A 111,869-nucleotide genomic window follows, 5' to 3' on the forward strand; every position below is an offset into this window, starting at 1 on the left:
GGCGAGAAGGTGGCCGAGGAAGCCGCCATGAGCGCGATCCACTCGCCACTGCTCGAGCGCGGCATCGACGGCGCGCGGCGCATCCTGATCAACGTCACGGGCAGCTATGACCTGTCCATGACCGACGCCAACGAGATCGTGGAGAAAATCCGCGACGCCACCGGTTTCGAGGACCCCGACATTCTCTTCGGCATCACGCCGGACGAGGCCGCGGGCGACGAGGTGCGCGTGACCGTGATTGCCACCGGTTTTGGTGACCCGGCCTTCCCCACCGGCTTGGGCGTGGGCAAGGCGGGCAGCCGGGGCAGCAGCCTGGACACCATCGTTCGCCCGGTGCGCGGCCAGGGTGGCAGCAGCTACGATCCCAAGGACTACGACATTCCGGCGTTTCTGCGCAGTGGTGGGCGCGACTGAGGTCGAGGGCATAGAGGAGAGAAGCCGGGGCTGGGTGCCTGCGGCTTCTTTTTTTGGCGCTTTCAGCCGCCACCGGTCGTGGAAAAGGCCGGCATAACCGGAGCGGCAGCGCCCGGTGGTCACTCAGCACGTCGGGGAGGGGCATGACGCGTTCGGTCCAGGTCCCTCGCGTTCAGGCGGAGTCGATGCGGGAGTGAGCGAAGCGGGCCGCATGGGTAAAGCCGCACCCTGCTCCAGCCGTCCCAAAGGTGCCGGTTACGCCGAGGTGCACGAGGCGAGCGTGGCGTTTCCCCCTCGGCGGCAGGCGCCGGCCACTCGCGCTCGGCAAACTGCCCCGGGTTGGGCAGGTGGGTGTTCACGGTGGTAACGCTCTGCTCCCGGCAACTCCACCTCGGTCACGGGGACGACGTGAGGGGAGCGGGGGAAGCTGACGGTGCGGAAGGCAGAGACCGGCAGGCGCGTGAGGGGCAGCATCGTGCCGGATCACACTCCAGCCTGACAGGGCGGCGCGAAAACGGACTCCATATCCCGCCCCTGCCGCTGCCCGCCCAGCTCCTCCTGCAGGGCCACCACCCCTTCCCGCTGAACAATGGCGGCGATGCGGCCAGGTTCAGCGCCCGCGAAGTCGGCGTTCAGGCTCAAGACGGCAAAAGGCCGTTCGCCGCCGTTCCCGAGGGTACTCAGGGCAGCGCGAAGCCCACCTGAAGCGCGGTGCAGGCCAGCCGCGGCCCCAACCGCACAAGCGGCGCCGCAACGTTACCCAGAGCAGCCCCAGGGGGACCGGCAACAGCACCTGCGGCGACATTGGAGCATTTGTCCGAGTGACGCCGTGAGTGGAAGGGCAGCCCTCACGGCGCCATTCTCCCCATGCCCATTCCAGTTCGCTCGCGGGGCTCGGTCAAAAAGAAGTCCGCACTTGGACACATGCGCCAGATCAAGGGCGGTCACCCCGGTGACCCGGAGCGGGGGTGGGATCGGGCAGGGCCCAGGGTGAGGAGGGCGAAGGCGAGGGTGACCCGGGGCAGGCGCGGCCTCACCTCAGCGCCCGCCCAACCTCACACGCTGAGCATCTTCGCGCAGCGGTAGAGATCGCGGCTTACGTCCTTGCTCTTTTCCCAGGTTTCGTGCAGGGGTGTGTGGACGATCTGCCCGTTCTCACGGCCGACCATCACGCCCTTTTTGCCGTCCATCAGGGCGTAGACGGCCGCCTCGCCGAGACGGCTGGCGAGCACGCGGTCACTGCTGACGGGCGAACCACCGCGCTGGATGTGACCCAGGATCGAAACGCGGGTTTCTAAGCCTGTGCCCTTCTCGATGGCGTCGCTGACGCCTGTGGCCCCACCGGGATACCCCTCCGCCACGATGATGATGGAGCTGGCCTTGCCCTTGGCAACGCTGTCTTTCACGATCTGCACCACACCGTCTACGGGCTTCGGGTCTTCAGGGATAAAGACCTCCTCGGCGCCGCCCGCCACGGCCACTTCCAGCGCGATGTGCCCGGCGTGGCGGCCCATCACCTCGATCACGAAGATGCGCTCGTGTGAGGCTCCGGTGTCGCGCAGCTTGTCCACGGCGTCGAGGGCCGTTTCCACCGCCGTAAAGTAACCGATGGTGTGGTCCGTGCCGTAGAGGTCATTGTCGATGGTGCCGGGAATGCCGATCACGGGCACACCGTGCTCTTCTTGCAGGAAGTAGCCGCCGTGGAAGGAGCCGTCGCCACCGATCACGATCAGGCCGTCCACGCCCCACTCGCGCAGGTTGGCGGCTCCCTTCGCGCGGCCCTCGGGGGTACGCCAGGTGTGCGAGCGGGCGGTGAGCAAGATGGTGCCGCCGCGCTGAATGGTGTTCGCCACGTCCCTCGGGCCGATGATGCGCATGTCGCCCCGGTGCAGCCCAGAAAAGCCCCGGCGCACGCCCACGATTTCGATGTCGTGGTGGGTGGCGGTGCGGACGACGGCGCGAATGGCGGCGTTCATGCCCGGTGCGTCGCCTCCGCTCGTCAGGACGGCGAGGCGCTTGATGGCGGCGGGGTTGGCGTGGTCAGCGGGATGGAGAAGATCGGTCACGTGGGCATATCCTCGGGCGTGGCGGGCACCTGCAGGCACGGGGCCTATAGACAGGACCGGGGAAGAAAGGGAGGTCAGCGGGTCTGCGTGACCTGAAGGGCCAGCGCATAAGCGTCATTCTTACGCAAACCCTGCGCGATCAGCAATTCCCGGATCTCGCGGGCACTGCGGCCCTCCCCGGCCCATGTGCGGGCCAGCGCAGGATGGTCGGGCACTTCCTCGCCCGCCAGCGTCTGCCCCGCCTCGCGGCCGGCCACCACCACCACGATCTCGCCGCGCACCCCTCGCGCGAAGTGGATGGCAAGTTCGGAGAGGGGACCGCGCCGCGTTTCCTCGAAGCGCTTGGACAGTTCGCGCGTCACGCTGGCCGCTCGCCCTTCCCCGCAGGCGGCGGCGAGGTCCGAGAGGGTATCTCCCAGACGGTGCGGGCTCTCGTACAGCACCGTGGTCTCGGAGCGGGCGGCGATGGCCGCGAGGCGCTCCTTGCGCGCTCTCCCCGAACGGGGCAAAAAACCCTCAAAGGTAAAGCGGGCATTGGGAAGTCCAGACAAGACCAGCGCTGGCACGAAGGCCGTTGCGCCGGGCAAGACCTCCACGGGAACGTCGGCTGCTACCGCGGCCTGCACCAGTTCCGCCCCCGGATCGCTGATGCCCGGCGTGCCAGCGTCGCTGACGTAGGCGAGGCGGGGGTGCTGCTCCAGCACCTGCGCGGCGCGGTGCATGGTGTGTGCGTCCAGGCGCACAAGCGGTTTGCTGATCCCCAGGTGGGTCAGCAGCGCCCCGGTGCGCCGGGTGTCCTCGCACGCCACCGCGCCGCAACCGCGCAGCACTTCCACGGCCCGCACAGTGATGTCGCCCAGATTGCCCACGGGCGTGGGCACCAGCCAGACGTGAGGGGCGGCGGGCTCTGAGGTCATGGGGAAGCACCTGAAGCTGAAGCCGCCTGCGGCCCGTTGCCCGCACATTTGCTTGAAAGCTGGCCGCCCCTCATTCCCCCACTTCGCCCACCGCTGTCAGCAGCGCCGCCTCGGCCAGCAGGCCCGGGGTGGGCTTGAGGCGCACGCGCACCTTGCGGGGGCGGTTGAGGGCGTTCGTGATCCGGGCCCGCAGCAGCTCCGCCTCGCCCACCGTGACCGTCACCGAGGTGCCTTCCGGCAGCCGCGCACCGATCAACACCACCACGCCGTTTTCCACAATGCCCTTGTAGGCCCTCATAACCACCCCACTCTATGCTGCCCGCTCCAAAGGCGGCCTTTGCCGGACGCACATGACCGCCTGCGGCTTCTCACGCTTCGCGGCCCTGGGCCCGGCGCTGCCGACGCTCTGCGCCCGACAGGGCTTCGCGCAGCGCCACAATCTCGCTTTCCCGCGCGCCTCCCAGCCGGGCGTAGCGGTCGATCACGTCCGACGCCTCACGCCGCCGGTCCAGCCGCAGCAAGATCATGCCGAGGTGCTCACCGTCCACGAAATACGCCCGGGGATTTTCAGGATCGGCAGCCACCTGCGCCCGCACCGCCTCCAGCATCGAGAGCGTCGCTCGGTGGCGCGTGACCTGCCAGCGCACGAGGTAGGTCGCCAGCGCGAAGGTCAGCAGTGCCCCCAGCGTGGAGGCGGTATATACCTCCGGCACGCCGATCTGCGCGCCGAGACGCACGGTCAGCGGAAAGCAAAACGCCAGCACCACCAGCACCGTAAGGGTGGCCGCGTAATTCAAGACAGGCCCCAGGGGAAGGTGGGCATGGAGGACAGTTTAACCGGTCGGTGGGAAGCGGTGAGCGGTTCGTGGGCAGAATTTGACCCCACTTCACCCTCCCCCGCTCTATCCTCTTCCCCGATGCGCCTGCACCTGATCACCGTCGGCGAACCCCGCCTCGCCTACGCGCGGGCAGGCTGGGACGAGTACGAGAAACGCCTGCGCCGTTACCACAAGTTGCAGGTCACCCGTGTGGGCGGCAAAAACCAGGCCCAGGAATCCGAGACGGTGGCGAGGGTGGCGGGGCGCGCGCCGCTGATTCTGCTGGACCCGCGCGGAAGGCAATTCACCAGCGAAGGTCTCAGCGCTTATCTGGACGCGCAGGCGGTGGGCGGTACGGGCGAACTGGCCTTTGCCATCGGCGGGCCAGAGGGCCACACGGCGACGCTGCGCGCCGGAGCCCACAAACTCTGGAGCCTGGGCGAGCTGACCCTGCCCCATGACCTCGCCATGATCGTGCTGCTCGAAGCGCTGTACCGCGCGGCGACGATCAGCGCGGGCGAACCGTACCACCGGGGATAGAGGGCGTGCGGTGGGCAACACCGTTCTCATCTCCCACCCCCTCTTTTTCTCCGCAAACCACCCGCTACGGACCGCGGGTCCTCAGAACCTCAGCAGCACGCCCGCCCGGTACACGTTCTGCCGCCCGAAGCCCCCTTCCGCAAAGCCCGACAGCGGGCCGGGCAGGGAAAACCGTGCGCCCAGGGTGGCGCGGAAGCCCGCGCCGTTGCCGCCACTGAGGGGCACAGCCACGCCCAGACCGCCGTAAAGGCGGGCGAGCAGCAGGTTCACGCTGACGAGGGCGTCTGCGCCCACTTCCGTCTGCCCGGCGCGACCGAAGGTCTTGTCCACCGTACCGCGCCCTTCGACCTGCACCGGGCCGAAGCCAGCCAGGCGGGCATAGGCTCCAGCGTGCAGGCCGAAGCCGCCACCCGCCGCCAGGCCCGCCTCCACCCCGAAGTTTTCCGCGCCCGCCACGCCCGCCGTCAGGACTGCCACCGCTGCCATCCCCGTAAACCGCTTCACGCCCGCAGTGTCGGGGCGTCTCATGCGAGGGGGATGTGAAGGCGCGGGAGACGCCACCCACGCCCCTCCCGCCCGAACATCGACAACTTCAGATTGTCTGGACGTCGAATTTCAGGCCCAGCGCCTCCGTCTCGGCATTGGGATCGCGGCCCGCAACGAGGGCATATCCGGCCCGCTCGGACGTGAGCCATGTGTCAGTCACGCGCTTCAGGTCGTCCAGGGACACCTTCAGCAGCCGGGCCTTGTACGCCTCCTGCACCTCAGGCGTGTACCCGGCCTGATCACCGTAGAAGCGCAGCCGGCCCGCTGTATCGGGGCTGGTGAGGGGATCGAGCGCCTTGCTCGCGCTCAGAATCGCCTCGGTCACTTCACGCTCGCCCAGCTGCCCGTCGAGGAACTGGCGGGCATTCCGGAACACCTCGTAGGTGCGGGCGATGTTGGGGTCTCGGTAGGAGGAAAGCGAAAAGACGCCTCCCCGCGCGTCGAAGGCCGCTCCACCGCCATACGCACCGCCCTTCTCGCGGATTTCCTTGAGGAGGTACTCGCTTCGCAGCAGGCGCGACAGCACGAGCAGCGCCGGGCTGTCGGGGTGGGTGTACGGCACGGTGCGGAAAGCGACGGCGTTGAAAGCCACGGGCGAGTCGGTGGTACGCGCCTGCGGCTGGGCGGGCAGGGTACGCGGCGCGGGATGACCGACGGCGGCGCCACCTGTGAACCCGTGAGTGATGGGCGTGAGACGGAGGCCCAGGTCCTCCGGCGTGGCCGTCAGGCACAGCAGGGGCTGACCGCGCAGCAGCAACTCGCGCACGCGGGTAAAGCGCTCCAAGAGGGCGTCGAGCCCAGCCTCCTCCACTATTCCCTTGAGGGTGTTCAGAGCGGTGAGGCCACTGAAGTGTTCCTCCACGTATCCGGCAGGGCTGACCTGCGCGGCGGCGAGGCGCTCGGCATAGGCATTGCCAGAACTGACCACACTCGCCTTCACACCCGCCAGGCGCTGCTTGAGCAGCTGCTCCAACCGCTCGCGGGTAAATTCGGGAGCAGCGATCAGGTCGCGCAGCACTTCCACCAGCGCCACGCCGTTGCGGGCCAGCGCCTTACCGCTGAAGGTCATGGACAGGCGCAGGGTATCCAGATCGTCGGGCCGTCCGCCAACGCCCACACTGGCGCTGACGCCGCCCGTCACCGCCTCGATCCGGCGGGCCAACTCCACGTAGTCCTGCCCGGCGGCCCCGCTGCGGGTCACGGCGTAGGCGTACAGAGGCAGGGTGTCCAGCAGGTCTTCGGGCACCTCTGGCAGACGCACCTGCACGTCGAGGTAGGTCAGGCCGCCAGTCGGCAGGGCCACGCGGCCCACCAGCGTGCGGCCTTCTTCCTCGGTGGTGTACGGCACCCGGGACACAGCGGGCGGCACGTCTGCCAGCGTCAGGGTGGGCAGCAGGTCGGGGTTGCCCTCCTGGGCCTGGAGTTCCTTGAGGCGTAGGCTTTCGGCCACGATGCGGGCGCGGTCTTCTTCCGTAAAGTCGGCGCTCAGCCGCTGCACCAACTCCTGCTCGGCCTGCTCGGTCTGCGCCACGAGTTCGGGATCGGGCGTCAGGACGAGGGTGACGCGGTGGGGGTTGCTCAGCAGCCTCTCCTCAATCATGCGCTCGAACACACGTCCTGCCGCCAGGTCTGCGCGCAGCCTCTCCAGCTCGGCCTCCAGGCGCAGACCCGTGACTGGATCGCCGCCGTACAGCCACGGCCCCAGCAGGCGGAACATGGTTTTGAGGCCGTAGGGGTAGCCGCTGTTGGACACCTCGCGCTGCGCGATCTCGAACTGGTGCAGGGTGCTCTCGATCAGGGCGGGCCCGATGCCCTCAGACGCGATTTGACGCAGCGTGTTCAGGACCAGCGCCTCCACTTCGTCGGCCCTCCCGGCGCCCAGTCCCTTGAGGCCCACGGCAAAGGCTCCCTCGCGGAAGCTGTCGTGGTAGCCCGTCAGGTCCGCCAGCGCACTGCCCAGCCCCGACTCGATGAGTGGACGGGTCAGCGGTGCGGCGGGGTTGCCCAGCAGAACGTCCGAGAGCACGTTCCAGCGCAGATTCTGGTCGGGATCGGTGGTGTGCCCCAGCTTCCAGCCCACGCTGACCTGCGCGCCCCGCTCCACGTCGGTACCGGGGTACGGGACCTCCACCCGGCGTGCCTCCGTGAAGTTGGGCTGATCGGGAATGGTCACGTCCAGCGCCTGCGGACCGAACTTACTCATGACCTGCGTCTCGATTTCGTCCAGCACGCGCGTCAGATCCTGATCGCCGTAGGTGTAGAAAAACGCGTTGCTGGGGTGGTAGTGCGCGGCGTGGAAAGCGCGCAGGTCCTCGTAGCTCAGGTTGGGAATGTTTTCGGGCGAGCCGCCGGAATTGTTGGCATAGGTGAGGTCCGGATACAGCGCCGCTCCAAACGCACGCCACATCACCGAGCCGGGCGAGGCCATCGCGCCCTTCATCTCGTTGTAGACCACACCCTGGAGTTTCAGCGTGGTGGTGGGATCGTCCGGCGTCTCGAACTCGAAGCGGTGGCCGTCTTGCCGGAAGCTCTCATAACGCAGCAGGGGGAAAAAGGTGGCATCGAGGTACACCCCGAGCAGGTTGAAGTAATCCTGCTCGTTGCGGGTGGAAAAGGGGTAGGTGGTCCAGTCGCTCGCCGTCATCGCGTTCATGAAGGTGTTCAGCGAACGCGGAATCATGGCGAAGAAGGGGTCTGGCACCGGGTAGCGCGTGCTGCCCATCAGGGCGACATGCTCCAGGATGTGCGCTACGCCCGTGGAATCCTTCGGAACCGTGGGAAAGGTCACGCCGAAAGCGAGGTTGTCGTCGTCGCGCTGAACGTGTGCGTGCCGTGCGCCGAGTTCGTGGCGCAGCAGCACGAGGGTACCCTGCATCTCGGGCAGGGGCTCCAAACGCTCGACGGTATAGCGGCCCAGCCGCGTGCCGACGGTGGGCAGGGCGGTAGAAGGTGATGTGGCGGTCATGGAGGGAAGTCTAGCGCCGACGGGCGGGAAGGCTTTGGGAGCAATGGGCCATTGCCCGCCGTATCCCTGCTGACCGAGGGCGAATGCCTTCCCCTCCCCTTTCCTCCTCATCTGCTGCCGCTACACTGCACCCCATGCGACCCAGGCTTTCCAGCCAGGCCCTGCTGGCATGCACGGCGCTGCTCGTCTCGTGTGGCAGCGCCACGACTTCCTCGTCCTCGGCGGGGACGGGCACCACGTCTTCCCGCGATCCCCTGACCTTTACGCCGTCCTCGCTGCCCGTCGGGTATGTGGGCGAAGCCTACAAGGTGGACATCGGCGTGACGGGCGGTGCGGGCCCCTACGGCATCCGCCTGGTTTCCGGCACCCTGCCCCCGGGCGTCGGCCTTCAAAGCAGGCAGGTGAGCGGCACGCCCACCAAGACGGGCACCTACACCTTCACGCTGGAGGCGTCAGACGCCAACCTCAGCAGCAAGGCGCAGGCGTACACCGTCAACGTCAACGAGCTGCCGCCGCTGAGCCTCAAACCGCAACTGCCGCCCGGCGGCGACCTGCGAGGCGAGACGCGCGTGCCCCTGAACATCACCGCGCCCCGGGCCGTGCGGGCCGCGCGGGTGGTGTGGGAACTGCCCGAGGGGGTGGCCGTCACCCGCATCCAGCTCGCCGACGCGGGCGGCGTGCTGTTCTGGAAGCAGGTGGGCAAGACGCTCACCCTGGACCTGGGCTTCAAGGCTGTGCCGCGCTCGGGCGCACGGGTGGCCCTGATCGCCCTCAAACCCCAGAAGGCCGTGACTCTGGATACGACCAAGCTGGCGGTCGAGGCCCGCAACGGCGAGGGCCAGCTGCTGACCGACGCGATCAAGCCGGCGCCCCAGAAAACCGAGACTCCCAAGGCTGAGGCCCCGAAAGCAGCTGCCCCCGCCGTCTCAGCGGCGCAAGCGGCCGGAGCGGGAAGCGCAGCGCCGGCTTCCATGACCCAGACCCCCGCCAGCACGCAGGCGCCACCCGCCTCCAGTACTCCAGCCACATCGGGCACACCGCCCACCAACACCACGGCGCCCGCCGCGCCGGGAGGAAAACCGTGAAGTCCTGGGCTGGCCTGCTGGCCGCGTTCGCGCTGAGCGCCTTCCCACCCGCCGCGCAGACCGCCGCCGCACCGCCCCTGACCCTGACCCAGCAGGCGAAGAAAGCGGAGGTGATCGTGCGCGGCACCCTGGGTCCCTCCCGGCAGGTGAAGGAGGGCGAGGTCAGCTGGCTGGTCTATCCCCTGACCATCACCGAGACCATCGCCGGAGACGTCGCCACGCTGCCGCAGCTGGAAGGCAAGCCGGCCCTGTACCTGCTGGACAGTGTGGAGGGGCTGCCCACCTTGCGTGCGGACCAGGAGGCATTTTTCCTGCTGTACGCCCGCCGTCAGGACAGCCCCTTCGTGGGCTTCGGCCAGGGCGTCTATCCCGTTGAGAACGGCCGCGTGACGCGGCTGGATCAGGAAGGTCTGGCCGTGACGTCCACCCCCGTTCCTCCTTCCTCCACTCCTTCGCCCACGCCCATACCGGCGGCACCCGGAACGGCGGGCACTCCACCTGCAGGGCCGGCTCTGTCCGGCACCCCGGGCGCCCAGACTGCTCCCGGCACGGCCGGGACGGGGACGGATGCGGGGAGCAGCACACCAAATGGCACAGCCACAGCGGGCGGGGCGGCGACGCCCACACCCACCCCGCCCGAAAATCCTCTGGCGGACCCGGGGAAGTTCCGCGACGCCCTGCGCGCCGCACGGGAGGCGAAATGAAGCCGGTGCGCTGCCAGACCCTGCGAAGCGGCCTGCTGGCCCTGGCCCTGCTCGTGGGCAGCGCTGGGGCCGTCACGGTCAAGGTTCGGCCTCAGGGGCCCGAAGTTACCCGTGCGGTGCAGGAGGCCCTGAACGCGATCAGCACGAAAGACTCGTCCGTGCGGCTGGACACGGACGGTGGAGCGGTGCTGACGTTGGGGGGCAGCGGGGCCACCGCCGTCCCTTTCAACCCGGACGCGGCCTGGCGCACAGTGAAGGTGGGCAATGACCGACGCATCGAGTTTAATCCGCAGGGCCCCGTGCCGCTCGCGCAGGCGGTGCGCGAGGCCCTGGCGACCGAACTGGGCCTGAAGGAGTGGACCGCTGCCGCCGCCCGCGTGCGCCTGAGCGGCGCGGACCTCAATGGCGACGGCAGCATCGACCTGACGGACCTCGCCCTGCTGATGAAAAACTACGGCCAGAGCGCCACGGTGGGCGACCTGAACGGCGACCGCAAGGTGGACGACGCCGACGTGGGTCTGTTCGGCGCGCAGTACAGGCCGTGAGGGCAGGTTGACAGACAGGGGTTGACGCAGAGAACAGCAACCCACGTGCGCGGCCTGAACGGAAGTTCCATGGGCCGCGCACCTCGCTTTGCCCCCGTCCCTGCTACGCTGCCCCCATGACTGGTCCCATCCGCCCCGCTCCCCAGAAGGCCACCCCCGAGGAACGCGACACCATCGACTTGCAGGACTTCCTGAAATTGCGCGGCATGGTGGACACCGGCGGCGAGGCCAAGTTCCGCGTGCAGGGCGGCGAGGTGCGGGTCAACGGGGAGATCGAGACGCGGCGGCGCAAGAAACTGCGCCGGGGGGACGTGGTGGAATACGCGGGGCAGCGCGTGCGGGTGGAATGGTGACCCCGGAGGAAGAAGCCGCCCTGCTTGACTTCCGGCGGCGCAAGGACGCCCATTTCGCGGCCGGGCGCGGACCCCTGGAGGGAGAAGCCCTCCGTCATTTCCGGGGCCTGAGCTACTACCCCCCGGCCGCCGACTGGGCGTTCGTGGTGCCCGTGGCGCCCGGCGACGGAACCGAGGTAACGCTGGGGACGAACACCGGCGAGACGCGCGTGATGGCCCTCTTCGGCCGCGCGACGCTGGACCTGCCCGGCGGAGCGCAGACGCTGAGCCTGTATGCCCCCCTGGGAGAAGAGCGCCCGGAGCGCGTCTTCGTGCCCTTCCGGGACGCGACGAGCAGCAACGAGACGTATGGCGCTGGGAGGTATCTGGACGCGCCTCTCCTCGGCCCGCCCCAGGACCCGGCCGTCCGACTGGACTTCAACCTCGCCTACCATCCCTATTGCGCCTACGGGGAGCGCTGGACCTGTCCACTGCCCCCGCGCGAGAACACCCTGGCGGTGGCGGTGCGGGCCGGCGAGCGGCTGGCGGCTGGCGCGTAGACCAGACGGAAAACGTGGACCGGAGGGGGTCTTCCCCCACGGCCCACGCGCCACGCCCCCCGGCCTTGCCTACTTCTTCGGGGCCTCGATGGTCTTGACGGCCTTGGTGCTGGGCCGGGCAGGTGCTTTTTGCACGGTCTGGGCCAGGCTGGCCGTCTCGCGCTCCACCTGACGGTTGATCAGCAGTTGCTGCACGATGCCGATCAGGGTGGACAGGATGGTGTAGATGGTCACGCCCGCCGGGAAGGTCAGCGCGAAGTACAGGAAGATGATGTAAATCATTGCCTGTTGGCGGAACATGTCGGGGTTCTTGCGCGTCATCACGTACAGCTGCCCGACGTTCACGATCAGGTACAGCAGCGCTAGGATGTAGAAGGGGTCCGGCACCGCGAGGTCCGGAAGCCACAGGAACCCGCTGTCGAACTCAAAGTTGCGAACGGTGGACCAGAGGGCAATCAGCACTGGAAAGGGCAGGAAGTTCGACAGGCAGCCCGCCGGGTTAAAATTGTGGTCCCGGTAGAGCTGCTGCATCTCGGCCTGCATCGCGCGCTGAGATTCCATGTCCTTGCGGTCCTTGTAGCGGTCTTGCAGCTCCTTGATCTTGGGCTGCATGATCTGCATTCGGGCGGTGGTGCGGCCCTGCGCCTGCATCAGCGGCCACATCACACCTCGCAGCAGCAGGGTCAGCAGCACGATCACCAGGCCCCAGTTGTGGACCAGGCCGTACAGCGTTTCCATCAGCCGCACGATGAGGAGGCTGATCTTGCCGAAGAAATTCGGCTGAAACAGTCCCGGTAGGCTGGTATAGCCGCTCTGGTACAGGTGCACCAGCTCGTTCTTGCCGCCGTAGACTTCCAGGTTGCTCTCACCGCGCAGCGTGAGGCGAATCAGGCCCTGAGCGCCGCCCGTGAGGCTGGCGTCCGCCGTGGTTCCCGCCTGGGGACGCACGATCAGCGCGTGGGCGACCTGGCTGGGGTTTTCCTGCAGCGCGGCGTACTGGACGTTTTTCACTTCCAGCGTGCCGCTGCCCTGCACGGCGGCGGGCGCGCTGCCCACCGAAGCGGCCTGTACGCGCGGATTGTCGGCCTTGCCCAGACCGGGAAACAGCATGGCGTAGCTTTCGGGCCCGCCCTGCACGTCCGTTTTAACGTCCATCTTAAAGTTGCGGGGGTGCAGAATCACGGTCTTGGTGACCGTCGCGCCCCCCTGGGTGTAGCGGAAGACGGCCTCCTGCCGGTTGGCCGGCAGGTCCAGGGTGGTGCGCGGAGCCTGGGCCTGGGCGGGCGCGGCCGCTTTCAGGTCTCCGCCCTCCACGGCAAAGGCCGTGCGGCCAGCCACCATGTTGACCAGCACCTTGCTGTTTTGCAGGGCGGTCAAGTCGTAGCTGCCGTCCGCCCGCTTCTTGATGTAGGGCGTGCCCGCGTTTTGCTTGATGTACCAGCCGATGACCTCGCCGCGTTGGTTGAATACCACGTCCTGCAAGTTGCTGGTGGCGATCAGCTCTTCGCCGAGCTTGCCGTCGAAGTCGGCGCGAATCCACTCGGGCTTGATGGGGTTGCCGAAGGTGGGCAGGGGTCCGGTATTGCTGCAGCCCGTGAGCAGCAGCGCGCCGAGGGCGGTGAGGGGAAGCAGGGTTCTCAGTTTCATCGGGGGTTCTTTCTGGAAGGGGCCGGGCGCGGAAACGCTTGCGGCACGGGATCTTCCCCGCCCGGCACGAAGGGATTGCAGCGCAGCACGCGCCACGCGGCCAGCCAGCTGCCTTTCAAGGCCCCGTGCCGCGCGATGGCCTCCGCGGCGTACTGAGAGCAGGTGGGCGTGAAGCGGCAGGTTGGGGCGGGCTTGAGAGGCGAGAGGCGGCGCTGATAGCCGCGCACGATGCGGATCAGGCCGCGTGAGGCGAGGCTCACGGGCGCTCCTCAGTCGGGGCACGGGGGTCGGAGAGAGGCACGGAAGGAGATACGGGGGCCGGGCGCTCCGCGTTCCCACCCCCTCCTTTCGCGTTGCTCCCCTTCGCGCCTCCCTTGCCCCGCTTCACGCGGCCCGGCACCTGCGCCATCAGCCGCGCCAGGGTGGCCTGCAACTCGGCGAACGGCACGGCCAGCACGCCCGGATTGGGCAGCAAGATAGCGCGGCAGGGCGGCAGCCCACCAGGCAAGGTCCGCAGGGCTTCGCGCACGCGGCGGCGGGCACGGTTGCGGTCCACCGCGCGCCGGAGTGTCTTTTTCGAGACCACGATGCCGATGATCGCGCGGGGCCGCCACGCCTCACCGTACCGGGGGCGATATTCGGTCACGCGCAGGGTTAGCAGGGGATCGCGCAGGGCCACGCCATGCTGGCGCACCCGGCGAAACTCGCGCTCGCCCGACAACGAGGTCAGCGCCACCGGACGGCGGGGCCGTGCCTGCGTGGCGCTGCTGGGTTCGGAAGTGACGATGGCCCCGCTCCTGATGGCGAGGATTACTCGTCGCTGACGGTGAGCTGGTGGCGGCCCTTGGCGCGGCGGCGCGCGAGGATGTTCCGCCCCGCTTTGGTCTTCATACGGGCGCGGAAGCCGTGGGTCTTGGCCCGCTTGCGGACGTTCGGCTGGTAGGTACGCTTCATGTTCTGCTGCTCTCCTTCTCGCGGGCGGGCGGCCTGTACCGGGTGGGCACCTGCGCCCTGCCCCTGCGCGGCCTGCCCTGGCCCTTCTCGCGAAAACTCGCCTCCCTGGGGAGACAAACTCCGGAAGTGTATCACGCCTGCAAGAGGGCGGGAAGAGGTGTCCTGACGGCCCGACGCCTCAGCGTAAAGCGCTTCCCCATCATTGCAGGGGCCTTGCTCCCAGGTAAACTAAACCGTACAGTTTAGTTAGGAGGTGACGATGCCCCGACCCGCGCCCCACCGTGACGACACCAGGAGCCAGACCATCCGTCAGGCGGCCCGAACCCTGTTTCTGCGTCAGGGCTTCGCCGCCACCACCCTGGACCAGGTGGCGGCTGAGGCGAGCGTTTCCAAAGCGACGATCTACACGCGCTACCGGCAGAAGGAGGAGCTGTTGCAGGGCGTGCTGGACGATTTTCTACGCGACTGGGCCGCGCCGCCCAGCGGATCACCTGCCGCCGCGACCATCGGGGACCTGCGGACTGGATTGCAGGTCCTGGCCGAGCAGGCCGCTGCCCAGCTGATGCGGCCCGAGGGACTGGCTCTCGTCCGCATGTTGATCGCCGAGATGAACACGCAGCCCGAGCTGGGCGAACTGTTCGTGCGGACGGTGCCCGGCCCGCTCCTGGAGCGGGTGGGCGCGCTGCTCGCCTCGGCGCAGGCGGCGGGGTTGGTGCGCCCGGCCGAGCCCGAACTCGCCGCCCGCGCCTTTGTGGGACCGCTGATGAGCTTCGTGATGCTGGGCGGCCTGCTGGCCCGTGAGCCTCACCCGCCCACGCCGCAGCAGCTCGCCGCCATGGTGGACCTCTGCCTGCACGGTCTGCTGCACTTCCCCGCTTTTCATCCTGCCCAGGAGGAACCGTCATGACCACGAACGCCGAGCTCGGCACCACCGACGTCCTGATTGCCGGCGCCGGGCCCACCGGCCTGCTGCTCGCCTGCGAACTTCAGCGGCTGGGACTGCGCGTGCGGGTGGTGGACCCCAAGGCGGGCCCCACCCGCGAGTCGCGCGCCATGGTCGTGCAGGCCCGCACCCTGGAAATTTACGATCAGCTTGGCCTGGCGGAGGAGGCAGTGCGGCAGGGCCACCCGGTCTCGGGCCTGAACGCGTGGAGCGGGGACGACTTCCTGGGGGGCCTTCCCTTCGGTGTGGTGGGCCGGGGTCAGACGCCTTACCCCTACATTCTCTCGTTGGAACAGAGCAAGAACGAGGCGCTGCTCTACACGCACCTGCGGGCCCTGGGCGGCGAGGTGGACTGGGGCTGGGCGTTAGAGGATTTCTCCCAGGACGCGGGCGGCGTGAGGATCACGCTGGGTGGTCCGAACGGCGGCGTACGGAGCGTTCGGGCGGCCTACCTCTGCGGGACCGATGGGGCCCACAGCCCGGTGCGGCACCTCCTGGGCCTGCCCTTCGACGGTGAGCGCAGCCCCAGGACGCTCTTTGTCGCCGACGTGACCACCACGGGGGCGCTGGACAACGCGGACCTGAGCCTCAAGCTGAGCGCGTCTTCCCTGCTGCTGACCTTTCCCCTGGCGAGCTCGGGTAGGGGCGACAACCGCTTGCGCCTCATCGGGATGCCGCCCGCAGGGGAGCTGGAGGGAAGTACCCCCACCTTCGAGGACGTCCGCGCCCTCGTACGGGACGTGTTTGGCATCGAGGTCAGTCAAGTGCGCTGGTTCTCGCATTACCGGGTCAGCCACCGGGTGGCGCGGCACTTCCGAACCGGGCGCGTTTTCCTGCTGGGCGACGCGGCCCACGTCCACAGCCCAGTGGGTGGACAGGGAATGAACACCGGCCTGGGCGACGCACACAATCTCGGCTGGAAGCTGGCGGCCGTGCTGAAGGGCCAGGCCAGCCCCGGGCTGCTGGACACCTACGGGGCCGAGCGCCGCCCCTTCGCGCAGTCGCTCGTGCGGACGACAGACCGGGCCTTCAGGCTCATCTCGTCCGACACGCCCCTGTCGCGCCGCCTGCGGACGCGGCTTTTGCCCGCCGTACTGAGGCGGTTGGGGGCGGGTCGCGGGCGCAAGCAGGACAGCGACGGGCCGAACACCCTGGGCCGCCTGGCCTTCCGCATGGTCTCGCAGCTTCGCCTGAGTTACCCGCACAGCCCGCTCAGCCGGGGTCAGGCCGGGAAGATCAGGGGCGGCGAGCGGCTGCCCTACGCCCAGGGCAGCCGCAATTTCAAAGCGCTGCGGCGACCAGGGCCGCAACTTCACCTCTACGGCACGCCCTCACCGGAAGTTCTCAGCTGGTGCCTGCGCCGCGACATCTCCCTGCACGTCTTTCCCTTCGAGGAAACTGCCCGCCGCGCTGGACTGCGGGAGGACGCCGCCTACCTGGTGCGGCCCGACGGGTACGTGAGCGTGGCGCAGGCAACCTTTGGCGGCGCGGAGCTGGACAGGGTGCTGCGCGCGGCGTGGTACTGGCGGGCGGAGAAGCGGCCCACGCGGCCCCAGCCCTCCGCCGTCAGACCTTCAGCCGGTTAGACCGCTTCCCAGACGCTTCACTGTAACGCTCTCTCTTGCTGCCCCCTGAGGAAACGCGCTACTAATGGCGGGAGATGCGCGACGCCGTCATGCAAGCCCTGAAAACTGTCAACGACCCCGAGTTGCACCGCGACCTGGTGTCCCTGGGCATGATCGAACGCGCCGAAGTCGAGGGGAGGGTGGCGCACGTGAAGGTCAACCTCACCACGCCCGCCTGTCCCCTCAAGGGCAAGATCGAGGGTGATGTCCGGGCGGCGGTGCTGGCGGTGCCCGGCATCGAGGCCGTGAACGTCACCTTCGGCGCGATGGTCCGTCCCGCCGCGCAGCCCGCCCTGCCGGGCGTCAAGCACGTGCTCCTCGTGGGCAGCGGCAAGGGCGGCGTGGGCAAGAGCAGCGTGGCCGTGAACCTGGCCGCCTCTTTGGCGCGTGACGGCGCGCAGGTGGGCCTGATGGACGCCGACGTGTATGGCCCCAGCGTGGCGCACATGCTGGGCCAGGGGACAGCCAAAGTTACGGCCAACGCCGAGCGCAAGATGCAGCCCATCGAGGCGCACGGCCTTCGCTTCCTGAGTATGGCCAACCTCTCCCCTGCCGGGCAGGCGCTGGTGTGGCGCGGACCAATGCTCCACTCGGCAGTGCAGCAGTTTCTGAAGGACGCAGCGTGGGGCGAACTCGACTACCTGATCGTGGACCTGCCGCCGGGCACCGGAGACGTGCAGCTGTCGCTGACGCAGACCGTGCAGGTGACGGGCGCGGTGCTGGTGACCACGCCGCAGGACGTGGCCCTGATCGACGCGGCGCGCGCGCTCGACATGTTCCGCAAAGCCAGTGTGCCCGTGCTGGGCGTGGTGGAGAACATGAGCTACTTCGTGGCTCCCGACACCGGGCTGACCTACGACATCTTCGGACGGGGCGGCTCGCGCAAACTCGGCAACCTGCCCCACCTGGGCGAGATTCCGCTCGACACGGAGGTGCGGCAGGACGCCGACGCGGGGCTGCCCACCGTGCTGGCGCATCCCGAGTCACCTGCCGCTCAGGCCATGCGGCAGATCGCGCGTAACCTTGCCGGGCGGATCAGCGTACAGGCGATGGCCCACCTGCCCGAACAACTTCCGGTGGTGTGAGGTGACGCTCGCCTCTCCCCTGCCCGCCACAGCGGTCACGTCCCCCGCACCCGAGCGGACCAAACACCGGCTGCTGGAGCTGCTCAAGCGGCACGGCCCGCAGACGGTGCAGGACCTGGCGGCCCACCTGGGCGTCTCTGTGCCGGGCGCGCGGCGGCACCTGACGGACCTTCAAGACCAGGGCTTGATCGAGGCGCGGACCGAGCGGCCCGGTGGCCGGGGGCGGCCGCAGCACGTGTTTCTGCTTACCGAACGGGGCGAGGCGGTGTTTCCCCGGACCTACTCGGCGCTGTGCATGGACGTGCTGCGCCACGTCCAGGCCCTGTACGGCGAGGAAGCGGTGCTCAAAGTGCTTGACGCCCGCAGCGAAGAGCTCGCCGCCCGTCTCCTGGAGGAGATGCCCCACGAACTGCCCCTCGCCGAGCGGGTACAGGGGCTGACCGTCTGGCTGACCACGGCAGGTTTCGACGCCGTGGCCGAGGAGAACGTGGACGGGTCCTGGACCATCTTGGAACGCAACTGCCCCAACCTCACGGTGGCCCGGCAGTACCCGCAGATGTGCGTCAGCGAGCTGGGCATGCTCGCGCAGGTGCTGGGCGTGCCAGTGACCCGCAGTTCGCGCATCGCGTGCGGGCAGGGCAGCTGCCGCTACCGGATCGGGCCCTGAGATGAGCGCCGCACCTCCTCCACCGCGGGGTTCATCCGGGGCGCTGTACAGCCTGGTCGCCTGGCCGCCCGCCCCCCTGGACAGCTGGCTGCGGCGTACACAGGAGCGGCTGAACGTGCGGGCGTTCGGAGCCCCACATCTCAACCTGCGCGCACCCTTTCAGACGTCGCTGTCTGCGCCGGAACTGGTTGCGGCCTTCCGCGAGGTGCTGCGCCGCGAGCCTGCCTTCGACGTGCGCGTGAAGGGCTGGAAAGCCCTGCCCCACATGATTTTCCTGGAGTTCGAACCTGACGCCTCCCTGACCGCCTTGCACCAACGCGTCTTGACCGTGGAGCCCTCCAGCCGGGCTTCCCACGACGGCGACGGTTACCTGCCCCACCTCACGCTCGCACTGGGCATCCTGCCCTGGGCCGAGGACGCAGTGTGGGAAGCGGTGCAGCCCCTGGTGCCGCCCCTGCAGAGCTTTCACGTGAATGTGCTGAGCCTGACGCGCGAGGAACGTGGCGAGGTGCAGGAGGTCCACACCTTTCCCCTGCAGGAGCGCTCGCTGGCCGGGCCCATCCCCCTCCATCTGCCGGGCGCAAGACTGCCGGAAGACCCGGCGGCTCCCTTCCTGGTGGGCGAGGGGTTAAAAAAGTGACCCCCTCCCCTGGTGGAACCCGGAGAGCTCCGTAGGAGAGAGGGGCGCTGCGAAGTCGCGGGTAACCGGGAAGGAAAGGGAGGAGGTCAACCCTCAGCTCACACCGTTGCGGGCACCTTCAGCACCGAGTCGAGCGCGCCGATAAAGCGCTCGTATCCGGCGAAGTCGAGCTGCTGCTCGTTGTCCGACAGGGCGGTGGCTGGGCTGGGGTGGACTTCGACGTGAATGCCGTCTGCACCCACGGCGAGGGCAGCCTTGGCCAGCGGGATGAGCAGGTCACGGCGTCCGGCAGCGTGCGTCACGTCCACGATCACGGGCAAGTGGGTCTCCTGCTTGGCGAGGGCCACGGCGGAGAGGTCGAGCGTGTTGCGGGTCCACTTCTCGAAGGTGCGGATGCCGCGCTCGCACAGGATGACTTCGGGGTTGCCCTCAGACAGGATGTACTCAGCGGCGTAGAGCCATTCCTCTATGGTGGCGGACAGCCCACGCTTGAGCAGCACCGGGCGGCGAGAGCGGCCCACCTCACGCAGCAGGGCGAAGTTGTGCATGTTGCGCGCGCCCACCTGCAGGATGTCGGCATGTTCGGCCACGACTTCCACGTCCCTCGTGTCCATGACCTCGGTCACGAACAGCATGCCGTTTTCACGCGCGGCTCGGCCCCCGATAATCAGGCCGTCCACGCCCATACCCTGAAAGCCGTAGGGGCTGGTGCGGGGCTTGTACGCCCCGCCGCGCAGAATCTTGACGCCCTTGCTGGCCAGGAAGCGGGCCGTGACTTCCATCTGCTCCTCGGACTCGATGGAGCAGGGCCCCGCCACAATGATGGGAGGTGCGCCCGCGCCGATGCGGACGCCATCGATGTCGAGGGTGGTGTCGTCGGGCTTGACCTTGCGAGACACGAGAAGCTGCTTCTTGTCGTTCGTCTCTTCGAGGTCCAGGCTGGCCTTGAAGATTTCCTTGAAGATGGCCTTGACGGCCCCCGCACTGAAGGGGCCGGGATTCAGGCCTTCCATCTCGCGCAACTGCTGCTCCTCGCGGGCCGGATCGTAGTGCTGGGGACGGCCCTCCAAGCTCTTGGCCCGGCCGATCTGCGCGACCACCTCGCCCCGCCGCGAGAGCAGGGTGAGCAGGTCACGGTTGATCGCGTCCACTTCGGCGCGGAGTTCATCGATGCTGCGTTGCGGCTGGGTCATTCTTTCAGTCTAGGAAAGCCGCCTCACTCTCCCGCCGCACCCCACTAGTCAAATGTAAAGAGTTGTCCAAGTTGCGGGTCTGGAGATACGTTGGAAACGCTCCTGACGCAAGAACAGCCTCAGGCTTGCTCTTCTGCGGCCTGTTCGGGCAATCCCGGTTCGCCGCCCGCGCCCTCACCCGGCGTATTGACCATATGGACGGCCACCCGCGCGAGGGCCGCGTACAGCTCGCGCGCCTCGGTCTCCGCAATCTCGGGCGTCTCCCGCAGGGCAGCGTCCATACACCCCAACCAGGCCCGCGCCCGCGCCGGCGTAATGGAAAAGGGCAGGTGGCGAGCACGCAGCCGGGGGTGCCCGTAGCGCTCGTGGTACAGCGGTGGTCCTCCGAGAAAGCCACTCAGAAAGGCGAACTGCTTCTCGGCGGTGTGCGTCAGGTCCGCCGGGAAGATCGGCGCAAGGTCCGGGTGCACCGCCACGTGCCTGTAAAAGCGGGTGATGAGCGCGACCAGGGCGTTCGGGCCGATGCGCTCGTACAGGCTGCCGCCCACATGGAGGCCGATGGGAGCCGTCATGGGGGCAGGCTAGCGCAGGGGGACCGGCAGCAATAAGTCCCACTGGCTCTTCCCGCTCTGGCCGCCCTTCAGCTCCAGTTCCACACCGCCGGTTCGTATTCGTAGGCCCCGCCCACGGCCCGGCGGACATGCCCGGTGGCGTGGAAGGGGAAGTGATAGCCCGTGACCCACAGCCCCTCGCTGACCACCCGCTCAAACAGGCGCTGGCGGGTGCGGGCGGCGAGCGGACCGTCCGCATCAAAGCCGATGTACGCGCCCCGGTGCCGCAACGACAGCAGGAAGTGCCCGGCCGCGTCCCCAAACACCATCAGCCCCTCGTTTCCACGCTGGGCCAGCACACTGAGGTGGTTCAGGGTGTGGCCCGGAGAGGCCACAGCGGTCAGGCCCGGCACGATCTCTGCGCCCGGCTGGAGAAAGGTAAAGCGGTCCCGGAGCGCGATCAGGTTGGCCTTGACGGCAGCGTTGGGCTCGGCCTGGGTGGTCCAGAACTGAAACTCGGCGCCACCGATTACGTGTCGCGCCCCCGGGAAGTTCGGTTGCCCGCCTGTCGTCAGGCCGCCGATGTGGTCGCCGTGCGCGTGGGTGATAAACACCGTGTCGATGCTCGCCGGATCGATCCCGGCGCGGCGCAGGTTGGCGAGCAGCTGCCCGGCCTCGCCGCCGCGCCCCGTGTCGATCAGGACCCGGTTGGCACCCGTCTCGATCACCACGGGGTTGAAGTGGTTGACCGTGTTTGTGGCCGGAACGTGATACTCGGCCAGCGTGGCGGCGAACTCGGCCTGTCGGTCCGGATTGGCCCCCCAGGTCGGCAGCACGGCGGCGAGCGGCGCGGTGCCGTCGCTCACGATGATCGCGCTCAGGTCGCCCACCTTCTGCCGGTAAAAGCCGTTGCCGTTCAGCGGGGCGGCGGGGGAAGCGGGAGCGGCGCTCTGCGCGCCCACCAGCGGCGCTGCGGCAGCGAGGAGTCCCGCACTTCCCAACAGGCGCAGGCTGTCGCGGCGGCTGAGGGCAGTGGGCGCAGGAACGGGGGCGGAACGGTCTTCACTCATGGGAAACCTCCTGGAAGTCACGCCTTGTCGGGCAGGCCTTTCAACGTTAAAGGGAATGGTGGACGCAGAACGCACGAAACCCTTCAGTGTTCGTTGGGCTTGCGTCCGCCACTGGCCCCTCCATAGAGACAAGAAAGGGTGAACCCAGGCTTTCCCATATGCGATTCACTCCACCAACCGGCAAAAGGGGGCCCGCTAGCCTTTTCGTATGCCGTCCTCGCCCGCCGGAACCTGCCAGGCCTGTCAGGCTCCGCCCACGCCGCTGCCCGATATCGCCATGGCCTTTCAGCCTCTTGTCAACGTGAGGACGCGCGAGATCTTCGCCTATGAGGCGCTGGTGCGGGGCGCGCAGGGCCAGGGCGCCGGGTGGGTGTTTGGCCAGATTGGGGAAGGAGGCCATTACCACTTCGATCAGCTGTGCCGGGTAACGGCTATCCGCGCGGCGGCGCGGCTGGGGCTGCACCTCACCGGGGACGCCCTGCTGTCCATCAACTTCCTGCCCAATGCCGTGTATGAGGCCGTCACCTGCCTGCGCGCCACGCTGCGAACCGCCCAGGAGGTGGACTTTCCCCCGAGCCGCCTGCTGTTCGAAGTCACCGAGCATGAGCACGTGACCGACGAGGCGCACGTGCAGCGGATCATCGAGACGTACCGCCGCTCCGGCTTCCAGACCGCCCTCGACGACTACGGGGCCGGGCACGCCACCGCCGGACTGCTGCTCGCCCTGCGCCCGGACGTGGTGAAGGTGGACATGAAGCTTGTGCGCGGCGTCCACACGGACCTCTGGCGTGAGGAGCTGATCCGGCACCTCGCGCTGTTCGCACAGCGGGTGGGCCTGCTCGTGGTGGCCGAGGGCGTGGAGACCGCCGAGGAGGCCCGCTGCCTGCTGACGCTGGGCGTGACCCACATGCAGGGCTACTTCTTCGCACGCCCCGGCCTGGAGTGTCTGCCCACCGTGCCGGACGAGGTGTACGCACAACTGGGGGTGTGAGGGCAGGACCTGCCCAGCCGGGCAAGCACACCCACGCTCAGGGTCAGCGGTGAGGGCTGGGGGTGACGGGCGCGGCTGCAGAACATGGTCTACCCGCGCCCGCACGGTTTCTGCGCACCATCGCGAAATTGACCTCTACCCCGTAACGCCGCCCGAATGTTCGCCGCTTGCGGGCGCTGGAAGGCGCCAGGCTCCAGCGCTCACGGGTGCGGAAGTCGTCAAACGCGGACGGGGAGGCGCTCCGGCTGGCAAAGGTCAGGGCCACCGCCAGCGGCAACGCGGCCTCGTCGGAGGCCAGCCTATCCAGCAGCGCGAGGTCATACAGGTTGCCCGCCAGCACCCCGGCCCAAACCCGGTCAGGCCGTGCAGCTTCCAGGCCCACAACGTCTCGGGCGGGCAAGCGAGCACGGGGCCGGCGCCGGGTACGTCCAGCCCTATGGCCGGCTGCGCCAGCGGATCCCCGTAGGCGAGGTCCACCTGAAACCGCGCCTCTTCCCCTCCCTCAGCCCGCCCTGAGAGGCGACGCGCAGCCCGGGAAAGGGCCCCCCGGCCCAGATCACCTCGGTGCCCAGCAGGGTAAGTTCGGTCTCGGCGTCGGGCTGCGTGGCCACCCCGAGGCGAGGCGGCCTGCACCGCAGGGAAGGCTCCAGGCACGAGGTCGTCCACATCGGCTGCGCTCCGTCCCTCCCCACCCAACTCCCGGCACAGCGTCCGGGTCACCACACTGCCGCGCAGCATCAGGGGCGCGCCGAACACGCGCGGGCCCGGCGCAGCCAACCCAGCAGGGCCAGACCTCGGGCGCAGGCCAGACGCTCACGTTTCCTCCCAGCCGGCGTCAAGCTCGCGGCGGTCACCGCAGACGCAGTATTCGAGGATACTGGCGAGGCGCGGCCAGACCGCCCGGGTCAGGCGCCGCCCCCGCCTCGGCGGTCTCGCGTCCCACGCCACCTGCCCGCAGAGTGACGGACCACTCCTGCGCCCCGTCCTCCCGCCGCCCGAAAGGATTGCCACGGCACAGGGCTTGCAGCGCCGTGAGGTCCCCCTCTGGCGTCACGCGGGGGTGGTGCTCGAAGAGGCGGCCCGGCGGCTCCTGGGCAGCGTCCTCACCGGAGCGGAGCACGCCCGCATTCCACGGCGCGGCCCCGGTCTTGATGCGCGTGGTGGAAAAGCCGCGTTCCCCGGGTTCCTTCCAGCGCCGCCTCAAGGGACCCCAGCACGCGCAGACAGGTCATGGGCGGGGTGGTGACGTGGATCTCGTGGGTATCACCTGCCCACAGGGGCACGGCTGGCCTGTGAGGGTAAAGCAGGTGAGGTCCATGCTCCCGAGCCTCTCTCAGCGTTCGCCGCGTTCCAGCACGCATCTGGCCTACGCCGCCTCGCCGGGCCGCCGCGGAATGCCCGCCCGATTGGGGCCAGCGTGGACACCTCGCGGCCCATGCGCAGGAAAACCTACGGGCGCACCCCGTACCTGCCGGGAACAGCCGGCCGGGTGTGGATTCAGGAAAAGCTGGCCGGCACGAACGTCGCCGTGGCCCGGCTGGACGGAGAACGCGCGCCGCAGGTGCGCCAGGGCTTTCGGGCCCGCGTTCGGCGCGCGCTTGTGGGCCCGGCACCATGCGGCGTGCGTTCTGGACGTGCTGCGTTCTGGCGAGCGGCTGGTGGGCGAGTGGCTCGCTGTACACCCTACGCGCTACGCCCTGCCCCACGAAGCCTTTGTGGCCCTGGACCTGGTGGCAGGCCCCAGCGCCGCCCCTTCCTCCCGTTGCGGGCGCGGGTGGAGGGCGTGTTCGCGATGCCGGAGCTGTACAGCCAGGAAGCGCGGGACCCAGCTGAACTTCGGCGCAACCTCGTGGCGGCCAAGCACCCGGGCCATCACGGCGCGTTTCTCCGGCCCGAGGGTTTTGTTTACCGCGCCGAGCTGCCCGGTGAAGCTGGATTTCTCGCCAGTGGGTCCGTCCCGAATCGCGTGCCCGTCAGCGATTCGGGGCGGACGGGGCCGTGCAGCTCCACCGCTCCGGAAGGCGCGGGGCTCTTTCCCCAAACGGGCCACACGTCCCGGTCATCCGGATCTGGACTTCTCACCACAGACGCCCCCGGGGACGACGTGCCTTTACCTTCCTTACATCCTTGACGCGCAGCCGACAACGGGACAATTACACTCAGCTCACGCTGAAGCGGACCTGCTGGGTGCCGGGGTGCGGAAGCGACGGCCAGAGGCCCCCTGCGACGAGGGGGCGTTTTCCTGCGTCCCCCACGCCGAACCGGCCCAGCTCGGCCGGGTTCTCCGCAGCTCCCGCTTCTGCACGTACATCGGCGCGTCGACCCGCTGCAGCGAGGTGCGGGCGGCGTCGCTGGGCCACGGTCACGCCCACATTGGGCGCCTGCGGCAGCAGAGCCGCAGGCCGCCGGTTCGGACGAACAAGCTCAACAGGTCCTGCCCCTCTTGCCGCAGGGCGAGGGATTGGGCGCGGGCAACCAGCACAAGTTCGCTGCGCATGAAAATTCCGGATCATCCGGTACGGCCCCTCTGCTGCCCTGCTTGGCAAGTCCACATCGCAAAGGTACGCCTACCTCCTCTCCGTCACCGTTTTTGCCTACGCCCCCGGGTAGACCAGAGGCTTTTGAACGGGTGAACCGGAGTTCTCAACATTCTGCGGAAGCCGCCAGCGCTCTGCCACCGACCCGGAAAGCTGTGCTTCACCCAGCTCCTGAAGTGGGCCCCGCAGGAACCGGGAGCCGCCTGGCCCGGAAGAAGGCATCGCCGACCGGACGTTCTGGAACCAGCGGCGGACATCGAGCGGGAAATGAGGATACGGCGCGCCGCGCCTCCAGGCCTTCAGTTGGGCAGCCGGGCGAGCTCGGCCGCGAGGAGTTCACGCCGCGCCGCCACCACCCCTTCAAGGCGCAACGTCGACTCGATCAGGTACCCGGCCAACGCCTCGTCGCATGAACCGGGCTCCTATTGCCGAGTGTGGTGAACGTCTCACCTCCGGTTCGCCACCCGGCGATGTTCAGCGGCAACTTGCCGCTTCAGTTCCCGGTGACGGCGATTGCCCCGCCGCTTCTTGCGCTCAGCCTTCTTCAAGTGCTGGGGCAGCCTCTCCAAACTCCCCCGCTGAGGTGATGGGGAAATTGCGGTTGGCGCCGAGGTCAGTCCCAATCACGTTCCCCGTTGTCGGTAGAGGCTGCGCCTCTACCGCGTGGGTGAACACCACTTGATCCGCCCGGGCGAACGTGGAACGAAACGGGCCGGGGCGCCCCTTCGCAGTCAACCTGTAAACTGGCGGGGTTGCCTGCCGCCCCTTTGAAGTGCGGCGTGCGGGAGTAAAGGAGAAATACACCATGGGACTTTCTATCGGCATCGTGGGCCTGCCCAACGTCGGAAAAAGCACGCTGTTCAACGCCATCACCCGCGCCGGGGCGCTCGCCGCCAACTACCCCTTCGCCACCATCGAGCCCAACGTGGGCCGCGTGACCGTGCCCGACGAGCGCTTATCCGCCCTGAGCAAGGTCTTTACCAAGGGCGAGCGCGTGCCGCCCATCATCCCCACCTTCGTGGAATTCGTGGACATCGCCGGGCTGGTCAAGGGGGCCAGCCAGGGCGAGGGCCTGGGCAACCAGTTTCTGGCGAACATCCGTGAGGTGGACGCCATCGCCCACGTGGTCCGATGCTTTGAGGACGGCAACGTGATCCACGTCGCGGGCCGGGTGGACCCCCTCGACGACATCGAGACGATCAACACCGAGCTGATTCTCGCGGATCTCTCGGGCCTCGAAAAGCGGCTTGCCAACCTCCAGAAAAAGGCCAAGGGCAACGACAAGGACGCCAAGGAGCAGGCCGCGCTCGCGGAACAGATTCTGGCCGTGCTGGGTGAGGGCAAGCCTGCCCGCGCCGGAAGCTACGACGCGCCCATTCCCAAGGAGTTCGGCCTGATTACCACCAAGCCCGTGATCTACGTGGCAAATGTGGGCGAGGGGGACCTGCAGGAAGACAACGGGTACGTGACCCGGGTGCGCGAGTACGCGGCGGCCGAGGGCGCGCAGGTGGTCAAGATCAGCGCCCAGATCGAGGGCGAACTCGCCGAGATGCCCGAGGACGAGGCGCGCGAATTCCTGGCAGACCTGGGGGTGGCCGAAAGCGGCCTGGACCAGCTCGTGAAGGTGGGCTACGAGACGCTGGGACTGATCACCTTCATCACCTCGGGCGAGAAGGAAGTGCGCGCCTGGACCATTCGCCGCGGCGAGAAGGCCCCCGAGGCCGCCGGGGAAATCCACTCGGACCTGGAACGCGGCTTTATCCGCGCCGAGGTGATCGAGTGGGACAAGATGGTGGAGGCGGGCGGCTGGGCCGGAGCCAAGGCCAAGGGCTGGGTGCGCACCGAGGGCAAGGAGTACGTCATGAAAGACGGCGACATCATGAACGTGCTGCACAACATGTGAGCAAAGAGCGGAGGACGCAGAGTCCGTGGAGGCTTTTGCCCTCTACGCCCAGCCGCGTCTTTTATACTCGGGGCATGATTAAATTCTGGCTTCTCTCGGCGGCCCTGCTCGGCTCGGCTGCGGGCGCGGCTCCGCTTACCGTGACCATCTTGCACACCGATGACCTGCACGGGCACCTCGATCCGGTGAAGGTGGGGCAGGGCACCTACGGAGGCTACGCCCGGCAGACGGCGCTGGTGCGCAAGTACACGGCGCAGGACACCAACCCGCTGGTGCTCTCGGGCGGTGACACCTTTCAGGGCACGCTGTTCTACAACGTCTATCAGGGCCTGGCCGACGTGCTGTTTATGAACTACCAGGGCTACCAGGCGATGGCCGTGGGCAACCACGAGTTCGACAATGGTCCCGAGGCCCTGGCCCGCTTCGCCCAAAAGGCGCAGTTTCCGCTGCTGGCCGCCAACCTCGACCTCACCCAGGAGCCGCTGTTGCGGGACCTGATCAAACCCTACGCGGTGCTAAACGTGGGCGGACAGAAGGTGGGGCTGGTGGGCGCGGTGACGCCGGACCTGCCGCTGATCAGCAGCCCCGGCGACAAGGTCAAGATGCTGGAACTGATGCAGAGCCTCAACAACAGCGTGAAGGCGCTGCAGGAGCAGGGCATCGACAAGATCATCCTGCTGTCGCACCTGGGCTATACGCTGGAGCAGGAGGTCGCCAAGACGGTGCCCGGCATCGACGTGATCGTGGGGGGCCACTCACACACCCTGCTGGGGGCCTTCGACAACAAGGACTTTCCGCCCAGCGAGGGGCCCTACCCCACGGTCGTCCAGAACCCGGACGGCAACCGCAGCCTGCTGGTGGCCGCGTGGGAATGGGGCAAGGTACTGGGGCGCATTCAGGTCAAGTTCAACGACGCGGGGGCCGTCGAGAGCTATGAGGGTAACCCCATTCCGGTGTCGGCGGACCTGCCCGAGGACCCCACCGCCAAGCGCATGATCGAGACGCTGAGCGTGCCGATCGCCAACCTGCGCGCCCAGGTGATCGGCAACACCACCGCTGGCCTGAACGGCAGCCGCGAGATCGTGCGCAAGCGCGAGAGCGCCATGGCGAACGTGCTCGCCGACGCGGCGCTGGAATCGGCCCGCAGCGCCGGGGCGACCATCGCCTTTGTGAACGGCGGCGGCGTACGCTCCTCCATCGACGCGGGGCCGATCACCTTCGAGGAAGCCATCACCGTACAGCCCTTCGGCAACACCCTGACGGTACTGGACCTGACGGGGGCCGAGATCAAGCGGGCGCTGGAACACGGCGTTGCCACCTGGAGCGAGAGCAAGGGACAGTTCCTGCACGTCTCCAGGGGCGTGAGCTACACCTTCGATCTCTCGAAGCCCGCTGGAAGCCGCGTGACCGCCGTAACCCTGGACGGCCAGCCCCTGGACGACGCAAAGACTTACACCGTCGCCATGAACACCTTTACGGCTGGAGGTGGGGACGGCTTCGATGTGTTCAAGAGCGCCGGGGGCCGCCGCATCGACACGGGGACGCTGGACGTGGACATTCTGGTGAACTACTTCAAGGCCCACCCCACGGTGGACGCGCAGCCCGAAGGCCGCATCGTAATAGTGAACGAGCCCAAATAACGGCTGCGTCCCGCCTTCCAGACCCTCTCCGCGTGCAGGAGGGGGTCTTTTCACGCCAGATGCTCTACAGTGCCCTCCCCATGTCCGACGCCGCTCCCCTTCCGCAGACCGCGCCCAGTCCCGCCACGCCGCCCCACCGGGACGGCGTCACGCTGGTCATCACCGAGTACGTGCGCCCGTCGCGGGTGGCCAAGTACGAGGACTGGGCGCGGGAGCTGCACAGCACGCTGGCGCGGCACCCAGGGTTTGTGGGCGTTCACGTGCTGCGTGGGCAGAGCGGCAACGTAACGGAATACGTGACGCTGGTGCGCTTCGCCTCCCGCGCAGCGCTCGCCGCCTGGCGGGTGTCGCCCGAGTACGCAGCAGCGCTCCAGCAGCTGCCCGAGTTCACGGCTGCCGAGGTGGATTACCGCGAATCGGAGGGACTGGAGGCGTGGTTTGACCGTCCCACCCGCTCGGTGGCCCCGCCGCTGTGGAAGAACGTGGTGGTGGGCGTGGTGGGCGTCTATCCGCTGATCCTGATCTTCAACCTGCTGTTTGCGCCCTTCACGAAGGGCTGGCCGTGGTGGCTCGCCATCCTGAGCACCACCATCCCCGCCACCCTTTTCCTGAACTGGCCGGTGCTGCCGCTGCTCTCACGCCTGCTGCGGCGCTGGCTCTATCCGGCACGGGGCTGAGCGGCGGCAGCACTCCGGCGCTCGGCCCGCTCCACCGCGCGGAGCATGGCCTCCACCGGAGCCTCGGTGACCCGGCCGTGTCCCGCCGCGAGGCGGGTGGGGCGCAGATCACTCAGACGGCGGGCACTCGCCAGCGCCGTGGGCGCGTGCCAGGTGGCCAGGGCGGGAAAGGGAAAGGTCCAGCGCCGCTCGCTGCTGACGGCTGTGCCCATTACTGTCTGAAAAGCGTCGCCCGCGATCAGGGTGCCGTCCCGCGTATCCAGAAAGGCGAGGTGACCTGGGGTGTGGCCCGGGGTGGCAACGGCACGCAGGCTGCCGATCTGTTCACCGTCTGCGAGGGGGATGACGGGGACCGCACTCTGGCGCAGATCACCGCGTAGGGGCGTCTGCGGCTCGCCGGGGTCCAGCGTGTGGTCGCCGCGCAACAGGCGGGCGTCGCGCGGGGAGATGAAGACGGGCACCTCCGGCAGCGCCGCGTGCAGCGCGTCAAGTCCACCGATATGGTCCCCATGCGCGTGGGTGAGCACGATCCGGCGAATGGACTGCCCCAGCGTCCGGGCCGCCCCAAGGAGGGCTGGGCCACCGCCGGGCATCCCGGTGTCGATGAGCGTCAGGCCGTTCGCCTCAGAGACCAGGTAAGCATTGATCAGGCCGAGATGGGTCAGCTGGACGAGATGGGAGCCGTGCCGGGTAAGACGCATAGGAAATCCTCCTCCAAGACGAACACCATTCGTCTTCGTTGCGAACACTGTAGGCCTTGGTCTTGTCCGCGTCAAGACGTACAGTGTTAGGCATGGTCTATCCTTCCAAGCTGAGTCCGGAAGCGATCCTCCAGGCCGCCGAGCGTCTGCTGCGTGGGGGTGGCGAGGAAGGGCTGAGTATGCGGGCCCTGGCGGAGGCCCTGGGGGTGCGGGCCAGCAGCCTGTACCGGCACTATCCGGACCGCGCAGCGCTGCTGCTGGCCCTGGAGGACGGGGCAGTCCTGGCCCTGCACCGGGAAATGGCGGCGGCGGCCGAGGGACTCTTCCCCGGGGAAGCCGTTCTGGCGGCGGGGCACGCCTACCTGAACTACGCCCGCGCGCAGCCCCACCTGTACGGCCTGCTCCTCGCCCACCGGCCTCCCGCCGTCGCCGGGCCCGGCGCAGGTAAAGCCTTGTGGAACCACGTGCTGCACCTCGTCGGCGCGGTTACCGGCCATCCCGACGACACGGCGGCGGCCGTTGCCTTCTGGGCCTACCTTCACGGCTTCGCCCTGCTGGAGCGTAGCGGGCAGTTCGGCCTGAGTGGACCCCGGGGCGGCTTCGAGCGGGGCCTGGAGGCGCTGGTGCGGGGGCTGGCAACCGAACAGAAGGGGGGCGGCTGACCCGCGGGTCAGCCGCCCCCCTCTCCTGCCCTGCCGGCTCTAGTCGGCGGGCAGAGGCACCAGATCGGAGGTCTGGTGGGCGGCAGGCAGGTGGCGGCGCACCTCGCGCATGGCGCTGTGGATAACGCCCAAGGCGAGGCTCATGGTGAGCATGGAGGAAAAGCCGTAGCTGACGAGCGGCAGCGGCACACCCGTGACCGGGAAGATGCCCGCCGCCACCGCGAGGTTCACGAAGGCCTGCCCCACCACCATGAACATCGCGCCCGTCGCCAGGATGGTCGCGCCGTGAATTTCGGGCGTCATGGGCCGCACCCGGGTGGCGTACTGCGAGACCTGCAGGGCCGTGGAAACGATCAGCCAGTAGGCGAACAGCAGCATCGCCACGCCCAGCAGCCCCGTGGAATAGCCCACCGACGCCACCACCATGTCGGTGTGGGCGGCGAAGTAGTTCCAGCGTGGGCCGTCGGGGCCCATCCCCCACCAGCCGCCGAACTTCAGGTCGCGGTGCGCCATGCCGATCTGGTCCAGGCCGACTTCCAGGGTGCTGTCGCGGTTCTGGTGCCCGAAGATGCGTTCGGAGATGTAAGTGTGCTTCTTGAGATAATTGTCGACGAAGGGAATGGCGACCAGCACCAGCCCCAGCAGAAAGCCAGTGATGTTGGCGATACGCACCCCGGCGGCGTACATCAGGATGATGCCCAGGCCGAAGGTCAGCACGGTGGTCCCCAGGTCCGGCTCGAACAGCACGAGCACCGTCGTGGCGAGGATCATGCCGGTGGCGCTGATGAGCTTGTTCTGCACCCCCCGGCGTGAGAAGAACGAGGCCAGCATCAGCACCAGCCCGAGTTTGGCCAACTCGGACGGCTGAAACTGGAAGGGGCCTGAGCCCAGCCACCGCTTGGTGCCCGGACTTGTAACCGTGCCGTGACCGACAAACAGGGTCAGCAGCAGCAGCAGCAGGGTAAGGATCCAGTAGGCAGGCGCGATTCGCAAGAAGGCGCGGGGCCGCAACCGGGCCGCCAGAAAGGTGACGAGCAGCGCGAGCAGGCCTTTGAGGCTGTGGTCCACGATGTGCCCAGGTGAGGCCGTCGCCACGCCGATCAACCCCAGCGTCAGCAGCATCACCTGCGCGAGCACGAGTTGAACGCTCATTCGCCCACCTCCCCGGTCCCCGGGGCCGCGAGTGCCCGCGCGGCGCGGGCAAAGCTCTCGCCCCTCGCCTTGTAGTCGCGGAACAGATCAAAGCTCGTGCCGATGGGGGCCAGCAGCACCGTTCCCACGCCGCCGGGTCCGTCCAGCGCTGCCAGTCCGGCCTGCGCTGCCGCGAGCATCACGGCGTCTCCGTCCTCGCCGGTGGCGGTCTCGAAAGGCAGACCCAGTTCCCGGGCCAGTGCCTCACCGTCTTCCCCGAAGGCGATCACGCGCGTGACCCGGCCCTGCGCCGCGTTGCGCAGCGGAGCGAGGTCCGCTCCCTTGTCGCGCCCGCCCACCAGCCAGGCAATCGGCGGCGCGGCGCGGGTGAGGGCCGCCTCCACCGCGAGGGTCCGGGTGGCGATAGAGTCCTCGATAAAGCGCACCTGTCCCACCCGTGCCACCGTCTCGAACCGTCCGGCGACGGGCCGGGCCGAGCGCAGCGCCGCGGCCAGCGTCCCCACGTCCACGCCCCGGCCCATCCGGATCAGCAGCGCCTCGGTGGCGAGGACGGCGGCGGCGGCGTTGGCGGGGTGCAACCCCTCGGGGAGCTCGCTCGCGGGCAGCACCTCCGTTCCGTTTGCCAGGGCGACGCGGTCCGGCACGAAAGGACGAACCTCGGCCCGCGTTTCCGGCGTCAGTCCCGCGGGCACCACGAGCGTGTCCCCCGCCTCCTGCCCCGCCGTGATGTTCAGCTTGGCCTGGTGGTACGCCTCCACGGTGCCGTGGCGGTCCAGATGGTCCACACCCAGGTTGGTGATGACGGCCACGGGCAGCCGCAGCCCCGGCACCCGCTCCAGTTGAAAGCTGGAGAGCTCCACGACCGCCACCTCGGCTTCGTCCACCACGTCCAGCAGGGGCGGATCAATGTTGCCTCCCTCCAGTGCGTTCAGGGCGAAGGCCCGCAGCAGGTGGGCGATCAGCACCGTGGTGCCGCCCTTGCCCGCCGTGCCCGTCACCCCGACGAGGGGCAATTCCCGGCGGGTCCGCGCCGCCAGCGCCACCTCGCCGATGATCTCCGCGCCCGCTGCCCCAAGCGTCCGCAGATCGGGATGATCGATGGGCACCCCCGGGGCAGCCACCACAGTGTCATAGCCGCTCCTGGCGTCACCGCGCGCAAAGCCCAGGTCCTCCATCAGCGCCGTATCTTCCGCGCTCGGCCGCGCGTCGTGCCACTCGGCGCGCACACCCTCGCGCGCCAGAAAACGGGCCACCCCGCGCCCACTTCGCCCCAAACCGTAGATCAGCACCCTCTTCCCCACTCCCGCACCCCTGGTCACAGGGCATACGATAGGGCAGAAGGTGTGCGGCGCGTGAATGGGGGGGCAGAGGGCTGACCACTTGACGGCTCAGCGGAGGGCCGCAACCTCATCGGCCTCGTGTTCAGGCACCGGGGGCGGGGTGACGCTCAGCCCCGCCTCCCCTCCGGCCCAATCCATAAAGGCGTTCAGTCCACGGCGGAACATCACGGGCCGCTTCTCGCGTTTGCCCCACTTGCGCTTGCCCTCGGGGAGGGGTAACTCGGGCACGAGCGCCCAGTTGACGTTCATGGGCTGGAAGCCCTTTGGATTGGCCGAGGCGAGGTAGCGCACCAGGCCGCCCAGCATGGACTCAGCGGGAGGCGCCAGCGGGGCGAGGCCCAGCGCGAGCCGCGCCGCGTTCGTGCCCGCCAGCCAGCCCGTCGCCGCCGATTCGAGGTAGCCCTCAGTGCCCGCCAGCACCCCGGCGACGAGCTTGGTGGGGTCGGCGCGCAGTTGCAGCGTGGCGGACAACACCTCGGGCGCGTTGAGGTAGGTGTTGCGGTGCATCACGCCGTAGCGCACGATCTCGGCGTTTTCCAGGCCGGGGATCAGGGCCACCACCGCCTTCTGATCGCCCCACTTCAGCCCGGTCTGGAAGCCGACGAGGGACCACATCCGGCCCTCCCGGTCCTCCTGGCGCAGCTGCGCGACGGCGTAGGGCCAGCGCCCGGTACGCGGATCGTCCAGCCCCTTGGGCGACATCGGGCCGAAACGCGGCGTATCCACCCCCCGGCGGGCGATCTCCTCGATGGGCATGCAGCCCTCGAAAAATTCGAGCTTTTCCCAGTCGTGCGGCGTGTGGGTGCGGGCGTGTTCCAGGGCGGCAAAGAAGCGCAGGTACTCCTCTTTGGAGAAGGGACAGTTGATGTAATCCGCGCTCTGGTCATACCGCCCGGCGCGCCACGCCACGTTCAGGTCGATACTCTCGAAGGCGATCACGGGCGCGGCGGCGTCATAGAAGCTGAGCCTCTCGCTGCCGGTGACGCGGGCGAGGTCGGCGGCGAGCGCGTCCGAGGTGAGCGGGCCGGTGGCGACCACGGTGATGCCCTCCGGAATGGCCTCCACCTCGCCGGAAACCACTTCGATCAGCGGGTGTTCGCGTACCCGTTGGGTGACGCGGGCGCTGAACTCGTCGCGGTCCACCGCCAGCGCGTTGCCCGCCGGAACGCGGCTCTCGTCGGCGGCTCCCACGATGGCCCCACCCACCGAGCGCAACTCGGCCTGCAACAGGCCCTTGCTCTGCATCTCGCCCTCGCCGCCCAGGGACGTGGAGCAGACCAGTTCGGCAAATTGTCCGGTGTGGTGGGCAGGCGTCATCTTAACGGGACGCATTTCAAAGAGGCGCACCCGCACGCCCAGCCGCGCCGCTGCGAGGGCGGCCTCTGACCCCGCCAGGCCTGCACCGATCACCGAAATGGCTGCTTCAGGAATGCTCATCGCAGGGCAGTGTAGGCGAAGGGCGAGAGGGGGTTTGTGGCGGGTGGTGAGTGGGCCAGTCTTGTCCTGCTGCCCACTGCCCACCTACCGCTCCGGCGTGCCGCCCAACGCCGCCTTTACCCGTGATAGGCCCTCGTAGGCCAGCACCCGCAGGGCGAAGAGGCGGTCATTCGGATATGCCAATGCCCCGTCGAAGCGGGTCTCGAAGGTGGGCACGCTGACCACAGCTACACCCTGAGATGCGAACAGGCGCGCGGCCCGGCGCGAGTGGCTGGGAGACGTGACGAGCAAGACCCGCTTCCAGCCGTTGTGCCGGACCAGGTCCCGCACCCGGGCTGCCTCGTCACGGGTGGTGGTGACGCGGCGCAGGGTAAGGACTTCCGGGCCACCCGTAGGGTAGAGCGCTGCGATCTGCGCCCGCTCCAGCGCGCTCATCTTCACGCAGCCCGCTGGACCGATCAGTCCGGACTGCTCAGACACCGTGAGGCGCGGAGCATACCCGGCGCGCCACAGGCCAAGGCCCCCCAGCAGACGCGCCAGACTGCTCGATTCCAGCGCGCGCGAGCCGCACTGCACCCCGCCACCAAGCACCACGATCAGGTCCGCCTTCACCGGCGGCTGAGACAGGGTCAGCGAGGCCAGCGGCGCGCGCAGTACGGGCGTGAGCAGGCACAGCGACAGCAGCAGCGCCAGCACCCCCGAGCCGATTTGCAGCAGCAGACGGCTGACCCGGAACAGCCCGGCCACCCCGCCCGCCAGCAGCAGGAACAGCAGCAGCGGCGTGGGCGCGCGCACCTCACCCAGAAAGGCCGCCAGGACGCCCAGGGCCGCGCCGATGGCCGCGCCGCTCCAGGCGCCGCGCCACCGGGAGGTCCGGCTACCCGGCCGCATCGTTCCCCTGGGCTTCCGGCGGCAGGGGCCGCAGCTGCACCTGCATCCGGGCGTAGGGAACGCGCAGGCCAGCGGCCCGCAGCGCCTCTGTCCCCGCCTCCAGCACCTTCATCCGCAACACCGGGTAACCCGCGACGTGCTCGGCGTCCACCCAGAACCGCAGCAACAACCGCACCCGGCTTTCTTCCAGTTCCTCCACCAGAACCTGGGGGGCCGGATCGGTCAGGACCTCGGGAAAGGCCGGAAGGACGCCGAGCAACGCTTCGCGCGCCCGGTCGGTGGACTCGCCGTAGGTCAGGTACAGGTTGACGTGAACGCGCAGCTGGCCTCCCAGCGACAGATTTTCCACGACGGCCCCCGCCACGTCCTTGTTGGGGATGCTGACGTACTCGCCGTCACGGGTGCGGACGCGGGTGGTCCGCAGGGTCAGGCTGGCGACCTGGCCCTCGTATGACTCGGTGCGGATCCAGTCGCCGATGCGGAAGGGGCGGTCGAGCAGCAGCGTGACCCCGCTGATCAGGTTGGCGAGGATGTCCTGCGCTGCGAAGCCCACCGCCAGCCCCACCACGCCCAGCCCGCCCAGAATGGGCACCAGGTTGATGCCGAACTGCGCCGAGACGAGGTACACGCCCAGCAGCCCCCACAGGGTGCGCGTGAGGTTACCCAGCAGCAGTTGCAGGCTGGCGTCCAGCTTCCAGCTCCGCGCCTGCACCTGCAAGACGTGGCCCAGCGCGCCCCAGCCCACATACAGCACCAGCAGCAGCAGATAGGCCCGAAACACCGGCCCCCCCCAGTCGGACACCGGCGGAAACAGGGCCGTGACCGATACCAGAATGACCATCAGCAGGGTCAGGCGCAGGACGATCCGCAACACCTGTCCGGCCGTGGACTGCGCCTCGGTACGCAGCGCACCGCGCCGGACCAGCCGCCTCAGCAGGGCCTGAGCGAAGCGCGACAGCACCCAGAACAGCGCCGCGTACACGACCACCAGCGCGGCGGCGAGCAGCGCGTTGGGGCCATATTCGGTCAGCACCCGGCTCACGTCCACGCGGGTGCCGTGCAGTGCCCGCCGCAGGGCGTCCAGGCCCAGCAGGTTGGAGGTGTCGGTGCGGCCACCCATGGAGGCCAGTCTAACGGCCCCCGGTCCGCTGCCTATACTCCGGCCATGCCCCGCCGCCCGGCCCTGCTCGCCACCCTCTCGCTCGTTGCCGTCTTGCTGATTGCCGCCGCGCTGGCGCTGACCCTGCGCTCGCCCCGCCCCGGCGAGAACAGCCCCGAGGTCCGCTTCGTGCGCGAGATGACCCAGCACCACGCGCAGGCCGTGGACATGGCGACGCGCATCCGCGACCGCGCCAAGGACCGCACCCTGCGCTCGGTGGCGCTGGACATCACGCTGTCCCAGCAGGAGCAGATCGGGCAGATGCGCGGCTGGCTGACCTTGTGGGGCCTGCCGTGGGGTGGACAGGGCATGACCGCAGAGCACGCCCGCGTGATGGGCATGGCGACGCCGCAGGAGGTAAACAGGCTGGATACCCTGCCCGGGGTGGACGCCGAACGCCTCTTTCTGCAGCTGATGATTCGTCACCACCAGGGTGCGCTGAGCATGGTGCAGCCCATCCTGAGGGAAAAGGTCCGTCCCGAGGTGCTGACCCTGGCCCGGCAAATCAACACCACGCAGTCGGGCGAGATTCGCCTGATGACGCAGATGTTGCGCCAGCGCGGCGCGAAGCCCCTTCCCTTTCCGCAGGCGGGGCAGGGAGAAAACACGAACGGGATGGACATGCCGGGGATGGAGGCGGAGCCGGGGCAACATCAGCACTGAGGCTGCTCCGCGGCTCCCTCCCTCTCTGCTCCGCAGCCTTGCACGTCCGGCCAGGAAAGAGGGTACACACCCTTTGCTGCCGCCTGGAAGCTGGCCGCCCTACACCTCGTCGTCCCAGTCCCGCACTTTCCCTTCGCGCCGAGCGCGGCGGCGCTCATTCTTGCCACTTTTTTTCTTGGGACGGGGAGCGAGGCTCAGCTCGTAGGTGCGGGACGGATCGCAGGGAGCGGGCTGCTCGCCCAGCCGCTCTCCGGGATCAGCGGTGCGCAGATTCCCCGCAGGGTGAAGGTGCTGGCCCGCACAGTAGGGGCACTCGGACACCACCCAGAACATCAACCGCGTGCCCGGCAGGTCCCGGAGCGTCACGAACGCGGTGCGGGAGGCGGTCCTGTCACGTTTGGCCATGAAGGCAGGCTAAGGCCCGACCGGGCCAGGGATTGTGCGGCCCCTCCCCTACGCCTCGCCCTCCGTATCGTCACGCAGGTACGTGACCACCGAGCGGCAGTGGGTCAGGCCCGCGTGGGCGTACAGCGCACGGGCGGCGCGGGCGTGGTCATGCGCGCGGGTACGCATCTGCCGCAGTTCGGGGTGCGCGGCGGCTTCGGCGGCAGCGAGGGCCAGCAGCACCCGGCCCAGGCCCTGGCCGCGCTCGGCGGGATGCACGGCGAGGTAGGTCAGGTCCGCGCGGCCCGTCTCCGCGTTCAGCTCGAGTTCGGCAAAGCCCACCGGGCGGCCCCCGTGCAGCAGGGCCACGAGGCGCACGTCCTCGCGGGCGAAATGGGCCTCGATCTCGGAGTCGGTCCACTCCAGGCGGCCTGCCCAGCCGTCTTCAGAGGCGCGGTACAGCGCGCGGTACGCCTCGGGACGCAGGTGATCGGCGGTGGTGTAGCCCCCGGGCACCCGCGCGCGCCTGGCCAAGCCGGAGAGGGACGAGCTGTAGAAGTCGGTGGTGTGCATCGGCGTAAAGCCCGAGGCTTCCAGCGCCTCCCGCGCAGCGAGGTTGTCGCGCGCACTGAAAGCGTAGATGGGCAGGCCGTCGGCGCGCTTAACAACGTGGGCCAGCAGGCCGTGAAGCTCACCCAACCCGAGGGGCCCTTCCAGCGCCAAGCCATCACGGAAGGGGGCCAGACCGCAATAGGCACGCACCTCGCCGTCCTCGCCCTCGGCCACCAGACACACGCGGTCCTCGCATTCGGCGTGCAGCTCGTCGGCGTCTCGGGCGTCGGGGGCAAACACCTCACGCTCGGGAGCGTCGTCCATCCAGGTCAGGAGGGCGAGCACATCGGGGGTATCGGTCTGGCGCATGGAACGAATCATGGCGAGCACCTCCTGCAGGAGCGAGAAAGGCGGGCGAAGTGCGGTCGTCCGGACGCGGGGAAAAACTGGTGCTCTCAGCGTAGAAAGGTCGCGGCCCCGTTGTCTGCCCCGCCCGTCACGCCGCCGCCCTGCGCAGACGTGCTACACTACGCCCATGCCCTGAAGCAGGGTACGTCGCCTCCTTCCCCCACGAACACGAAGCCGTGTTTCAGGGGCCTTTTTCTTTTTGAAAGGGGGCAAGACGGATCCCCCACTTCAGAGAGAAAACAGATGGAGGAACGGTTTTTCGATGGGAGGCCCGCCGTGACGAAAGCAGCCGCGTCCAGCACCAATCGCCGTGAACCCCGTGCCCACCAGTCTGCCCAGGCGCAGCCGTCCCGGGCCCCGCAGGCCGGAACGGACCTGCTCGTGCTGCGCGCCCAGCTCGCCCGTGCCGAGAAGGAAGCGCGGCGCGCGCCCACGCCCCCTCCGTCCCGGCCTGCCAACCTGCAACTGAAGCCCGTGGCCCCGCAGCGCGAGGCGGATCTGGCAGGCATCGACACCACCGAGTACTCCCTGTCGCGCGCCCATGCCCGACTCCGCGACGCCGTGTACGACGGCAAGTACCACATTTGCTCCCACGCGGTACAGCACGCCCGCGCTGAGGGCTTTCTGGAGCACGACATCATGCACGTGCTGCTCGCTGGGCGCGTCCGGGCGGTCTACCCCGAAGACCGCCGGTGGCTGGTGTGCGGCACCTTTGAGTCGTGCGGTGTGGCCTTGCCGCTGCACGTGGTGGCGGAACACGCCCGTAGCGGCTTTATAGACGTGGTGACGGCCTTCGTGCCCAAGCACCCCCACCACGTGATCTCCCGCGCCCGCCTGGCGGTGATGCTGCGTTACGACGACGAGCAGATCCGGGCGCGAACGGCCATACCGGGCAACAAGCCGGGGAACCGCTCCAAGGGGAAGTGGCGCAAGGGGGCGTAGTCAGCCGAGGAGCGGTGGGCAGCGCTCCTCGCCGCAGTCTGCGCTCCCACCACGTCGTGCCCGGTCGAGCCCCGGAAATACGCGGAAATCCAGCCTCAACGGCGGACATCCACCCCAAAATACGGCTGGCTGAGTTTGGCGTAGCGGCCGTCCTGCAAAACCTGCTTGAGGGCCGCGTTGCCCGCCTGGTGCAGGGCGGGGTCTTCCTTGGCGAAGGCCATGCCGACCTGTTCGGTCCACAGGGGCTCGCCAAGCACCAGCCTGGCCTTCCAGTTGGTGTTGAGCGCCCTGAGGGCTGCGAAACGGTCGGCGACAATGGCGTCCACCTGCCCCGTCGCCACCGCCTGAATGGGGCCACCTGCCGGGAGGGATAGACCTGCAGGCTTTTTTAAAGGGTGACTTGCGCAGGAAATTGAAAGAGGAGCCGCCCGCCTCTGTGCCCAGATTCCTGCCCGCGAGGTCCTTGCTTGTCAGCGGACCTCCGGTGCGCGTTAGGATCACGCTGGTGGTGCAGTAGATGGGGGCGGAGAAGTCCACCCGTTGCCTGCGAGCATCGGTGATGGCGTGAGAGGCGGCGACCCGGTCGATTTTTCCCGGCCGGTCGCCGAGGTCCCGCAAGAGCCCGCCGAAGGGCCGCACCGCCCACTGCACCTTCAGGCCCACGCGCCGGGCGACCCAGGGGCTTTGAGATTGACCTCGCCGCCCTGGTCGCCCAGCGTCCATGAAGCTGAAGGGCTCGGCGTCCGCGCTGGTGGCGAGCTTAGGGACACCGCTGGCCCTGATGCCGGCCAGGGTGCGGGCCTGGGCCACAGCCAGGAACGGGCAAGACTGCCGACAACAGCGCAGCGGCGACACGCATCCACAACCTCTGGAAACAAGTTTGGCCGGATGTTGGCACTCCACCTGTCACCTTAGCGCTGCAAAAGTGGAGCGGTACAACGTTCGGCGTTCCAGGCACGGCGGGGTACGCCTTCCATTGCCTGTGTTCCCCCCCTGCTACCCTGCCCCGCGTGACACGTACCGGCCTATCCGACACCATCGCCGCCATCGCCACCGCTCCGGGCAGCGCGGGGGTGGGCATCGTGCGCGTGAGTGGGCCGGAGGCGCTGTGGGTGGCGGACAGGGTATTCCGGGGCAGGCGCAGGCCGAGCGCCACGCGCGGCGGACGCTTCCTGTTCGGGCAACTGACCGGTGAGGGCGGCGAGGTGCTCGACGAGGGACTCTGCCTGGTCTTTCGGGGACCACGCAGCTACACCGGCGAGGACGTGGCCGAGCTTCAGACCCACGGCAGCCCCGCCGTGCTGGGCAGCGTGCTGGCCCGCGTGCTGGAACTCGGCGCGCGGCTGGCCCGGCCCGGCGAATTCACCCTGCGCGCCTACCTGGCCGGGCGGCTCGATCTGACGCAGGCAGAGGCCGTGCTGGAACTGGTCAGCGCCGGAACGGACACCGCCCGGCGGCAGGCCACCCTGGGCCTCTCAGGGGCGCTGGGCGAGCGGGTGGAGGGCATCGGGGCGCAGGTGACGCGCACGCTGGCGGCCCTCCAGGCCATGCTGGACTACCCCGAGGAGGGCGTGCCGGAGGAAGATCGGGCGCTGCCCCTCGCTGCCGCTGAGGCCGAACTCTCGGCGCTGGTGCACACCGCGCGGGCCGGACAGGTGGCGACGCGGGGCGCGCGGCTGGCCCTGATTGGACGGCCCAACGCCGGCAAAAGCAGTTTGCTCAATGCCCTGCTGGGCTATGAGCGCTCCATCGTCACGCCTATTCCCGGCACCACCCGCGACTATCTGGAGGCGCAGCTCTCGCTGGCAGGCGTACCCGTCACGCTGGTGGACACGGCGGGCATCCGCGAAACGGCCGACGAGGTGGAGGCGGCGGGCGTGCGGCAGGCCGTCACGCTGGCGGGCTCGGCCGATCTCGTGCTTGCGCTGGAGGACGGCACCCTGCCCCGCGAGCCCCTGCCCGCCGAACTGCCCCTGGGGGCGCGGGCGATCCACGTGCGGACCAAGGCGGACCTCTCCCCCGTCTGGGACGATCCGGCCACCCTGCCCGTGAGCGCCGTGACCGCTCAGGGCCTCCCCGAACTGCGGGAAGCGGTCCACGCTGCCCTTGTCGGCGACGCGGCGCGGGGCGAGGCGTGGCTGACCACCGAGCGGCAGGCCGACGCAGCGAGGCGGGCGCTTGCCCACGTGCGGGCAGCCCGGGACCTCCCCGATGATCTGGCCAGTTACGAGCTGGAAGAAGCCCTGCGCGCCCTGGCCGAACTGACTGGGCGGGACGCGTCGGAGGATGTGGTGGACGCGGTGTTTCGAAATTTTTGTGTGGGGAAGTAGGGAATGGCCAGCGGCGGGCAGCCGGTCGTCAGCGACGGCAAAGGGCTCCCCCGGAAGCTCCCGGAGAGGCCCTTTGTTGAAGGGGCAGAGGATGGGGGAGCGTCAGGCACTCGGCCCTCTGCCCCTCTTCAGGCCTCTTCGCCCGTGTCCAGCGAGGTCTCGTGCCCTGGGTTGGTGCTCGCCGGATCGCTCGTGATCATGCTGCCGTTGGAGGCCACGTCCTGCTTGTCGAGGCCACGTTCCTCGAATTCGTCAGCGATGCGGGCCTCGGCTTTGGCGTCTTTCACGGCGTCGCGGTGCTCGTCGGTGCGGCCCATGAACTGCAGGTCCACATTGCTGATCTCGTCTTCCGTTTTGGAGACGTCATTGCGGGTGTCGTCGGGATTCGTCATGCCTCTCACGCTAAGGGGGCTTTCCAGGAAGGGCGTGAGGCTGCCTTTAGGCTCCTTCGGGACTTGAAGCCCGCGCCGAGCAGGGGAGCGGCCAGCGAGAGAGGCGAACAGGCCCGGCGCGAGGCCGGCGGGACCGGGGCCCAGGAGGGCCGTCACGCCCTCCTGTCCGAGCAGCACGGGCAGCGCCGAGGAGACGTTCACAGCGGCGAGCACGCGCCCGAGGTGCCCCGGCGCTGCAAGGTGCTCGCCGCTGTGATCACCCCAAACCGGGCAGTGCGGATCACCGGGGCAAAGGGGCCACAGGGCCATTGCCACGGGGCAGGTCTGACCACCCGAAGGCGAGGAGCAGCTTTTGCGCGCACCGTTCCAGCTGCAGGCGCGGCACGGTCAATGCGCCCACCACCCTGCGTGAGGGCTGTGAACAGCAGCCCGTAGCCCGCTTCGCCCAGGACAGGCAGGGCCGCCACCGCGAGCGAGATCACCGCCAAGCTCAGCGCGTTCAACCCAAAGCGCGGCCCCGGACCGGCCATGCCCGCCAGCGCCGGAGCGCGCAGGCCCGCCACGTTCAGCGGCGCGTTGGCCGGTACCAGCGCCTCTCCCCGCACCAGGGCGGAGGTGAGCGCGCAGGCCACCGCCAGATGCTTACGGTCCACGAGGAAAAAGGTGGCGGCCGTGAGGACGTTGAGCAGGTGGACGGCGGCGAGAAGCCCTCGTCCGTACGCGCCATCACGCCGGGAAAGGGCGAGAGCTGCCGCCGGGACAGCATCCGGGCTGTCCACATTCCCACGGCCGGTCAGCGTGTAGAGCTGCTCCAGCGCGACGTTCATGCTGTTGCCAAGCACAGAACGCAGCTGCGCCAGCAGAACACGGGCAAAGGCCAGGTCAGCATGGGTGCTCCCTTCGGGTGGGCGTTATTCGTTCACCTGGTGGCGCAGATACTCGGCCACCAGTTCGCTGACCTCCACGCCTGCGCGGGGAACCTTTTCCAGCTGCCGGGCCTTGTCCTCCCGGGTTATGGGCAACCACAGGGCGACTCCTGCCCGCACTCCACCTTGTACTTGCCGCCCCCGGCACCCAGTTGCACCGTTCCCTCTCGGCTCGGCCAGCCACGCCAGCAGCCTTGAACGCCAAAATCGCCATGCCCACCCCACCCTGAGCAGCGCAGCGGCTTCGTCCAAAGATGCCCACAGGATCTGCCTCCGGTCCAGCCGACGCTCAACGCTGACCGGTGACGGTTGACGGCGCTCCTACGCCCCCAGCCGCAGCACACTCTGGTTGCCCCGGACCACGTACACCAGCACGCCCGCCTCGGCCAGGATTCCGGCGCGGCGCTCCAGGTCACGCACCGTATCGGGAGCCCCCACCCATTGACGGCGGGGCTTCTCCCCAGGTTCGAGGTAAAAGCCCTCGGGAATGGCGACGATCACCACGCGGCTGGCCGTGGCGCGGGCGAGGAGGGCCTGCTGCACCAGGGCTCCCGGTGCGCGCTGGGTCAGCACGATCAGGTTTCCCCCCGCACGGGGGGGCGGGATAAGGGGCGGCGCGGTGTCGGACTGCACCCCCGCGAGTCGGCGCAGGGCGGCGCGCAGGGCCTCAGGGGTACGGCCCGTGGGGGTGGCCCCGGAGGTCGTGGCAACGCTGGCGGGAAGGTCGAGCGCGAGGGCCTCCTGAATCAGGCTGCTGGCGAGGCGCACGGCACTTTCCAGAAACACGTCGTTGCCGTTCGTGTCGAGGTAGACCGTCAGGCTGCTCGCGGCGGTACGCTCCAGTTCGCGCACGGTGAGTTCTCCGGTCCGTGCCGAGAGCCGCCAGTGGACCCGGCCCGGAGGGTCACCCGGCACGTAGGGCCTCGCGCCGCGCAGGCTGATGGGATCTTCCAGGCCCAGCGTGCGCGAGAGGGTGCCCTCGCTCAGGAGGGGCCGCAGCAGGTCCGGCAGCACCAGGCCGTGCGTCCCGGGGTAGACCTCCATCCGGTCCTCTGTGGGCAGCGGCGCGGAATACCAGAACAGTCCCAGCGGATCGGACCAGCGCAGCCCAGCGGGCGGCCAGACATACTCGCCGCGGCGGTTGAGGCGCAGCGTGGTGGTCCGCTCGGTCACGCTGCGGCCCACCGTCAGGCCGCCCACGGTGACCTGCTCGCCAGGGACGACGCTGCGGGGCGCCTCATCCAGCACCAGGACACGGCGTGGCCAGCGCGACGCGACCTCGATGCGGACGGTGTACGCCACCGCCGTGCCCTCGAAGCCCTGCGCCGGAAAGGTGCGGGTGAGGCGCACGAGGGGAGGACGGCGCGCCACCGCAAAGGCCGCTCCCACCACCGCGAGCAGCGCGAGGACCACGAGCAGCAGCGCGGAGACGTTCAGGGTCTGGCCCCTGTGGGAAGCGGCGAGGCGCCGGACACCTCGGCGGGCACCGGTTCCTGCCGCAGCACGTCTGCCACGACTTCCTCCGGGCGCAGTCCGGCAAGGCGGGCCTCGATGCGCAGGGTCAGGCGATGGGCCAGCACCCCCGGAGCGGCGGCCTTCACATCGTCGGGGATCACGAAGGAGCGCCCTGACAGTGCGGCGAGGGCCTGCGCCACCCCCTGGAGTGCGAGGCTGGCGCGCGGTCCACCTCCAAGTGCCACCTGCGGGTGCGAGCGGGTCCGCGCGGTGAGGGCGGCCATGTAGCGTCTCAAGTCGTCGGAAACGCGGACCTCGCGCACCACCTGCCGGGCCGCGAGCAGGTCGCCCGCCGTCGCCACCGTGCCCAGCGTCTCGATGGGGTGCACGCCCTGGAGGCGGCCGAGCATCTGCACCTCTTCCTCCAGCGTGGGGTAGCCCACCGAGAGCTTGAGCACAAAGCGGTCGAGCTGGGCTTCAGGCAGGCGGTAGGTACCCTCATGCTCCACCGGGTTCTGGGTGGCGATCACCACGAAGGGGGGCGGCAGCACGTGGGTCACGCCGCCTTCCGTAACCTGCCCCTCGCCCATCGCCTCCAGCAGCGCGGACTGGGTTTTGGGGGTGGCGCGGTTGATCTCGTCGGCGAGCAGCAACCCCGTAAAGATGGGGCCGGGCACGAACTCGAACTCGCCGGTGGCCGGGCGGTACACGCTCACGCCGGTCACGTCGCTGGGGAGCAGATCCGGGGTGAACTGCACCCGCCGGAAGCCCAGGCCCAGAGTCGCGGCCAGCGCCCGCGCCAGCATGGTCTTGCCCGTTCCGGGCGCGTCTTCGAGCAGCAGGTGTCCACCTGCCAGCAGGCCCGCCAGCGCGAGGCGCGTGACCTGCTCCTTGCCCACCAGAACCCGCGCCACGTTGTGCAGCACGCGGGCAGCGTAGCGCTGCACATCCGCCTCTTGCCCCGTTCGTCTCTCGCTCGTCATGGTGTATCGCCCTCCGGTGGTCTGGTGTGTGCGGCGGCGGCCCCCCGGGCCACCTGCCGGGCGGCTTCCTCGGCCGCGTCGGCGTCCTCCTCGGTCACGCGGCCCCCGTAGCGCACCGGAGTGTAGGCGGTCACGAGGACGCCCAGCGGTGCCACGAGGGCCGGGAGTAGGTGGGTCACCCGCGCCGCGTGTTCGGCGGGTGTCTCGGCCTCGGCCCGGCCCAGACCTACCCGTCCCAGAGCTGCCAGGGCCTCGCGGTAGGCCACCCGGACGCGGTGAAGGGCAGCGTCGGGGCCGGAGGGCAGGGCTTCCTCAGGCGTGGCTTCCCCAGTTCTCACCTTCTCGCGGGACTGCAGGGTCAGCCACAGCACTGCGCCTGCCAGCGCGGCCAGCACGAGAAAGGCCGCGAGATGGATCGCCCACAGCAGCCGCGCCTGTGTGGCGGGCGAGAGGGGAATGGGGGCGCGCTCCTGCGGAGCCGCCGACCGACTTTTCTTTCCCAGCTCCTTTTGAATTTCTCCGCCCGGCCCCAGCGAGGCCCCGGAAGAAGGTGGGGTGGCCCCGATAAAGGCAGCGGTCAGGAGGGCGCCGACAAGCAGGCCGGCGAGGGCAGCCACCTCCCACCAGTTGCGCTTCTGTTCGGGCTTGGTCCGGCGCGCGCGCCCGAGCATGAACCATAGCGCGGCGATCAGGAGCAGCCCGCCCAGCAGTGGCAGGTCACCGCCGGGCAGGGGGGGGCGCCCGGCGGGCGTGGGGGCAACCTGCGTTCTGGGTTCCGCCAACGGGCGGGGGAGGCGAACGGGCGAAACGGACGCCTGGGGAGGCCGTAGGGGAGCCGCTGTGGTGGCCGAAACGGCTGCTGACGGCGAGGACTTGACACCCGCAGCGGGCCACGCCAGGGCCAGCAGCCCCAGCAGCGTGGCCCCAAGCAGCCCCAGAGCCGCGACTTCCCCCACAGCGCGGCGGCTGCCCGGCAGGCGGTGGGAGGGCCGCTCCTCCCACCCCACCGTTCCCAGCAGCGTCAGCACCAGCGCGAGGAAGCCCAGCGCCAGCCCCCACGGGGCAGCCGTGCCGGTCACCACCACTCCGAGGAGCAGCGCCGCCGCCAGGCCGGCCACGCCCCACACCATCTTCCGCCCCTCCAGCGCGCCCGTCGTCAGGGCGACGAGAACCGCTCCCCCGAACACCTGCAGGAACAACTGGGTGAACAGCAGCGCGCCCGCCGCGCCCTTCATGTTGGGCACCTGCACCAGGAGCCCCTGCCCCCCGCCCAGCAGCAGCAGGGGCAGGCGCAGCAGGGGGTTCTCCCCTTCCTGCCGGGAGGCGAGCAGGGCCAGGACCATGCCCAGCACCGCCCACCACGGCAGCCACGCTGCGCCCACCACCGGCACGAGCGCGACCAACAGCGAGCGGTCCAGCCCACGGAAGCGGGCTGGGGGTGGGGAGGGCGGGGCGGTGTCTATGCAGGTCAGCCTAGCGCAGGGGGCGGGAAGGCGGAGGCAAGGTTGCCCCGGCCCTTCGTGCTGTCCCAGTCCCCCTCTCCTGCGGAGCTGTACCGGCCCAGCTCCGCAGCCCCACGAATCCCGCACCGAAAGAGGAGTCAAAAACAGGCCCTCTCCCCACGTGGGGAGAGGGCCTGGCGACGCCAGGAGTGAGGGAGCGGCCCCCTCAACCTCCTCAATCCAGAAAGTCTCGCAGCTTGCGCGTCCGACTCTCGTGGTACTTGAGCTTGCGCAGCGCCTTGTTCTCGATCTGGCGAATACGCTCGCGGGTCACGTTGAAGCGTTGACCGACTTCCTCCAGCGTGTGCTCGCGCCCATCCACCAGGCCCTTGCGGAATTTCAGGACCAGGGCCTCACGCTCGGTGAGCTTGCTGAGCGCCTTTTCCAGCTCCTCGCTGAGCAGCGTCTTGGCAGCGTTGTCCACAGGCGAGTCGAGGTTCTCGTCGGGGATGAAGTCGCCGTAGAACGAGTCCTTCTCGTCGCCGATGGGCGTCTCGAGCGAGACGGGCTCCTGGGAGACCTTCTGCACCTCCTCCACCTTGGCGGCGTCCCAACCCGGCCCCATCGCTTCCGCGATTTCCTCATAAGTGGGTTCGCGGCTCAGCTCCTGCTGCAGCTGGCGGGCGGTGCGCGTCAGCTTGTTGATGGTTTCCACCATGTGCACCGGGATGCGGATGGTGCGGGCCTGGTCCGCGATGGCGCGGTTGATCGCCTGACGAATCCACCAGGTGGCGTACGTGGAGAACTTGTAGCGGCGGCGGTACTCGAACTTCTCCACCGCGCGGATCAGGCCCTGGTTGCCTTCCTGAATCAGGTCGAGGAAGCCCAGGCCACGTCCGGTGTACTTCTTGGCGATGGAAACCACGAGGCGCAAGTTGGCCTCGATAAGTCCCTGGCGGGCCGCCGCGCCGTCTTCGGTCTGGCGCATCAGCCGGCGGCGGGCGCGGTCTTCGAGGTCGTCGGACGTTTCTTCGAGGTTCTTCCGTGCTTCCTCGCCCTCCTCAATGCGCCGGGCGAGCGCGATCTCTTCCTCGAGCGTCAGCAGGGGGACGCGGCCAATCTCGTGCAGGTATTGGCGCACGGGATCGTTGGACACGGCGCGCGGCATGTCGTCGAAGTACTTCTCCTCCTCGTCGTCATTCGCCGCTGCGCCGGGGGCCGCGCCCTCGGTCTCCTCGTCGAGGTCCGCGTCGTCCTCGTCCTCGCCCTCGTCCTGCACCTCGATGTTCTGCCCGGCGAGGTACAGCTGCATGTCCTCGAACGCCTCAGCGCTCTCGGGGTCGAGGCCTGCAGATTCCAGCGCCACCGACAGGGCCGCCGCGATCTCCTCGCTGGAGACCACCCCCGCCGCGCGCCCCGCCTTCAGCATTTCCTGAATGCTGGGGTGCGCGTAGTAGGGCTTGTCGGTGGGCGCGGGGCCCGTGGCCTTGGCCGGGCCCTTGGCTGGAACCGCCGCCTTGCCTGCCGCCTTCTTGGGCGCGGTTTTGGGGGCGGCCCCGTCCCCGTCGTCGGGCGCAGCCTTCGCCTTCTTGGGCGCGGCCTTCTTGGGCGCCGGCTCACCGTCCGCGGCGGGGGCTTTGGCCGCCCTGGCCGGACTCTTGGGGACTTTGGCCGCGTCCTCGGTGGCGGGCGCGACGGGCACTTCGGGCGTGGTCACCCCGGCGTCTGCCCCAGTGGCCGCGAGGGGCTTGGGCGGGCGGGCGGCAGCACGGGTGCGCGGCTGAGCGGGGGTTTTGATGCCGCCCAGCTCGGGGGCGTCGGTGGGAGCCTGCTGGGGCGTCGCAGGCACCTTGCTGCGGGCGCGTGCTCGGGTGGGTTCTGCCATGCGTCCTCCTGGAGCGGGAAAACAATCGAAAACGGATCGGAAGCGGCGGGAGGCCGGGGCCGTAACGCGTCAGTCTAGCAAACCGCCTTCCCGTGTCTCGCACCGCGTCACTTTTTAGGCGGGGTGGGGGGATGGGGAAAGCCAGGTACGCGGTTCAGTTCAGAAAGGTTCCCGGGCCTCATCTCTCCGTTCCGCCGCCTGCGACCCGAACCCGCACCACCCAGTCGCTCACCACCCGGCTCACGCCCTCCGGCACAGCGTTCGGGAGGTGGCTGGCTTCGCGCGCTTCCTCCAACTCGCGCACCAGCCGCAGGTGTTCGGCGCGGTAGACGGCGGGCGACTCGGGCAGCGGCTCGCCCTCGCGGCCCTCCCGCTTGAGGGCGATCAAATCGGTCAGGAAGGGCAGGCGGGCTTCCGCGTTCAGCACCTCCAGGTTGGGCTCCACCTCGCCCGTCCGCAGTAGGTGCAGGCCAGTGAGAACGGTGCGGAAGGCGTAGAGCAACGGCTTGACCCTGGGCTTGTCCTCCTTTTCCAGCAGGGCCCACTGGTTGCGGGTAAAGCCGAGGTAATGGTGGGCGTGGTGCCGGGTCAGGGTGCCGGGCACGAGGGTCACGAGTTCGGCGTGGGCGGGCGTGGTCTGGACGACGAGGGGCGAGAGGAGCTGCTCCAGCACGTAGCCGTTGCGTTTCAGGAGGAGGGCGGTGAACTTGCGCACGTCGTGCGTCACGAGGTCCAGCTCTACCTGCCCGTCGTCGCGCGTCAGGCTGTGCGTCTCCTCGCCCGCGTCCAAGCCGAGAACCCGCGCGAGCGGCAGCACGTGGACGCCCCGCAGGTCCCAGTCGCTGTCCGGGCTGGGAAAGCCGTACAGGTGCGCGCCGCTCACGGTGGCGAAGACGAGGGGGAAGGGGTGTGCGGACGCGGCCTCAGGGAGTTGCGCCGGAAAGGTCACGGGCAGAACTCCAGGGGCGGATGCAGGGCGCCGTCCGGCGTGATGAACAGCAGCTCGTGGGCCTCCCCCACCTCCGGCCATTCCAGCGTTTCCAGCTGGGTGCCGAGCACGCCGGGCGGCACCGGATCCAGCCGGGCGGCGTTGCGCCCCGGCAACTCGCCCGAGGGGGTCCAGCCGGTTACGACGCGGGTGAGGGCCCCATAGTCGAAGCCCAGGCCCAGCACCCCCGCCCGGCCACTGACGCGCAGGTTGGTGGCGTCCCACACCACGCGCCGCCCCGCGCGCAGGCCCACGCGCGCTTCCTCGCGGGCGGCCTGAAGCACCTGCCCGTTCACGCTCTGGTCCGAGACACCCTTGCCAATCTGGGCACGCAGAGCGTCCAGCGACACCACCACATCCCCGAAGTCGGTGGCGGAGGTGCTCTTGCCGCTGGCACCCGGACCGCACATCACCGTGAACTGCGGAAAACCGGAGGCGGCGCGGTAGGCCCGCGCGGCGGCCTCGTGCGGGGTGTGGATCAGGCCAGCCTCAAAGTCCCGCTTTCCCGCCACGAGGGCAAAGTGCAGCAGTTCGGGGGGCGCGCTGGGCAGCAGCCTGGGCACTTCGTCTGCCCAGGCCGCGTAGGGATCGGGAAACACCAGCGCGGCGCCGGCGGTAAACCACAGGCCCTGTTCCTCGGCCAGCACCTGCAAAAGGGTGGCGGCCTCTTCCCTATCTCCAGCCTCCCCACCCGCCACCACACGCCCCCGTGCGTCCGCCCGCGCGAGGAGCACGAGCAGCGGCAGCGGTGCGGTCCGCGCCAGTCCCCACACGGCCCGTCCGGAAGGATCGTCCACCGTACGGCCCAGCCGGTGATGGGTGGCGACGAGGGCCAGCACCACCAGCGTAAGGCGGGTGGGCAGCCCCGCGTCCGGCAGGGTCAGGGCCAGCCGGTCCCGGCCCCGACGTGCGTGCCGGGGCGAACGCAGGCGCACCCGGCCCGTCTCGTCCACCTCCCTACGCGTGGTCACGGCCTTGCCCACGTCGTGCAGGGCGGCGGCGAGGATCAGGGCGGCGCGGGTTTCGCCGGTCAGTCCGGCCTCGTCGGCCAGCTCATGCGCCCGCTCCACCACGAGGGCGGAGTGAACGGCCACGTTCCCCTCGGCGTGCCACTCGGCGTCCTGGGGCGTGGCCTCCAGGCGGTCGAGCAGATGCACGGCCGGGGCCAGCACGTCCCGGATCTCGGTGAAGGAGACGCGGCTTCCGGCTTCCAGGGCCCGCACGAGGGCCAGCGTCCGCCCCGTCATGCCCGAGGGGCTGAAGGTGCCGAAACCTGTCACCTTCTCTCCTCTCCTTTCAGGCCATGGGGCACCACCGGGCGCGTCAGCCAGCGCCGCTCCGTCTGCACGTGGTCCGGGCGCACCCACTTGGCGACGCGGGTAGAAAAGTCGGCGTATGGAACCTCACCCGCGCCGCGGACCACGTAACCTTCCATCCGGCCGGTGTCCACGCGAATGGCGCGCAGGACCGCCTCGTTCCAGGAGCCCCAGTACAGTTCATAAGGCGTGGGCCATCCCAGATACTCGGCCCAGGTCCGCACCTCGTCCCAACTCAGGCCCACGTTGCGCTCGTTCCAAACGCTGAAGAGCTCGAAGTGGCCTTCGAGATCGTCGTAATGCAGGCTGTGCTCGGCGTACACGTTCTCACCGCATAGCCGCCAGCCTTCGGGGAGTTCGCGCCTGAGCCGCCCGCGCAGGGCCTTGACCCAGGTGCGCGAGGGGTGGGGCCGGGTATCGGGGCTGCGGGCGTGCAGGTCGCCCCGGTAGAGGGTGGTGTTCTCACCGTCCAGCTTCTCGGTGACGACGATCTCACGGCCCACCAGGTCGTGCAGGGAGGCGATTTGGCGGTCATCCTTTTGCAGACCCGGGGACCAGGGCAGGTGGGGGGTGGAGGGGTATTCGGTTCGCATGGGGGATCACTGCCCCGAGGGTAGGGCCCAGCGGAGGGCAGGGGCGTCTGCCGGGTGGCCTATACGGGCTCTTCCAGGCTCGCCAGCCCGTGCCGCAGCGCGTAGAGCGCTGCCTGGGTGCGGCTTTCCAGCCCCAGCTTACCCAGCAGGCGGCTGACGTGCGTTTTCACCGTCGCCTCGCTGACCTGTTGGTCCCGAGCGATATCGCGGTTCGAGCAGCCCCGGGCAATCAGTTGCAGCACGATCACCTCCTTGGGCGTCAGGCTCTCGCGCATATCCACAGAGCGGAAGTCGCGCACCAGGCGGCGGGCGGCTTCCGGGTGCAGCCGCACCTCGCCACGCGCGGCGGCGTGGATGGCGTCGGCCAGGCTGTCCGAGGACGCGTCCTTGAGCATGTAGGAGATGGCCCCGGCCTCAATGGCCCCGTTGACCTTGTGCTCCTCCAGCGTGCTTGTCAGCGCGATCACCTCGGTGTCGGGGAGGGTGCGGCGCAGCTGACGGGTGGCCTGGATGCCGTCCATCACGGGCATCATCAGGTCCATGATCACCACGTCCGGGCCCAGGCGGACGGCCTCGGTCAGGGCTTCCTCGCCGTTGGCGGCCTCGCCCACCACCTCGATGTCGGGGTCCAGGCCCAGAAAGAGTTTGAGGCCCTGACGGACGACGGCGTGATCGTCAACGAGCAGCACGCGCACCGGAGCAAAGGGCAAGGAAACAGAGGGGTCAGTCATAGGAGGCTCCTTCGGGGGAGGGTGTTTCGGAGGAGGTGGACGCCGCCAGGGCCACGCTGTCGGCGTCGAGAAAGAGGTCCAGGTCCGGATTTTCGCCGGCCTCGCGGCTCAGCGTGACGACGTTGCCCTGACGCACGGCGGTGCGCGGCAAACCACGCAGGTGGGTCCGCTCGGTAAAGCGCAGGCGGGCCGCCAGGCCGGGGGGCAACCTGAGCGTCACCTTGCCGCCCTCCGAACGCAGGTCCAGCGTGCCGGACGCGCCCTCGGGCACGGTGACGCTCAGGTTGCCCGAGCCGGTGGTCACGCTGGCGTGGTCTGCGCGGGGCAGGGTGCCCGTCACGTCGCCGCTGCGGGTGCCGATGTTCACGGCTTCCGAGCGGGCCGCGCCGAGGTCCAGCGTCACGTCGCCGCTCTCGGTGTTCACGCGCAGGGCGGGCGCGCGCCACGCGGGAGAGGCGTGCAGGGTCACGTCGCCGCTCACGGTCACCAGCGTGAGCGGACCGCTCTGGCGCTCGGGCAGGGTGGCGCGCACGTTGCCCAGGGTGGTGCGGGTGCTCAGGCCCCAGATCCGCAGGGCGTGCAGATCGAGCGCGGCGTCGCCGCTGTACGTCTCGGTGTTCAGGGTGAGGGGCACCGAGCGCGCGAGGAGGGCGTCCAGCTTGTGCTGCAGGCTGGCGCGGTTGAGGGGAATGGCCCCCCGGTCCGGCGCCTGCACAGGCAGGTTGAGGTCCAGTGTCAGTCGCCCGCCCTGCCGCGCCGATTGCACTTTCAACCGGTTGCGCTCGCGGTGCCACGCCCGGGCGGTCAGCGCAGATCTGCCTGGCCAGGGCAGGCCGCCCACCGACAGGTCCGCGCGGTCACTCTCCAGATACACCGTCATGGCCGATGCCCCCCCCAACGGCAGGTCCACGGGGGTCTGCACGGCGTTCAGGCCTGGGGTGGGCTGCACGTGTACGCCCGTCCAGGCCACCCCGGCCCCCGCCACCACCCCCCCCAGCCCCAGCGCGATGCGCGAGAGCACCGGCAGAAGCGGACGCGGCGGCGTGCGCTGGGCGACGGTCACGCGCCGACCTCGTCGCGCTCGGGGGCCGTCGCCTGCGGCGTGGCCGTCTGCTCGGCGGCGGGCAGCGTCAGGGTGACCACCGTGCCCTTGCCCGGCGTACTCTGCACCGTGAGGGTACCGCCCACCCCCTGCGCCCGCTCACGCATGGAGCGCTGGCCCAGGGTGCCCCCCCGCAACGCCGCCGGGTCAAAGCCCCGCCCGTCGTCGCGGACCTCCACGAGTACCCGGGTCCCCTCCTGCCGCACGCCCAGCCAGACCGCCGTTGCCCGGGCGTGCTTGACTGTGTTGTGCAGCGCCTCCTGCGCCACCCGGTACGCGGCGGCCTGGGCGGCAGGCGTGAGGGGGGGCTCGACCTTCAGGCTCGCGTGAACGGTCAGGCCGTGCCGGGCTTCGAGGGCGTGCGCGTTCTGCGTGAGGGCCGCCACGAGTCCGCCCTCCTCCAGCGCGTCGGGGCGCAGCGAGAACAGCAGCGCCTTCATCTCAGACACGCCGCCCTCGGCCAGCCGGATGGTGTAGTCCAGGCTGGCGCGGGTGCGCTCCGCGTCGCGCTCCAGGGTGGCCCGCGCCGTCTTGGCCCCCAGCGTGATGCCGTACAGCGCCTGGGCCACCGAGTCGTGAAGCTCGCGGGCCAGCCGGGCGCGTTCCTGCTCGCCCGCCTTCTCGCTGGCACGGCGGATGAGTTCGGCGGCGTGCAGGGCGGTGCCCGCATGGTCTGCGATGGACAGCAAAAAGGCGAGTTCCTCCTGACCAGGTGCGGTGCCGGGCAGGTACAGGGCGCGCAGGGTGCCGCCACCCGTGCCGCCCGCCACCACGGGCAGCGTCGCCAGCAGGCATCCGCCCTCCACGTATCCCACGTCCGCCCCGCCCGGCGGCGGCGAGGCGACGACGCCGCGCAAGGCCGGGTGTTCCAGAAAAGCTCCCGAGGTCACGCTCGCGGCGTGCCGAGTGCCGTCCGGGGCCACGAGCGCCACCGCCCGCGCGGTGCTCGCCGCCCGCGCCTGCCCAGCCAGGTCTGCCAGCGTGGCCTCCAGATCGTCGCCCAGCGCCACCCGTCCCGCCGCGCGGCGCAGGGCCACCACCTCGCGCTGCGCGCTGGCCTCGGCGCGGCCCACGGCCAGCAGCGCGAAGGCCAGCCACGCCCACACCCGCCCCAGCAGGTTGAGTACGCCCGCCGTGACGAGCAGGCCGCCCGCCCCCGCGAGCATCACGCCCAGCAAAGCGGTTCCCGCGAACACCACGCGCCCTCCATTCCAGGTGACCGGAACCGTGACGTTCCACCACGGCACCGTCAGGGCGGCCAGCGACGCGGCCAGCAGCGTACCCAGCACCAGCCACGACAGAACGGCCAGCGGAAACTGCAACAGGTGAAACATCAGCGCCCGGTACGTCATCCCGTCGGCCAGGGTGGCGCGCAGCCAGGGCAGCACGCCCGCGAACACCGCGGGCGGCGTGCGGCGCGAGAAGCGCACCCCCAGCAGCCCGGCCAGCCAGCGCTGCACGTCGGCCAGGGCGGGCACCAGCCACAGCGTGGCCAGCAGCAGCGGCACCCCAATGAGGAGGAACAGCGTCACCACGCCGGTCAGCAGCCCGCTGGTCAGCAGCGCGAACACCAGCCCGCCCACGGGCAGTGACAGCCCGACGTACAGCGCGGTGCGGTACGTGCGGGGGTCCAGCAGATCAGCGAGTGGCCCCTCGCGGCGCGTGGGTTCCCACGGGGGCGTCGCCGGGGGGAAGGAAGGAAGGGGCATGGGCTCCATGATGCGCCCAGCGTAGGGGTTCGGGCGGGCGGCGGCGTCCGCCGAAAGGGGGAACGGGAGGGAGGAAATCAACCGCGCAGCACGTTCCGCAGCACCTCGCCCAGGCCGGGCGCGTGCGGCAGCCAGCCGGGACAGGCGGGCGAGCAAGTCCGGCACCTTGATGAAGCGCCGCCCGTCGGCCAGCGACGCACGCTTTACGCCATCATTGACCTCCACCCCGAAGCTGGGCGCGCTCCCCTTGCCTGCCTCGTAGGCCGCCTTCCAGCCGCGTGACCTGGTGGGGATACGTCAGCGCGTAGGCCCCAGTCCCAGGAATGACCCACCACGGCCCACCGCTCCAGCCCGGGCGCTGCGCTGAGGGCCTCCAGATCGGCCAGGACTGTTTTCAGGCCGTGGGTGGGCGCCGCCCGTACTTTTTCCCGTGCCCCTGGGACCGCGCAGGAGACAGCGCCATTCCGGCAATAGGGCGGCAAGGGGTTCCATAATAATTTGCACACCCCTGCCCACCGCCGAGCAGCAGCAGGGGCGGGCCGTCTCCGCGGTCGCTGAGGTGGAGGCTGACGCGCCCCACATTGAGCTTCACCCGGTCAGCCTAGCGGACCTCTTCCAAGCCCTCGGGTGGTCTCAGCAGGCGCGGGTTCCAGCGCGAGGGACCCCTGTAGGTCACGCGCCGCTCGGGCGCAGGCTGCCCGTCGCAGGGAGGGGTGGCCCGCTCGGGCACCGCCAGCGGCCATACGCTTGCCACGGCCCGCCCCGCGATGTCGGTGGTGGCGACGGAACCGAACACCCGGCTGTCGAGGCTGCCGCCGGGACTGCGGTTGTCGCCCATCACGAAGTAGTGGCCGGGGGGCACCGTCACTTCGCGGCGGTTCATCTCGTCCGGCGCAGCAGCCACGCTGCTCGCCAGCACGCTGCCGCGGTCCAGGCAGAGCTTCGCCCAGAAGGGAAGGGTCCACGCCTGCTTCACCGCCCGGCCATTCACATACAGGCCGCCCCGGTTCATCCGCACCCGGTCCCCCGGCAGCGCCACCACCCGCTTGACGAGGTACGGGCGGTACGCCCAGGGCAGCGTCACCCCCCGGTACACGTGCGTCCTCTCGCCCGCGGCCTCGCGCGGCGGCTTGAACACCACCACGTCGCCCCGATGGTAACCGCCTGCTCCGAGGTGATGCGCCCAGCCTTCTACCTTCGGCACGGCCAGCCACTCGCCGTGGCGCAGGCCCGGCATCATGCTCGCGCCGTCCACCCGCACCGCCGTGGCTCCAAACTGCGTGAACAGCAGCGCGAAGGCGACCGGCGAGCCCCACTCGCGCCAGAAGCTCCGCAGCGTGGAACGTTTCAAAGGAGAGCGCTTCACGGCCTGGCCTCCTGCGCAGCGGCAACGGGCGTTTCCCCATCCGTCCACAGCGCCGAGGCCGCCCCGCCCAGCGCACCCGTCACGAGGACCGCGCGCAGCAGGGCAGGGAGGGTATATATCCGGGCGAGGCCCACGCCCGTCTGCCACGCAGGACCAGCCTGCTGCAGCGCTACCGCCCACGCCTCCGCCTCGCCGTGCCCGGTGAGTCGCGCGTCCAGCATCGCCTGGTGCAGGTTGGCGTGCAGTTCCGCCGCTACCATGCGCCGGGCCGTCGCGGGAAGGAGTCGGGTGGCCGCGCGGAGGTACGCCGTCACCTCTGCCGGAGGCCCGGCGCTCACCACAGGCTCCGCAACGCCTGATCGAAGGCCGAGTATGCCTCACGCCGCCGCTCGAGTTCCACTCGGCCCGCGTCGGTGAGGCGGTAGGTCTTGACGGGCGGCCCGCCACGCGCCGGGGTGACCAACGTCGCTGTCAGGTGCCCAGCCCGTTCCAGGCGGTGTAGCGCCGGATACAGGCTCCCGGCGTTCAGGGTGATGTGCCCCCCGGTCAGCGCGTCCACACGCTTGGTCAGGTCCAGGCCATACCCCTCACCGCCCTCCAGTACGCTCAGCAGGATCAGGTTCAGATTGCCCTTGAACAGATTCACGTCCACATTGCGCTCCTTCTGAATATCAGACTCTGATATCAGCAAATGAGGATGGTGTGGGGGAGGTGGTAAGGCTCTTCCCCAGGACCTGGCGCAGCGGCGGGTACAGCACGAGGATTGCCACTCTCGCAGCGTTGGATCTACCTCTTACTTCTCCCCTACCGGAAGGGGCGGCAACCCCACGTCAAACACCCAGGGCCGCACCGCCGCCTCGCCCGCTGCGCCCACCCGTTCGCGCACGAGGGCGAGGAAGTCTGCCGTGTCCACCGCGTTGTTTGAGGAACTGCCGCCCGAGAAGCGGGCCGTATAGGTGTGCAGAAAGTCGCGGAAGGCCGCGTCACCCACGGCCAGCCTCAGCGCGTGCAGGGTCAGGGCCCCGCGCTGGTAGGCGGTGGAGTCGAACAGCTCCTCCTGGGTGGCGGCGACGAGGGGCCGGGTGCCCCGGCTTTGCAGTCGGGCGTACCAGCGGCGGACCATCGCCGGACCGTCTCCACCCTGTGCCTCGGTCCACAGGAGCTCGGCGTAGGTGGCAAACCCCTCGTTGAGCCACACGTCTGCCCAGCGGCGCAGCGGCACGGCGTTCCCGAACCACTGGTGGGCCAGTTCGTGCAGGGCCACCTGCTCGTTGCTCGATTCCACCGGCATGGTGGAGAGGGTGGCGGTCTCGAGCGCGGGCACGTCCACCTGCGGAGGCAGGACAGCCACGCCGTAAGCCGCGAAGGGATAAGGACCGAACCACCCCGACAGCGCGCGCAGCATCTCGTCCGTGCGGCGGTAGGCGGCGCGCACGCGGTCTGGCGTGCCCATGGGAAAGTAATCCCGGCGCACGACGGGCGCTCCCCCGGGGCCGACGGGCACAGCGGGCGACTCCACCCGCTCCAGATGCCCGATATGGAGGCCCAGCGCATAGGTGGGAATGGGCCTGGCCTGGTGGAACACGAAGGTGTGCCGCCCTGCCCGCGCCTCTGCGCCTTCGGCGATGAGGTCTTCCACACCGCTCGCCGCCGCCGTGAATCCCGCTGGAACAGTCAAGCGGGTGGTGAAGGTGGCCGTGTCGGCGGGGTGATCGTTTGACGGCAAAAACGAGTGTGCGCCGTGAGGTTCGCTGAGGGTGTAGTTGGTGCCTGCCTCCAGCACACCCTCCCAACCCAGGTCCAGGCCCAGATCGGGGTCCGTGACCGTACCGGCGCGGCCCCCATACTCCACGGTCAGGCGGGCCGTTTCACCGGGCCGCAGCGAGGCGGGCGGCGTCACGGTGAGCTTCTGGGCCCCCGCCTCCACCACGAAGGGCACAGGCTGGCCGTTCCAGCGCACGGCGCCAACCTCCGGCCCGGTGAAGTCCAACCGAATGGTGGGCAGGAGCCGGGTGCTGCCCAGCGTCAGCGTGACCACGCCGCGCAATTCCGCGGTGCCAGGCCGGTCCACACTGAGCGCCACGTCGTAATGCTGCACGTCCAGCCCGAGTTGACCGAGCCCTGGAAACAGGGCGTCGCCCAGGGTGGGCGCAGGGGAAGACGCCGCACCACCCGCAGCGACGCTCCAGCCGGAAGCGGTCAGGGCCAGCAGCCCCAGCACGGCGAGGCGGGGCAAGAGGGGGAGCTTCACGGTGAGCCGGGACCCGTTCAAATGGGGTAGTAGGTCCGGGCCTCACCGCGCAGGAAGTCGCGGGTGGGCACCCAGATCAGGGGGTTGCGTTCCTCGACCTCGGGGGGTGGGCCGTAGCGGACCAGGCCCTCCACCTGCGTGAAGGGCGTCCACTTCACGCCCACCACCTCGGGATCGGTGGGGTCGATGTCGCCGTGAAAGGCGGCGGTAAAGCGGGCGAAATTGGCGTAGCACTCGTTGCGGGTGCCGGTCAGCATCTCACCTTCGAGCAGCGAGACGAACTGCAGGTCCGTAACGGTCAGGCCCGTCTCGAAGGCGACCTGACGCACAGCGGCGTCGGCAAGGCTCTCGCCGGGCATCGCCTTGCCGCCGGGGAGGCCGTAAAAGATGCTGCCGTCATCCATGCGTTCCTCGACGAGCAGCAGGTGTCCGTCCTGGACGAGGTAAACGTGCGCGGCGCGCTTGATCGGCAGGGTGCGCGACAGGTGGCTCATGTGCCCGGCAGTCTAGCGGGAAGGGGGGGCAGGCAGGTGTGGAAAAGTCGCCCTGGAAACGGATGTGCCGGGGTGAAGCCGGACCGGGACGGGGAGCGCAGCACTCAACCCGTCTCCCCCCCCGACAGCAGAGACCGCACGTCCACCGGCAACCGCGCGGGGCGGTAGTTTCTGTCCGTGGCGATGTGGCGCGTCTCTCCCGTCGCCAGGAGCTCCTCACCGCGCCGCACCTCGTACGCGAAGCTCAGGGTCCGCGAGCGCACCGCGCCCACCCGCGTCAGGATGGTGAGGTGATCGTCGTAACGGGCGGCGCGGCGGTACTCCACATTCAGGCTGGAAAGCATCAGGAAGTAGCCGCGCGCTTCCACCTCGGCGTAGGGCAGGCCCAGGGCGTGCATCAGGTCCGTGCGGCCCACCTCGAACCACACCGGGTAGTTGGCGTGGTGGGCCACCCCCATCGCGTCGGTCTCGGCGTACCGCACCCGCAGGGCGCTTCGGCTCTCGGGGACGGCGTTCACGCCCAGGGTCACAAAAAGGCCGCCTCGTTCGCGGAACGGAATTCCAGCAGGGGCACGCGGCGCAGGCGCACCTGGGCCGCCACTTCGCGTTGCAGGTGGCCGCGGGCGTGGGTCAGCGCGTCGATCAGGGCAGGCATATCTGCGCCCATCGCGCTGACGTAGACCCGTGCCAGGCTGTAATCCGAGGTGACCGAGACGCGCTCGACCGTCACGATCAGGGGCACGCGGGGATCGCGCAGCCCTGAAATGGCGTCGCTCAGCACCCGCAAAAGCTGGGCTTCCACCTGGGCGGGCTTCACGCCGCACCCCGGGAAAGTGGACTGGACAGGAGAATCATCCCGCCATGGTACGGGAAGAGGCCGGACACAGGCTTCAGGCCCTGCGCGGCGTAAGGTCCGGTCAAGGCTGCCAGTTCCCCAAGTCCCTGTCTCCCAGGTGTCACAAGGATTCGGGGGAATCAGCGATGCGCCGACTGGTTCCCCCGAGCGGCGGGAACAGGAAAAACGGTGACGGAGAGGCGTGGAATCACCGGAGCACAGCGGAGCCGAGGAGACGGAGCGGATGATCCGGAAACCGTACCAGTCCCCCGGGTGACGCCGCTGCTCCTTCAAACTGGGTTGTGCCGCTGTGGGCCGGCGGGGGCCGTCCCCTACCGCGCGTACCGCCGGCCCCCGTACCCCACATACACGCCGATCCCGTAGGCCACGCTGCGCACGCTTTCGAGCACCGGGCGGCCATCCCAGGCCAGGCCCGCGCTGCTGCCACCGTCGAGCAGCAGCGCTTCGCGCACCCCGAGCCTCACCATGATGCGGCCCATCTCAGTGGTGGACAGGCGTGCGTGGGTGGTCACAAACACCAGGTCGCGGTTGCTTTTCAGGCCCACGGCGCTGCGGGCCGCCCGGCCGAACACCGCCGCGTCGCGGAAGATGCCGCGCGAGGACCCGGCCACCCCCTGGTGAACGATGCGCGGACCAGAGGCGATCACCGTTTCCATGCCGCGCCACGTGGTTTCCAGCGGGCGGCCCAGGAGCGGCGCGGTGCTGGTGGTCATCGTGGCGCGGTTGTCGGGCGTGATGGCCAGCGCGCCCGGAATGCGGCCCCACGAGAGCATCCGCCCCTGCATCACCACGTCCCCGGCAGGGACATAGGAGCGCGGATGAAAGTAGCTGCCGTTCACCACCGCCCGCGCTCCGCTGATCCGCGCCAGGGTACCCACCCGCGCGCCCCTGCCCGTTCCCAGTCCCCGGGGCGGCAGCACAGGCGTGACGAGCACATCCCGGTAGCGCAAGTCCACGAACAGCACGCGCACGGGGATGTTCAGCACAGTCGTCTTCCATAGGGTCAGCGGCTCGGCGCGGGGCCGGGGAGGAATGGGCACCGGCACCCGGCGCGGCACGAGCAGGCGGCGGCCGGGGTAGAGGCGGCGCTCGGCGGCAGACAGTCGGTTGAGGAGGGCCAATCCGTTGGCCGTCACGCGGTAGCGCCGGGCCAGCACCTCCAGCGTCTCGTGGGGCCGCACCCGCACATAGGTGTAGATGAGGCGCACCTCCGTGTGGGGCGGCAGGGCCGGAACCGCCTTGACCTTCACCGTGCCGGGCAGAGGCAACTTGAGGCGTTGCCCCGGACGAATCAGGTTGCTCCCGATCTGGTTGGCCACCTTCAGGGCCGCCACGCTGATCCCCACGCGGGAGGCGATCTTGGAAAGCGTGTCTCCGGCGCGCACCGTATAGACGATGGGCCTGGAACGGGCGGGCTTGGCGGGGGGGTTGGCCGCAGGGGGGCCCTTGCCGCTGAGTCTCAGCTTCTGCCCTGGATGAATGAGGTTGCCCTTCAGGCCGTTGATGGCCCGCAGCCGCGTCACGGGAACGCCGCTGCGCTGGGCGATGGCAAAGAGGGTGTCGCCTTTGCGGACCGTCACGGTGCCGCTTGCCGCCAGCGCGCTGCCAGAGAGGAGAAGGCCCGAGAGCAGAAGGGAAGGAAGCAGGGTCAAGAAGGCCAGGCGGCGAAGCATCGCCGCTTAGGGGAGCATGCTCGGCGGGTGGGGAGATGAGCCGGGGCTGACCGTGCGCTTTATGAGGATGGGCGGGGGCGCACCGGGCCCAGTGGCGTGTATCCGGCGCAGTGCAGGGCCGCTGCCAGGTCTGCCACCGTCAGTTCGGGGCGTCTGGGCCGCGCTTCCAGCGTAGCGTCTCCCAGCCGCGCCACCGGCCAGGCGCGCACCTCCCAATCGAGCAGCAGAGGCGCGGTGGCCTCGCCCTGGGGTGTAAGGACTTCCAGCGTGAAGGTGCCAAACACCTTGGGGCCGTGAACGGTGGGGGGCAGCAGGGGCACGGTGGGCAGAAAAGAAGCGTGGGTCATGGGAAACCTCCTCGCGTCTCAGCCTGCGCTCCCACCCGCCTTTCAGGACATCGGCGCCAGGCGACACGCGGAAAGTCGGGCATCGGCAAAACCGATGGAAGCCCACGGGAACGGGCCTAGAATGAAAGCATGGCTCCCCAGACCCCCACCCTCGCCCAGCTTCGCGCCCTGATCGCCGTGGCCGAGGCGGGGGGCTTCGGTGAGGCCGCCGCTGAGGGGGGCGTGTCGCAATCCAGCCTCAGCGAGGCCGTCGCCAAGCTCGAAGCGCTGGCAGGCCGTCCCCTGCTGCGCCGCACGCCCGCTGGAACCGCACCTACCGAGGCCGGGCAGCGGGTACTGGAGCACGCCCGCGCCGCCGTTCAGGCCGCCGGAGACGCGCTGCTGGCCGCGCAGGAAGACTCGGCGCTGTCGGGTACCCTGCGGGTGGCTTCCATGCGGTCCACCGCCACGCACCTGCTGCCCCCCGCCATCGCGGCCTTTCGGGCGCGGCACCCCGGCGTGCGCGTGGAGGTGCTGGACCTGGACGCCGAGACGTATGGGGGCAGCGCGGACGTGGTGCAGTCGGGCCGGGCGGACATGGCGCTGATCGTGGCCGAGGAGGTGCCCGGCCTGCGCCTGCTGCCCCTCCCCGCCGATGAGTACCTGTTCGTCGCGCCCGCCTCGCGCGGCGCCGGACCGGTGCAGGTGTCTGAACTGCTGGCCCCGCTGATCCTGCCGCCGGGGCAAAACGCCTGTCACCTGCGGGTGCGGCGCTACCTGTCCACGCTGGGCGTGCCGATGGGGGCCGTCAGCGAGATCGAGCAGGACAGTGTGATTCTCTCGATGGTGGAGTACGGCCTCGGGATCACCGTCATGCCCCGGCTGGCGCTGCTGCCCCTGCCGCCCGGCCTGGTGGCCCTGCCCCTCCCCGAACCGCTGGTCCGCCCCCTGTCGCTGGCCGTGCTGCCGCACCGGGCAGGCCTGCCCATGCTCCGGGCGTTCACGGAGGCGGTGTTGCGGGCGGCCCGGCAGGGGCGTTTGCCGCCGCTGGAGCGGGAGTCACGCGTGGGGTATTCGGCGGGGGCGAATTAGGGCATTTGTCCGAATGGCGCTGCGCGTGGCAAGGCACCCCTCACGGCGCCATTCTCCCCCATGCGCATTCAGGTTCGCTCTGCTCGGTCAAAAAGAAGTCCGCAGGTTGACACGCGCGCCAGGGCGGGAAGTTGTGCGCTGAGCGGGCGGGGTGAGTGGAACAGCCCGAAGAGAGGGGTCCACCGGACAGCGCTGCGCTCGGAGCCTCCCCACAAAAAAGCAGGCCGGGAAACTCCCCGGCCTGTCCCTCTGTTCTCCGCTCCGATCAGCCGTCGAAGGGCTTGCCGATCGCCTTGGGCGCGGCGCTGCGGCCAGTGAAGATCAGGGCGATGATGGTGATCAGGTACGGCAGGGCCGACACCAGCGTGGGAGGCAGCAGGTCCGAGCCGCCCAGCGCGATGCTGACCGCCTGCAAGAAGCCGAACAGCACGGTGGCCCCCAGCACGCCCAGCGGCTTCCACTGCCCGAAAATCAGCGCCGCCAACGCGATAAAGCCCAGGCCGGCACTGATGTTGCGGACGTAGGATTCCAGGTTGCCGATGCTGAGGAACACGCCCGCTGTACCCGCCAGCACACCCGACAGGATCACGCTGACGTAGCGGATACGCCGCACGTTGACGCCCATGCTCGCGGCGGCCCCAGGGTGCTCGCCCGTGGCGCGCAGGCGCAGGCCGAAGGGGGTGCGGTACAGCACGTACCACGTCACCGCGACCACCAGAAGCGAGAAGTACACGGGTGGGCTGAAGCGCAGTTCGCCCACGCCCCACAGCGGGAGGGGATGGGCCACCTTGGGGCTCTCGGTGCTCGTGCCGTACAGCGCGGTCAGGATCACGGCGGGCACGCCGCTGGCAAGCAGGTTGATCGCCGTGCCGCTGATAACCTGATCGGCGCGGTACTTGATGGAGATGACGGCGTGAATCCAGGCGATCAGACCGCCTACCGCTGCCCCAGCCAACCAGCCCACCCAGGGAGCCGCCGCGCCGAGTACCGGATCGAGGGTATACGTCGTCACGGCCCCGGCCAGCGCCCCGAAGATAATCAGGCCGTCCAGCGCAATATTCACCACGCCGCTGCGCTCGGAGAACAGGCCGCCCAGTCCGGTCAGCAGCAGCGGCACCACAGAGCGGATGAGCGTCGCCAGAAAAGCCGTCGTCAGCAGTTGCGAGAACAGACCGTCCACTACTTGCCCCCTTCCCGGGTGTTCACTTCACTGCTGCGCGCCACGTTGGGCTGAGGTGTCGCGCGCTCACGGGTGGCCCCCGCGTCCACGTGCCCCGCCTCAGCCGAACCCGTCGCGTCCGCCGCCTTCACGAGCTGGGGTGGTGGCGGATCGGTGATGCGGCGGCTGAGGAAGCCCCCGGCGGCGATAAACAGCACGATCAGCGCCTTGAGCACCGTCACGAGGTCGCGGTTCACCTTTTCCAGCCGCTGCACGTTGACGCTGCCAGTGTCGATGGTTCCGAACAGCACCCCGGCGGCCACCACACCTGCGGGCGTGCTCTGGCCCATCAGCGCCACGGCGATGCCGTCGAAGCCGACATTTACCGGCATGTTGCCGCGCAGACGGTACTCGTCGAGCGCCCCGCCCTGCACGTAATGGGTGCCCGCCAGACCCGCGAACATGCCCGCCAGCGTCATCGCCAGAATGGTGTTTTTGGCGACGCTGATTCCGCCGTACTCGGCGGCTTTGGGCGACAGGCCCACTGCCCGCAGCGCGTAGCCCGTAGAGGTGCGCCACATCAACACGCTGAAGATGCCCACGCACGCCAGCGCGACCAGGAACGAGGCGTTGAGCTGGCTGCCCGACGCCTGAACGGGAATTCCGACGCGCCAGGTCAGCGCGCCCAGCGCCAGGGCGGCCGCCAGGGCGACCAGGCTGCGGTTCCGCTGCCGCCGCAGCGCCAGGCGCAACCCGAAAAACACCACCAGTGCGGCGAGCGGCGCGATGGTCAGCGCCTGCGCGCCCCCCTGTCCCACGCCAAACAGGTCCAGCAGGGTGGGCAGGTGCGAGGCGGGTTGCAACTCTTCACTGCGCGGCTCGAAGCCCTCGGCTTTGAAGGGCAGGCGGTAGGTGCGCCCCAGGAAGGGGAAAGTCTCTGTGCCGATCATGAAGAGGAAGATCGCCGAGGCGACGTAGTTCAGCATGATCGTGTTGATCACCTCGCTGGAGCCGAAGCGGGCCTTGAGAAAGCCCGGAACCGCGCCCCACAGCGCTCCGCCGAGTCCCGCCGCAATCACCGCGAGGGGCAGCAGCAGCCAGCCCAGCGAGGGCGGTCCGTACACGCCCACCAGCATGGACGCGATGGCCCCCATCGTCAGTTGTCCCGGCGCGCCAACGTTGAAGAGGCCCGTACGAAAGGCAAAGGCCACAGACAGCCCGGTCAGGATCAGCGGAGTGGCCAGCTTGAGGCTGTCCAGAAAGGGCGTCAGGGCCGTAACGGGCGCGAAGAGCATGGAGTACACGAAGTACACCAGGTCGCTCTTGGCGAGCCAGCCGCCCCAGGGCGAGAGCGGCGCGCCGCTGCCGTTGATGAGGGGCTGCACAATCAGCACCACCACCGCCCCCACCAGCACCGCCAGCCCGATGGCGACGGCGGGCACCAGCAGTCCGCGCAACCGGTTGAGCCGGTCCCACCACACTTGCCGGGCACTCAGCCCCGCCCCCGCGGTGATCAGCCCCGAGAGGATGGGCAGGAACAGCCCCAGGTTCATCCCGCCGCCCGCGTAGAAGTTGCGGAGTTGCCGCTTGGCTCCGGGCCGCAGGGTGGTGTCCGCCGCCACCCGGGCGGCCTCGGTTCCCAGGCTGGTGCCCAGCAGTACGACAGCGGCAAAGGCCGTCACGAAGGCGAGCAGGCCCGTGATCCAAAACCAGCGTGCCCGCTGGAGCGCGCCGATGAGGCTGGCGACGAGCAGGGCCAGCGTGGCCCATCCCAGCCCCAGGACGGCGCCCATGTTTGGCAGCGGCACCTGCGTGTTCGAGCTGAGGTTCAGCACTGAGCCGGTCAGGTGGAGCAGCACCCCACCCGCGTTGAAGTCGCGCCCCAGCGCCGCCAGGGGAAACAGGAGAAGCCCCGCCGCCGCGAGGGCGCTCGCGGTCACGGCGATTCGGGCCGCGACCGGAGAGGGGCGAGCGTCAGAAACGTGGGTCACCCGGCCATTGTACGGGCCGCAAGAAAAGGGATGGCAAAAACGGCCCCACGCGGCGGCCTCTTTGCGCCACTCTAGAACATGCGGCGTGGGAGCACCGCTGCTCTTGTCTGTCTGAGGCGGCGGCCGTTCCGCGAGTGTGGGAGGCAGCATTGCCGGGGCCACGTGGACCGACCCCGGTCTGCCCCGCCCCCGGCCCTGCTATGCTCGCGGGCGGTATGGAACGCACCTTCGCCATGATCAAACCCGACGGGGTTCGCCGGGGCCTGACGCCCGAGATTCTCAAGCGCATTCAGCAGAAGGGCTACCGCATCGTGGGCCTCAAGCAGATGCTCATTCCCCGCGAGGTGGCCGAAAACCATTACGGCGAGCACCGCGAGCGGCCCTTTTTCGGCGAACTCGTGGACTTCATCACGGGCGGCCCCGTGGTGGCCATCGCCCTGGAAGGCGAGAACGCCATCACGGGCTGGCGCGCCATGATGGGGGCCACCAACCCGGCCAATGCCGTCCCCGGCACCATCCGCGCCGACTTCGCCACCACCACCGGCGAGAACGTGACCCACGGCAGCGACTCGCCTGAGAGCGCTGCGCGCGAGCTTGGTCTGTTCTTCGCCGAGGGTGAACTGCTGCGCTGAGGTCCACGCGCACAGCGCTGGAAAAAACGAGGACCCGCCTCCCTGGGGAGGCGGGTCCTCGGCTGTGTGGTGGGCGGGACCGCTTAGCCCACGTCGCCGTGCTCGGCTTCTTCTGTAACCGTGAGCCGAACGTTGACGTTGCCCTGCAGGGCGCGGCTGTAAGGGCAGACCTTGTGGGCCTCGTCCACCATATGTTCGGCCTGCTCGCGGCTCAGTCCCGGCAGCACAATCTGCAGTTCCACGTCAAGGGCGTAACCCAGATCGTCGCGCACCAGCCCTACCACGCCGGTCACGCGGGAGGACCCGAAGTTCACCTTGTCGCGCCGGGCCACGGAGCCGATGGCGCTCTGAAAGCAGGCGGCATATCCAGCGGCAAAGAGCTGCTCGGGGTTGGTGCCCACGCCGCCGTTGCCGCCGATTTCCTGCGGCACGCTGAGCTTGACGCCCAGGTGGTGATCGGGCGTCTCGATGTAGCCGGCGCGTCCGCCGTGGGCCGTGGCCTGGGTCGTAAACAGCGACTTGCGCTGGTTCTGGGTGGTCTGACTCGCTTCGCTCATGTGGCCTCCTGAGCGCACGCTAGGGGGGGAATCTGCGGCGAATGGTCAAAAACCCCACCTTCTGAAGGTTGTCGCTACTCTGGAAAGGGGCCTCCCGGCAGAACGCCGGGACGGGTCGGGAACGGTGGGGCAGGTGCGGGGCCGGAGGGCCGGGGTGGCGCGCTGCCCCGCCCTCCACGCGCTGGGAGGCGTCATGAACGGACGTCCGCTGCACCCCCGTGACCGGAGAGCAGCTGCGCGCCGCGTTCGTGAACAGCTCCCGAGGCTGCCGGGCCGTATTGAGGTTGTGCCGCCCAACCCCACCTGGCCCGGGGTGTACGCCCGTGGAGCCACGCGGCTGCGGCAGGTGCTGGGGGAGCGCATTCTGGCGCTGGAACACGTCGGCTCTACCGCGGTGGCTGGCCTGCCCGTCAAGCCCTTCAACGACATGAATCTGTCGCCTGACCGATTCTGCAGACGAGGCCGCCTATGTCCCCCTTCTGGAGGCGGCGGGCTACCGCCTGACCGTGCGCGAGCCCGACTGGTGGCGGCAAAACGCCGAGGACCGTGGGCGTTACGGGGCGCCCAAGCGCGAACTGGCAGCGCGCGACTTCGCCTGCGTCTACGGGTACAACAACGCCACAGCGCCCCTGATCCACGAGCTTCATGCGCGTGCTCTGGCCGCCTCCGCTGTGGAGGAGGTCTGGTGAGTATTCAGGTGTATCAGTGGTTTCATCTCTGATACACCTGAGCGAACGTGCAACGCTGCGCTGCAGGGGGGCAGGAAAAACGGTGACACAGAGGCGCGGTGACGCAGAGGCGTGGAATCACCGGAGCGGAAGGGAGGGGACCCAACGGATGATCCGGTTTCTGCGTCGTCGGCTGCCTGTGTCCAGCGGAAAACCGGCCAACCGCTCTCAGCGTTCCGCCGGCCGGAGCGGAGCCGCCGCCTGAAGCCTCGCGTACACCCCCCCACGCCGCAGCAACTCCTCGTGGCTGCCCTGCTCGGCGACGCCGCTTTCGGTCAGAACCACGATACGCCCCGCATTCCGAACTGTGCTGAGGCGGTGGGCGATTACCAAGGTGGTGCGGCGCTGGGCGAGGCGTTCGAGGGACTCCTGTACGAGGCGCTCGGAGACGCTGTCGAGCGCGCTCGTCGCCTCGTCGAAAATCAGGATGGGCGGGTCTTTCAAAAAGACGCGGGCGATGCTCAGCCGCTGCTTTTGTCCGCCTGAGAGCTTGACGCCGCGCTGGCCGATGTCTGTGTGGTACCCCTGGGGCAGCGCTGCAATGAATTCGTGCGCGCCGGCCTGCCGCGCGGCTTCGATCACCTCGTCGGTGCTGGCCCAGGGCCGGCCGTAGCGGATGTTGTCGAGCACCGTGCCGGAAAATAAGTACACGTCCTGCTGCACCGCGCCGATGCTGCGCCGTAGCGAGGCGAGCGTGACTGCCTCAACCGGGATGCCGTCTATCCGAATCTGTCCCGCTGTGACCTCATAGAAGCGGGGCAGGAGGGCGCAGAGGGTGCTCTTGCCCACGCCCGACGCGCCCACGAGGGCCACAAACTCGCCGGGGCGGACGGTCAAGTCGATGTCGCGGAGCACCAGCGTGGAGCTGGACGGATACCGAAAGCTCACCCGCTCGAACGTCACTTCACCGCGCACCGCCTTCAACTCCAACGCGCCCGGGGCGTCCACGATATCGGGCTGCACGGCCATCAGTTCCTGAAAGCGTTGAAAGCCGGTCACGCCTTCCTGGAGCAGGCGCGCGAGGTTGACGAAGCGGCGGATGGGTTCAAGCAGGATGCCCACGCACAGCAGGTAGGTGAGGAGTTCGTCCACGCGCAACCCACCGCGCAGGATGGTCAGGCCGCCAAAGACGAGCACGGCGATGGTCATGAGTTGGCTAAACGCCAGCATGCCCTGATAGAAGTGCGCCTCGGCGTGGTAGCCCGCGCGGCGGCTGTCCACGAAGCGGGCGTTCTCGGCGTCGAAGCGGCGCTGCTCGGTCCCCTCGCCCGTGAACGACTGCACCACGCGGATGCCCGCGAGGGTGTCTTCCACCTGGGCGTTCACGTCGCCGATGCGCTCCCGGCTTTGCAGCAGGGCCCGGTTGAGACGCACGTTGAAAAACACCGCATAGGCCGCCATAAACGGCAGAAAGGCGAACAGCAGCAGCGTCAACGCGGGGTTCAGGTGCAGCAGCACAGCGAACACCCCCACGAAGAGCAGCAGCGCGGTCGAGAGGTCCTCCGGGCCGTGGTGGGCCAGCTCACCTATGTCGTACAGGTCGTTCGTGACCCGGCTCATGAGTTGCCCCGTGCGGTGCGAATCGTAAAAGCTGAAGGGCAGCCGTTGCAGATGCGCGAAGAGGTCCCGGCGCATGTCGCGCTCAATGTAGGTGCCCATCATGTGGCCCTGGTAGTCCACGTAGGTGTTGGCGGCGATCTGCACGGCGAGCAGCGCCAGCATGAACGCGCCGACGCGCAGCAGTTCGGGCAGCGCCTGCGGGCCTGGGGTGTGCAGCACCGTGCGGGTCACGTACCCGGCGAACAGCGGGTAGATCAGCGTGACGCCCGCCACCACGAACGCGCAGAGCAGGTCCAGGGTCAGCGTGCGGCGGTATGGACGGTAATAGGACAGAAAGACGCGCAGGAACGCGCGAAGTGGGGACAGATTCAAAACGGGAGTCTCCGGTGGGGTGAGGAGGTCAGACGCCCCACGGGTCCCACCGAACACCGCTGTCTTGCCGCTCGCTTAAAGCAGCGGGAACCTCGGGCAGGGCAGGCCACAGGCAACGTCGAGACCTCCGGGAAAGGGGACGGGGAGAGACAGGACGGTGAGGCGTGCTTGAGGCATGGGAACACTCCTTGCAAAGGCGAAGATTGACCGCAGGGTAAAGGTCAGGCGGCGGGCCTGCCCATAGGCGCAGTGGCCTACTGGGCGCTTCCGCCCCGGCTGCAGGGCGCTGGGCTGCAGCGGTGATCAGCCCCCCCCGTCAGGACAGGTCCGCTCCCTCCAGCCGCCACGCCTCTGAGAGGGGGCTGGCAAGGGCCGGCCCAGCCGCTGCAGGTGCAGGTCCAACCTTTGCCCGGCGAGTTCCCCTGGGACAGAAGCGTATACCGCGCGGCTCCAACTTCCAGCTCAAGCTGCACGTGCGCGCAAACCGCCTCAAGCCCCAGGGCGGTGGTGAAGCGGTGGCCCTCCACCGGGTCTGACACACCCGGTGGGTCCCGGCCCAGGAAGCGCGGTCTGGCCCCGTGTGGATAGGTCTGGGGAAGCGTGGGGTCGAGGCTTCGGGTCTCCGTCCAGCTCCGGAATGCCCGGGCGCGGCGTGGTGGATACGGAAAAGGGCATGGTGTTGGCGGACGCCGACTTCCGCAGCGCGGGCCACGTCCCCGGGCTTCGGCCTCTTCGCCCGGCACGGCCGCAGGCCGGAGATGTCAGCGCTGGGCACGCCCGTCGCGGCTGAGAACCTGATCGCCCATTGTCCGCAGTCTGGGCACAGAAGGCCACCGGCATCGTCGCCGGGAATTTCTGTTCCAAAGACGAAGGGCGGCGAGGCTGGGCTCCGCCCTCCGCCCTTTCCTCACCTCAGCCTAGGTCTTCGAGCACCCCCGTCAGCTCCTTTTTCACGCACGTGAACATCGGTGTGTCGCGCAGCGTGTACATGCTCGCTTCCGTGTAGCGCAGGCGATGAACGAGGTCCACGAACTCCTGCGGGTGGTCACTGTCAAAGCTCACCACGAACTCCTGATCGTCGATCCCGTAGGAGTAAGACGTGTTGATCCGCACGCCCTTGAAGGGCCCCGAAGCGTAGATATGTTCGTCCATCATGCCTTGGCGCGAGTGCGGCGTCAGGTCATACCACGGCCGCGTCTTGATAAAAGGGTAGATGAACAGGAACTGCCCCTGCCCCGGCAGGACTTCCAGCCCGTGCCCGCTGCCCTCCACGCGGTTGACGTACTGGCTGCGCTTGTTCATGGACACGAAGTTGAAGGGCTGCGTGAGGTAGCCCATCAGGCGGGTGCGGTTGAGGCGGGCCTGCGCCTCCTGAAACTCGCGCACGTCGAAGGCGATGCGCCAGAGCATAAAGTCCACGTCGCTGCGCACGCCCACCAGCGAATAGGTGCGCTGGATATGCCCCTTCTCAGCGGGCGCGTCGCTGACCCAGCCCTCGGCGGCAGCCTGAAATTCGGCTTTCAGTTCCTCTCGCTCCGCCCGCGGCAGGCGGCGAAACGCGGGATCGAGTTTGAAAAAGGCGTAGTTCAGAAACTGCCGCTGCGCGCGGTCCGGCTCGCGCTGCGTGACCTGACCGCTGGGATCAAGGTCCACCATCATCTTCGGACGCCCACCCGGCGCGCCCCCAGGACGGCCCCCGGGGGTGGGCGGCGTGTTCTCGGTCTGCTCGGACTGACCGCTGGCCGCTGGCCGCTCCCCGCTCATCCCGCCACCGCCTGACCGCGCAGGTCCGTCTCCATGCCGAAGTTGGCCTTGTACAGCTTCTGAAGCCCGCTGTACTCGTCGTCACCCAGAGGCACGGCGTCAAAGCTGGCCGCGTACTCCTCCAGATTTTCGAGGCTGTAAATGTTGGGCAGCACGCTCGCCATCGCGGGGGAGCGCAGGGCGAACTGCAGGGCGAGTTGCCCGATGGTGCGGCCCCGGCCCTGCACGAACTGCGCGTCTAACTGCTCCACCTTCTTCAGACCGTCTTCCATCCACGCCTTGCGGCGGGCGTTGGTGGTCATGCGCCAGTTGCGGTGATCGCCAGGCTCGAACTCGGTGTCGAGGGTCATGTACCCCTCCAGCAGACCGGAGGCGTGGGGCACGCGGGCCATCACACCCACGCCTTCCTGCTCGGCCACGGGCAGAATCTGCTCCCCCAGCACCTGTTCCAGCAGGTTGTAGATGATCTGGGTGGGAGCGCAGCGCGTGCGGATGGAGGCGAAGCCCTCCTCGATCTGCCGCTCGTTCAGGGCCGGGCCCAGGGCGGTGCCGTAGGCCAGGATCAGGCCCTCGGCCTTCAGGGCCTCCAGTTCGGCCCACAGGTCATCCTGCTGAATAGCGTCCAGGCGCGGGTTATGCAACTGGTAGTAGTCGATACGGTCCGTGCCCAGGCGCGTCAGACTGCCCTCCAGCGCTTTACGGAGATACGCGGGCGTCCAGTCGTGCGGACGCTCCTGCTGGCCGGGGCGCTCCGGATGGTTGTAGATGTCGTAGCCGAACTTGGTCCCGATGACGAGTTGGTCGCGCACGTCGCCCAGGGCGCGGCGCTGGAGCTCCTCCGCGCGGCCGGAAGCGTAGGTGTCGGCGTTGTCGAAAAAGGTGATGCCCAGCTCAAAGGCGCGGCGGAGCAGCCGCACGGCCATGTCCTCGTCTTTGACTCCCCACCACGTCGTACCCACGGTCCATACGCCGAAGCCCACCGCGCTGACGGTGAGATCGGTGCCCAGAAGCTTGCGGTATTCCATGGTTGCACTATTCCACCGCTGGGTGGGGACAATGCACCCCGACCGGGCGGTCAGGGGGTGAAGACCTAACAGTCAACCTGTTCGGCACCCCACCCAGCACCCACCCTGACCCGTCCCATCCTTCAACAAACCTTAAGCCAAAGGGAGTGGGAAATAAGAAATACGCGGCTCCGGGTCTTACACGAGGCTTAAAAACCGCCCTATGCGGCGCTCTAGGCTAAGTTTCGGTTCTCCCACAACAACCCAGAGACCGCAGAGAAAGGGGCGCGCTTCATGACCGTACAACCCAACGCTTCCGGCCGATGCCTGAGCGTACTGGAAAAGCAGATTTACCGTGGCCCCAACGTCTACGGCTACGAGCGCATGATCCGCGTGCAGCTGGACCTCGGCGCGCTCGAAGCGTATCCGTCCAACACCATCCCGGACTTCGCCGAGCGCCTGACCGCGCTGCTGCCCAGTCTGCACAACCATGGCTGCTCGTACCGCGAGCCGGGCGGGTTTCTGCGCCGCCTGCGTGAGGGCACCTGGCTGGGGCACGTGACCGAACACGTGGCGCTCGAGTTGCAGACGCTGTCGGGCACGCGCGTGACCTACGGCAAGACCCGCTCGGTGAAGGGGCAGCCGGGCGTATACAACGTGCTGTACAGCTACACGGAGGAGCGCGTGGGCCTGCTTGCCGGGGCTGTGGCGCTGCGGCTGATCAACAGCCTCCTGCCCGCTGAACTTCGGGGGCTGGAGGGCATTGAGCGGCTGCTTCCAGAGGGCCATACCCTCCTGGACGCAGCCGCGCAGTTCGATTTCGAGGGTGAACTCACCGAACTGCGCCGCCTGGTCAAGAAATTCGCCCTGGGACCAACGACGCAGTCGCTGGTCAGTGAGGCCGAACGGCGCGGGATACCGTTTTTGCGGCTGGATGACCAGAGCCTGGTGCAGCTCGGCTACGGCAAGTACCAGCAGCAGATTCGCGCCAGCATCACCAGCAAGACGCCGCATATCGCCACCGGGACCGCCAGCGACAAGGACCTGACCAAGCGGCTGCTGGACCGCGCGGGACTGCCTGTGCCGCAGGGCGTGGTGGTCCGCAGCGCAGAGGAAGCGGTGGCGGCGGCGCGGCGGCTGCCTGGCGCCGTGGTGACCAAGCCTCTGGACGGCAACCACGGGCGCGGCGTCTCCCTGAACCTCACCGAAGACGAGCAGGTGCGCCAGGGCTTCGAGGAAGCGCGGCAACACAGCGCCAGGGTGGTGGTGGAGCAGTACTACACCGGCAACGACCACCGCGTCCTCGTGGTAGATGGCCAGGTCGTCGCGGTGGCTGAGCGCGTTCCCGCACACGTGGTGGGCGACGGCACGCGCACCATCGCGCAACTCGTGGAGGACATCAATCTGGATCCCCGCCGGGGGAACGGGCACGAGAACGTCATGACCCGCATCAAGATCGACCAGCATGTCCTGACCCTGCTTGCCCGCACTGGACAGACGCCCGACACGGTGCCCACAGCCGGGGAAGTCGTCTTTCTGCGCGACACCGCCAACATGTCCACCGGCGGCACGGCGGTGGACCGCACGGACGTGACGCACCCCGAAAACATCACCATCGCCCGCCGGGCGGCGCAGGTCATCGGGCTCGACGTGGCGGGCATTGACCTGATCACCCCCGACATCTCCCGGTCCGTCCACGAAACGGGGGGCGGCATCGTGGAGGTCAACGCCGCCCCCGGGTTCCGCATGCACCTTCAGCCGTCTGAGGGCAAGGCGCGCAACGTGGCTGGCCCCGTGCTGAGCATGCTGTTTCCAAAAGACACGCCCTGCCGCATGCCCATCATCTCCATCACGGGCACGAACGGCAAAAGCACCACCTCGCGCATGGTGGCGCACATCCTGCGGCACGCGGGCAAGGTCGTGGGCCTGACGACGTCCAACGGCATCTACATCAACGGCGAACAGATCGTCAGCGGAGACACCACCGGCCCCAAGAGCGCCAAAGTCGTACTGAGTGACCCCAATGTCGAGGTCGCGGTGCTGGAAACGGCGCGCGGCGGCATTCTGCGCGAAGGGCTGGGCTTCGACCGCTGCGACGTGGGCGCGGTGCTGAACATCCAGGCCGATCACCTGGGCCTGAAAGGTATCGAGACGGTCGAAGACCTCGCCTGGGTCAAGTCGCTGGTGGTGGAGGTGGTGACCGAGGGCGGCACAAGCGTGCTGAACGCCGACGACGCGCTGACCCTGAAGATGCGCCGGAAGGCGAGGGGCAGCCTGACGCTCTTTTCCATGCACGGCGGAAACGCGGCCTCCAAGGATTTGCAGGAACACATCGCGGGCGGCGGCACGGCCCTGGTGCGCGAGCCGACCGTGCTTGGCGACGAGATCGTGCTGTATGAGGGCGGGCAGCGCCGCCCGATTCTGCGGGCACGCGATATTCCCGCCACCCTCGGCGGCTTCGCGCAGGTCAACGTGCAGAACGCGCTGGCCGCCGCCGCCATCGCCGTGGCGCAGAACGTGGATCTGGGCGTGATCCGCGCGGCACTCGGGTCTTTCACCACCTCCTTCGAGCAGAGTCCGGGACGGCTCAACCTGTACGACGGCCACCCCTTCCGCGTCCTGCTGGACTACGCGCACAACCCCTCGGGTATGGAGTACCTGCGCGACCTCGTCACCCACCTCCGCCCGCCGAGGGGACGGGTGATCGGCGTGATGGGCGTGGCCGGGGACCGCCGCGACGAGGACATCCGACGCATGGGCGTACTGGCTGCCGAGACCTTCGACAAACTGATCGTTCGCGAGGACGAACTGCGCCGGGGCCGCCCCAAAGGCGAGGGGGCGCGCCTGCTGGAAGAGGGCGCGCGGAGCGCGGGACTGGCGCCTGAGCACCTCACCACCATCCTCTCGGAACCCGAGGCGGTGGAGCACGCCCTGGGGCTGGCCCGGCCCGGCGACCTGGTGATCCTGCTCGCCACCGAGGTGGAAGACTCCTGGCGGCAGATTCTGGACTTCGACTCCTCGCACCTCTCACGCGGGGAAGTGCCGGGCCAGGCGCCCCAGATGGCGGTCTCCCATGACTGAGCCGCGACGTTGGGCGATCATCGTTCACGGCGGGGCGCACGAGGTTCCGGCGGAGAAGGCGTCGGCCAGCCGCGCCGGGTGCCTGGCCGCCCTGAAAGCCGGGTGCCGGGTGCTGGAGGGGGACGGCAGCGCCGTGGAAGCGGTGGAGGCGGCCATCCGCGTGCTGGAAGACGATCCTACCTTCAACGCTGGATTCGGCTCGGCCCTCAACAGCGACGGCCGGGTGGAGATGGACTCGGCGATGATGGACGGGCGAACCCTGGACGTGGGCGCGGTGGCGGGCCTCTCGGGCGTGCGCCACCCGGTCAGCGTGGCCCGTACCCTGCTGCGCGAGAAGGAGATTTTGCTGGTGGGAGACGGCGCGCGGCGGTTTGCCCAGGAACACCGGGCCGAACTGTGCGCCCCGGAGGACATGATCTCGCCTGAGCAGCGCGGGGCCGCAGCCACCCACGACACGGTGGGCTGCGTGGCGCTGGACCTGAACGGCCACCTCGCGGCGGGCACGTCCACTGGGGGGCTGGACGGCCAGCGGGCGGGGCGGGTGGGCGACTCACCCCTGCCGGGCTGCGGCTTCTATGCCCAGGACGGCGTGGGCGCGGTGGCCCTGACGGGCGAGGGCGAGAGCCTGGCCCGCATGATGGTGGCCGCCCGCTTCATGTTCGCCCTGCCCGAATTCACGCCGGACGCAGCCCTGCGCGAGCAACTCGAAGCGATGCGCGTGGCGGTGGGGGGCAGCGGCGGCGGCATCGCCCTCTCGGCGGGGGGCGAGATCGGCTGGTGGCACAACAGCCCGAATATGCCGGTGGCTTACGTAACGGCAGGGATGCAGCAGCCCCGAATCTATTTGGCGAAGGCCGAGGAGGAACAGCATGGCTAAAGCCGGAGAAGCAGCGGACAAGCACGAGGACTGCGGCGCACGGCCCGGGAAGGGCACCCTCATCATCATCGGCGGCCACGAGGACAAGGCGCATGGGCGCGAGATCCTGAAAGAAGTTGCCCGGCGTGTGCGGGGTGGGCGCCTGGTCATCGCCACCGTCGCCTCCCACAAACCGGAAGGCTACTTCGAGAGCTACCAGGAGGGCTTTGACGGACTGGACGTGGGCGAACTCTTGGAACTGTATGTGGAGGAACGCGCCGAGGCGTCCCGTCAGGAGAAGCTCGAACTGTTCGATGGGGCGGCGGGCGTGTTCTTCTCGGGCGGCGATCAACTCCGCATCACGAGCCAGATCGGGGACACCCCGCTGGAGGCCCGCATCCGCGAGGTCTACGAGGCGGGAGGCGTGGTGGCGGGCACCTCGGCGGGCGCGTCCGTGATGTGCGAGACCATGCTCGTGTCGGGACACAGCCGCGAGTCGTACCGCATCGGCGACCTCCAGATGGCCCCGGGCCTGGGCCTGGTGCGCGGCGTGATTATCGATCAACACTTTGCCGAACGCGGGCGGATCGGCCGCCTGCTGGGCGCGGTGGCGCAAAACCCGCGCGTGCTGGGCATCGGTATCGACGAGGACACCGCCATCGTGCTGGAGGGCGGGCAGTTCCAGGTGATCGGCAATGGGGCCGTGTACGTGGCCGACGGCGCGGGCATCACCCACTCCAACATCGCCGAGGCCCGCCGGGACGAGCCGCTGTCGCTGTACGGCGTGCGGCTGCATGTCCTGTCGCGCGGCGACGCCTTTGATCTGGCGCGGCGGCAGCCGGTTTCGGCGGAGACGTTGGAAGCGGGCGAGGGCCAACGGTCAGACGGCCGGGCCGTCTGACCGTTCCACCTTTGCCCCGGCTGCCGCCAGCCCGGCCAGGGCTTCGGCCCGCACCTCCGGCCAGTTCTGCGGGTGCGTATGGCCGCCCCCGTTGGTCCAGACCCCGAGGGGCACCCCCGCTTCCCGCAGCGTCCCACCGACCGACTGAGCACGCGTGCTCAGTCGGTCTTGCTGCCCCAGCACGGGGGCGACGGGCACGCGGGCAGGCTGGGAGCCACGGCGCGCACGCCGGCGGCGGGAAGCGCACCGCTGAGCACAGCGTTCAGGGCCATCCACCCGCCCCCTGAGCTGAAGCCCGCCCACAGAAGCGCCCCGCCGAGTTCCCGCGCCCAGTTTTGTACGTCTGCCGCTGCCCGCTCGGCAGCGTCCCAGACCAGCGCTTCAGGTCCAGCATATTGCCCACTGCCTGGCAACACGGTCTCCCAGCCCTGCTCACGCAGCGGCGCGAGTTCGGGCATCCGCTCCCGCCACGCGTGAGCCACCCAGTCTCCACGCGCCTCAATCTCCTTCAGCGCCGACAGGGCCGCGTCCGTCCCCTCCAACGGCGGGTGCAGGCGGCCCAGAAGTCGGCGCGCGTGCGCTGCGGGGCGCCCAGGCTGGGCGGGGGCCTGCTGTCAGCGAGAAAAGTCGCCTTGCGTCACGCCTCCAGGGTAAGCTGCCCGCCATGCTCAAGCACGTCTCTTTCCTGACTGGCAACCTGCCCGCCGTCCTCGCCTTCTACGCGCGGCTGGGCGGCGTGGTGGAAAAGGACCTGACCACCGCTGAGGGCTTTCGGCGGGGCGTGGTGCGGTTGGGGGAAGGGCGGCTGCAAGTTTTCGAGGTGCCTGGTGAGCGGCCCCGGCCCCATCAACACTGGGCCGAACACATCGCCCTGCATGTGCGGGACCTGCGCACCCTGTTGCCCGAACTGCGGGCAGCGGGCGTGACCGTAACCCGTGACCTCCAGCCCAGCCCCAGCGGACGCGACATGGCCTTTGTGACGGACCCCGACGGACGGCAGGTGGAACTGCTGGAAGCGGATGACTGAGCCGGATTTCGCAGCGCTGGCCCGGCGGCTGGAAGCCCAACTGCCGCGGTCCTGGCCCGTGACGGGCGGCGCCTCGGCGCTGGAGGTGCGCCTCGGCGGCGAGGTGCGGCGCTGGGTGGTCCGGCAGTACGGGGCGGCCACCTCGCGGCAGACCCCGAGGTGGCCGGGCACGAATTTCAGCTGCTGCGCTTTTTCCACGCGGCTGGCCTGCCCGTCCCCACTCCCCGCACGTGGAGGGCGCCCTGTTTGCCACTCCAGCCCCCTCGTTACAGCGTTCGTGGAAGGGCAGACTGTGCTGGAACCGGAGGGGGCGCTTCACCTCCCCGAGGAGCTGGCCGACTTCCTGTTGCGGCTCCACGCCCTCATCCCACCGCCGGAGTTCCGGTCCTGGCTTCCCCCTCGCCCGGCCCCGGGCCACGTCCCGCTGTCCTTGGCGACTCGCTGTCCGGGGGCGTATCCGGGACGCGCTGGAGCGTCACTGGCCTCCGCAGGCCCTGAACCCGCCTGCCCTGCTGCACGGTGACTTCTGGCCCGGCAACGTGCTGCACTCCGGGCACATCGACGCCGTCACCAACTGGGAGGACGCGGCTTGGGGTGACCTTCTGGCCGATATGGCAAATACGCGGCTGAAGCTGCTGCTGTTCTTCGGGGCAGAGGCGATGGAGTCGTTCACCGCCCAGTACTGCCAGCGCTCGGCCCTGAACTTCTCCGCACTGCCCCGGCACGGCCTGCGCGCGGCGCTGCGTCCGGCGGGACGGAGCTGGACTCCTGGGGCCTGGACCTGAAAACCGGGCAGACGCTGAGGACACGTCAGGCCCGGTTCGTGGAGGCCGCGCCGGCGGCGCCCAGTTAGGGCCGGTCTTCCGGCAGCGGAGGCATGGAGAGGGGACCGCCCGTGGTCGAGGGGCCGTCGGTGTACACGCGGCTGGGGTAGTAGTACTTGTCGAGCACCAGCTTGCCCAGCGCCACGGCGGGCACCGCGAGGAGCGCCCCGGCAAAGCCCAGCAGCGCCGCGCCCACCAGAATGGCCACGAGCACCGTGACCGGATGCAGGTCTGTGGTCCGGCTGAGGATGTACGGCGACAGGAAGTTGCCCTCGATCTGGTTGGCGGCCACAAACACCACCACGACGCCCACCATGCTCCACCCGCCCATCGGCAGCGCGAACAGCAGCGCGGGCGTGGCCCCGATGATCGGCCCCAGGTATGGCACGATATTGAAGGCCCCGGCCAGAAAGCCGATGGCGGCGGCGCTGGGAATGTGGAGGGCCGTCAGCCCCAACCACACGAACACCCCGATAAAGCTGGCGATCACGAGCTGCCCGCGCACGTAGCCGCCCACTGCCGTGCCGACCAGGCCGGTGAACTCCAGCACGCGCGGCTGCCAGGGCCGGGGAAACACCCGCAGCAACGATACGTTGATGCGGCTGTAGTCCAGCATCATGTAGATGCTCAGCAGCAAGATCAGCAGCACCTGGCCCACCACGCCGCCGATGGACACCAGGCTGCGAAACACCGTGCCCGTGGAGTTCAGGAAATTCTGCAAGATGGGCGTGACGTTCTTGCCCAGGTTCTGCACGTAGGTCTGGGTGGCCTGCGTGATGCGGTCACGCACCTCCTCGGTGCCCGAGACGCCCCGGTGGCTCAGCCAGTCGAAGAAGCGGTCCAGCAGCGTATTGAGCTGGCCGATCTGCTCGGGCAGCTTGCCCAGCAGGTCCACGAGCTGCGACGACACCGTGACGATCAATCCGCCCGCCAGCGCGAAGACGGCAATAAAGAGCAGCAGCACGAAAAACACGCCCAGCCCCCGCCCCACGCGGCCGCGCTCCAGCCAGGTCAGCAGGGGGTGGGCCAGATACGCGATGAGAAACGCCACCGCGAAGTCCACCACCACCGTCCGCACCTGCCCCAGCAACTGGTAGGCGACGTAGAAGAGCAGCAAAAAGACGACGACGCGCACCCAGGGACTGCGCCACACGTACTGAAAAGCATTGGGACCGGATGGCGGCGAGATCACGTCCGCATCATACGGACCCGGGCGGGGCAGGGGGCAGGTTCTGAAGCGAATCAGAAGCCCCGCTGCGCCGGGAAGGGGGCGGTGCCCGTCAGCGCCGCCGCACCACCGATTCACGCACCACAAGCTCCAGCGAGGGCACCTGCACGGTGGGCGTCTCTCCGCGCAACCGGGCCAGGGCGAAGCGGGCGAGTGCCAGGCCCGCCTCGCGCATGGGCAGACGCACGGACGTGAGCGGCGGCGTGGTGTAGGGCGAGCCGGGCTGGTCGTCGAAGCCCACCAGGGACAGATCGTCGGGCACCCGCATGCCGCGGCGGTACAGCGCGAGCCGCGCGCCGATGGCCATCTGATCGTTGGCGCAGAACACAGCGGTCAGGGGCTTGCCGCCATCCAGCAGGCGCTGCATGCCCAGCAGGCCCGAGGGCACCCGGTAGTCGCCCCGGGTGACCAGGGCCCCGTCAAAGGGCAGCCCCGCCTCCTCCAGCGCCCGGCGGTAGCCGCGCAGCCGTTCGTGCGCGTCCTCGTGGGCCTCGTCCCCCATGATGTGCCCGATGACGCGGTGGCCCTGTTCGACCAGGTGACGGGTCGCCGCGTAGGCCCCGCCCTCGTCATCAAAGCTGATGGACGCGCCGCCCAGGTCCCCCAGTTCCACCCGGCGCCCCAACACGACGAGCGGCACGCCCGCCGCCAACCCGCGCAGATCCGCCTCGCTCAGGCTGCTGCCAAACACGATTAGGGCCGCGATCTGGTGGCTGAGCAGCACGTCCAGCACCCCCAGCTCGTCCCGGCGGTTCCAATGCCCGCTGGCGATCAGCGGCGAGTACGGCGTGCCTTCCAGCGCTTCCTCAATTCCGCCCAGCACGTCGCTGTAGTACGGACTCGCCAGGTCCGGGGTCAGCACGCCGATGATGTTCGATGACCCCGTAACGAGCCCGCGCGCCACCACGTTGGGTCGGTAGCCCAGCTGTTCGATGGCCTTTTCCACCGCCCGCTGCTTCTCGGGGTCCACCGCGGCCGTCCCGTTCAAAATGCGCGACACAGTGGCCGGCGAGACCCCCGCCTCGCGCGCCACCTCGATGACCGTCACCCTCCGTTTGGACACAAACCCTCCGCTCGTTCCGCATCATACGCGCCGGGAAACGTTTTCATGGGTGCAAATGCCAGGAAGCCGGGACGCCAGGTGTACCCCAGCCCCCTTCCTTCAATGCGTCCCGGCGTTGGCATGCCCCGAGGTCAGCGGGAACCATTTCCCTGACCTTGCTGTGGCTGATGACGTGCAGCAGAAGTCGGCCCGTCGAGGCCGATGTTGAAGATGGCAGAACAGAGGAGAAAAGTGGCCGCGTTCTCTCACGGCAACCTCCCACATCTCCATTAGACCAGTACTGAAAGCGATTTCAAAACACACATCAGCTCTGAAACGGGGGCAGAGCTTCAGCCGGCCCTGCACCCCCCTATCCATTTGAATGGCCTTTGGGAACGGCAACGGCAAGGCCACGTACAAATAGACGCAGGAGCAGAAAAGGTACGGGGTGCCCGGCCCAGATGGCCGCTGCTTGCGTCTTTTCGGGCACGCTTGACTGCTGGGGAGTCTCGCCGTCTGGAAGCGGCCTGCCCCTGCCTGCTCTCCAGGGTGTCTCGAACTGTTTTGAATACGTTTTCAAATTCTGTTAGGCTGAGCCCACAGCACCAAACAGCAATGCCGAGCGTTCTGCGGCCCACACCTGCCCTTTTTCTCAGTTGGAGGCTTTCTCATGCACCGAGCACGCGCACTTCTGACCGCCACCCTCGCCCTGACGCTGGGCGCTTGCAGCTCCCTGAACGCTCCCGGCACACCAGACAAGAACATTGTCTGGAGCGACGAATTCAATGGCAGTCGGCTGGACCTGGGCAAGTGGGGCTACCAGACGGGCAACGGCTTTCAGGCAGGGAACGACTTTGTTTCCGGCTGGGGCAACAGTGAGCTCGAATTCTACACGGACCGCACAGACAATGTGCAGGTCAAGGACGGCCACCTCGTCATTCGCGCGCAGAAAGAAAAGTACACCGGGCTGGCGGGCAAGGCGCAGCAGACCTTCGACTGGACCTCGGGGCGCATCCGCACCGCGGGCAAGTTCAGCCGCGCCTACGGCAAGTTCGAGATTCGCGCCAAGCTGCCCACCGGCAAAGGCCTGTGGCCCGCCATCTGGATGCTGCCGGAAGAACCCAGTCCCTACGGTACCTGGGCGGCCTCCGGCGAGATCGACATCATGGAGGGCTGGGGCAGCAAGCCGAACAAGGTGGGACAGACGATCCACTACGGCGGAATGTGGCCCGGCAACGTCTATTCCAGCCAGGAGGTCACCCTCCCGGCGGGGGCCACCGTCGCCGACTGGCACACCTACACGCTGGAGTGGGAGCCCGGCGAGATTCGCTGGCTGGTGGACGGCACAGTCACTACCACGAAAAAGGAGTGGTGGAGCGCGTCCAAGGCCGCTCCTGCGGGCAGCGGGGACCTCAACGCCTGGCCCGCGCCCTTCGATCAGCCCTTCTACCTCCTGCTCAACCTCGCCGTGGGCGGCAACTTCGACGGCAACCCGGACGCGGGCACGCCAGACAAGGCCGAGATGCTGGTGGACTACGTGCGGGTCTCTTCCCTGCCCACCGAGAAACGCAGTCCCGGCGCGCGCCCCGAGGTGAAGTACCCCTGGACACCCAGCACCACGCCCGCCCGCACCGCCCTGCCCGACGGCAACCTCATCTACAACGGTGGTTTCGACTGGGACGCGCAGGACCCGCACATTCAGCCGGATACACCTGCGCTGCAGGGCGTCACCAACTCCGCTTTCTGGACGATCTACAAGAGCGATGGCGAGGCGGCGCTGAGCAACGACGCGGGCGCGCTGAAGGCGGACATCACCAAGCCTGGCAGCGTGAACTACGCCGTGCAGGTGCGGCAAGACGGCATCAACATCGAGCGGGGCAAGCGCTACGAGGTGACTTTCGACGCCTGGGCCGCCAGCCCCCGCGGCGCGATGATCAAGGTGGGCGGCGGCGCGGACCGCGGTTACGCGGCCTACTCGGGTGAGAAGCAGCTCTCGCTGGGGACCACCCGCTCCACCCAGACTTTCACCTTCGACATGACCGCCACCAGCGACACGCAGGCGCGCCTGGAGTTCAACCTCGGCGCGGCAGGTGCAGGGCCCGTGTGGATCGACAACGTGCGCGTGAAGGCCGTGGGCACCGTGGACCTGGGTGGACGCTCCCCCACGGCGGACGGCAACCTGCTGTACAACGGCACCTTCTCTCAGGACCTAAGCGCCGACGAGGGCATTGCGGGCGTACCCCGTACCGCCTACTGGCGTGCCTGGAGCAACCCGGCCACGGGCCTGACTTCCACCGTCGAGGACGGCAAGATCCACCTCGCCGTCACGCACGTGGACCCCGCGAACAACTGGCACGTGCAGCTCAACCAGCCCGGCGTGCCGCTGGTGGAGGGCCGCAGCTACACCCTGACTTTCAAGGCGAGGGCCGACACTGCCCGCAAGGTGGGCGTGGTGGTGGGCGAGAACGGCGGCGGCTATGCCCGGTATCTGGACAAGGTGGCGGACGTGGGCACGGGCGAACAGACCTACACGTACACCTTCGCCGCCTCCACCACGAACCCCGCCGCGCAGTTGCAGGTGCTGGGGGCAAGCGGCGCAGCGGGCGACAACTACCACCTCTATTTCAGCGATTTTCGTCTGACGCCAACTCCCTGAGCATCGGGGCCTCGCAAGTCTTCTCACCCTCTCCCTGACGGAGCAGGAGTGGCCGGTGCAGCCCAAAGGGAGGAAGCGCGCGGCAGGCGCGCTGCACAGTCCCTGGACTCGGCGGGAAATCCTGGCCCACAGCCGCCCCCTACCTCCCGCCCCTCCTCCCTTTGCTACAGTAGGCCCATGTTCCCGGTGTGTTGCCTTCCCCAGCGGTAAGCAGCGCCCCCGCCCTGCCGCCGCGCCCCTTTTCGTAAGAGGCGCGGCGGACTTTTTTGTCCTGCCGAGGAGACCCATGACCCAGCGCACCCCTGACCCCGACATCTACCTGTACGACACCCTCCAGCGGCGGAAGGTCCGCTTCGAGCCCACCACGCCTGGCCGCGTGGGCATGTACCTGTGTGGTCCAACGGTCTACAGCGACGCTCACCTGGGCCACGCCAAAAAGGAAGTCTCCTTCGACGTGGTCCGCCGGGCACTGATGCACTTCGGGTACGAGGTCCGCTACGTGACCAACGTGACCGACGTGGGCCACCTGCAAAACGACTCCGACGACGGCGAGGACAAGCTGCTCGCCCGCGCCCGCCTCGAGCAGCTCGAGCCGATGGAGGTGGCCGACAAGTATTTCTGGTCCTTTGTGTCGGACATGGACGCGCTGAATATCCTCAAACCGTCGATCAACCCGCGTGCCACCGGGCATATACCCGAACAGATCGCGCTCATCGAGGAACTGATCGCCCGTGGGCACGCTTACGAGTCTGAAAGCAGCGTGTACTTCGACGTGCGCTCCTGGCCGGAATACGGCAAGCTCTCAGGCCGCAGACTCGATGACCAGGAGGAAGGGACGCGTGAGGCCGTGCGTGAGGAAAAGCGCGATCCGCGCGACTTCGCCCTGTGGAAGCGGGCTGAGCCCGCCCACATTATGCGCTGGACGTCGCCCTGGGGTGAGGGATTCCCCGGCTGGCATATCGAGTGCAGCGCCATGAGCCTGAAGTACCTGGGCGAGGGCTTCGACATCCACGGCGGCGGCCTGGACCTGCAGTTTCCGCACCATGAGGCCGAGATTGCCCAGGCGGAAGCGGCGGGCCACCCCTTCGCCCGCTACTGGATGCACAACAATATGCTGACCATCGGCGGCGAGAAGATGAGCAAGAGCAAGGGGAACTTCACCACGTTGAAGGACCTCCTGACGGTCCATGACCCGATGGTGATCCGCTTTCTGCTGATCAGCAGCCACTACCGCTCCATTACGGAATTCAGCGACGCCGCCTTCGACAGCGCCCGCAGCGGCTACCGCCGCCTGACCGAGGCCCTGCACGAACTGGAGCGCCGCCTGCCGTCCGCCCCCGAGCGCGAGGACGCGGCCCTGCGCGAAAAGATCGCCGGTTACGTGGCCGCCTTCGAGGACGCCCTGCGCGACGACTTCAACACCCCCCGCGCGGTGGCAGCCCTGTTCGGCTTGACCACGGATGTGAACGCGGCCCTGAACGGCGGCGAGGTGGGACGCCCAGCGCTGGAAGCTGCGCGCGCCGCCTACCGCACCCTTGGCGGGGACGTCCTGGGCCTCTTTGCCGACTCTCCAGCAACGCAGCAAGACGACACGCAGGTGGTGGGCGCCCTGATGGAGCTGGTGCTCCAGGCCCGGCAGCACTACCGCCTGAACAAGCAGTACGCCCAGGCCGACGCCCTGCGCGAGACGCTGACGGCGGTGGGCGTAACGGTGGAAGACACGAAGGAGGGGTCACGCTGGAAGCGGTGAGGGGCGGGCCGGAAAGAGAAGTGCTTTCCGCTCCTCCCGCACGGGGACCCGTAAAGCCACGAAGTAGAGGGGGGCAACGGGCAAAGCTCGCCCTCCACACCGCTGCGGCTCCTCCGCGTTCTCCCGCGCCGCGCACTGGCGGTAGAAGTCTTGCGCGTTTAGCGCAGTGGTCAACGTGCGGACTTCTTTTTGACCGCCCCCGGCGCGCGAACCTGAATGTGTATGGGAGAGAATGGCGCCGAGAGGGGTGCCCTTCCGCGCGCGGCGCAACTCGGACACATGCGCTCGTCCAGCCCGCCGAAAGGCCGCCCGCCACGGCTGTCCCCGCCCACTGAGTTCACAGAAGTGCAGCAGCGGGTGGGAGCTGGCCGCCCAGCTGGACCAGCCGATCCACGGCGCACTCGGCCAGCGCGTGAGCGGCGTCGCCGTGGATGGCACGTCCGTAGGAAGTCAGCGGCTCTGGGTTCCGCCGGCAGCCACCCAGCCGCGCAATTCCTGCCGGTCGCCCGCTTCCACCCAAACCGTTTTATGGAGCGGCTGTCACTGGACCGCGCCAGTCCCGCGCCGGTATAGGTCCACCGGCTTTCCCGAATGCCGGGTAAGCCGTTCCTCACGTGTTTCCGCTGCGCAGGGGTACACTCGCCCCATGCTGCCCCCCCTTGTCAAGCAGGTGCTCGACAACTTCAATTTCGACGTGGACCCGGAGCTCTCCACGCAGGAGAACGCCGACGAGGTGATCAAGAGCGCCGCCCTCCTGGCGGGCGCGATTGCCGTCGAGCCGATTCCCTTCGCCGACATGCTGCTCATCACCCCCGTGCAGGTCAAGATGGTGCTGCACGTCGGCAAAATCTACGGCTTCGAGATCACGCCCGAACGCGCCCGTGAAATCACCCAGGAACTCGGCGCGACCGTGGCCTACGGCATGCTGGCCCGGCAGGTCATGCGCGGCCTCGCCAAACTGGCGCTGCCGGTCATCGGCGGTCTGATCACTGCGCCCGCCGTGTACGGCTGGACCTACGCGCTGGGGCGGGTGGCGCAAAACCACTTTGAGCGCAAACGGCAGGGACTCCCCGACAGCCGCCGCGAGCAGGTCAAGGTGGTGCAGGAGGCCAAGGGCCAGGCCAAGCGGGTGCTGCCCTCCACGCAGGACTTCAGTGACCTGGCCGCCGAGTTGCGCCGCCGCGCTGAGGAAAAACAGAAGAATCAGAGCGGTCCACGAGACCTGAATTGACCGGGGACAGGCAGCCTGGATCAATGGCCCCTTTGGGGTGGGCAAGGCGCAGACCGCCTTTGCCTGCGTCGCCGCCTGGCCAGCAGTTTCGTGTGGCCCGGAGCAGGCAGGCTTCGGGCAGTTGTCCGAATGGCGCTGCGCGCGGAAGGGCACCCCTCACGGCGCCATTCTCCCCCATGCGCATTCAGGTTCGCGCGCCGGGGGCGGTCAAAAAGAAGTCCGCACGTTGACCACTGCGCTAAACCCCACAGTCTCCCCCAGCTTGTGGGGAGACAGCCGAACGTTGGGAGGACGGGCAAACCTGTGCGGGGTGGACGCCCGGCATCCACCATGCGCCTCCCCATGCCCGTCCGCCTGCGCCGATCTGCCGCCACATTCCTTTTCTTGCTGGTGGCCCTGACCTCCCCGCCACGGCCCAGGCCGCCGAATGGCGTTTCGGGGTGCAGGCCGGGGGCGATTTCGCTTTCGGTGGGACGCTGGGGGGAGCACGTCGGCGCCCAGGGGAGGATGAACCGCCCGGGTACCCTGAACCTGCGGGGTCTGCTGGAGGGCAAGGTGCTTTTGAACCGCGCGCCCAACACCCGGCTGGACCTGACGTTGTTGGGAAGCCGTGGAGCGTTGTCCTGCGGCGGCCTGGGCTCGGGCGCGTCCTGTTCGGCTTCGCCGGTACTGGCGGGGGCTTCCCCTGATTGCGTATTCGCCGCTGATTCTGGCGAACGTCTGCGGCGCCGTGGGGTACGACTTCGGCGGCACGCGGGTAGAAGGTGCGGTGCGGCTGGGCGCGGCTTCAGGCATGGAGGTGCGGGCCAGCTTCCCCATCCGCTGAGCGGCGACCCTTGACCCTCCGCCCCAGCCTGCGGCACACTACCTCCAGCATTGATCCGCAGGAGTACCGCGTAAAGCGCCCATGAGCGAGCCTGTGACGGTGAGAGTCAGGCGGGGCCAGCAGCGACGGGAAGGGCGGCGGGGAGCTGAACGATACAAAAGTGCCAGCGTTCGCAGACCGTGATGCTGGAACTGGGGTGGAACCGCGTAGCACTGTCTGCGTCCCCAGACGAGCCGGGAAAAGGCCGTCTGGGGACGTTCTTTTCTGGCTCAGGAAAGGAGCAGAGATGCCCGCAACCTCGATGGAAGAGCTCGTCTCCCTTTGCAAGCGCCGCGGCTTTATTTTTCAGGGCTCGGAGATCTACGGCGGCCTCCAGGGCTTCTACGACTACGGCCCCCTGGGCGTGGAGCTGAAAAACAACATCAAGGCCGCGTGGTGGCGCACGAATGTCTACGAGCGCGACGACATGGAGGGCCTGGACGCCTCCATCATCATGCACCGCCTCGTGCTGAGGCACTCAGGCCACGAGGCCACTTTCAGCGATCCCATGGTGGACAACCGCAAGACCAAGAAGCGGTATCGCCTCGATCACCTCGTGAAAGACCAGAAGGCGGACGTCCAGGCCCGAGTGGCCGAGGGCATGGGCGAGAACGTGGAGAACTTCCCCGCGCTGGTGGCGGCGCTGGTCAAGCAACCGGCCCGCGCGTCCGGGGCCCTGATTGCGGCGGGCGTGCGCGATCCCTTCTCCGGCGAGGTGGGCGACTGGACCGAGCCCAAACCCTTCAACATGATGTTCAAGACCACCATCGGCCCCACCGCTGACGAGGACTCTTACGGCTACCTGCGGCCCGAGACAGCGCAGGGGATCTTTACCAACTTCAAGAACGTGGTGGATTCCACCAGCCGCCGCCTTCCCTTCGGGATCGCGCAGATCGGCAAGGCATTTCGCAACGAGATCACGCCCCGCAACTTCATCTTCCGCGTGCGCGAGCTGGAACAGATGGAAATCGAGTTCTTCTGCGCGCCCGGCACCGATGAGGAATGGCACCAGCACTGGCTGGACGCCCGCCTCGCGTGGTGGGAAGCGCAGGGCGTGCCCCGCGAGAAGATTCAGATTCTGGATGTACCGAAAGAAGACCTCGCGCACTACTCCAAGCGCACCTACGATCTGATGTACGACTACCCCACCCTGGGGCACGAGGAAATCGAGGGCATCGCCAACCGCAGCGACTACGACCTGGGCAGCCACACCAAGGCGCAGGGAGAACTGGGACTGGTGGCGAAGGTAGACGAGAACACCGACTCCATCGCCAAACTGACCATCCCCCACCCCGAGACGAACAAGCCCGTGGTGCCCTTCGTGATTGAGCCCTCGGCAGGGGTGGACCGGGCGATGCTGGCCGTGCTGAGCGAGGCGTTCACCAAGGAGACGCTGGAGAACGGCTCAGAGCGCATTGTCCTTAAGCTCAGGCCCCACCTCGCGCCCATCAAGGTGGCCGTGATCCCGCTGGCCCGCAACCGCGAGGAAATCACCGCGGTGGCCCGCGCGATCAAGGCGGACCTTCAGAAGCTCGGCCTGGGCCGGGTGCTGTACGAGGACAGCGGCAACATCGGCAAGGCCTACCGCCGTCACGACGAGGTGGGCACGCCCTACTGCGTCACCGTGGACTTCGACACCGTGGGCAAGGGTGAGGACGCTTCCCTGACCGATACCGTGACCGTCCGCGACCGCGACACCCTCGCGCAGGAGCGGGTAAAGATCAGCGAACTGGCGGGGTGGATTCAGGGGCGACTGAGGTAAGGGAGAGGCCGTCAGCAAAACAAAGGGCCTCCCCTTTCCGGGAGGCCCTTTTCTCCTTCCCCCTACTCCTCGCCTTCCCGGTACTTGCTTTCCAGGTAGCGGCGCTGGGCGGTCAGGGTGCGGACGTGCTGGGCCTGGCGCTCCTGCACCACCTCGCGCATCCGCCCCCCGATCAGGTCCAGTTGCTCCAGAAACAGGCGGTCCGTTTCCGGGGTGCGGCGACCCGACTGGTAGGTGTGCAGCAGTTCGGGCAGGTCTTCCCGCGCGGCCTGCCGGGCATCGTGCGTGTCGCGGCCAAAGGCGGCGTCGCCAGCGGTGACGCGCAGCGCGTCGCGGGTGGCGATCACGGTGGCGTGGAGCGCGGCGCGTCCGGGGGCGGGCAATGCCCGCTCGCCCGCGCGCAGCAGGGCCAGCAGCCCGGCCTCGTCCTCGCGAATGGAGGGCGGCGTGGGCACGTCCTGTGGGGCTGACTCCGGGGGGGCCCGCAGCACCTGCGACGCCCGGCGGCCAAACCAGGCGGCCACCACCAGGGCCAGGATCAGCACCAGTCCCATGAGCCAGCCTGCAATGGCGTTGCCGCCAGCCAGCAAAATTCCCAGGCCGAGCAGCAGTCCCGCGAACACGGCAAAGGCCAGCACGCCCAGCAGGAGCAGACCGCCCAGGCTCAGCGCCCGCTGTCCCAGGTCCATGCCCCGGCGCAGGGCCTGTTCGGCGCGTTGGGTGGGCGATGAAGAGCCCCGGTCCCAGGGGTCCGGAACGCCAGGAAGACGGGAGCCAGAACGGGGAGGCGTGGGCAGAGCCATACGTTCAGGGTACGCGCCCCGCACGCCCCGCGTTCCCGCCTGCCTCACCGTCTGGCTCCTTCGCCCGCTTTTCCCGGAACCGCGCCGCCAGCGCCTGCCAGGGCTCCAGCCGAAAATGGTTGTGCCCCAGCGGACTTGTGGACGGCAGCACCCAGACCTCCGCGCCTTCCAGCGGCAGAAGCTGCGGGCCGTAGGGCAGTTTGCCCGTCGGCAGCCCCAGCGTCTCCGAGGCCCCACGTTTGCTCGTAAACGCGACGATGGCCGGGCGATAGCGCCGCACCTTCTCGCGCAGTTCGTCGGGAGCCCAGGCCTCGGTGGGCAGCGCGGCGTCCACCCCGCTGTGCCGCTTCGCCACATCGGTGAGGCCGATGCCGTACTCGGGGAGCGTGGGGTACTCACGCGGGGCAAGCTGCCGGGGAGTTAGCCCCACCTCGCGCAGCACCCGCCAGAACTTGTTCTCGGGATTGGCGTAATACGCCCGGGCCCGCGCGCTGATCTTGCTTGGCGCCGTCCCGACGAGCACCAGCGTCAGCCCTTCCCGCAACACATCGGGAACGAGGTAACCCTGCTCCTCCCCGGTTGGCCGATCGTCGCTGGCCGCTGACGGCCCCTCAGTCGTCGTCATACCGCTCTTCCCGAAAGGGATCGCCCCGCATGTGGTACCCGTTGCGCTCCCAGAAGCCGGGACGGTCCGCATCCATGAACTCCAGGCCCGTCAGCCACTTGGCACTCTTCCAGAAATACAGGTGCGGCACCACCATGCGTAGCGGTCCGCCGTGTTCGGCGGCCAGGGGCCCGTCATTGAAGGTGTGGGCGATCAGGTTCTCGGGCCGGGTGAAATCGTCGAGTCGAAGGTTGGTGGTGTAGCCGCCCACCGAGTGCTGCATCACGTGCGTCGCGCCAGGCTTCAGGCGAATGTGCTCCATCAGGTCCACCACGCGCACGCCCGTCCAGGTGGTGTCGAATTTGCTCCAGTGGGTCACGCAGTGGATGTCGTAGGTCAGCGTGGTTTGCGGCAAAGCGAGCAGGTCCGTCCAGGTAAAGGTGTGCTCCTCGGCCAGGCCCAAGATGCGGACGACCACTTCCTCCGGCGCGTACTGCTGCGAGGGGCCGTAGGTCAGTACCGGGAAACGGGTGGTGAGCGTCTGGCCCGGGGGCACACGCCCGCCCATATCGTCCGCCGGTTTCTTGAAGAATTTGCCGAGCATAACGTCATTTCACGCCACGAGGCGGGAAGGACGATAGAGCAACTGCCACCTTCAACACGCTTCCTAAAGGTTTGCTGTAGGTCTCCGTCGCGCCGCGGGACAACTGTAAGACGGCGCGGCTCTTATCCTGTTCTCAAGGTCGGAGCGTTCTTCATACCTCTCCGCCCTCACGCTGCTCCGGCCTCCTTTCCTCCCGAGGAGTCCCCAGCATGTACGAGAAACACCAGGCCCAGCACGAAGTCGAACGCGCCCGCCGCAAGGGAGACCTTCACGGGTTACTGGCCCTCCTGCGCCGCCAACCGAACGACCTGCTGCCCTTCTCGTGGGTGCAGCACCTCGCGCCCGAGGGCGAACACGCGCTCGGCGTCCAGCCCATCGCGGTGGACAAGATCATCGGCTCGGTGGACCGTTACCGCGAGTTCGACCGCCACTACCTGCCGCGCGAGGCCCACCTCGACGAGCGCTGGATCGGGGTGCGCGCTGCACAGCTGCAGGGCAAGGAACTGCCTCCCATTCAGGTGTACAAGGTGGGCGAGCTGTACTTCGTCAAGGACGGCAACCACCGCGTCTCGGTGGCACGGCGGCAGGGCCAGGCGTACATCGACGCGCACGTGATTGAGCTGCACGTGACCGTCGCCCCCGACGAACACGACACGCTGCGGGACCTGATTATCAAGGGTGAGTACGCCCGTTTTCTGCGCGAGACCTGCCTGAACGTGGTGGCGCCCGGACACCGGGAAATTCTGTTCACCACACCGGGACGCTACGACCGCCTCTTGGAGCACATCCGCACCCGGCAGTACTACCTCGACCGTAAGCCAGGGCGCGAAGGGCAGCCGCCCGTGACCTGGGAAGAGGCTGTGGAAAGCTGGTACCGCCGCCTGTACCTGCGGGTGGTGGAGAACCTCGACCGCAACGACGTGATGGGCCGCTTTCCAGGCCGCACCGAGGCGGACCTGTACCTGTGGATCATGGACCACCGCTACTTCCTGACGCAGCAGTCGGGGCATGACGTGGGCAGTGAGGCCGCCACCCGTGATTTCTGCGCCCACCACGCGCCGCCCCTGTACAAGCGCGTGGGGCAGCGGGTACGCCTGATCTGGGGCGGAAGGCAGCATCTGGCAGGGTAAGGGGCTTTGGAGCAGGGGTCATAAAGACATTGAAGAATAAGCATGTCGGAACCAGGCGTGGATGTCCTGCGCACGAAGGGCCTGCAAAGCGGCTCCGGGAGCAGAGAGCAGGCCGTCCGTTGTTCGCCGGGGCTTTGCTCTTACGGCCGCTTTGACCTTTGGCGCGCATCCGTTCAATGGCATTAAAGTTCAGACTCCAGGCTGGAAGGAACAAGGGCCGACACCCCTGTACCTCAATGCTCACCGGAACCGACGCCCGATGATGAGAAGACAGCTTGTCCACGACAACGACCTGTCAGGCAGGTCAGGTGGCGGACGTCCCATTCGCATGCTGGACCGTGGACCGCCCCGGTCAAGGCGAACGGGACCATGGGTCCCGTTCGTTGTAGTGCGCAGATCCACGTCTGGCTGCGTCCGTGATTCCCGGAAATATGGCCCTGGGCTCACTCAGAACGGTGAGCAGGTGCGTACCCCCACGTCATTGCCGTGTGAAGACCACGCCCGTTCAGGAAGACCGGCTTGTTCTGCACGCGTGACATCCGGCGCCGAGTCATGGAGAAACGGCTCTCTCCGCTCTTCAATTCGTTCGCACGCGGCCAGCGTTTTTTTACGGGTGATGTGGTGCTTGCGGAACACCCGGTCCACACTTTAGAGCATTTGTCCGAATTATGCCGCGTGTGGAAGGGCACTCCTCCCGGCTACATTCCTCCAAATGCGCATTTAACTTCGCTTGCTGGGCTGGGTCAAAAAAAATTCTCTTTTTGACAAATGCGCTGAAGCTGTCCTTCAGTCTCGTCGCTTCTTCGAGCATGCTCGACCAACGCCGCGTCCCGATGCGCTCCGAGTTGTTTCAACAGCCGCTGTTCGTGCAGGGGTGCGGCACGTGGAGGACGTTAAGAAGGCCGGCCAACCCCATGCAGCGCTCCAAGGCGCTGCCTTTCCAGATCCTTATCAGCGGTTTCGGCGCGCCCTCGGTACAACCGGGCGACGTCTCGCCGGGTCTGTCCTCCCTCTGCCACCACCATTCTCGCAACTCCAGACGGCACCCTCGCCCGCCGACTGGCTTCATGGCACAATGACAAACGCACGAGGCCACTGAACCTTTAACCGTTCGCCACCGGCCGAGGAATGAAAGGGATGGGGAGGCTTCTCCCTCGCCCGCTTCCCGCGTCACCCCCTCCCTGGGCCAGGCCCCCATCCTACAGGGCTTTGCAAGTCTGCCCCGCAGCTCTACGCGTCTTTCCAGCGGAGAGGGTCAACCTGCCCGTCCACCTCCGGGCGGTTTCCGCACTGCCGAAGACAGCGGGTATCAGCCCCGGCCCAGCACGTACTCCACCAGCGTCCCCACGCCCCAGCCAGTGCCGTGGTTGCCCTCCATCGCGTTTCCGGCGATATCGAGGTGCGCCCAGGGCCGGGTCACAAATTCACGCAGGAAGAGCGCCGCCTTGATGCTGCCGCCCGCCGGAACCATGTCCGAGTTGCGCAGGTCCGCCAGCGTCTCCTTCTGAAAGGCCTTGAGGTACGGGACGTGCAGCGGCATCTCCCACATAAACTCGCCGGACGCCTCGGCTCCAGCCTTCAAGCGGGCGGCGAGTTCGGGAGAGGTGCTGTAGAGGGCTGCCACATCGCTGCCGAGCGCCACCACCTTTGCGCCCGTGAGCGTTGCCACGTCCACCACCTCGGTGGCGCCCTCGTCGCAGGCCATGGTCAGGGCGTCCGCCAGGATCAGGCGGCCCTCGGCGTCGGTGTTCACCACCTCCACGGTCTTGCCGTTGGCGGCGCGGTAGATGTCGCCGGGGCGCATGGCGTTCGGCCCCACCATGTTCTCGGCGGTGGGCACGTAGGCGCGCACCTCCACCCCCTCCGGGATCAGATTACGGGCCTCAGCCAGCGCCCGCATGGCTCCCAGCACCGCGGCGGCCCCGCCCATATCGCCCTTCATGGTGGTCATTCCGGCGGCGGGCTTGATGGAATAGCCTCCCGTGTCGAAGGTCACGCCCTTGCCCACCAACGCCAGGACGTACCGCACTTCGCCCCGGGCGGGCAGGGTCACGCGAATCAACCGGGGACCCGTCACGCTGCCCGCGGCCACCGCCGCGAGCAGGCCCATCCCGCGCGCCTCGATCTCTGCGCTGTCCCACACGTCCACGTCGGCGTCCAGCGCCTCCAGCGTGCGGGCCTGCCGGGCCAGGGTGGCGGGGTTGAGTTCGTTGGCGGGGGCGTTCACCAGTTCGCGGGCAAAGCGGATACCTCCCGCCAGCGCTTCCACCCGCGCGAAATCGGCTCCGTGCAGGCCCTCCACCGAAAAGGCGCTGGGGCCGGGCCGAGCTTCCGAGCGGTAGCGCGCGTCGCGGTGGCCGCTGACAATCAGCGACAGGGCCAACGCCGCCGCGTATTCGGTGGCCTCCACCTGAACGCTGTGAACTTCGAGATCGGTGGCGAGTTTGACGAGCGCCTGGCCGAGCTCGCGCGCCTCAGCTGCGTGGGCTGGAGGCAGCGCCACAGCGATGTCACCTTCCATGCCGCGCGCAAGGAGGCGCACCCGCCCGGGTTTGAGGTCCCGGACCACTTGCGGGGGCAGGCCCGGCTGGTCCTCCTTCAGGAACGTGAGGGTCAGCCCCGGGGTGTCGAGCACCGTGGTGAGTTGCATAGGCCGCAGTAGATCACGGCTGGAGAAGGCCAGCCGGCCAGGTGCCGTCAGAGTCCAGGGAACGGCTCCACGCGCCACTGCGTAACCGCGAGCTTATCCTGTACGGTCTGGGCTGTCAGCGCTTGCCCCCGGGCCGCTCGCGCATAGGGCGGCCGCCCGTCTCCGCACCGCCGCCCGCCCCGGTTCAGCAGTGGCGCGTTTGGCGCCGACAGCGGCAGCGCTTCGCGCAACAGTCCGCGCGAAGCTTCGTCAGGCATCCCCAATTCTGTCCCCTCGGCCCGCCGGGTATACTTCGCCTTACTGTGACTGGCTCCATTGTGATCACCGAGGCGGCGCTCGCCTCGCTTATAGGGCTGACCGCCCACGAGATTCCGGGCGTCGTGGGGATGGCCCCCGCGAACCTGAAAGAGGGGCTGTCACGCGTGCTGGGCCGCGCCAATGCCCGCGAGGGCGTCGTGGTCACGCGCGAAGAGGGCGGCTACGCGGCCGACCTGTACGTGGTGGTGGCCTACGGGGTCAGCATTCCCACCGTTGCCCGCAACATCAAGGACCGGGTGGAACACACTGTGAAGACGCAGGCCGGAACTGAACTGAAGGCCACCCGCGTGCATGCCGTGGGGGTGCAACGTGCCTGAACACATGAGCACCCTCAAACCCGCCGATCTCGCCCGCATGCTGCGCGTGGCGACGGACTGGCTGGGCGTGTACCGCGAGCAGGTCAATGCGCTCAACGTGTATCCCGTTCCCGACGGCGACACCGGGACCAACATGCACCTCACCATGCAGTCGGTACGGCGCGAACTCGACACCTGCGACGAGCGCAGCATGCCCTCGGTGGCGCGGGCCATCAGCTACGGGGCCCTGCTGGGTGCACGCGGCAACAGCGGCGTGATCCTGTCGCAACTCCTCAAGGGCTTTGCCGAAGCGGTGCGGAACGTCGCGGCAGTGGACGCGGACACGCTCGCCGCCGCCTTTCGCGCCGCCCAGAAAACCGGCTACGGCGCGGTAATGAAGCCGGTGGAGGGCACCATTCTCACCGTCGCGCGGGGTGTGGCGGACGGCGCGAATGGCCCCCGCGAACGCGAGACGGTAGACGCTGTGCTGGAACAGGCCCTCTTTGAAGGCCAAAGGCTGCTGGACCAGACGCCCGACATGCTCCCAGCGCTCAAGCAGGCGGGCGTGATCGACTCAGGCGGGCAGGGTTACCTGTACCTCGTGCAGGGAATGCTCGCCGCGCTGCGGGGCGACGCGCTGCCCGAAGCGCCCGAGATCACCTCCTATGCCCAGCAGCAGTTTGAGAACGAGGAGTTCGGCTACTGCACCGAGTTCCTCATGAGCGAGGCCACCAAGCCTATTGAGGAGATCCGCGAACTGGTGACGCCGTTCGGCGACAGCCTGCTTGTGGTGGGCGCGGAGGGCTACGTCAAGGGTCACATTCACACCAACGAGCCTGATGCGTTGCTGGCGACTGTGGGCCGCTACGGACGGATGCTGAAAACCAAAGTCGAGGACATGTCCGAGCAGCACACCGAGATTCTGGGCATGGCGGGCGCCGCGGCACGGGCCGAGGAGGAGGTGCCGCCCTCGGGCCTGGTGGCGGTGGCGAGCGGGTACGGACTGGTCAAGCTGTTCCGCTCGCTGGGGGCGCGCATCGTCTCCGGTGGACAGACAGCCAACCCCTCGGTACAGGACATCGTGGACGCAGTCAGATCGGTCAGCGCCGAGAAGGTCTTGATCTTACCCAACAACAAGAACGTGCTGATGGCCGCCGAGAAGGCGATGGAACTGATGGAGGGCCGCGCCGTGGTGGTGCCCACCCGCACGCTGGGCCAGGGCATGGGCGCTGCCCTCGCCTTTCAGGCGGACGGGGACGCGGAGGAACTGAAAGCCGCGATGGAGCAAGCCGCCGCGAACGTGACCACCCTGGAAGTCACGCGGGCGAGCCGCACGACGAACATCACGACCAAGGAAGGCGTGACGCTCGATATCTCGGAAGGCGACGTGATTGGCCTGCGCGACGACGAGTTGGTGCAGGCGGGCGGCACGCCGGAAGAGAGCGTGCTGGAGATGTTGCGCGGGGCCTACAGCGCCCAGGAGATCATCACGGTGTTCGGCGGCCCGCAAAAGACCCCGGAAGACCTGGAAGCGTTGAGTGAACAGATCGGTGACGCTTTCCCCGAGGCCGAGGTGGAGGCGCACCCCGGTGGGCCGGACCTGTACGATTACCTCGTGACGCTGGAATAACACGTTCAAGCGGCACCGGGCGGGGCGGGGGACGAAACGGTTACCCCCGCCCCGCCCGGTGCTCCAGCTTTTCCCGGTACATGCGCTCGTCGCTCAGGCGCAGCAGTTCGCCCACCGTCTGGGCCTCCTCGGGAAAGGCGGCGATGCCCGCGCTGACGTCTCCTTGCGGAAAACCAGCCGCCCGCACCTCGTCCACCGCTACCCGGACCCGGCGCAGCACGGCCCCGAAGCCGGAGGGGCCGGTGTGGCTCAGGATCGCCGCGAATTCGTCGCCGCCAAAGCGGTAGAACTGGTCTTCCCGGCGCAGCCCGGCGCGCATCCTGGCGGCAAAAGTCTGCAGGAATTCGTCGCCGCGCGCGTGGCCCTCGTGGTCGTTGACGGCCTTGAGCCCGTCGAGGTCAAAGGACACCACGCTCACGGGGTACTTGTGGCGCGAGGCGCTGTTGAGCGCCGCGTCGAGCGCCTCGTCGAATGCGCGGCGGTTGCCCAGGCCCGTCAGGCCGTCGGTCAGGGCGGCGGCCGCGAGCAGCTCAATGCTGTGGCGGCGCTCCAGGGCCACGCCGATGCTGCGTCCCCCCGCCTCCAGCAATCGGCGCTCGTGGTCCGTCCAGGCGCCGCGCATCCGCCGCAGGGCCGACAGGACGTATCCCTTGCCGTTGACCTCCAGCGGCAGGTGCGCCAGGCTACGAACCCCACACTGTTTGTAGACCGGAAGAACATCGGGGTTGCCGGGGACGTCTTCGATATACAGGGGGCGCTTCCCCCGCACCGCCTGCCAGAACAGCGCCAAAGAGAAGGGCAAACCCACCCGGCGGTATTCCGAGAATTCGTCGTCACACGGCCCGTACTGGTGCAGCAAAAATGCCTGGTCCTCCCGAATTTCCCATAGCAGCGAAGTGTCGATCCCCACGGCCCCCGCCAGCAGGGCCGAAGCGTCGTGCATCGCGTCCTCGGCGCTGCCCGACTGCTCCAGGGTGGTCGAGAGCGTAAAGAGCGTCTCGGCCTCCTGCCGGGCCTGCTCGACCTCACGCAGCAGCCGCGCGCGTTCCAGGGCGTAGCGCAGCGAGCGCTCCAGCACGGTGGTGCTGAGTTCACTCTTGACCAGGTAATCGGAGGCCCCGAGCCGCATGGCCGCCAGGTCCACCTCACGGTCGTCGAGCCCAGTCAGCAAAATCGCCGGGGCCGGGCATCCCGAAGCCCGAAGCTGCTCCAGCACGTCCAGACCGCTCTGGGCTCCCAGGCGGTAATCCACCAGGTACACGTCGTGCACGTCCGTCTGTATTTCCTGGGCCGCTGCGTCAGCGCTGTCGGCCCACCCCACACGGCAGGTCCAGCCCTGGATGCGCCGCAGCAGGTCGCCCGTCAGGATAAAGTCGTCCTCGTCGTCGTCGACGATCAGGACGCGCAGCTCCGGAGCGGCCATGCGTCAGTCCTCCTGCCCGGTGTCCGGCAACTGCACGATCTCGATCCAGTAACGGCCCAAGTCCCGCATCACGTCCACGAGGCCGGCGAAGGTCACGGGTTTGCTGACAAACGAGTTCACACCCAGGTCGTAGCTCCGGATGATGTCCTCCTGGGCGCTGGAGGTCGTCAGGACAATCACCGGAATGGAACGCAACCGGGGATCACTCTTGATCTCGGCCAGCGCCTCGCGGCCATCCTTGCGCGGCATGTTCAGGTCGAGCAAGATCAGCCCCGGCCTCGGCGCGCTGCCGGGCGCCGCGTACTTGCCGCGCCGCTTGAGGTAATCCATCAGTTCCTCACCGTCTTCCACGCAGCGAAAGTTGTTCAGGACCCGGCTTTCCACCAGCGCGTCTTCCGCAAACATGCGGTCGTCCTCGTCGTCGTCGGCCATCAGGATGGTGATGGGCTGACGCGACTGGGCAGCGCGCTGGTGACGGGGGTCCTCGGGTGGGATGGTCATGGGATCGTTCCTCCGGATGGTGGGGGGTTCAGGGGCAGGCTGACCACAAAGGTCGACCCTTCTCCAGGCAGACTACGGGCGGTCACGCTCCCCCCGTGCCGCTCCGCAATTTTGCGGCAGATCGTCAGTCCCATGCCCGTGCCCTCATAGGCGCTGCGGCCATGCAGGCGCTGAAACGGCGTAAAAATACGGTCGAGGTACTTCTCGTCGAAGCCCAGCCCATTGTCCTTCACCGCGATCCGGCAGGTCTCCCCGTCCACCTCGGCCCCCACCTCGATCACGGGCAGCACCCCCTCGCGGCGGAACTTCAGCGCGTTACCGATCATGTTCTGCAGCATCTGCCCGAGTTGCGTGGGGTCTCCAGCGACGACGGGCAGCGCTCCCACCCGTACCTCGGCCCCCTGGCGCTCAATCTGCACTTCCAGATCCGACAGCACCCCCCGCGTGATCTCCTGCAGGTCCACCGGCACGAAGGGCTGCGCCCGGGTGGTCACCCGAGAGAGTGTCAGCAGATCGTTGATCAGCAGCTGCATCCGCGCCGCTGCCGACTGCATGCGCTCCAGGTAATCCCGGCCCTCGTCGCCCAGCGCGGGCGCGTAGCGGGACTTGAGCCGGTCGGCAAATGCCTGGACCTTGCGCAGCGGCTCCTGAAGATCGTGGGAGGCCACGTAGGCAAAGTCCTGCAACTCACGGTTGCTGAGCTCCAGCTGCCGGGCGAACGTCCGCAGGGCCGCCTCGCTCTCGGCCAGGGCCCGGGTGCGGCGTTCGACCCGACGTTCCAGGTCGTTGTTCAGATCACGGATGGCCTGCTCGGCGCGTTTGCGTTCGCTGATGTCGGTGCCCGTCACTACCGCCGCCACGCAGCGCCCATCTGGCCCGCGAATCGGCGCGGCCGAGAATGACGCGCGGCGCAGGGTGCCGTCGGGGCGCAGCACGTCGATTTCCTCCTCCGTGACGACTTCGCCCGTCTCGATGGCCCGGGCCAGCGGCCACTCATGCGGCTTAACAGGACGCCCGTCCGGATAAAAACCATGGTATTCCACATACCCGTCGATCTCGGCGGCAGGCAAGAAAGCGTGCCCCCACAGCTGGCGAATACCCTCGTTGCCCAGCAGCAGACGGCCCGAGGGCACCTCGGCCAGCCACACGGCGTTGGGCATCTGCTGCAGCACCTCCTGCAGCAGGGTCCGTTCGGCCTGCACCTGCTCCAGCAGGGCCTGCCGCTCCTGCTCGGCCCCTTTACGGGCGGTGATGTCCACCATCACGCCGTCCAGCCACGGTACGCCCTCGGCGGCGAATCCGGCGGTGCCGCCCCGCTCGTACACCCAGCGGACGTCGCCCGAGCGGTGCTGCAGGCGGTATTCCAGCTCGTAGTTCTGCCCCGCCTGGACGGCGCGGTTCACCTCTTCTTCCACGCGCTCCACGTCGTCGGGGTGGATGATGCCCGCGAAGGTCCGCCCGCCGGGAGCCATGAAGTCCTGGGCGGGGTAACCGGTCAGTTCCTCGACGCGCTCGGAAATAAACACCATGGTCCAGTCGGCGTCGCATGCGCAGCGGTACACCACGCCCGGCACGTTGGCGACCAGCGAGCGAAAACGCTGTTCGCGCTCGGCACTCTCCGAGAGGGCGCGCTTCTGATCGTGAATGTCCGTGCAGGTGCCAATCCACTTGATGATGTTCCCGTTTCCGTTCCGCAGGGGACGGGCCCGGCCCAGATGCCAGCGGTAGGTGTTGTCGGCGGCACGGAGAAACCGGTACTCGATCTCATACGCCTTCCCCGTCTCGACGGCATGCTGCCAGCGGTCCAGGCAGAGCTGCAGGTCGTCGGGGTGCAGGACCGGGGCCCACCCCCAGCCCTGGGTCTCCTCCAGGGTCAGCCCGGTGTACTCAAACCACGGACCGTTGTAATAGTCCAGCCCGCCGTCAGGGTCCGCCGTCCAGACGATCTGGGGCATCACCTCGGCCAGGGCCTGGAAGTCGAGGGGGTCTTGCAATGGAGAAAGCCCAGGGTCAAACAAAGACATGACGGTTCACCTCGGTGGAGCGGGGGAGCAGAACCCGTGGAGGGGTGAATGGCCTCACGCTGTCCCCTCCTCGGAACGGACGGGGGTAAGCGGCAGGGTCAGCTCAAAAGTGCTGCCCTTGCCCTCCACGCCCGTGGCCGTGAGGGTACCGCCGTGCCGTTCCACAATCCGGCGGCAGATCGCCAGCCCGATTCCGGTACCCTCGTACTGGCCCCGTCCATGCAGGCGCTGAAACGGCTGAAAGATCCGCTCGGCGTGCTCGGGCGCGAAGCCAATCCCGTTGTCGCGCACGAGCAGGCGCACCGTGCCCGGGGCGGACGCGACCGGCGTGACCTGCACGCGGGGCGCCACACCCTCGCGGTGGTATTTCAGGGCGTTGCCCACCAGGTTTTGCAGCAGCTGCCGCAGCTGGGTGGGATCTGCCGACACCGTGGGCAGGGGCGCGTGTTCTATCCGGCCGCCTGTGCGGGCCACCTGGTCTTCCAGGTCCTCGGTCACCTGAGCCAGCAGCTTGTCCAGCGGCACCAGCTGGAAGTTTTGCCCACGCGTGGACACCCGCGAGAGGGACAGCAGGTCCTGAATCAGGCGCTGCATCCGCTCCGCTGCCGCCAGCATGCGTTCCAGCGACTGACGGCCTCCCTCGCTGAGCCGCTCCCCGTCCAAGCCCTGCAGGCGGCTGCCGAAGGCCAGAACCTTACGCACCGGTTCCTGAAGGTCGTGCGAGGCCACCGAGGCGAACTCCTGCAACTCACGGTTGCTGCGTTCCAATTGCGCCGAAAGCTGCTTCAGCTCCAGGTGGGCCCGGCGCCTCTCGGTCATGTCCTGAAGTTGCAGGATCAGCTGTTGCAGGTGTCCTTCTCTGTCACGGACGACCGAGGTATGAATCTGCAACCAAAGCGCTGTGCCGTCCGGGCGGACATAGGGCTGCTCTCCATCGGCACTCTCCCCGGCGTTCCATTCCACTGGCCCCAGCACCTCGCCGAGGGGCAGACCCAGCACCCCCGATGCCTCAATCCCCAGGATGCGGCTGGCAGCAGGATTAATCCGCTCCAGACGCCCAGCGGCCCCAACCATCAGCTCGCCCAGCGGAGCATGCCGCATCGCCTCGTTCAACCGGGCCTCGCTCTCCCGCAGGGCCTGGGCGTTCCGGGTACGTTCCAGCGCGAGGCCGATGGTGGCGGCCGCGCGGCGGGCCAGTTCCAGCTCACCCGGCTGCCAGGGCTTTCCGGGCGCACGCGTGAAGCCGAGGGTTCCCACCACCCGCCCTCCCGCCTCCAGGATCGGTTCCAATGCCGCCGCGAAGGGGAGGCCCTCGAGAGACAGGTCACCGGCCCCCTGGCCATACTGCTGGGTGTACTGCGCCTGCCCGCTTTCCACCGCCCGGCGCAACATGGGCGTGCGCTCCAGCGGGGAGCCCTCACCCGACAGCATCGCCAGCGTAGCGGGGTGCACCCGGCCCCACGAACTCCAGAGTCTGGCCCGCCCGCCTTCAACCTGCGCCGCTACGATTTCGTCCACCTCCAGCACCGGGCCCAGTTGGGCCAAGGCCAGCTCCGCCACTTCACGGGGGTCATGGGCCGCCTGCAGGGCGTCGCTCAGCCCCGCCAGAAATTCGGCGCGGGTCACCGCCGCCGTCATGGCCACGTTGATCTGTTCCAACCGCACCTGATGCTCACGCAGCGTCCGCTCGGCGTTGAGCAGCGCTGAGATTCGGGGAACCAGGGGCGGCAGCGCCAGGGCGGTCGCCACCGAAACGGTGGCGGTCAGTGCCCGGATATAGCCGTCGAACCAGAACACCGGGATGTAACGCACCAGGACGTGCGTCAGGTGGGTCACTCCGCAAGCGACGATGAACAGCCCGAAGGCCAGCACCACCCAGTCGAAGGGCAGGGCCGCGCGGTTGCGGTAGACGACGTAGCTCAGGACGCTGGAAATGGCGGCGTAGGAGAGGCCAATCAGGAGGTCCGAGCCCACGCGCAGGGTGACCAGTGCGGCCGGCCAACCCGCGTCGTGACGCTCGGCCACGAAGGGAGCGGTACGAAACAGATTTGCCAGCACCCCGGGCCACAGCAGGGGCAGGCACAACCCGGCAACGGCGATGGCCAGGGTTCGGAGGAAGGTCGAACGCTGAGGACTCAAGAGCATGGAGACTCCTAGGAGGTGTGCGGTTTTCCTTTGGGGGACGCGGCCTGATCTCAGCGCTGGCGGGCGGCGGGCCGTGGACAACCGGCAAAGGCCCGAGCTGTTCGAGCAAGGCTCAGTCTAGAAAACCCGGACTTTCAAGGATCACACAACGCCCCGGGCCCCGTTCGTCCCCGGCAGCGCCGTCTCCCCCGTCTCACCCTCTCCGCTCAGCACGCCTTCCGCTCTGAAGAGGCTCAGGAAGGCCTCCACGACGTCCCGGTCGAGCAGGCTTCCCGCCTCACGCCGCAGCTGCTCGGCCGCCGCCTCGTGGGACCAGGCTGGCTTGTAGGGCCGCTCGCTGGTGAGGGCGTCGTAAACGTCCACCACCGCGAAGACCCGGGCCACCAGCGGAATGGCCTCGCCCGCCAGTCCCGCCGGATACCCGCTGCCGTTCCAGCGCTCCTGGTGGTAAAGCACGATGTCGAGGGTGGCGGGGGGCAACGAGGGAATGTGGTGCAGCATCTCGAAGCCGATGGTCGGATGACGGCGGATCACGGCCCACTCCTCGGGGGTGAGCCTGCCCGGCTTGAGCAGAATTTCGTCGGGAATGGCAACCTTGCCGGTGTCGTGCAGGAAAGCCCCCCAGCGCAGGGCGTCGAGTTCGGGAGCAGCGAGGCCGAGGGTCTGGCCCAGGCGCTCGCTGAGGGCCACCACGCGGTCGGTGTGGCCCTTGGTCTCGTAGTCGCGGTACTCCAGCGCCAGTCCCAGCGCCCGGAGCGTCTCTTCCCGGGAGGTTCCCAGCAGTTGCAGGTGTTCGTGCCGTTCAAGCGCATGCCCGAGGCGCGCAGCGACGCTCCGGAGCAGCTGCTGGGTCTGGGCGCTGGGCTGCACCGGGCGGTCGGCACCAAAGGTCAGGATGCCGGTCAGCGTGCCCTGCTGCGTGATGGGCAGAACGCAAAAGGAGGCCCATAGGCCGGGCCCCGCCTCACCCGGTACGCTGAAATAGGCCTCGGAACGTTCCAGCGCCCGCTGAACCCGGTGGGCAAAGGGCAAGGTGCGGTTGGCTTCAATCTGTGCCAGCGACAGGGACGGGGCCTCCCCACCCAGCAGGCTCAGCAGAATCTCGTCCCCCCGGCAGTCGAAGGCGTAGGCCGAGTCGTATTCGGTAAGGGCCAGACAACGGTTCAGGGCCTCGCGCGTCAGGTCCAGCGGATGACGCAGCTGTTCGAGCGACACGTTGAATTCCAGCAGGTGGTGGTACCGTTCGAGCTGCGCCTTGAGTTGCAACTCGGCCTGCTTGCGCGCCTCGATGTCGCGGGACGCGCTGATCCAGGCCGTGACCTGCCCGCTTGCGGGATCGAGGATGGACCGGAAGGTGGTCTCTACCCACACGGGCGATCCGTCCTTGCGGCGCAGGCGGTACTCCAGCCGTTGGGTTTGTGCCTCCGGGTCGCACAGTTGCTCGAAGCCACCCCGAAACATGTCCAGATCCTCTTCGTACACGAAGCGCAGGGGGTAGGGGCCCAGGAGTTCCTCCGCGCTGTACCCCAGCAGGTCCGACGCGGAGGGCGAGACGTATTCGACGTCACCCTCCAGGGTGTACTGGCAGACCATGTCCGTCGCGTGGTCCGCCAGCCGCCGGAAGTTGCGCCCACTGAGTTCGAGGGCCCCCACGAACTCTTCTCGGGCCGCCTGGGCCTCCTGACGCACCGTCACGTCCCGGGAATTGACCAGCACGCTGGGACCATACTGGGGATGCGCGAAGACCGAGCCCAGGCTCTCCAGCCAGACCCAGTGACCGTCCCGGTGCCGGAACCGCAAGGTGGCCGAGATGGTGCTGGCCCCCGCCACCAGTTTCGCCAAGGCCTGGCTGACTCCCCCGTGGTCGCCCGGATGAATCAGCTCAAAGACGTGCTGGCCCAGCAGCTCGTCCGACGAATACCCCAGAATCCGCTGAATGGAGCCGCTCTCATAGCGGATGACCGCCTGGCCGTCGAGTACGGTCACAATGTCCGAACTGTTGCGCCCGATGGCGCTCAGCCAGGCCTGCTGGCGCTGCAGCTCGTCGTGCAGCAGGCCACGTTCCAGCGAGGCCGCGTACAGGGTGGCCGTCCGCTGAAGAAACGCACGATCCTGCGGGCCAAAGGCCTGGTCTGCTCCGAACGTCAGCTCCAAGCGTCCCCTGGGCACCCCGCCCAGCAACAGGGGCACAGCGGCCCACCCACAACGAAAGGTGGCCTCCCCCGTTCTCCACACCTGATCCCCGCCTGCGTCCTCGCCGGGCGAGCCGCCCTCCTGCCCTCCCAGGACACCGCTGCGGCGGACCAGTTGCAGACCGTCTCCCTGCGCGTCCAGCAGGCGGACGACGCCCGCCACCGCTCCCAGCCGCTGCAGGCCGGTGGTCAGCATGGCGGACACCATCTCCTCGACGCCCTGCGTTCCGGCCAGCAGTTCGGCGAGTTGCCCCAGCACGGCCTCGCCATCGTCCCAGGGACCGGGAACGGGAGTGAGGGCAAGCAGGAGCGCCCCGACGCCCGGATCGTCCAGCAGGTGGGTCAGGCGGCCCGTGACCCACCGCCACGGGCCGTCTGCACGCCGAACCCGAAAGGCTGGAAGCGGCTGGGTCTGTCCCGGCTGCACCCCGCGGAAGGCGGAAACCAGGCCAGGCCAGTCTTGTCCGTGCGTGAACTCGCCCGCCGCCCTTCCCACCAGGGCTCCCGGCGCGTGGCCCGTCACCGCCGTTACGGCCGCGTTGGCAAACAGGACGTTGCCCCGCGCACCGAGCAGCAGGGTCGGTTCGGGCGAAGGGCCTGCCACACGGCTCAGCAGCTCAAACCCCGGTAGGGCCGAGCGGGCGGGAAATTCGGGGCTTGGAAGTCGCGTCATGGTTTCGTACCAGATCACCCGCTTGCAAAGAGGCCAGAGGCAGAGACCCGGGGCAGTCGGGGCAGGCCGCACCCGCCATCATGCCCCCGTCCTTCTCTCCGGACTCTTACCGTATTCCCCCACATCCTTTCAGCCACCACCTCGCAGAAAAGTGAAACCTGTTCCCCTTGAGGGAAGACATCTGACGCGGATGAGAATATGTAGGGCTACAAACAGTTTGGTCGCATCACTATAAACGCTGCGTCTCGGCGCACCCGTACGGAACATTCGTTAGGCACCGTCTCCGCCACATGGCCCATGCGTCCGCCTCCAGGGGCCTCTACACTTCTGAGCAGGTGAACGCGTGACCCAGCGCGTTTCTGCGCTGGGCCAATGGCGCTGGGTTCTTCCCTTTTCGGGAGCGCTCAATCCCAGCGCCGTTCCTTGTCTGGCCTTTCTTCACGCCCTCGGGGGCCGGGCTGTGAGGAGCGTAGCGCCGCACAGCCTTAACCCGTACGTGCAGGTTTCGTCTAGCAGCAAGACGCTCCGCAACCAGCGGAGAGATGGCGGTGCGACTTCGACCAGCCTGCTCCAGCTCCTGTGGGCAAAGCAATACCTTTGCGGTGGGTGTTTCAACCCCTCGGCGTTCCTTGCCCGGCGGCCACCGCCGAAATCCGAGGGTGATCGGTGAACCGTGGTTCGACTCCAGACACCCATCCTTTGTTCATTTTTCACCCGGCATTCGGGTATATCTGCGGCGGGTAGCTCAGCCGGTAGCGCAATTGATTTATTGACTTCCCGGAAGGGCGTCTGCGCGTGTCCTCTTGCCCGGTTTCAGGCCACCAGCGCACGGTTACCTGGATCAATGGGCCGCGGGTTTGAGTCCCGCCCCGCCACACCCTCAAGTTGTGGGAATGGTCGTCTAACGGCAGGACAGGAAAAACGCCTTTCCGCACCCCTTGCCCGCCCGTGCGGTGGGCCGAGGCAGGAAGGTTATCCCTCCACGGTCCATATGCGGGTTCGAGTCCCGCCCATTCCCCTCCCCTTTCCCCTCTCCCGTGGGAGCGGCAGGGTTCGGGTCCCACCCGCTCCCCTCCCTTTCGCCCTCACCCCTCATGGGAACGGTAGCTCAGCGGCCAGAGCGCTTGGCCTGACCACCCCCCCCTCGCCCTCCCCAGCGGACGGGCCGAAGGTTCAGGCTGATCGACTACGGACCGAGAGATCACGGGTTCGAGTCCCGTCCGTTCCCCCTCCCCCCTTTTTTGTGCATGAAACGGTAGCCCAGTTGGATAGAGCGCCCGGCTACGAACCGGGAGGCCGCAGGTTCAAGTCTGCCCGTTTCACCGCACGGCATGCCCCATGCCCTGCCGCCGCTGACGAACCCAGCGCCGCTCGCGATTCACTCCCTTGAAAGGAGGGCCGATTCCCCATGAAGAACCTCCTGAACGCCGTGAACCCCAAGAACCGAAAGCAGACCGAACGTCTGAACTCGCGTCAAGTTCCAAACAACGCGGGCGGATTCGCGTATGCCCTCTCGAACGAGGGCCGCCTGACCCGCTTTCTGGTGCTGGGCACCGAGAGCGGTACGTTCTATGCGGGTGAGCGGGCGCAGACCCTGCAGGCGACAGATTTTGTGCGGGAACTCGTGCAGCGGGACGCAGCCACGGCGCTGCGGGTAACGCTGGAGGTGGTGCGCGGCCGTACGCCGAAGACGGACCCGGCCTTGCTGGTCCTCGCGCTGATCGCCAAGACCGCGCCGGACGTGGCCCACCGTCAGGCCGCGTGAAGTGCGCTGCCTGAGGTGGCGCGCACGGGCACGATGCTGCACTTCCTCGCGTTCGCGGACGCGCTGGGTGGCTGGGGTCGCCTGACCCGCCGGGGTGTAGCGAAGGTGTACGAGACCCTGCCCGTAGACCGCCTTGCCGTATGGGCCGTGAAGTACAAGGCCCGCGACGGCTGGACCCAGCGCGACGCCCTGCGCCTCGCCCACCCGAAGACAGACGACGTCACGCGCAACGCGGTGCTGAAGTTCATGGCGAGCGGCACGCTGGACAATTCCGCTCTGGAAGGGGCGACGGACACCGCCCTGCACGTAATCGAGGGCCACCTGCTCGCGCTGAAGGCAGGCGGCGACCTGGAGGCGGCGGGACTGATGCGCGAATACGGCCTGCCCACCGAGGCAGTGCCCACCCACGTGCCCGGTCCTGAGGTCTACCGGGCCGCGATGAACACGCACGGCCTGAACTGGCTGCTGCGCAACCTCGGCAACCTGGGACGCGTGGGCGTGCTGAGCGTGAATGACCGTCAGGTGACGAAAGCCGTGGTGGAGCGCCTGACCGACCCGGCCGCCCTGAAGCGGGGCCGCATCCACCCGCTGGACGCGCTGAAAGCCCGCCTGGTGTACAGCCAAGGGCACGGCGTGAAGGGCACGGGCGAGTGGGTACCTGTGCGAAGGTGGTGGACGCGCTGGAAGACGCCTTTTACGCCGCCTTCGGCAGTGTGCGTCCGGCGGGCACGCGTCACCTGCTCGCGCTCGATGTGTCGGGCAGCATGACCTGGGGTACGGTGGCGAGCACGCCCAGCCTGACGCCCAACATGGCCGCCGCGGCCATGGGCGTGGTGGCCCTGCGCACCGAGCCGGAGGCGCTGACGATGGGCTTTGCGGACCAGTTCCGCCCTCTGGGCATCACCCCGAAGGACACGCTCGGCGGCGCGATGCGCAAAGCCCAGGCCGCTTCCTTCGGCGCGACCGACTGTGCCCAGCCTATGCTCTGGGCCGCTTCGGCGCGCGTGCAGGTGGACACCTTCTGTGGTCTACACCGATAACGAAACCTGGGCGGGTCAGGTCCACCCCACGGTGGCGCTGGACGCGTACCGCCAGAAGATGGGGATAGAGTCGCGCCTAATCGTGGTGGGCCTTACGGCGACGGGCTTTACCATCGCGGACCCCCACCGCAGCGACATGCTTGACGTGGTGGGCTTCGACGCGGCAGCCCCGAACGTGATGGCAGCGTTCGCGCGGGGCGAAGTGTAGGGGCTGCGTCCGCACATGGCAAAAGGCAGAGGGGGAGGAAAAGCCCTCTGCCTTTTGCCTTCTGCTACCTTCCCCCCATGCTCGACCCCCACGGCTCCCTGCCCTTTCCCGCCACCGTTCATCCGGAGGCCCGCCCCGCCACCCGCCTGACCTGGGATTCGCGTGAGGCGGGGCCCGATGTGGCTTTTGTGGCGCTGCCCGGCGAAAAGATGCACGGCAACCGCTTCGTGGAAGCGGCGCTCGCGGCGGGCGCGCCCTTCGTGCTCACCGATCTGGACGTGGAACGGGCGGTGCGGGTGCCCCGCCACGAGGGCACTGGCGCGCGTGAAGCGCTGTTCGCCTGGGCGCGGCATGAGCGGGCGAACAGTTCCCTGGTCGTGGGCATCACGGGCAGCGTGGGCAAGACGACCGCCAAGAGCTACGCGGCGGCAGCTCTGAAAGCCCACTTCATGCCGGTGTACAACACCCTGCCCGCCATCGCCTGCTTTCTGATCGAATTCGGGCGCAGCGGCGCTCCCCTCGTCGTGGAAATGGGCATCGACCGGGCAGGCGAGATGGCCGAACTGGTAGGCCTGGTGCGGCCCGACGTCGGCGTCGTCACCAGCGTGGGCGAGGCGCACCTGGAACAGCTCGGCAGCGTGGAGGGCGTGGCGCGAGAAAAGGGCGGAATCCTGCTGGGGAGCCGTGGCCTGGTGGGGGCGCAGGCCGCCCCCTTCTATCCCGGGGTGGACACCTACGGCTTTGGAGAGGGCGTCACCTTCGCGGGACAGGGGTTGGACCTCACGCCCGAGCGCGCCACCTTCACCTTCAGCGGCATCCACGTCACGCTCCCGCACGCCTCGCACGTGCAGGCGGAAGCGGCGGTGCTGGCCCTGACCCTCGCGCTGGAGGCCCGGGTGCCCCTGGACGAGGCGGCGGCGCGTCTGGGTCAGGTGCAGGTGCCGGGCGGCCGGTACCGGGTCCATCCGGGGCGCTTCACGGTGATCGACGACGCCTACAACGCCTCGCCATTGGCCGTGAAGGCGGCGCTGGACGCCCTCTCCGGTTTTCCAGGACG

The 111,869-nt window shown here is 68.5% G+C and carries 111 protein-coding genes, 4 tRNA genes and 2 pseudogenes (2 of these 117 only partly in view); 48 read left to right on the forward strand and 69 right to left on the reverse strand.

Translation table 11 applies throughout. From position 1 onward, the window contains the following. Nucleotides 1–414 carry the end of a cell division protein FtsZ gene (ftsZ, locus tag B9A95_RS25030; protein ID WP_084049751.1) on the forward strand. Its footprint begins 672 nt before the window's first position, so the window shows 414 of its 1,086 coding nt (coding positions 673–1,086); its start codon lies beyond the left edge, outside the window; it ends in the stop codon at nt 412–414. 483 nt (nt 415–897) lie between these two features. Here the strand turns inward: ftsZ and B9A95_RS34150 are convergent, their stop codons facing one another. The 5 genes from B9A95_RS34150 to B9A95_RS25050 all read right to left on the reverse strand — a co-directional run bounded on the left by B9A95_RS34150 (nt 898) and on the right by B9A95_RS25050 (nt 4,194). Continuing rightward, nucleotides 898–1,056, reverse strand: coding sequence for a hypothetical protein (locus tag B9A95_RS34150; protein ID WP_170928771.1), 159 nt, complete (start codon nt 1,054–1,056; stop codon nt 898–900). A gap of 413 nt (nt 1,057–1,469) precedes the next feature. Continuing rightward, nucleotides 1,470–2,480 carry a 6-phosphofructokinase gene (gene pfkA / locus B9A95_RS25035; protein ID WP_084049752.1) on the reverse strand — a complete coding sequence of 337 codons (1,011 nt, stop codon included), beginning with the start codon at nt 2,478–2,480 and terminating at the stop codon, nt 1,470–1,472. A 74-nt stretch (nt 2,481–2,554) separates the two neighbouring features. After that, the gene (rsmI, locus tag B9A95_RS25040; RefSeq protein WP_084050959.1) at nt 2,555–3,397 is read right to left on the reverse strand and encodes a 16S rRNA (cytidine(1402)-2'-O)-methyltransferase; all 843 of its coding nucleotides are present in this window, start codon (nt 3,395–3,397) and stop codon (nt 2,555–2,557) included. A 70-nt stretch (nt 3,398–3,467) separates the two neighbouring features. Continuing rightward, nucleotides 3,468–3,695, reverse strand: coding sequence for a hypothetical protein (locus tag B9A95_RS25045; protein ID WP_084049753.1), 228 nt, complete (start codon nt 3,693–3,695; stop codon nt 3,468–3,470). 70 nt (nt 3,696–3,765) lie between these two features. Then, the gene (locus tag B9A95_RS25050) at nt 3,766–4,194 is read right to left on the reverse strand and encodes a hypothetical protein (RefSeq protein ID WP_084049754.1); all 429 of its coding nucleotides are present in this window, start codon (nt 4,192–4,194) and stop codon (nt 3,766–3,768) included. A 120-nt stretch (nt 4,195–4,314) separates the two neighbouring features. Between B9A95_RS25050 and B9A95_RS25055 the strand changes: the two genes are divergently transcribed. Next, on the forward strand, nt 4,315–4,755 hold the full coding sequence (locus B9A95_RS25055; RefSeq protein WP_084049755.1) for a 23S rRNA (pseudouridine(1915)-N(3))-methyltransferase RlmH: 441 nt from the start codon (nt 4,315–4,317) through the stop codon (nt 4,753–4,755). Nucleotides 4,756–4,836: 81 nt separating this feature from the next. On the opposite strand, the gene B9A95_RS25060 is transcribed toward B9A95_RS25055, so the two are convergent. Together B9A95_RS25060 and B9A95_RS25065 are read right to left on the reverse strand one after the other, a co-directional pair. Next, nucleotides 4,837–5,283 (reverse strand): hypothetical protein, encoded by a 447-nt coding sequence (locus B9A95_RS25060; RefSeq protein ID WP_084049756.1) that lies wholly within the window; start codon nt 5,281–5,283, stop codon nt 4,837–4,839. A 64-nt stretch (nt 5,284–5,347) separates the two neighbouring features. Next, nucleotides 5,348–8,266 (reverse strand): insulinase family protein, encoded by a 2,919-nt coding sequence (locus B9A95_RS25065; protein WP_084049757.1) that lies wholly within the window; start codon nt 8,264–8,266, stop codon nt 5,348–5,350. A gap of 134 nt (nt 8,267–8,400) precedes the next feature. On the opposite strand from B9A95_RS25065, the gene B9A95_RS25070 reads away from it, so the two are divergent. The 5 genes from B9A95_RS25070 to B9A95_RS25090 all read left to right on the forward strand — a co-directional run bounded on the left by B9A95_RS25070 (nt 8,401) and on the right by B9A95_RS25090 (nt 11,492). Further along, complete coding sequence (locus tag B9A95_RS25070) at nt 8,401–9,351, forward strand: Ig domain-containing protein (protein ID WP_084049758.1); 951 nt, start codon at nt 8,401–8,403, stop codon at nt 9,349–9,351. Next, nucleotides 9,348–10,055, forward strand: coding sequence for a hypothetical protein (locus B9A95_RS25075; protein WP_084049759.1), 708 nt, complete (start codon nt 9,348–9,350; stop codon nt 10,053–10,055). Before B9A95_RS25070 ends, B9A95_RS25075 begins: the two co-directional genes overlap by 4 nt. Next, nucleotides 10,052–10,600 carry a hypothetical protein gene (locus B9A95_RS25080; RefSeq protein ID WP_084049760.1) on the forward strand — a complete coding sequence of 183 codons (549 nt, stop codon included), beginning with the start codon at nt 10,052–10,054 and terminating at the stop codon, nt 10,598–10,600. The genes B9A95_RS25075 and B9A95_RS25080 overlap by 4 nt, the downstream gene beginning before the upstream one ends. Nucleotides 10,601–10,716: 116 nt before the next feature. Further along, on the forward strand, nt 10,717–10,953 hold the full coding sequence (locus tag B9A95_RS25085) for an RNA-binding S4 domain-containing protein (RefSeq protein WP_084049761.1): 237 nt from the start codon (nt 10,717–10,719) through the stop codon (nt 10,951–10,953). Continuing rightward, the gene (locus B9A95_RS25090) at nt 10,947–11,492 is read left to right on the forward strand and encodes a DUF1684 domain-containing protein (RefSeq protein WP_084049762.1); all 546 of its coding nucleotides are present in this window, start codon (nt 10,947–10,949) and stop codon (nt 11,490–11,492) included. The genes B9A95_RS25085 and B9A95_RS25090 overlap by 7 nt, the downstream gene beginning before the upstream one ends. Nucleotides 11,493–11,561: 69 nt before the next feature. Here the strand turns inward: B9A95_RS25090 and B9A95_RS25095 are convergent, their stop codons facing one another. From B9A95_RS25095 to rpmH, 4 genes are all read right to left on the reverse strand, one after another. Then, the gene (locus B9A95_RS25095; protein ID WP_084049763.1) at nt 11,562–13,139 is read right to left on the reverse strand and encodes a YidC/Oxa1 family membrane protein insertase; all 1,578 of its coding nucleotides are present in this window, start codon (nt 13,137–13,139) and stop codon (nt 11,562–11,564) included. Next, a complete protein-coding gene (gene yidD, locus B9A95_RS25100) occupies nt 13,136–13,399 on the reverse strand; it encodes a membrane protein insertion efficiency factor YidD (protein ID WP_084049764.1) in 264 nt (87 codons plus the stop codon). Before yidD ends, B9A95_RS25095 begins: the two co-directional genes overlap by 4 nt. Further along, nucleotides 13,396–13,860 (reverse strand): ribonuclease P protein component, encoded by a 465-nt coding sequence (gene rnpA / locus B9A95_RS25105; protein WP_084050960.1) that lies wholly within the window; start codon nt 13,858–13,860, stop codon nt 13,396–13,398. The genes yidD and rnpA overlap by 4 nt, the downstream gene beginning before the upstream one ends. An 89-nt stretch (nt 13,861–13,949) precedes the next feature. Continuing rightward, a complete protein-coding gene (gene rpmH / locus B9A95_RS25110) occupies nt 13,950–14,093 on the reverse strand; it encodes a 50S ribosomal protein L34 (protein WP_019585335.1) in 144 nt (47 codons plus the stop codon). 259 nt (nt 14,094–14,352) lie between these two features. Between rpmH and B9A95_RS25115 the strand changes: the two genes are divergently transcribed. From B9A95_RS25115 to B9A95_RS25135, 5 genes are all read left to right on the forward strand, one after another. Next, nucleotides 14,353–15,000 carry a TetR/AcrR family transcriptional regulator gene (locus B9A95_RS25115; RefSeq protein WP_084049765.1) on the forward strand — a complete coding sequence of 216 codons (648 nt, stop codon included), beginning with the start codon at nt 14,353–14,355 and terminating at the stop codon, nt 14,998–15,000. Next, the gene (locus B9A95_RS25120; RefSeq protein WP_084049766.1) at nt 14,997–16,622 is read left to right on the forward strand and encodes an FAD-dependent monooxygenase; all 1,626 of its coding nucleotides are present in this window, start codon (nt 14,997–14,999) and stop codon (nt 16,620–16,622) included. Before B9A95_RS25115 ends, B9A95_RS25120 begins: the two co-directional genes overlap by 4 nt. 74 nt (nt 16,623–16,696) lie before the next feature. After that, a complete protein-coding gene (locus B9A95_RS25125) occupies nt 16,697–17,746 on the forward strand; it encodes an Mrp/NBP35 family ATP-binding protein (RefSeq protein WP_084049767.1) in 1,050 nt (349 codons plus the stop codon). A 1-nt stretch (nt 17,747) separates the two neighbouring features. After that, nucleotides 17,748–18,413, forward strand: coding sequence for a helix-turn-helix transcriptional regulator (locus tag B9A95_RS25130; protein ID WP_084049768.1), 666 nt, complete (start codon nt 17,748–17,750; stop codon nt 18,411–18,413). 1 nt (nt 18,414) lies between these two features. After that, nucleotides 18,415–19,053, forward strand: a complete 639-nt coding sequence (locus tag B9A95_RS25135) for a 2'-5' RNA ligase family protein (RefSeq protein ID WP_084049769.1) — start codon at nt 18,415–18,417, stop codon at nt 19,051–19,053. 98 nt (nt 19,054–19,151) lie between these two features. Here B9A95_RS25135 and B9A95_RS25140 read toward each other — a convergent pair whose 3' ends face one another. The 3 genes from B9A95_RS25140 to B9A95_RS25150 form a co-directional block, all read right to left on the reverse strand. After that, entirely contained in the window at nt 19,152–20,246 is a 1,095-nt protein-coding gene (locus tag B9A95_RS25140) for a bifunctional 3-deoxy-7-phosphoheptulonate synthase/chorismate mutase (RefSeq protein WP_084049770.1), read from the reverse strand. 119 nt (nt 20,247–20,365) lie between these two features. Further along, nucleotides 20,366–20,818: a globin domain-containing protein gene (locus tag B9A95_RS25145; protein WP_084049771.1), complete on the reverse strand. Its 453-nt coding sequence runs from the start codon at nt 20,816–20,818 to the stop codon at nt 20,366–20,368. Between the two features lie 68 nt (nt 20,819–20,886). Next, nucleotides 20,887–21,867, reverse strand: coding sequence for an MBL fold metallo-hydrolase (locus B9A95_RS25150; RefSeq protein ID WP_084049772.1), 981 nt, complete (start codon nt 21,865–21,867; stop codon nt 20,887–20,889). Nucleotides 21,868–22,075: 208 nt separating this feature from the next. Between B9A95_RS25150 and B9A95_RS25155 the strand changes: the two genes are divergently transcribed. Continuing rightward, entirely contained in the window at nt 22,076–22,858 is a 783-nt protein-coding gene (locus B9A95_RS25155; protein WP_084049773.1) for an EAL domain-containing protein, read from the forward strand. Nucleotides 22,859–22,901: 43 nt separating this feature from the next. Here B9A95_RS25155 and B9A95_RS25160 read toward each other — a convergent pair whose 3' ends face one another. Both B9A95_RS25160 and B9A95_RS25165 read right to left on the reverse strand, forming a co-directional pair. Then, nucleotides 22,902–23,258, reverse strand: coding sequence for a hypothetical protein (locus tag B9A95_RS25160; RefSeq protein WP_139806979.1), 357 nt, complete (start codon nt 23,256–23,258; stop codon nt 22,902–22,904). 450 nt (nt 23,259–23,708) lie between these two features. Beyond that, a complete protein-coding gene (locus B9A95_RS25165; protein WP_084049775.1) occupies nt 23,709–24,062 on the reverse strand; it encodes a hypothetical protein in 354 nt (117 codons plus the stop codon). Between the two features lie 231 nt (nt 24,063–24,293). Between B9A95_RS25165 and B9A95_RS32700 the strand changes: the two genes are divergently transcribed. Next, nucleotides 24,294–24,989: a hypothetical protein gene (locus tag B9A95_RS32700; RefSeq protein ID WP_139806980.1), complete on the forward strand. Its 696-nt coding sequence runs from the start codon at nt 24,294–24,296 to the stop codon at nt 24,987–24,989. Between the two features lie 28 nt (nt 24,990–25,017). On the opposite strand, the gene B9A95_RS25170 is transcribed toward B9A95_RS32700, so the two are convergent. Further along, nucleotides 25,018–25,224: a hypothetical protein gene (locus tag B9A95_RS25170; RefSeq protein ID WP_139806981.1), complete on the reverse strand. Its 207-nt coding sequence runs from the start codon at nt 25,222–25,224 to the stop codon at nt 25,018–25,020. A 976-nt stretch (nt 25,225–26,200) separates the two neighbouring features. On the opposite strand from B9A95_RS25170, the gene ychF reads away from it, so the two are divergent. The 3 genes from ychF to B9A95_RS25185 all read left to right on the forward strand — a co-directional run bounded on the left by ychF (nt 26,201) and on the right by B9A95_RS25185 (nt 29,615). Next, entirely contained in the window at nt 26,201–27,298 is a 1,098-nt protein-coding gene (gene ychF, locus B9A95_RS25175) for a redox-regulated ATPase YchF (protein WP_084049777.1), read from the forward strand. Between the two features lie 74 nt (nt 27,299–27,372). Then, nucleotides 27,373–28,938: a bifunctional metallophosphatase/5'-nucleotidase gene (locus B9A95_RS25180; RefSeq protein ID WP_084050961.1), complete on the forward strand. Its 1,566-nt coding sequence runs from the start codon at nt 27,373–27,375 to the stop codon at nt 28,936–28,938. 80 nt (nt 28,939–29,018) lie between these two features. After that, nucleotides 29,019–29,615 (forward strand): antibiotic biosynthesis monooxygenase, encoded by a 597-nt coding sequence (locus B9A95_RS25185; protein ID WP_084050962.1) that lies wholly within the window; start codon nt 29,019–29,021, stop codon nt 29,613–29,615. Here B9A95_RS25185 and B9A95_RS25190 read toward each other — a convergent pair. Then, entirely contained in the window at nt 29,597–30,316 is a 720-nt protein-coding gene (locus B9A95_RS25190; protein ID WP_084049778.1) for an MBL fold metallo-hydrolase, read from the reverse strand. The two genes, B9A95_RS25185 and B9A95_RS25190, sit on opposite strands and share 19 nt — an antisense overlap. 92 nt (nt 30,317–30,408) lie before the next feature. Here B9A95_RS25190 and B9A95_RS25195 point away from each other — a divergent pair, with 92 nt between their 5' ends. Further along, nucleotides 30,409–30,978 carry a TetR/AcrR family transcriptional regulator gene (locus B9A95_RS25195; RefSeq protein WP_084049779.1) on the forward strand — a complete coding sequence of 190 codons (570 nt, stop codon included), beginning with the start codon at nt 30,409–30,411 and terminating at the stop codon, nt 30,976–30,978. A gap of 39 nt (nt 30,979–31,017) precedes the next feature. Here the strand turns inward: B9A95_RS25195 and B9A95_RS25200 are convergent, their stop codons facing one another. The 5 genes from B9A95_RS25200 to B9A95_RS25220 form a co-directional block, all read right to left on the reverse strand. Further along, on the reverse strand, nt 31,018–32,130 hold the full coding sequence (locus B9A95_RS25200) for an FtsW/RodA/SpoVE family cell cycle protein (protein WP_084049780.1): 1,113 nt from the start codon (nt 32,128–32,130) through the stop codon (nt 31,018–31,020). Next, a complete protein-coding gene (murD, locus tag B9A95_RS25205) occupies nt 32,127–33,449 on the reverse strand; it encodes a UDP-N-acetylmuramoyl-L-alanine--D-glutamate ligase (RefSeq protein WP_245808477.1) in 1,323 nt (440 codons plus the stop codon). Before murD ends, B9A95_RS25200 begins: the two co-directional genes overlap by 4 nt. 69 nt (nt 33,450–33,518) lie before the next feature. Beyond that, on the reverse strand, nt 33,519–34,907 hold the full coding sequence (trmFO, locus tag B9A95_RS25210; RefSeq protein ID WP_084050963.1) for a methylenetetrahydrofolate--tRNA-(uracil(54)-C(5))-methyltransferase (FADH(2)-oxidizing) TrmFO: 1,389 nt from the start codon (nt 34,905–34,907) through the stop codon (nt 33,519–33,521). Between the two features lie 84 nt (nt 34,908–34,991). Then, nucleotides 34,992–35,798, reverse strand: a complete 807-nt coding sequence (locus tag B9A95_RS25215; protein ID WP_084049782.1) for a YdcF family protein — start codon at nt 35,796–35,798, stop codon at nt 34,992–34,994. Further along, nucleotides 35,785–36,918 carry a mechanosensitive ion channel family protein gene (locus tag B9A95_RS25220; protein WP_084049783.1) on the reverse strand — a complete coding sequence of 378 codons (1,134 nt, stop codon included), beginning with the start codon at nt 36,916–36,918 and terminating at the stop codon, nt 35,785–35,787. Before B9A95_RS25220 ends, B9A95_RS25215 begins: the two co-directional genes overlap by 14 nt. Nucleotides 36,919–36,963: 45 nt before the next feature. Between B9A95_RS25220 and B9A95_RS25225 the strand changes: the two genes are divergently transcribed. Further along, nucleotides 36,964–37,620, forward strand: coding sequence for a DUF305 domain-containing protein (locus tag B9A95_RS25225; RefSeq protein WP_084049784.1), 657 nt, complete (start codon nt 36,964–36,966; stop codon nt 37,618–37,620). A gap of 99 nt (nt 37,621–37,719) precedes the next feature. Here the strand turns inward: B9A95_RS25225 and B9A95_RS25230 are convergent, their stop codons facing one another. Both B9A95_RS25230 and B9A95_RS25235 read right to left on the reverse strand, forming a co-directional pair. After that, nucleotides 37,720–38,025, reverse strand: a complete 306-nt coding sequence (locus B9A95_RS25230) for a hypothetical protein (protein WP_084049785.1) — start codon at nt 38,023–38,025, stop codon at nt 37,720–37,722. 48 nt (nt 38,026–38,073) lie between these two features. Then, nucleotides 38,074–38,937, reverse strand: coding sequence for a GNAT family N-acetyltransferase (locus B9A95_RS25235; RefSeq protein ID WP_084049786.1), 864 nt, complete (start codon nt 38,935–38,937; stop codon nt 38,074–38,076). 303 nt (nt 38,938–39,240) lie between these two features. On the opposite strand from B9A95_RS25235, the gene B9A95_RS25240 reads away from it, so the two are divergent. Then, nucleotides 39,241–39,906 carry a DUF4258 domain-containing protein gene (locus B9A95_RS25240; protein WP_084050964.1) on the forward strand — a complete coding sequence of 222 codons (666 nt, stop codon included), beginning with the start codon at nt 39,241–39,243 and terminating at the stop codon, nt 39,904–39,906. 95 nt (nt 39,907–40,001) lie between these two features. Here B9A95_RS25240 and B9A95_RS36425 read toward each other — a convergent pair whose 3' ends face one another. Both B9A95_RS36425 and B9A95_RS37295 read right to left on the reverse strand, forming a co-directional pair. Next, entirely contained in the window at nt 40,002–40,247 is a 246-nt protein-coding gene (locus B9A95_RS36425; protein WP_170928772.1) for a type 2 periplasmic-binding domain-containing protein, read from the reverse strand. A gap of 190 nt (nt 40,248–40,437) precedes the next feature. Further along, nucleotides 40,438–40,629: pseudogene (locus B9A95_RS37295) on the reverse strand (hypothetical protein); the annotation flags it as partial. A 287-nt stretch (nt 40,630–40,916) separates the two neighbouring features. Between B9A95_RS37295 and mnmE the strand changes: the two are divergent. Next, a complete protein-coding gene (gene mnmE / locus B9A95_RS25255) occupies nt 40,917–42,236 on the forward strand; it encodes a tRNA uridine-5-carboxymethylaminomethyl(34) synthesis GTPase MnmE (RefSeq protein ID WP_084049788.1) in 1,320 nt (439 codons plus the stop codon). 128 nt (nt 42,237–42,364) lie between these two features. Here the strand turns inward: mnmE and B9A95_RS35730 are convergent, their stop codons facing one another. The 21 genes from B9A95_RS35730 to B9A95_RS25360 form a co-directional block, all read right to left on the reverse strand. After that, nucleotides 42,365–42,829: a hypothetical protein gene (locus B9A95_RS35730; protein ID WP_245808478.1), complete on the reverse strand. Its 465-nt coding sequence runs from the start codon at nt 42,827–42,829 to the stop codon at nt 42,365–42,367. Then, on the reverse strand, nt 42,826–43,455 hold the full coding sequence (locus B9A95_RS25265) for a hypothetical protein (protein ID WP_084049789.1): 630 nt from the start codon (nt 43,453–43,455) through the stop codon (nt 42,826–42,828). The genes B9A95_RS35730 and B9A95_RS25265 overlap by 4 nt, the downstream gene beginning before the upstream one ends. Nucleotides 43,456–43,875: 420 nt before the next feature. Further along, on the reverse strand, nt 43,876–44,967 hold the full coding sequence (locus tag B9A95_RS25270; RefSeq protein ID WP_245808479.1) for a DUF58 domain-containing protein: 1,092 nt from the start codon (nt 44,965–44,967) through the stop codon (nt 43,876–43,878). Between the two features lie 20 nt (nt 44,968–44,987). Continuing rightward, nucleotides 44,988–45,992 (reverse strand): AAA family ATPase, encoded by a 1,005-nt coding sequence (locus tag B9A95_RS25275; protein ID WP_084049790.1) that lies wholly within the window; start codon nt 45,990–45,992, stop codon nt 44,988–44,990. Next, nucleotides 45,989–47,395 carry a DUF4129 domain-containing protein gene (locus tag B9A95_RS36430; protein WP_084049791.1) on the reverse strand — a complete coding sequence of 469 codons (1,407 nt, stop codon included), beginning with the start codon at nt 47,393–47,395 and terminating at the stop codon, nt 45,989–45,991. The genes B9A95_RS25275 and B9A95_RS36430 overlap by 4 nt, the downstream gene beginning before the upstream one ends. Nucleotides 47,396–47,669: 274 nt before the next feature. Further along, on the reverse strand, nt 47,670–48,872 hold the full coding sequence (gene rpoD, locus B9A95_RS25285; protein ID WP_425429981.1) for an RNA polymerase sigma factor RpoD: 1,203 nt from the start codon (nt 48,870–48,872) through the stop codon (nt 47,670–47,672). Between the two features lie 625 nt (nt 48,873–49,497). After that, a complete protein-coding gene (locus B9A95_RS25290; RefSeq protein ID WP_212648379.1) occupies nt 49,498–50,268 on the reverse strand; it encodes a nucleotidyltransferase domain-containing protein in 771 nt (256 codons plus the stop codon). After that, nucleotides 50,265–51,587: an AAA family ATPase gene (locus tag B9A95_RS25295; RefSeq protein ID WP_245808480.1), complete on the reverse strand. Its 1,323-nt coding sequence runs from the start codon at nt 51,585–51,587 to the stop codon at nt 50,265–50,267. Before B9A95_RS25295 ends, B9A95_RS25290 begins: the two co-directional genes overlap by 4 nt. Further along, nucleotides 51,584–52,216, reverse strand: a complete 633-nt coding sequence (locus tag B9A95_RS25300) for an RNA ligase family protein (RefSeq protein WP_084049794.1) — start codon at nt 52,214–52,216, stop codon at nt 51,584–51,586. Before B9A95_RS25300 ends, B9A95_RS25295 begins: the two co-directional genes overlap by 4 nt. A 59-nt stretch (nt 52,217–52,275) precedes the next feature. Next, nucleotides 52,276–52,947, reverse strand: a complete 672-nt coding sequence (locus B9A95_RS25305; RefSeq protein ID WP_084049795.1) for a response regulator — start codon at nt 52,945–52,947, stop codon at nt 52,276–52,278. Beyond that, entirely contained in the window at nt 52,940–54,010 is a 1,071-nt protein-coding gene (locus B9A95_RS25310) for a DUF4097 family beta strand repeat-containing protein (protein ID WP_084049796.1), read from the reverse strand. The genes B9A95_RS25305 and B9A95_RS25310 overlap by 8 nt, the downstream gene beginning before the upstream one ends. Next, on the reverse strand, nt 54,007–55,758 hold the full coding sequence (locus tag B9A95_RS25315; protein WP_084050968.1) for a sensor histidine kinase: 1,752 nt from the start codon (nt 55,756–55,758) through the stop codon (nt 54,007–54,009). The genes B9A95_RS25310 and B9A95_RS25315 overlap by 4 nt, the downstream gene beginning before the upstream one ends. 601 nt (nt 55,759–56,359) lie before the next feature. Beyond that, nucleotides 56,360–57,124 carry a signal peptidase I gene (lepB, locus tag B9A95_RS25320; RefSeq protein ID WP_245808481.1) on the reverse strand — a complete coding sequence of 255 codons (765 nt, stop codon included), beginning with the start codon at nt 57,122–57,124 and terminating at the stop codon, nt 56,360–56,362. Then, entirely contained in the window at nt 57,121–57,462 is a 342-nt protein-coding gene (locus tag B9A95_RS25325) for a hypothetical protein (RefSeq protein ID WP_170928773.1), read from the reverse strand. The genes lepB and B9A95_RS25325 overlap by 4 nt, the downstream gene beginning before the upstream one ends. Further along, the gene (locus B9A95_RS25330; RefSeq protein ID WP_084049798.1) at nt 57,459–57,776 is read right to left on the reverse strand and encodes a PadR family transcriptional regulator; all 318 of its coding nucleotides are present in this window, start codon (nt 57,774–57,776) and stop codon (nt 57,459–57,461) included. The genes B9A95_RS25325 and B9A95_RS25330 overlap by 4 nt, the downstream gene beginning before the upstream one ends. A 141-nt stretch (nt 57,777–57,917) precedes the next feature. Then, nucleotides 57,918–59,396: a M1 family metallopeptidase gene (locus B9A95_RS25335; protein ID WP_245808482.1), complete on the reverse strand. Its 1,479-nt coding sequence runs from the start codon at nt 59,394–59,396 to the stop codon at nt 57,918–57,920. Continuing rightward, nucleotides 59,393–59,869: an NUDIX hydrolase gene (locus B9A95_RS25340; protein ID WP_084049799.1), complete on the reverse strand. Its 477-nt coding sequence runs from the start codon at nt 59,867–59,869 to the stop codon at nt 59,393–59,395. The genes B9A95_RS25335 and B9A95_RS25340 overlap by 4 nt, the downstream gene beginning before the upstream one ends. Before the next feature lie 104 nt (nt 59,870–59,973). Next, a complete protein-coding gene (locus B9A95_RS25345; RefSeq protein ID WP_425429969.1) occupies nt 59,974–60,399 on the reverse strand; it encodes an acyl-CoA thioesterase in 426 nt (141 codons plus the stop codon). After that, on the reverse strand, nt 60,396–60,686 hold the full coding sequence (locus tag B9A95_RS25350) for a ribosome-binding factor A (protein WP_084049800.1): 291 nt from the start codon (nt 60,684–60,686) through the stop codon (nt 60,396–60,398). The genes B9A95_RS25345 and B9A95_RS25350 overlap by 4 nt, the downstream gene beginning before the upstream one ends. Before the next feature lie 350 nt (nt 60,687–61,036). Further along, a complete protein-coding gene (locus tag B9A95_RS25355; protein ID WP_084049801.1) occupies nt 61,037–62,398 on the reverse strand; it encodes a LysM peptidoglycan-binding domain-containing protein in 1,362 nt (453 codons plus the stop codon). Nucleotides 62,399–62,457: 59 nt separating this feature from the next. Beyond that, nucleotides 62,458–62,745, reverse strand: a complete 288-nt coding sequence (locus B9A95_RS25360) for a hypothetical protein (RefSeq protein ID WP_084049802.1) — start codon at nt 62,743–62,745, stop codon at nt 62,458–62,460. Nucleotides 62,746–62,874: 129 nt separating this feature from the next. Between B9A95_RS25360 and B9A95_RS25365 the strand changes: the two genes are divergently transcribed. Next, nucleotides 62,875–63,816, forward strand: a complete 942-nt coding sequence (locus B9A95_RS25365) for a LysR family transcriptional regulator (RefSeq protein WP_084049803.1) — start codon at nt 62,875–62,877, stop codon at nt 63,814–63,816. Between the two features lie 265 nt (nt 63,817–64,081). Here the strand turns inward: B9A95_RS25365 and B9A95_RS25370 are convergent, their stop codons facing one another. Next, a complete protein-coding gene (locus B9A95_RS25370; RefSeq protein ID WP_084049804.1) occupies nt 64,082–64,996 on the reverse strand; it encodes an ABC transporter permease in 915 nt (304 codons plus the stop codon). Beyond that, the gene (locus B9A95_RS25375; RefSeq protein ID WP_084049805.1) at nt 64,996–66,966 is read right to left on the reverse strand and encodes an ABC transporter permease; all 1,971 of its coding nucleotides are present in this window, start codon (nt 66,964–66,966) and stop codon (nt 64,996–64,998) included. Before B9A95_RS25375 ends, B9A95_RS25370 begins: the two co-directional genes overlap by 1 nt. Before the next feature lie 215 nt (nt 66,967–67,181). Between B9A95_RS25375 and ndk the strand changes: the two genes are divergently transcribed. Further along, a complete protein-coding gene (ndk, locus tag B9A95_RS25380; RefSeq protein WP_084050972.1) occupies nt 67,182–67,598 on the forward strand; it encodes a nucleoside-diphosphate kinase in 417 nt (138 codons plus the stop codon). An 83-nt stretch (nt 67,599–67,681) separates the two neighbouring features. On the opposite strand, the gene B9A95_RS25385 is transcribed toward ndk, so the two are convergent. Next, nucleotides 67,682–68,155: an organic hydroperoxide resistance protein gene (locus tag B9A95_RS25385; protein WP_084049806.1), complete on the reverse strand. Its 474-nt coding sequence runs from the start codon at nt 68,153–68,155 to the stop codon at nt 67,682–67,684. A 193-nt stretch (nt 68,156–68,348) separates the two neighbouring features. Between B9A95_RS25385 and B9A95_RS37300 the strand changes: the two are divergent. Next, a pseudogene (locus B9A95_RS37300) lies at nt 68,349–68,531 on the forward strand (GrpB family protein); the annotation flags it as partial. A 130-nt stretch (nt 68,532–68,661) separates the two neighbouring features. Next, nucleotides 68,662–68,844, forward strand: coding sequence for a GrpB family protein (locus B9A95_RS35740; RefSeq protein ID WP_245808483.1), 183 nt, complete (start codon nt 68,662–68,664; stop codon nt 68,842–68,844). Between the two features lie 207 nt (nt 68,845–69,051). Here B9A95_RS35740 and B9A95_RS25395 read toward each other — a convergent pair whose 3' ends face one another. From B9A95_RS25395 to B9A95_RS25405, 3 genes are all read right to left on the reverse strand, one after another. Next, nucleotides 69,052–70,815 carry an ABC transporter ATP-binding protein gene (locus tag B9A95_RS25395; protein WP_139806983.1) on the reverse strand — a complete coding sequence of 588 codons (1,764 nt, stop codon included), beginning with the start codon at nt 70,813–70,815 and terminating at the stop codon, nt 69,052–69,054. 912 nt (nt 70,816–71,727) lie between these two features. Then, the gene (locus tag B9A95_RS25400) at nt 71,728–72,474 is read right to left on the reverse strand and encodes a chlorite dismutase family protein (protein WP_084050974.1); all 747 of its coding nucleotides are present in this window, start codon (nt 72,472–72,474) and stop codon (nt 71,728–71,730) included. 101 nt (nt 72,475–72,575) lie between these two features. Further along, nucleotides 72,576–73,604: an aldo/keto reductase gene (locus tag B9A95_RS25405; RefSeq protein WP_084049807.1), complete on the reverse strand. Its 1,029-nt coding sequence runs from the start codon at nt 73,602–73,604 to the stop codon at nt 72,576–72,578. Nucleotides 73,605–73,877: 273 nt separating this feature from the next. Between B9A95_RS25405 and cphA the strand changes: the two genes are divergently transcribed. Genes cphA through B9A95_RS25420 form a run of 3 tightly spaced genes read left to right on the forward strand, consistent with a single transcriptional unit; the run spans nt 73,878 to nt 78,421 of the window. Further along, complete coding sequence (gene cphA / locus B9A95_RS25410) at nt 73,878–76,664, forward strand: cyanophycin synthetase (protein WP_084049808.1); 2,787 nt, start codon at nt 73,878–73,880, stop codon at nt 76,662–76,664. Further along, nucleotides 76,657–77,541 (forward strand): isoaspartyl peptidase/L-asparaginase family protein, encoded by an 885-nt coding sequence (locus B9A95_RS25415; protein WP_084049809.1) that lies wholly within the window; start codon nt 76,657–76,659, stop codon nt 77,539–77,541. The genes cphA and B9A95_RS25415 overlap by 8 nt, the downstream gene beginning before the upstream one ends. Next, nucleotides 77,534–78,421 (forward strand): cyanophycinase, encoded by an 888-nt coding sequence (locus tag B9A95_RS25420; protein WP_084049810.1) that lies wholly within the window; start codon nt 77,534–77,536, stop codon nt 78,419–78,421. The genes B9A95_RS25415 and B9A95_RS25420 overlap by 8 nt, the downstream gene beginning before the upstream one ends. Here the strand turns inward: B9A95_RS25420 and B9A95_RS32710 are convergent. Both B9A95_RS32710 and B9A95_RS25425 read right to left on the reverse strand, forming a co-directional pair. Further along, entirely contained in the window at nt 78,401–78,619 is a 219-nt protein-coding gene (locus B9A95_RS32710; protein ID WP_139806984.1) for a hypothetical protein, read from the reverse strand. The two genes, B9A95_RS25420 and B9A95_RS32710, sit on opposite strands and share 21 nt — an antisense overlap. Then, a complete protein-coding gene (locus B9A95_RS25425) occupies nt 78,580–78,903 on the reverse strand; it encodes a hypothetical protein (RefSeq protein WP_139806985.1) in 324 nt (107 codons plus the stop codon). Before B9A95_RS25425 ends, B9A95_RS32710 begins: the two co-directional genes overlap by 40 nt. Before the next feature lie 182 nt (nt 78,904–79,085). On the opposite strand from B9A95_RS25425, the gene B9A95_RS25430 reads away from it, so the two are divergent. Genes B9A95_RS25430 through B9A95_RS35750 form a run of 3 tightly spaced genes read left to right on the forward strand, consistent with a single transcriptional unit; the run spans nt 79,086 to nt 80,233 of the window. Then, nucleotides 79,086–79,448 (forward strand): VOC family protein, encoded by a 363-nt coding sequence (locus B9A95_RS25430; RefSeq protein WP_084049812.1) that lies wholly within the window; start codon nt 79,086–79,088, stop codon nt 79,446–79,448. Continuing rightward, nucleotides 79,441–79,971 carry a hypothetical protein gene (locus B9A95_RS35745; RefSeq protein WP_245808565.1) on the forward strand — a complete coding sequence of 177 codons (531 nt, stop codon included), beginning with the start codon at nt 79,441–79,443 and terminating at the stop codon, nt 79,969–79,971. Before B9A95_RS25430 ends, B9A95_RS35745 begins: the two co-directional genes overlap by 8 nt. Beyond that, the gene (locus tag B9A95_RS35750) at nt 79,943–80,233 is read left to right on the forward strand and encodes a phosphotransferase (protein WP_342744626.1); all 291 of its coding nucleotides are present in this window, start codon (nt 79,943–79,945) and stop codon (nt 80,231–80,233) included. The genes B9A95_RS35745 and B9A95_RS35750 overlap by 29 nt, the downstream gene beginning before the upstream one ends. A gap of 64 nt (nt 80,234–80,297) precedes the next feature. On the opposite strand, the gene B9A95_RS25440 is transcribed toward B9A95_RS35750, so the two are convergent. Beyond that, entirely contained in the window at nt 80,298–81,464 is a 1,167-nt protein-coding gene (locus B9A95_RS25440; RefSeq protein WP_084050975.1) for an AI-2E family transporter, read from the reverse strand. Between the two features lie 88 nt (nt 81,465–81,552). Further along, nucleotides 81,553–82,563: a LacI family DNA-binding transcriptional regulator gene (locus B9A95_RS25445; protein ID WP_084049814.1), complete on the reverse strand. Its 1,011-nt coding sequence runs from the start codon at nt 82,561–82,563 to the stop codon at nt 81,553–81,555. A 649-nt stretch (nt 82,564–83,212) separates the two neighbouring features. Here B9A95_RS25445 and B9A95_RS25450 point away from each other — a divergent pair. The 5 genes from B9A95_RS25450 to B9A95_RS25470 all read left to right on the forward strand — a co-directional run bounded on the left by B9A95_RS25450 (nt 83,213) and on the right by B9A95_RS25470 (nt 90,806). Beyond that, nucleotides 83,213–85,198, forward strand: coding sequence for a carbohydrate binding domain-containing protein (locus tag B9A95_RS25450; protein ID WP_084049815.1), 1,986 nt, complete (start codon nt 83,213–83,215; stop codon nt 85,196–85,198). A 286-nt stretch (nt 85,199–85,484) separates the two neighbouring features. Next, the gene (cysS, locus tag B9A95_RS25455; RefSeq protein ID WP_084049816.1) at nt 85,485–86,948 is read left to right on the forward strand and encodes a cysteine--tRNA ligase; all 1,464 of its coding nucleotides are present in this window, start codon (nt 85,485–85,487) and stop codon (nt 86,946–86,948) included. A 646-nt stretch (nt 86,949–87,594) separates the two neighbouring features. Further along, entirely contained in the window at nt 87,595–88,179 is a 585-nt protein-coding gene (locus B9A95_RS25460) for a YcjF family protein (RefSeq protein WP_084049817.1), read from the forward strand. A gap of 610 nt (nt 88,180–88,789) precedes the next feature. Further along, complete coding sequence (locus tag B9A95_RS25465; RefSeq protein WP_084049818.1) at nt 88,790–89,005, forward strand: hypothetical protein; 216 nt, start codon at nt 88,790–88,792, stop codon at nt 89,003–89,005. A gap of 286 nt (nt 89,006–89,291) precedes the next feature. Next, the gene (locus tag B9A95_RS25470; protein WP_084049819.1) at nt 89,292–90,806 is read left to right on the forward strand and encodes a glycine--tRNA ligase; all 1,515 of its coding nucleotides are present in this window, start codon (nt 89,292–89,294) and stop codon (nt 90,804–90,806) included. 62 nt (nt 90,807–90,868) lie between these two features. Here the strand turns inward: B9A95_RS25470 and B9A95_RS25475 are convergent, their stop codons facing one another. From B9A95_RS25475 to B9A95_RS25485, 3 genes are read right to left on the reverse strand one after another with little or no spacing between them, the layout of a single operon-like run. After that, nucleotides 90,869–91,609, reverse strand: a complete 741-nt coding sequence (locus B9A95_RS25475; protein ID WP_139806986.1) for a hypothetical protein — start codon at nt 91,607–91,609, stop codon at nt 90,869–90,871. Between the two features lie 4 nt (nt 91,610–91,613). Continuing rightward, entirely contained in the window at nt 91,614–92,234 is a 621-nt protein-coding gene (locus tag B9A95_RS25480; RefSeq protein ID WP_084049820.1) for a mismatch-specific DNA-glycosylase, read from the reverse strand. Continuing rightward, nucleotides 92,221–92,817 (reverse strand): sulfite oxidase-like oxidoreductase, encoded by a 597-nt coding sequence (locus tag B9A95_RS25485; protein WP_084049821.1) that lies wholly within the window; start codon nt 92,815–92,817, stop codon nt 92,221–92,223. Before B9A95_RS25485 ends, B9A95_RS25480 begins: the two co-directional genes overlap by 14 nt. A gap of 209 nt (nt 92,818–93,026) precedes the next feature. On the opposite strand from B9A95_RS25485, the gene B9A95_RS25490 reads away from it, so the two are divergent. Then, nucleotides 93,027–93,947, forward strand: a complete 921-nt coding sequence (locus B9A95_RS25490) for a DUF4032 domain-containing protein (RefSeq protein ID WP_084049822.1) — start codon at nt 93,027–93,029, stop codon at nt 93,945–93,947. Between the two features lie 447 nt (nt 93,948–94,394). Here B9A95_RS25490 and B9A95_RS32715 read toward each other — a convergent pair whose 3' ends face one another. From B9A95_RS32715 to B9A95_RS25500, 3 genes are all read right to left on the reverse strand, one after another. Further along, complete coding sequence (locus tag B9A95_RS32715) at nt 94,395–94,592, reverse strand: hypothetical protein (protein WP_139806987.1); 198 nt, start codon at nt 94,590–94,592, stop codon at nt 94,395–94,397. 664 nt (nt 94,593–95,256) lie between these two features. Then, nucleotides 95,257–96,597, reverse strand: a complete 1,341-nt coding sequence (locus B9A95_RS25495; RefSeq protein ID WP_084049823.1) for a M17 family metallopeptidase — start codon at nt 96,595–96,597, stop codon at nt 95,257–95,259. Nucleotides 96,598–96,644: 47 nt separating this feature from the next. After that, the gene (locus B9A95_RS25500; RefSeq protein ID WP_084049824.1) at nt 96,645–96,854 is read right to left on the reverse strand and encodes a hypothetical protein; all 210 of its coding nucleotides are present in this window, start codon (nt 96,852–96,854) and stop codon (nt 96,645–96,647) included. A gap of 45 nt (nt 96,855–96,899) precedes the next feature. Between B9A95_RS25500 and B9A95_RS25505 the strand changes: the two genes are divergently transcribed. Both B9A95_RS25505 and B9A95_RS25510 read left to right on the forward strand, forming a co-directional pair. Next, on the forward strand, nt 96,900–97,232 hold the full coding sequence (locus tag B9A95_RS25505; RefSeq protein WP_084049825.1) for an Asp23/Gls24 family envelope stress response protein: 333 nt from the start codon (nt 96,900–96,902) through the stop codon (nt 97,230–97,232). 37 nt (nt 97,233–97,269) lie between these two features. After that, nucleotides 97,270–98,841, forward strand: a complete 1,572-nt coding sequence (locus B9A95_RS25510; protein ID WP_084050976.1) for a DAK2 domain-containing protein — start codon at nt 97,270–97,272, stop codon at nt 98,839–98,841. Nucleotides 98,842–98,881: 40 nt separating this feature from the next. On the opposite strand, the gene B9A95_RS25515 is transcribed toward B9A95_RS25510, so the two are convergent. The 5 genes from B9A95_RS25515 to B9A95_RS25535 all read right to left on the reverse strand — a co-directional run bounded on the left by B9A95_RS25515 (nt 98,882) and on the right by B9A95_RS25535 (nt 107,799). After that, the gene (locus B9A95_RS25515; RefSeq protein ID WP_084049826.1) at nt 98,882–100,264 is read right to left on the reverse strand and encodes a diguanylate cyclase domain-containing protein; all 1,383 of its coding nucleotides are present in this window, start codon (nt 100,262–100,264) and stop codon (nt 98,882–98,884) included. A 3-nt stretch (nt 100,265–100,267) separates the two neighbouring features. Further along, nucleotides 100,268–100,765 (reverse strand): response regulator, encoded by a 498-nt coding sequence (locus B9A95_RS25520; RefSeq protein ID WP_084049827.1) that lies wholly within the window; start codon nt 100,763–100,765, stop codon nt 100,268–100,270. Beyond that, nucleotides 100,762–102,789 carry a PAS domain-containing sensor histidine kinase gene (locus B9A95_RS25525; RefSeq protein WP_084049828.1) on the reverse strand — a complete coding sequence of 676 codons (2,028 nt, stop codon included), beginning with the start codon at nt 102,787–102,789 and terminating at the stop codon, nt 100,762–100,764. Before B9A95_RS25525 ends, B9A95_RS25520 begins: the two co-directional genes overlap by 4 nt. 54 nt (nt 102,790–102,843) lie before the next feature. Continuing rightward, nucleotides 102,844–104,934: a sensor histidine kinase gene (locus B9A95_RS25530; RefSeq protein WP_084049829.1), complete on the reverse strand. Its 2,091-nt coding sequence runs from the start codon at nt 104,932–104,934 to the stop codon at nt 102,844–102,846. Between the two features lie 141 nt (nt 104,935–105,075). Further along, nucleotides 105,076–107,799 carry a PAS domain S-box protein gene (locus tag B9A95_RS25535; protein ID WP_084050977.1) on the reverse strand — a complete coding sequence of 908 codons (2,724 nt, stop codon included), beginning with the start codon at nt 107,797–107,799 and terminating at the stop codon, nt 105,076–105,078. Nucleotides 107,800–108,533: 734 nt separating this feature from the next. Between B9A95_RS25535 and B9A95_RS34170 the strand changes: the two genes are divergently transcribed. The 9 genes from B9A95_RS34170 to murF form a co-directional block, all read left to right on the forward strand. Continuing rightward, nucleotides 108,534–108,675: transfer RNA gene (locus B9A95_RS34170), tRNA-OTHER, on the forward strand. A 14-nt stretch (nt 108,676–108,689) separates the two neighbouring features. Continuing rightward, nucleotides 108,690–108,817 (forward strand) — tRNA-OTHER (locus B9A95_RS34175). 79 nt (nt 108,818–108,896) lie between these two features. Then, nucleotides 108,897–109,027: transfer RNA gene (locus B9A95_RS34180), tRNA-OTHER, on the forward strand. Nucleotides 109,028–109,048: 21 nt separating this feature from the next. Next, nucleotides 109,049–109,121 (forward strand) — tRNA-Arg (locus tag B9A95_RS25540). Between the two features lie 86 nt (nt 109,122–109,207). Next, nucleotides 109,208–109,564, forward strand: coding sequence for a hypothetical protein (locus B9A95_RS35755; RefSeq protein WP_245808484.1), 357 nt, complete (start codon nt 109,208–109,210; stop codon nt 109,562–109,564). A gap of 15 nt (nt 109,565–109,579) precedes the next feature. Beyond that, complete coding sequence (locus B9A95_RS35760; RefSeq protein ID WP_245808485.1) at nt 109,580–110,332, forward strand: TROVE domain-containing protein; 753 nt, start codon at nt 109,580–109,582, stop codon at nt 110,330–110,332. Further along, the gene (locus tag B9A95_RS35765; RefSeq protein WP_245808486.1) at nt 110,329–110,604 is read left to right on the forward strand and encodes a hypothetical protein; all 276 of its coding nucleotides are present in this window, start codon (nt 110,329–110,331) and stop codon (nt 110,602–110,604) included. Before B9A95_RS35760 ends, B9A95_RS35765 begins: the two co-directional genes overlap by 4 nt. Further along, nucleotides 110,588–110,812, forward strand: coding sequence for a hypothetical protein (locus tag B9A95_RS35770; RefSeq protein WP_245808487.1), 225 nt, complete (start codon nt 110,588–110,590; stop codon nt 110,810–110,812). The genes B9A95_RS35765 and B9A95_RS35770 overlap by 17 nt, the downstream gene beginning before the upstream one ends. A gap of 77 nt (nt 110,813–110,889) precedes the next feature. Beyond that, nucleotides 110,890–111,869, forward strand: the 5' portion of a protein-coding gene (murF, locus tag B9A95_RS25550; protein ID WP_084049830.1) for a UDP-N-acetylmuramoyl-tripeptide--D-alanyl-D-alanine ligase. 322 nt of this gene lie beyond the right edge of the window; 980 of the gene's 1,302 nt are visible here — the first part of the coding sequence; it begins with the start codon at nt 110,890–110,892; its stop codon lies off the right edge, out of view.

The sequence above is a fragment of the Deinococcus hopiensis KR-140 genome (genome assembly GCF_900176165.1).
In the GTDB taxonomy this organism is placed as follows: domain Bacteria; phylum Deinococcota; class Deinococci; order Deinococcales; family Deinococcaceae; genus Deinococcus; species Deinococcus hopiensis.

Coding starts and splice junctions, on each gene's coding strand:
- rsmI (WP_084050959.1), bottom strand. CDS start 3,397: ATGACCTCAGAGCCCGCCGCCCCTCACGTCTGGCTGGTGCCCACGCCC.
- B9A95_RS25045 (WP_084049753.1), bottom strand. CDS start 3,695: ATGAGGGCCTACAAGGGCATTGTGGAAAACGGCGTGGTGGTGTTGATC.
- B9A95_RS25055 (WP_084049755.1), top strand. CDS start 4,315: ATGCGCCTGCACCTGATCACCGTCGGCGAACCCCGCCTCGCCTACGCG.
- B9A95_RS25060 (WP_084049756.1), bottom strand. CDS start 5,283: ATGAGACGCCCCGACACTGCGGGCGTGAAGCGGTTTACGGGGATGGCA.
- B9A95_RS25065 (WP_084049757.1), bottom strand. CDS start 8,266: ATGACCGCCACATCACCTTCTACCGCCCTGCCCACCGTCGGCACGCGG.
- B9A95_RS25070 (WP_084049758.1), top strand. CDS start 8,401: ATGCGACCCAGGCTTTCCAGCCAGGCCCTGCTGGCATGCACGGCGCTG.
- B9A95_RS25080 (WP_084049760.1), top strand. CDS start 10,052: ATGAAGCCGGTGCGCTGCCAGACCCTGCGAAGCGGCCTGCTGGCCCTG.
- B9A95_RS25085 (WP_084049761.1), top strand. CDS start 10,717: ATGACTGGTCCCATCCGCCCCGCTCCCCAGAAGGCCACCCCCGAGGAA.
- B9A95_RS25090 (WP_084049762.1), top strand. CDS start 10,947: ATGGTGACCCCGGAGGAAGAAGCCGCCCTGCTTGACTTCCGGCGGCGC.
- B9A95_RS25095 (WP_084049763.1), bottom strand. CDS start 13,139: ATGAAACTGAGAACCCTGCTTCCCCTCACCGCCCTCGGCGCGCTGCTG.
- rpmH (WP_019585335.1), bottom strand. CDS start 14,093: ATGAAGCGTACCTACCAGCCGAACGTCCGCAAGCGGGCCAAGACCCAC.
- B9A95_RS25115 (WP_084049765.1), top strand. CDS start 14,353: ATGCCCCGACCCGCGCCCCACCGTGACGACACCAGGAGCCAGACCATC.
- B9A95_RS25120 (WP_084049766.1), top strand. CDS start 14,997: ATGACCACGAACGCCGAGCTCGGCACCACCGACGTCCTGATTGCCGGC.
- B9A95_RS25125 (WP_084049767.1), top strand. CDS start 16,697: ATGCGCGACGCCGTCATGCAAGCCCTGAAAACTGTCAACGACCCCGAG.
- B9A95_RS25135 (WP_084049769.1), top strand. CDS start 18,415: ATGAGCGCCGCACCTCCTCCACCGCGGGGTTCATCCGGGGCGCTGTAC.
- B9A95_RS25140 (WP_084049770.1), bottom strand. CDS start 20,246: ATGACCCAGCCGCAACGCAGCATCGATGAACTCCGCGCCGAAGTGGAC.
- B9A95_RS25145 (WP_084049771.1), bottom strand. CDS start 20,818: ATGACGGCTCCCATCGGCCTCCATGTGGGCGGCAGCCTGTACGAGCGC.
- B9A95_RS25150 (WP_084049772.1), bottom strand. CDS start 21,867: ATGAGTGAAGACCGTTCCGCCCCCGTTCCTGCGCCCACTGCCCTCAGC.
- B9A95_RS25155 (WP_084049773.1), top strand. CDS start 22,076: ATGCCGTCCTCGCCCGCCGGAACCTGCCAGGCCTGTCAGGCTCCGCCC.
- B9A95_RS32700 (WP_139806980.1), top strand. CDS start 24,294: ATGCGCAGGAAAACCTACGGGCGCACCCCGTACCTGCCGGGAACAGCC.
- ychF (WP_084049777.1), top strand. CDS start 26,201: ATGGGACTTTCTATCGGCATCGTGGGCCTGCCCAACGTCGGAAAAAGC.
- B9A95_RS25180 (WP_084050961.1), top strand. CDS start 27,373: ATGATTAAATTCTGGCTTCTCTCGGCGGCCCTGCTCGGCTCGGCTGCG.
- B9A95_RS25185 (WP_084050962.1), top strand. CDS start 29,019: ATGTCCGACGCCGCTCCCCTTCCGCAGACCGCGCCCAGTCCCGCCACG.
- B9A95_RS25190 (WP_084049778.1), bottom strand. CDS start 30,316: ATGCGTCTTACCCGGCACGGCTCCCATCTCGTCCAGCTGACCCATCTC.
- B9A95_RS25195 (WP_084049779.1), top strand. CDS start 30,409: ATGGTCTATCCTTCCAAGCTGAGTCCGGAAGCGATCCTCCAGGCCGCC.
- B9A95_RS25200 (WP_084049780.1), bottom strand. CDS start 32,130: ATGAGCGTTCAACTCGTGCTCGCGCAGGTGATGCTGCTGACGCTGGGG.
- trmFO (WP_084050963.1), bottom strand. CDS start 34,907: ATGAGCATTCCTGAAGCAGCCATTTCGGTGATCGGTGCAGGCCTGGCG.
- B9A95_RS25215 (WP_084049782.1), bottom strand. CDS start 35,798: ATGCGGCCGGGTAGCCGGACCTCCCGGTGGCGCGGCGCCTGGAGCGGC.
- B9A95_RS25220 (WP_084049783.1), bottom strand. CDS start 36,918: ATGGGTGGCCGCACCGACACCTCCAACCTGCTGGGCCTGGACGCCCTG.
- B9A95_RS25225 (WP_084049784.1), top strand. CDS start 36,964: ATGCCCCGCCGCCCGGCCCTGCTCGCCACCCTCTCGCTCGTTGCCGTC.
- B9A95_RS25230 (WP_084049785.1), bottom strand. CDS start 38,025: ATGGCCAAACGTGACAGGACCGCCTCCCGCACCGCGTTCGTGACGCTC.
- B9A95_RS25235 (WP_084049786.1), bottom strand. CDS start 38,937: ATGATTCGTTCCATGCGCCAGACCGATACCCCCGATGTGCTCGCCCTC.
- B9A95_RS25265 (WP_084049789.1), bottom strand. CDS start 43,455: ATGAACGTCGCGCTGGAGCAGCTCTACACGCTGACCGGCCGTGGGAAT.
- B9A95_RS25275 (WP_084049790.1), bottom strand. CDS start 45,992: ATGACGAGCGAGAGACGAACGGGGCAAGAGGCGGATGTGCAGCGCTAC.
- B9A95_RS25300 (WP_084049794.1), bottom strand. CDS start 52,216: ATGCGAACCGAATACCCCTCCACCCCCCACCTGCCCTGGTCCCCGGGT.
- B9A95_RS25305 (WP_084049795.1), bottom strand. CDS start 52,947: ATGACTGACCCCTCTGTTTCCTTGCCCTTTGCTCCGGTGCGCGTGCTG.
- B9A95_RS25315 (WP_084050968.1), bottom strand. CDS start 55,758: ATGCCCCTTCCTTCCTTCCCCCCGGCGACGCCCCCGTGGGAACCCACG.
- B9A95_RS25340 (WP_084049799.1), bottom strand. CDS start 59,869: ATGAGCCACCTGTCGCGCACCCTGCCGATCAAGCGCGCCGCGCACGTT.
- B9A95_RS25355 (WP_084049801.1), bottom strand. CDS start 62,398: ATGCTTCGCCGCCTGGCCTTCTTGACCCTGCTTCCTTCCCTTCTGCTC.
- B9A95_RS25360 (WP_084049802.1), bottom strand. CDS start 62,745: ATGACCCACGCTTCTTTTCTGCCCACCGTGCCCCTGCTGCCCCCCACC.
- B9A95_RS25365 (WP_084049803.1), top strand. CDS start 62,875: ATGGCTCCCCAGACCCCCACCCTCGCCCAGCTTCGCGCCCTGATCGCC.
- ndk (WP_084050972.1), top strand. CDS start 67,182: ATGGAACGCACCTTCGCCATGATCAAACCCGACGGGGTTCGCCGGGGC.
- B9A95_RS25385 (WP_084049806.1), bottom strand. CDS start 68,155: ATGAGCGAAGCGAGTCAGACCACCCAGAACCAGCGCAAGTCGCTGTTT.
- B9A95_RS25400 (WP_084050974.1), bottom strand. CDS start 72,474: ATGATGGTGGACCTTGATCCCAGCGGTCAGGTCACGCAGCGCGAGCCG.
- B9A95_RS25405 (WP_084049807.1), bottom strand. CDS start 73,604: ATGGAATACCGCAAGCTTCTGGGCACCGATCTCACCGTCAGCGCGGTG.
- cphA (WP_084049808.1), top strand. CDS start 73,878: ATGACCGTACAACCCAACGCTTCCGGCCGATGCCTGAGCGTACTGGAA.
- B9A95_RS25415 (WP_084049809.1), top strand. CDS start 76,657: ATGACTGAGCCGCGACGTTGGGCGATCATCGTTCACGGCGGGGCGCAC.
- B9A95_RS25420 (WP_084049810.1), top strand. CDS start 77,534: ATGGCTAAAGCCGGAGAAGCAGCGGACAAGCACGAGGACTGCGGCGCA.
- B9A95_RS25430 (WP_084049812.1), top strand. CDS start 79,086: ATGCTCAAGCACGTCTCTTTCCTGACTGGCAACCTGCCCGCCGTCCTC.
- B9A95_RS35745 (WP_245808565.1), top strand. CDS start 79,441: ATGACTGAGCCGGATTTCGCAGCGCTGGCCCGGCGGCTGGAAGCCCAA.
- B9A95_RS25450 (WP_084049815.1), top strand. CDS start 83,213: ATGCACCGAGCACGCGCACTTCTGACCGCCACCCTCGCCCTGACGCTG.
- cysS (WP_084049816.1), top strand. CDS start 85,485: ATGACCCAGCGCACCCCTGACCCCGACATCTACCTGTACGACACCCTC.
- B9A95_RS25460 (WP_084049817.1), top strand. CDS start 87,595: ATGCTGCCCCCCCTTGTCAAGCAGGTGCTCGACAACTTCAATTTCGAC.
- B9A95_RS25470 (WP_084049819.1), top strand. CDS start 89,292: ATGCCCGCAACCTCGATGGAAGAGCTCGTCTCCCTTTGCAAGCGCCGC.
- B9A95_RS25475 (WP_139806986.1), bottom strand. CDS start 91,609: ATGGCTCTGCCCACGCCTCCCCGTTCTGGCTCCCGTCTTCCTGGCGTT.
- B9A95_RS25480 (WP_084049820.1), bottom strand. CDS start 92,234: ATGACGACGACTGAGGGGCCGTCAGCGGCCAGCGACGATCGGCCAACC.
- B9A95_RS25485 (WP_084049821.1), bottom strand. CDS start 92,817: ATGCTCGGCAAATTCTTCAAGAAACCGGCGGACGATATGGGCGGGCGT.
- B9A95_RS25490 (WP_084049822.1), top strand. CDS start 93,027: ATGTACGAGAAACACCAGGCCCAGCACGAAGTCGAACGCGCCCGCCGC.
- B9A95_RS25495 (WP_084049823.1), bottom strand. CDS start 96,597: ATGCAACTCACCACGGTGCTCGACACCCCGGGGCTGACCCTCACGTTC.
- B9A95_RS25500 (WP_084049824.1), bottom strand. CDS start 96,854: ATGCCTGACGAAGCTTCGCGCGGACTGTTGCGCGAAGCGCTGCCGCTG.
- B9A95_RS25510 (WP_084050976.1), top strand. CDS start 97,270: ATGCTGCGCGTGGCGACGGACTGGCTGGGCGTGTACCGCGAGCAGGTC.
- B9A95_RS25515 (WP_084049826.1), bottom strand. CDS start 100,264: ATGGCCGCTCCGGAGCTGCGCGTCCTGATCGTCGACGACGACGAGGAC.
- B9A95_RS25520 (WP_084049827.1), bottom strand. CDS start 100,765: ATGACCATCCCACCCGAGGACCCCCGTCACCAGCGCGCTGCCCAGTCG.
- B9A95_RS25525 (WP_084049828.1), bottom strand. CDS start 102,789: ATGTCTTTGTTTGACCCTGGGCTTTCTCCATTGCAAGACCCCCTCGAC.
- B9A95_RS25530 (WP_084049829.1), bottom strand. CDS start 104,934: ATGCTCTTGAGTCCTCAGCGTTCGACCTTCCTCCGAACCCTGGCCATC.
- B9A95_RS25535 (WP_084050977.1), bottom strand. CDS start 107,799: ATGACGCGACTTCCAAGCCCCGAATTTCCCGCCCGCTCGGCCCTACCG.
- B9A95_RS35755 (WP_245808484.1), top strand. CDS start 109,208: ATGAAGAACCTCCTGAACGCCGTGAACCCCAAGAACCGAAAGCAGACC.
- B9A95_RS35765 (WP_245808486.1), top strand. CDS start 110,329: ATGACCTGGGGTACGGTGGCGAGCACGCCCAGCCTGACGCCCAACATG.